Raw genomic sequence first — 106,055 nt, 5'->3', positions numbered from 1 at the left:
GGGGCGCCTCGTCGGCAGGCAAAAAGAGCGGAAAAGAGGGGGCCATGTCTGAGCATCGCCTTAAGGCGATGTGAGTTCGGCCCCCGGCCGCTCTTTTTGCCTGTCGACGAGGGGGGGTCGCCCCATCCGGGTCGCTCCTTTGCCTACTTTCTTGGCGAGACAAGAAAGTAGCCTCCCCGCAGGGGAGGTGAAACTGCAGTTGCCCTTGACGTTAAGCAGTTGCAGTTCAGAGCCCCCCCCAAATCCCCTTAACGAACAATAGGCTTATACCGAATCCGCTTAGGCTTAGCCCCCTCCTCACCCAGACGTCGCTTCTTGTCCGCCTCATACTCCTGGTAGTTGCCCGGGAAGAATTCCACATGCGACTCGCCCTCGAAGGCCAGGATGTGGGTGGCGATCCGGTCCAGGAACCAGCGATCGTGGGAGATCACCATCACGCAACCGGCGAACTCCAGCAGCGCGTCTTCCAGCGCGCGCAGCGTTTCCACGTCGAGGTCGTTGGACGGTTCATCGAGCAGCAGCACATTGCCGCCGGAGATCAGCGTCTTGGCCAGGTGCAGGCGTCCGCGCTCGCCGCCCGAGAGCGTGCCCACGTGCTTCTGCTGGTCCGAGCCCTTGAAGTTGAAGCGGCCGATGTACGCGCGCGACGGCGTTTCGTAGCGGCCAACCGTCAGCACGTCGGCGCCGCCGGAGATCTCTTCGAACACGGTCTTGCTGCCGTCGAGCGCATCGCGGCTCTGGTCCACGTAGGCCATCTTCACGGTCGGGCCGACCTTGATCTCGCCGCTGTCCGGGGTTTCCTTGCCGGTGAGCATGCGAAAGAAGGTCGATTTGCCGGCGCCGTTGGGGCCGATGATGCCGACGATGGCGCCGGGCGGCACCTTGAAGCTGAGGTCGTCGATCAGCAGGCGGTCGCCGTAGGCCTTGCTCACGCCGTTGAACTCGATCACCTCGTTGCCCAGGCGCTCACCCGCGGGGATGAAGATTTCCTGGGTTTCGTTGCGCTTCTGGTATTCCTGGCTGTTCAGTTCGTCAAAGCGCGCGAGACGTGCCTTGGACTTGGCCTGGCGGCCCTTGGGGTTCTGCCGCACCCATTCCAGTTCCTTGTGCAGCGCCTTCTGGCGGGCCGACTCGCTCGATTCCTCCTGCTTCAGGCGGGCTTCCTTCTGGTCCAGCCAGGAGCTGTAGTTGCCCTTCCAGGGAATGCCGTGGCCACGGTCCAGTTCCAGAATCCACTCGGCGGCGTTGTCGAGGAAGTAGCGATCGTGGGTCACCGCCACCACGGTGCCGGGGAAGCGCGTCAGGAACTGCTCCAGCCATTCCACCGATTCCGCATCCAGGTGGTTGGTAGGTTCGTCGAGCAGCAGCATGTCGGGGCGCGACAGCAGCAGGCGGCACAGCGCCACGCGGCGCTTCTCGCCGCCGGACAAGTTGCCGACCTTGGCTTCCCACGGCGGCAGGCGCAGCGCATCCGCCGCGATCTCCAGCTGCAGCTCGGCGTTGTTGCCGTCGCTTGCCGCCAGGATGGCTTCGTACTTGGCCTGGTCCGCTGCCAGCGCGTCGAAATCCGCGTCCGGCTCGGCATAGGCCGCATAGATCTCGTCGAGCTTCTTGCGGGCTTCAAACACACCGCCCAGCGCGGCCTCCACCGACTCGCGCACGGTTTGCTCGGGATCGAGCTGCGGCTCCTGCGGCAGGTAGCCAATGTTCAGGTTGGGCATGGGCGTGGCTTCACCCTCGATTTCCTTGTCGAGGCCCGCCATGATCTTCAGGACGGTCGACTTGCCCGAGCCGTTCAGGCCCAGCACGCCGATCTTGGCGCCCGGGAAGAAGGACAGGGAAATGTCCTTGAGAATGTGACGCTTGGGCGGGACGATCTTGCCCACGCGGTTCATGGTGAAAACGTACTGTGCCATGCGGATCCGGGTGAAATTGGGGGGAATCGGCCAAGTGTAGCAAAGCCGGTCCGCACAAGGCCCTTCATGACGCCCCTGAGGACGCCTTCCTGGCACGTGGCGCGGCACCCGGCGTGCCGGCTGCGCGCTTGCGCGCACGGGTCAGGCTGGAGGTCAGGCGGCGGTAAGCGATGTCCATATGCCGCTGCATGACCGCGCGCGCCAGCTCCGGATCCTTGCGGCGCAGCGCCGCCAGCACTTCGCGATGCTCGGCGATGGCCTGGGCCCAGACCTCGGGCGTCTCGAAGTGGCTGTTCAGTTGATCGAACAGCGGCCCGAGGCGCAAGTCGAAGAGCCGGCGCACCACGCCCACCAGCACGCTGTTGCCGGTGGCTTGCGCCACCCGCACATGGAACAAGCGATCCGCATCGAGCGGCTTGATGCCGGCGGCGGCTTCGGCGGCCATCTGCGCGATGGCCTCCTCGATCGCATCGAACTGGGCCTTGCGCCCGCTCCGGGCCGCCAGCGCGGCGACCTCGCCTTCCACCAGGGCACGTGCGCGGATCAGCTCGAGCGGGCCTTCCTCGCCGGACAGGTCGAAGCCGGCGTCGACGGATGACGGCGGCTCGCACACATAGATGCCGGAGCCCATCCGCACTTCGATATAGCCCTCAACCTCGAGCGCGATCAACGCCTCGCGCAGCGATGGGCGGCTCACGCCGAGCTGCACCGACAAATCCCGCTCCGCCGGCAGGCGCGAGCCCACCGGAAACTCGCCGGCCCGGATCAGCGTGCGCAACTGCGCGCTGATCTGGCGGTACAGGCGTTGCGGTTCGATCGAATGGATAGGCATGTGCAGCCCGAGCGTCTGGCGAAATTGGTTTGACCATTTGTCCAGCCGGCTGGAGTCTAGGCAGCACGCCAGCGAATGTCCAGGCGGATTCATCGCGCGCCGCAGCATGCGCAGCGGCATCGGTAAAGACCACTAATTGGTAATACCAGTTTACCTGTCCAGACTCGTGAACTAGACTCCGCTCACTCGGCATGCATGCGGCAAGGCAGTGCAATCGGTCGTGGGCATCCGTATCTGCAGCGCACAAGAAAGCGGGCATCAGCACACGTGGCGCCTACGCGCCAGCCGTCGCTACGCGGCCCCGCAAGAACGCAGGAGACCCGAGTGAACGACGACAAGCCGACGCCCCCCAAGCGCCGCAGCCAGGCCTGGTTTGGCCGCCTCGACCGCGATGGCTTCATCTATCGCTCGTGGCTCAAGAACCGCGGCATTCCTCACGACCAGTTCGATGGCCGTCCGGTCATCGGCATCTGCAACACCTACTCCGAACTCACGCCCTGCAACTCGCATTTCCGCACACTGGCCGAACAGGTCAAGATCGGCGTGTGGGAAGCCGGCGGCTTTCCGCTTGAATTCCCGGTGATGTCGCTGGGCGAGACCATGCTGCGCCCCACCGCCATGCTGTTCCGCAACCTGGCCAGCATGGACGTGGAAGAATCGATTCGCGGCAACCCGATCGATGGCGTGGTGCTGCTGATGGGCTGCGACAAGACCACGCCCGCGCTGATGATGGGCGCGGCCTCGTGCGACCTGCCCACCATCGGCGTCTCCGGCGGCCCCATGCTGAGCGGCAAGTTCCGCGGCGGCGAGCTGGGCTCCGGCACCGATGTGTGGAAGATGTCGGAGGAAGTGCGGGCCGGCCAGATGTCGCAGGAGGACTTCTTCGAGGCCGAGAGCTGCATGCACCGCTCGCACGGCCACTGCATGACGATGGGCACCGCGTCGACCATGGCCAGCATGGTGGAAGCGCTGGGCATGAGCCTGCCCGGCAACGCGGCGATTCCCGCCGTGGATGGCCGCCGCAATGTGCTGGCGCGCGCGTCGGGGCGCCGCATCGTGGAGATGGTGAAGGACAACCTGGTGATGTCGAAGATCCTGACCCGGGACGCGTTCGAGAATGCGATCCGCGTCAACGCGGCCATTGGCGGCTCGACCAACGCCGTGATCCACCTGCTAGCCATCGCCGGGCGCATCGGTGTCGAGCTGAAACTGGAAGACTGGGATGCGCTGGGCCACGAGCTGCCGTGCCTGCTCGACCTGCAACCATCCGGGCGCCACCTGATGGAGGATTTCTACTACGCGGGCGGCCTGCCCGCGGTGATCCGCGAACTGGAATCGCTGCTTGCGCGCGGCGCGCTCACCGTCAACGGCAAGACGTTGTGGGACAACTGCAAGGACGCGCCCAACTGGAACCGCGAAGTCATCCACGCCTTCGGCGCGCCCTTCAAGGCCAACGCCGGCATTGCTGTGCTGCGCGGCAACCTGTGCCCCGATGGCGCGGTGATCAAGCCGTCGGCCGCCACGCCGGCGCTGCTCAAGCACACCGGCCGCGCGGTGGTATTCGAGAACAGCGAGCACATGCACCAGCGGCTCGACGATGAATCGCTCGACGTCGACGAGACCTGCGTGCTGGTGCTGAAGAACTGCGGCCCGCGCGGCTACCCAGGCATGGCCGAAGCCGGCAACATGCCACTGCCGCCCAAGGTGCTGCGCAAGGGCATCACCGACATGGTCCGCGTATCGGATGCGCGCATGAGCGGCACGGCTTACGGCACGGTGGTGCTGCACGTGGCGCCCGAGGCCGCGGCCGGCGGCCCGCTGGCGCTGGTGAAGGACGGCGACATGGTGGAGCTCGATGTGCCCATGCGCAAGCTGCACCTGCATGTCGATGAGGCGGAGCTGCAGCGCCGCCGCGCCGCGTGGCAGGCGCCCGCGCTGCCGATGGAGCGCGGCTGGACGCGCCTGTATGTCGAGCATGTGCAGCAGGCCAACCTGGGCGCCGACATGGATTTCCTGGTGGGCAAGAGCGGCGCCGCGGTGCCCAAGGACAACCACTGAGGCACGCTGTCGCGCCACGAATCACCACGGCAATCCAATCGCGGCGAACTGCCGCCCCCGGCACGAACGAGCATCAGCGGCTCACGGAGACACCACGCATGGCATCGGTCCAGATTCGCGGCATCCAGAAATACTTCGGCAGCACGCAGGTGATCCGCGGCGTGGACATCGATATTGCCGATGGCCAGTTCACCGTGCTGGTGGGGCCATCGGGCTGCGGCAAATCCACGCTGCTGCGCATGATCGCCGGGCTGGAGGAGATCACCACCGGCGAGATCGCCATCGGTAACCGTGTGGTCAACCGCCTGCCGCCAAAGGAGCGCGATATCGCCATGGTGTTCCAGAACTATGCGCTCTACCCGCATATGACGGTCTACGACAACATGGCCTTCTCGCTCAAGCTCGCCAAGGGCGACAAGGACGAGATCCGGCAGAAAGTGGCCAAGGCATCCGCCATCCTCGGCCTGGACAGTTTGCTGGAACGCTACCCGCGCCAGCTCTCAGGCGGCCAGCGCCAGCGCGTGGCCATGGGCCGCGCCATCGTGCGCGATCCGCAGGTGTTCCTGTTCGACGAGCCGCTCTCCAACCTGGACGCCAAGCTGCGCGTGCAGATGCGCGCGGAGATCAAGGAGCTGCACCAGCGCCTGCGCACCACCTCGGTCTATGTCACGCACGACCAGATCGAGGCCATGACCATGGGCGACCTGATCGTGGTGATGCGCGACGGCCGCGTGGAGCAGCGCGGCAAGCCGCTGGAGCTTTACGATCATCCCGACAACCTCTTCGTGGCCGGCTTTATCGGCTCCCCGGCGATGAACTTCGTGCCTGGCGTGCTGCGCCGCAGTGGCGGCGATGCCGCAGTCGAGTTTCCCGATGGCACGCGCCTGCCGGCACCTGCGCGCTTCGATGCCGCCGCCGGCACCGACGGCCAGCGCGTGATCTACGGCGTGCGGCCCGAGCACCTGATCCTGGGCATGCCGGGCCAGGGCCTGCAAACGCGCGTGTCGGTGGTCGAGCCCACCGGCGCCAACACCGAGATCTACTCCCGCTTCTGCGAGGCGGAGTTCATCTCGATCTTCCGCGAGCGCCATGACTTCGCCGCGGGCGACATCCTGAACCTGGTACCCGACCACCAGCACACGCATCTGTTCGATGCCGACTCGGGCCAGACGCTATTGCAGCGCGGCCCGGCGACACCGGCGGACAATCCGGGAAGCAGGCATGACCAGCACGGGGCGGAGCCCCTGACCACGGAGGAGACAAAGCGATGAGCACACCGAGCAACTTCACGAGGCGCGATTTCCTGGTGTCCACGGCGGCCGTTGCCGCCACCACGGCGATCGGCGGCCATGCCTTCGCCGCGCCGGCTGCACTGCAATACAAGCCGGAGGCCGGCGCCAAGCTGCGTGTGCTGCGCTGGAAGCGTTTCGTGCAGGGCGACGAAGACCTGTGGAACGCCAACACGAAGAAGTTCACCGAGCTGACCGGCGTCGAGGTACGCGTCGACAACGAAGGCTGGGAAGACGTGCGCCCCAAGGCCGCCGTCGCGGCCAGCGTCGGCAGCGGGCCGGACGTCATCGTGGGCTGGTTCGATGACCCGCAGCAGTACCCGGACAAGCTGGTCGACCTGACCGACCTGGCCACCTACCTGGGCGGCAAGTACGGCGGCTGGTACGACGTGTGCCGCAAGTACGGCACGCACAACGGCAAGTGGATCGGCCTGCCGCTGGGCGTGGTCGGCAATGCGCTGGTCTATCGCGAAAGCCACGTCAAAGCCGCTGGCTTCGACGCCATCCCGAAGGACCTTGCCGGCTTCCTCAAGCTGTGCCAGGGCCTCAAGGCCAAGAACACGCCGTGCGGCTTCGCGCTCGGCAAGGCCGTGGGCGACGGCAACAACTGGGCACACTGGCTGCTGTGGTCGCACGGTGGCATGCTGGTCGATACCAAGGGCAAGGTGGTGGTCAACTCGCCAGAGACGTGGGCCGCGCTGGAGTATGCCAAGCAGCTCTACGCCACCTTCGTGCCCGGCACGCTGTCGTGGCAGGACCCGTCCAACAACAAGGCCTTCCTCGACGGACAGATCAGCCTGACCGCCAACGGCATCTCGATCTACTACGCGGCCAAGAATTCGAAGGAACCCAAGCTGCAGGAAATGGCGCGCGACATCCAGCACGCGCACTTCCCCATCGGCACGCCCGGCAGGCCCACCGAGCTGATGCAGATCACGCAGATGATGCTGTTCAGGTATTCCAAGTTCCCGAACGCGGCCAAGGCCTACCTGCAGTTCATGATGGAGCCCGAACAGTACAACCCGTGGATGGAAGCCGCCATCGGTTACGTCAGCCAGCCGCTCAAGGCCTATGAGGCCAACCCGATCTGGACGGCCGACCCCAAGCACACCGTGTATCGCGACGCCGCCGCGCTGATGCTCGACAACGGCCACGCCGGGCCGCTGGGCACGGCCTCGGCCGCGGCCATGGCCGACTACATCGTGGTCGACATGGTGGCGGAAGCGGCCAGCGGCTCCAAGACACCCAAGGAAGCGGCGGCGCGCGCGGCGGAGCGGGCGCAGCGGTACTACAAGGCGTAGCTAGAAAGACAAGGGCGCGGCAGCACCGCCGCGCCCGCCGAGCCGAACCCTGCGAGGTGAGCCATGCGAGGTGAACCATGATTTCCCGCCTGTTGAACAACCGCCATGCGCTTGGGCTGCTGTTCATGCTGCCCACCGCGCTGTTGCTGCTGGTTTTCCTGACGTACCCGCTCGGCCTTGGCGTATGGCTCGGCTTCACCAACACCAAGATCGGCGGCACCGGAGAATGGATCGGTCTGTCCAACTACAGCTACCTGGCAGGCGACTCGCTGACGCAACTGGCGCTGTTCAATACGATCTTCTACACGGTGGTGGCCAGCGTGGTGAAATTCGCGCTAGGCCTGTGGCTGGCGCTGCTGCTCAACAAGAACCTGCCGTTCAAGTCCTTCTTCCGCGCCATCGTGCTGCTGCCATGGATCGTGCCGACCGCGCTGTCGGCACTGGCATTCTGGTGGATCTACGACGCGCAGTTCTCCATCATCAGCTGGACGCTGGTCAAGCTAGGGCTGATCGATCGCTATATCGACTTCCTGGGCGACCCATGGCTGGCGCGCTTCTCTACCATCGCGGCCAACGTCTGGCGCGGCATTCCCTTTGTCGCCATCTCGCTGCTGGCTGGCTTGCAGACGATCTCGCCCACGTTGTACGAGGCCGCGTCCATCGACGGCGTCACGCCATGGCAGCAGTTCCGCTATGTCACGCTGCCGCTGCTGACGCCGATCATCGCAGTAGTGATGACCTTCTCGGTGCTGTTCACGTTCACCGACTTCCAGCTGATCTATGTGCTCACGCGCGGCGGCCCGCTCAACGCCACGCACCTGATGGCCACGCTGTCGTTCCAGCGCGCGATTCCCGGCGGCTCGCTGGGCGAAGGCGCGGCGATCGCCACGATGATGGTGCCCTTCCTGCTGGCCGCCATCCTGTTTTCATACTTCGGCCTGCAGCGGCGCGGCTGGCAACAGGGAGGCGACAAATGAAAGCGACGGCCGCAGCGCAGCAGCAGGACACCGCGCAGGGAATGGATTACCTGCAATCGATGCCACGGCGCTGGGTGACCATCTACATCCCGCTAGGCATCTTCGTCTTCGTGCTGCTGTTCCCCTTCTACTGGATGGCGATCACTGCCTTCAAGCCGGACGGCGAACTCCTGATGCGCAGCGCCAACCCGTTCTGGGTGATGGCACCCACGTTCGCCCACTTCAAGAAGCTGCTGTTCGACACCCCCTACCCGGAGTGGCTGCTCAATACCGTGATCGTCTCCACGATCTCCACCTTTGCCTCGCTGGCCGCCAGCGTGCTGGCCGCGTACGCCATCGAGCGGCTGCGCTTCCAGGGCGCGAAGCAGGTAGGCCTGGCCATCTTCCTGGCCTACCTGATCCCGCCCTCGATCCTGTTCATCCCGCTGGCATCGATCGTGTTCCAGCTCGGCCTGTTCGATACACGCTGGGCGCTGATCCTCACCTACCCCACCTTCCTGATCCCGTTCTGCACCTGGCTGCTGATGGGCTACTTCCGCTCCATCCCTTACGAGCTGGAAGAGTGCGCGCTGATCGACGGCGCCACGCGCTGGGAAATCCTGGTCAAGATCATCCTGCCGCTGGCCGTGCCGGGGCTGATCTCGGCTGGCATCTTTGCCTTCACGCTGTCGTGGAACGAGTTCATCTACGCGCTGACCTTCATCTCCTCGTCGGAGGTGAAGACGGTGCCGGTAGGGATCGTCACCGAACTGATCGAAGGCGACGTCTACCACTGGGGCGCGCTGATGGCGGGCGCCTTGCTGGGCTCGCTGCCGGTGGCGCTGGTGTACTCGTTCTTTGTGGAGTACTACGTGTCGGGCATGACGGGCGCGGTCAAGGAATAAGCGCATGGCGGCAGCCAGGACGCGTGGGGCCATGGCAGGCTAAAATGCGCAGTTATCCTGCCGTGAGCCTGCGCCCGGCAATGTCGCATTCGAATCACTCCGCCTCCAAGCCCGATCCCATGAGCAAACCCGCCCGCACCCTCACCTTCAAGTGCAAGAAGTGCACCAAGCCCGTCACGCTATTCCTGCAGAAAGTGTCCGCCTGCTCGCACATCACGCCGTACCAGGGCTTTTGCAAGTGCGGTGAAATGGTGCGCCACGCCACGGGCGACAAGGACGCCGTGGAGTCCTTCGTCAGCTCGGTCGACGGCAGCTGGGCCCACCATCACCACCATCACCATTGAGCACCCGTAGCACCCCCGCCCCCACCAGCGAGACCTGGCGCCCCGGCGTCAAGGATCCGCTGCGCTTCCTCGCCGCGTATCCCGACGGCGTGCTCGACCAGGTGCGCCAGATGGTGGCCGCCAATCGCCTGGGCGAACACCTGGCGAAGAAATATCCCGCGCGGCACACCGTGCAGACCGACCGCGCGCTGTACGACTTCACCGCCGAGCTGAAGCAGGAATTCCTGCGCACCGCGCCGCCAATCCATAAGGTCGCGTTCGACGCCAAGATCGACGTGGTCCATCGCGCGCTCGGGCTGCACACCGCCATCTCGCGCGTGCAAGGCGGCAAGCTCAAGGCCAAGAAGGAAATCCGCGTGGCGTCGCTGTTCAAGGAAGCACCGCCCGAGTTCCTGCGCATGATCGTGGTGCACGAGCTTGCACACCTGAAGGAGAGCGATCACAACAAGGCGTTCTACCGCCTGTGCGAATACATGGAGCCGGCGTACCACCAGCTGGAGTTCGATACGCGCCTGTTTTTGGCGTGGCGCGAGCTGGAGGCTGCGCAGGGCTAAGCCCCTCTCCTCTCAATCCTCAATCAGCACCGGGGCTCACCACCACTGTCTTCCCATACGTCCCCGGTGCCGCCAGGCGATGCAGCACGCACACCTGCACGTTGCCAGCGAAAGCGGCCTGCCTGACGGCTGCCGCCGTATGCGCCAGCACAACTGCGGCCATGGCAGCCTGCTCTGGCTCCGGACGCGCGTTGGTCATCACGAGGTGCGTCACGACGAAGCCGGCTTCGGGGTCGTCACCTGTCAGCGCCACTTCCGCCACCAGCAAGCGGCTCTTGAGATCGGCCAGTTGCGCGTAACCGTGGCCGGCGAGCTCGCGGTGCACGCCGGCGAACACCTGCGCGAAATCGATCCTGTCGGCGAGTTGCCGTGTGGTTTCCGTAATCAGGTGCGGCATGATCAGTCCGGTTTCACCGAGGCGGAGGATACGGCGCGGGTCCAGCTCGTTTGCGCCTGCGACAGGAACTGGCGGAAGCCGGCAGGATCGAGCGGCCGGGCTTCCACGCCAAGCGCCAGCAGGCGTTCCTGCATCTGCTTGTCGGCAAGCACCGCATTCAGCTCGCGATTGAGCCGGTTGAGGATATCGCCCGGCAGCTTGCCCGGCGCCATGATTCCGTACCACGGCGCCGCATCGAAATCGCGTACGCCCTGCTCGCGCATGGTGGGCACGCCGGGCAGCAAGGCGGAGCGCCGCGCGCCGGTCTGTGCCAATGGCACCACCGTGCCGGCCTTGATATGCGGCATCAGCAGCACGGGGCTGTCGAACATCAGTGCAATCTGCCCGCCCAGCAAATCGTTGATGGCCGGGCCCGACCCCTTGTAGGGAGAGTGCAGCAGGCGCGCACCGGTCGCCTGCGAGAACATCGCCCCGATGATGTGCTGGGGCGTGCCGTTGCCCGCCGAGCCGTAGGCGATGGTGTCGGGCGCCGCGACGGACGCGCGCACCAGCGCGGGCACGGTATCGAAGCGCTGCCCGCGGGTGCCGGCCACCAGGATGAATGGCACCGCGCCGATCAGGCCTACGCCGGCCAGGTCCTTCGCCGGGTCGTAGGGCAGCGCCGGATATAGCGCCTTGCCGACCGAGACCGGCCCGACCGCGCCGAGCAACAAGGTATAGCCATCGGCCGGCGCCTTGCTGACATAGTCGCTGCCGATGGTGCCGCCCGCGCCGGGCCGGTTCTCCACCACCACGGATTGCTTCAGGCGGACCTGCAGTTCTTTCCCGATCAGGCGGGCGAGCGAGTCGGTGGTGGCGCCGGGCGCATACGGCACCACCAGGCGGATCGGGCGATCCGGATAGGCAGCGCTGGCGGCTGGCGCGAATGCCAGGCAGAGCGCTGCGGCCGCGAGCACGGGCGATAAAAAGGCGGGCAGCCGGCGGTTGCGCCAATTGGCACTGGAATGGCATGACATGGGGGTCTCCTGGTGTTTTCCATGTTGTGCGTGCATTCCAGCAGTTACGACATGCTCTGTAAAATGATGAATCGATTTTCAATTCATCACAGCAAATTATGAGATCAACGGCCACGCCCGAAGCCATGGACCTTCGCCTGGTTCGCAGCTTCATGGCCGTCGCCCGCCATGGCAGCGTGACCGCCGCGGCCGGTTCGCTGGGCCTGACGCAGCCGGCGTTGTCACAGCACCTGCGCATCTTCGCGCAGAGCCTGGGGGTGCCGCTGTTCGGGCGCGTGGGCCGCAAGCTGGAACTGACCGATGCGGGCAGGCAACTGGTGCTCGCGCTCGAACCCGTGCTCGATCAACTCGAACGGGTCATCGTATCTGCGGCCTCCCAGCACGGCGCGGTGGAAGGCACGCTGCGCATCGGCGCCACCCATACCTATCTTTCCGCGCTGGTGATGCCGGCCGTGCAAGCGCTGGTCGATGCGCATCCGGGGCTGGATATCCAGGTGTTTGAGTTTGCCGCCGCCGAGGTCGACCGTTCCCTGCTCGACGGACAGATCGACCTTGGCCTGGCGTTCGCGAAGGATGCGCCAAAACGCATCGAACAGGTGCCGCTGTTCTCGGAAACGCTTGCCTTGATCGCACCCGGACACAAGCTGCCGCGCGAGCAGGAAACCGTGACCCTGGCGCAACTGGGAACGCTGCCCCTAGCACTGCTGCCCGAGCGCTTCGACATGCGCCGGCAGATCGACGCGGCCACGCAGGCCGCCGGCATCGTGCTGCGGCCCCGGCTGGAAGGCCCCAGCGTGGAAGCCTTGCTGCGCGCCGTGCTCGGCGGGCGCCTGTACACCATCGCCAGCCCGCTGGCACTGCATATCGCCGGCGCGCGGCGCAGCGGCAGCTTCGCCGGGCTAGCCTACGCACCGGTCGCGCATCCTGGCTTCCGCCGCACGGCCGCACTGCACCGGCGCCGCGGCCGGCCGGATAGCCCCGCCGCCACAGCCTTCATGGATACGCTGGGAAAGGTGATCCGGGACGCCGCCGGCAGCGGGTATCTCATACCTGGCTGACACGCCTGATGCCATCGCCCACCGTTTCGCGTCGCACGCCAATTAACAAACAGCATTTGAAATTGATAGATCCGAATAGATATTTATCAATCTTTGTTTGAATCATAAAGTCTGTACTCATGCAACCGCCGCAAGGCAAGGAAACCGAACATGAGTACAAACCACCCCATCAGACCGACGGCGCGCGCGCCGCGGAATCCGCGCCGCGACTTCCTGGGCAGCGCAGCTGTACTCACCGCCGCGCTGCCCCTGGCCGCGGCTACAGCCGGCGCCGCCACCACGCCACCCAGCCAGGCGCACCCGCAAGCCCGCGCCGGCCGCACCCGGTTCTGGCCGGATGGCGCGCAACTCGTCATCTCCATCTCGATGCAGTTCGAAGCCGGCGCCCAGCCCGAGCGCGGCGCCAGCGGCCCCTTCCCTGCGCTCGACCCCAAGTATCCCGACTACCCGCTGCAGTCCTGGTACACCTACGGCGTGCGCGAAGGCATTCCACGTCTGCTGGACCTGTGGGACCGCACCGGTATCAAGGTGACCTCGCATATGGTGGGGCAGGCGGTCGAGCGCCATCCGGAACTGGCGCGTGAAATCGTCGCGCGCGGGCACGAAGCCTCGGGCCATGGCCAGACCTGGGAGCCGCAATACAGCATGAGTGCCGAAGCGGAACGCGCCAGTTACGTGCAGAGCATCGACACCATCCAGCGCGCCACCGGCACGCGCCCCCTCGGCTTCAACGCCTTCTGGATGCGCGGCTCGCCCAATACGCTGCCGATCCTGCAGTCGCTCGGTTTCCTCTATCACATCGACGACCTCAGCCGCGACGAGCCATCCGTGCTGCAGGTAGGCGGCAAGCCGTTCGCCGTGGTGCCCTACACCGTGCGCAACAACGACATCGTGCGCTTCGACTCGCCATCGACCACGGCCGAAGACCTGCTCGGCGAGCTGAAAGCGGAGTTCGATGTGCTCTACGCGGAAGGCGCCCACCGCCGCCGCATGATGTCCATCAGCACGCACGACCGCATCTCAGGTTCCCCGGCACGCGTGCGGGCGCTCGACGCATTTATCCGCTACGCCCAGGGCCATGCCGGCGTGACCTTCATGCGCAAGGACGACATCGCCCGCTTCGCGCTCGGCGCGAGCGGCGTGCCGGCGGCATAAGCCAGGGCAAAACCACGAACATACAGAACGAGTTACAAGCCGACATGAACAACGCAAGCCTCACGCCAGTACGCGCATTCGTCGCCGCCCTCGGCATCGCCCTGTTGCCGCTATCGCAAAGCGCCGCCGCTGCCGGCGACGAACTGGTCCACCCGCAGCACCTGGCCCAGGGCGCGGACCAGCCATCCGCCGCAGCCGCGCTTCTCGCCGCCCGCCGCTACGCCACCTTCTGGCACACCGGCGACGAACGCTACGCCACGCTCGCACTCGCCCCGGACTTCACCGACCGAACGCTGCCGCCCGACCGCGAGCAAGGCCTGCGCGGCCCGTTGCAGGCCTCCAGGGGATTCCGCGCCGCGGTACCGGATCTCAGCGCGGAAATGGAAGACGTAGTCATCGCCGGCGACCGGGTCGCGGTCCACCTGCGCTTTCGCGGCCACTTCACCGGGCAGTTCGGCGACAGCAAGGGCCAGGGCCAGCAGATCGACTTCCAGGCCTTCGACCTGTACCGGGTGGCAAACGGCAAGATCGTGGAGAACTGGCATCTGGAGGACAACCTGGGCCTGCTCAGGCAGATGGGGGTGAGCAAGTAGGTATTGGGCCGCAACATGCGCGGTGCGTGGCGGCACTACTTCGCCGCCGTCACCCGCCAAACCACATTGCCGACATCGTCGGCAACCAGCAGCGCCCCGCGCTTGTCGATGGCAACGCCCACCGGGCGGCCTTGCGCGTCGCCGTCCTGCGTCAGGAAACCGGTCAGCACGTCGAGCGGCTCGCCAGCCGGCTTGCCGTTGGCGAACGGCACGAAGATCACCTTGTAGCCGCTGCGCGGATTGCGGTTCCACGAGCCGTGCTGGCCGACGAACATGCCGTTGCGGAAGCGGGAAGGCAGCGCGTTGCCTTGCGCCGATGCCAGGCCGAGCGACGCGGTATGCGGGCCGACGGCGTAATCGGGCGCAATGGCCTTGGCCACCATCTCCGGCTGTTGCGGCTTCACGCGTGCGTCCACATGCTGGCCGTAGTAGCTGAAGGGCCAGCCGTAGAAGGCGCCGTCTTTGACCGAGGTGATGTAATCCGGCACGAGGTCGCTGCCGATCTCGTCGCGCTCGTTCACCGCAGTCCATAGCGTGCCACTGTCGGGCTCCCAGGCCATGCCGTTGGGATTGCGCAGGCCGCTGGCAAACACACGGTGCGCGCCGGTCTTGGGATCGACCTCCCAGATGGCGGCCCGCCCTTCTTCCTTGTCGAGGCCATTCTCGCCAACGTTGCTGTTGGAGCCGACGGTGACATAGAGCTTGCTGCCGTCCTTGCTGGCGATGATGTTCTTGGTCCAGTGGTGATTGATGGCGCCGGCCGGCAGGTCCACCACCTTCACGCCGGGCGCGGTGATCTCGGCCTGCCCCGGTTGATATGGGAAGCGCAGCACGGCATCCGTATCCGCCACGTAGAGATCATTTCCCACCAGCACCATGCCGAAGGGCGAATGCAAGTCCTTGAGAAATACGGAGCGCGCATCCGCGACGCCATCGCCATTGGTGTCGCGCAGCAGCGTGACGCGATTGGCGCTTGGCACGCCGGCGCCCGCGCGTTTCATCATCTGCGTCATGACCCAGCCCCGGATGCCCTTGCCGTCATCCGCCTTGGCCGGCGCATTGGTTTCAGCCACGAGCACGTCGCCATTGGGCAGTACGTAGAGCCAGCGCGGATGGTCCAGCTTGTCCGCGAAAGCCACGGCGACGAGGCCATCCGCTGCCATTGGCTTCGCGCCGTCGGCCCAGCCAATGGCAGGCGCAACGCGCACCGTCGGCAGCAAGGTCTTGATTGGCGCCGGCAAGGCCGGGTTGAAACCCGTACCGGCGGACACTGGCAAGGTTGCGGTGTCGCCGCATGCCGTGAGGCCGGCCGCCATCAGCAGGCAAAGTGACAGGACAGTTAGACGCTGCACAGGCATGATCGGCTCTCCGCGGTAACACGCTTGATCGCTTGATAATGGCGTCGCCGCGCCCCACTGCGTCCACTATAGGACGCGCGCCCGGCAACCGCTGTCAGCATACTGGAATCGCGCTGTAGGACAGAGGCGATGCGCAGCAGGGACAAGCCAGGAAGGGGGGAGGAAAGGCTTAAGGCGCGGAACCCCGCCCGGGAGGGACCGGCGCCGGCCTGTGGCCAGCGCCGTCTATTCGTCGTGGCCGCTCAGCTCAATCGCAAGCGTAGCGGAACGCGTCATCCAGGTTCAACGGGAGCACCAGTGTGCGAAGGTGCGCTGCCTGGGCCGAAGCGCACAGCGCGGCGCGCGTCGATGCTGTCTTGTACTTCGATGCGTACTCCACGTTGAATACCGCCTTGCCCTGCGCCGTGAACGGCTTGTAGCTCGCGCACTCGTTGTATTGGAAGCACTGCTCGTTCACCGCGAAATCGAAGTCAGTCGCCAGCTGCGAGACCTGGTCCACATCATTCTTCAAGCCCACGGCCAGGCCGCGCGCATGTGCCTGCGCCGCCAGGAAACGGTTGTAGTCCAGCTGCGTGGCCGCCGTCAGCGCAAAGCCCGGCTTATTGGTATAGCCATCCACGTTGTCCGGGTCCACGCCATCGCAGCCCTTGGACTTCGCCAGATCCATGCGCGCCTGCATGATCTGGCGCACGTTGGCCGAGCGCGTATCGAGCCAACGCTCGCCCGCCCATCCCGACAACGCCTTGCCCATATCCGCCGCGGCAAACTGTTTGAAATCCGGCCGCCAGTTCTCCGAGCTACCCGCCGAGAAATAGCAGACCACACGCTTGCCCTGCGCCTTCAGAGCATTGATGGTCGCCTGCGGCGTATCCACCAGGTCGATGTCGAAAACCTGCGCCGGGTAGCTCGTGTTGAGCGTACCCGTCAGCTGCAATTGCCATGTATCGGCTGCCGTCGGCATCCAGTGCGAGGCCGCCAGCGTTTGCGCCGACGGCGCCAGGGTCGCGGCCGACGCATTCACCGCCGACACGGACTTGACGGAAGCATCCGACTCCGCCGACGAGCCATCGCCTCCGCAGGCCGACAGACAGGCGAACGAGGCCACCCATGCCATACGTGCAAGTTTCCGATTCACGGATGTGTTCCTTTTGGTTTGCTGCGGTCGGGGTGATGAGCTTGGGGTGATGAGACTGGGAAAGCCAGAACTCTGTAAGGTTGTCGGCTGGCGTGGGTAGACCTTGAAGGGTTTCACGACAGGGGTAAGGTATTCGGGTTGGATGACGGGCGCAAGACGGGCGCAGGAACCGTTGCATTCGAGGCAGCGCGAAAGGTGTCCAGCCCAAAAAACAAAACGGGCTACGCAATTCGCGTAGCCCGTTCTTAAATTCTGGTGCCGGCTGCAGGACTCGAACCCGCCACCTGATGATTACAAATCAACTGCTCTACCTGATGAGCTAAGCCGGCATGTTTGGTGCAGACCGCGATTCTACTGCATGCGGCGCAAATTGACGATGCCTTCCTGTGCTTACTTCACGACCTTCAGCGAAGGTTTCTTGGCGCCAATGCGGGACACGGGCGGCGGCGTGGGTTCGTCGTCGCCGTTGTGGTCTTCGTTGGCTTCCGCGGTGACCAGCGGCTCGCTTTCGACCGAGGACAGCTTGGGTGGCGGGTTGTTCTCGCGCTCGGTTGCTGCCTGGGTCTCGGGCACGCTGCGTTCCACCGGAAAGGCCATGCCCTGGCCGTTTTCGCGCGCGTAGATGGCGAGCACATTCTCGATGGGCACGTCGATCTTGCGCGAGATGCCGCCAAAGCGGGCGCTGAAGCCGATCCACTCGTTGCCCATGTCCAGGCCGCTGGTGGCGTCGAAGCTGACGTTGAGCACGATTTCGTTGTTCTTGACGAACTCGCGCGGCACGCTGGTGTTGGCGTCGACGAAGACGGCGATGTACGGCGTGAAGCCGTTATCCGTGCACCACTCGTAGATGGCGCGGATCAGGTAGGGCTTGGTGGAGGTTTCAGGCATTGTGCTTCCAGTGGCGCAGTCCGGCGGTCCGACGCGAGCTTGCCGCGTCGGACCAAAGCCGGTTTAGCGGCGCATCACCTTTTCAGACGGGGTGAGCGCTTCGATGTAGGCCGGGCGGCTGAAGATGCGTTCGGCGTACTTGAGCAGCGGCGCAGCGTTCTTCGACAGTTCGATGCCGTAGTGGTCCAGGCGCCACAGCAGCGGGGCGATGGCAACGTCGAGCATCGAGAACTCTTCGCCAAGCATGTACTTGTTCTTGACGAAAATCGGCGCGAGCTGGGTCAGGCGGTCGCGGATGGCGGAGCGGGCGCGCTCGTGGTTCTTCTCGGCGGCCTTGCCCTTTTCATTTTCGAGGGCGTAGACGTGCGTGAAGAGTTCCTTTTCGAAGTTGAACAGGAACAGGCGAGCGCGGGCGCGCTGCACCGGGTCAGCCGGCATCAGCTGCGGGTGCGGGAAGCGCTCGTCGATGTACTCGTTGATGATGTTCGACTCGTACAGGATCAGGTCGCGCTCGACCAGGATGGGCACCTGGCCGTAGGGGTTCATCACCGAAATGTCTTCCGGCTTGTTGAACAGGTCGACGTCACGGATCTCGAAATCCATGCCCTTTTCGAACAGGACGAGGCGGCAACGTTGGGAGAACGGGCAGGTGGTGCCCGAATACAACACCATCATGGTTGGATTCCTTTGATGCGGGGTCGATTGACTGGATCGGTATTCTGGCAGAACCGATATAGAGAAAGCAAATTAGAGATTCATGAAGCACATCCAAGTGCATTCGATGCGCATTAAAGTCGGCATTGACGCACATTTATCTGGCATTGCGCCTGCAGCCTAGAAAGCAAAAGGGCTGGCGCGGGGTTGCTCTGCACAACACCCGCCCCAGCCCTCTCCCCATCAGACCCGCGGGCCTTCCGGGGTTTTATCGCGCTTTACTTGATGTCTTTCCAGTACGAAGCGTTCAGGCGCCAGGCGAAGACGGTGAACACACCGAGGAACATCAGCACCCAGACGCCCAGGCGCTTGCGCTGGTTCTGCGCGGGTTCCGCCATCCAGTCCAGGAAGCCAACCAGGTCGCTCGTGGCCTGGTCGTACTCGAGCGTGCTCATCTTGCCCGGGGTGATCTGCTCGAAGCCGGCGAACTTGTGCACCTTCTCGCCGTGCTCTTCCACCTCGACGAACTTGGCGGCGCGCTGGCCTTGCAGCTCCCACAGCACGTGCGGCATGCCGACGCTCGGGAACACCAGGTTGTTCCAGCCCGTGGCGCGGTTGTCGTCACGGTAGAAGGTACGCAGGTAGGTGTACAGCCAGTCGTCGCCGCGGGCGCGGGCGATCACCGACAGGTCCGGCGGCGTGGCGCCAAAGAAAGCCTTGGCATCCTTCGGCGGCATGGCGATGGTCATCATGTCGCCCACCTTCTCGCCAGAGAACAGCAGGTTCTGGCGGATTTGGTCGTCGGTCAGGCCGATATCCTTGAGGCGGTTGTACCGCATCATGGATGCGCCGTGGCAGTTCAGGCAGTAGTTGACGAACAGCTTGGCGCCGCGCTGCAGCGAGGAAAGATCGCTCGTTTGCACGGGCGCCGGCTCGAGGGGGTAGCCCCCTTCGTTGGCCATGGCGGGCGCGGCGGCAAAGCAGGCGCCGGCCAGCGCGAGAATCGAAAGCAGCTTTTTCATCTTTTGTCCTTGTGCTCTTGTCGGGGTAAGTCCGGGCTCAGTGCGGGTGGAACGTGACACGTTCCGGCACTTGCTTGAACTGGCCGACTCGGCTCCACAGCGGCATGGTCAGGAAGAAGGCGAAGTACAGCAGGGTTCCCAGCTGCGACACCTTTTCACCCACCGGCGACGGAGGCTGTACGCCAAGGTAGCCCAGCACGATAAACACCACCACGAACACGACGAGAATGCTCTTGTGGAAGGACGGGCGATAGCGGATCGATTTCACCGGCGAGTGGTCCAGCCACGGCAGGAAGAACAGGATCACGACCGAGCCGCCCATCACCAGCACGCCCCAGAACTTGGCGTCGATGAAGTAGAAGCCCACGGCCAGGATCACGGCGATGGCAAGCGCGCCAACCTTGATGCGCGCGTCCTTGCTACGCAGGAACACCAGGCCAAGCAGCACCGCGAAGAACACCCACAGGATCGGCAGGAAGTTCGAGGTGGTGGCACGCAGCATCGAGTAGAACGGCGTGAAGTACCAGACCGGCGCGATGTGCGGCGGGGTCTTGAGCGGATCGGCCGGGACGAAGTTGTTCGACTCCAGGAAATAACCGCCCATCTCCGGGAAGAAGAAGATCACAGCGGAGAAGATCATCAGGAAGCCGCCCACGCCCATCAGGTCGTGCACCGAGTAGTACGGATGGAAGGGGATGCCGTCCAGCGGCACGCCGTTCTCGTCCTTCTTGGCCTTGATCTCGACGCCGTCCGGGTTGTTCGAGCCCACTTCGTGCAGCGCGATGATGTGCGCGACCACCAGGCCCAGCAGCACCAGCGGCACGGCGATGACGTGGAAGGAGAAGAAGCGGTTCAGGGTCGCGTCGCTCACGACGTAGTCGCCGCGGATGAACAGCGACAGGTCGCCGCCGATCACGGGGATGGCCGAGAACAGGTTCACGATCACCTGGGCGCCCCAGTACGACATCTGGCCCCAGGGCAACAGGTAGCCCATGAAGGCCTCTGCCATCAGGCACAGGAAGATCAGGCAGCCGAAGACCCAGACCAGCTCACGCGGCTTGCGGTACGAACCGTACAGCAGGCCACGGAACATATGCAGGTACACCACCACGAAGAAGGCCGAGGCGCCGGTGGAGTGCATGTAGCGCACCAGCCAGCCCCAGGGCACCTCGCGCATGATGTACTCCACGCTGGCGTAAGCCACGGGAATGCCGGCGGCGTTGAGCGTGCCGTCCGGCTTGTAGTTCATCACCAGGAAGATGCCGGTGACGATCTGGATGACCAGGACCAGCAGGGCGAGCGAGCCGAAGAAGTACCAGAAGTTGAAGTTCTTCGGTGCGTAGTACTTGGAAAGATGATCTTCCCAAAGTTGGGTTGCGGGGAAGCGTGCGTCGATCCAGCCAAGCAGGCCGGTCGTCTTTACTTGTTTTTCGGCCGCCATGGTCAAGCGTCTCCTTTTTCATCCTTGCCGATCACGATCTTGGTGTCGGACAGGAACTGGTACGGGGGTACGTCGAGGTTTTGCGGAGCCGGCTTGTTCTTGAACACGCGGCCAGCGAGGTCGAACGTCGAGCCGTGGCAGGGGCAGAGGAAACCGGGATCGGAGCCGAGCTGGGGATTGGAGCCGGAGCCAAAGGGGCCGGAGGGCGAGCAGCCCAGGTGGGAGCAGATGCCCACCACGACCAGCAGATCTTTGTGTTCTGCGCGGGAACGGGTTTCGTTCTTGCAGTACTCAGGCGTCTTCATGGTGAAGGGAACGTCCGAGTTGGGGTCGGCGACTTCGGCATCGGTTTTCTTCAGCGACGCGAGCATTTCCTCGGTGCGCTTCAGGATCCAGACTGGTTTGCCGCGCCATTCAACGGTCATCATCTCGCCCGATTTGAGGGCGCTGATGTCGGCTTCTACCGGGGCTCCGGCGGCCTTTGCCTTCTCTGACGGCGCAAACGTACTGACGAACGGAACCGCTACCGCCACGCCTCCGATGCCGCCAGCGACTGACGTCGCAATCAACCAATTGCGGCGACCCTTATCCACGTTCTTCACGTTTTGCTGGTCACTCATTCCAAACCCCAGGGGATGTCAAATTAGATTTTGCGTCAACCGTAAATTGTACCTTAGGCACATGTGGCATTGAAAGGCGCACGGTGATTGCGCGACGTACGATAATCGGCCACAAAAAGGGCGATGTGGCCTGTACGCTTGCGTTACAGGCGGTGATGGGGCAGGCTTTTATCCTGACGACCGTTCAACGAAAGCAACACTGGGAGAAAAGCATGGGGATGATGTCGGAGTTCAAGGCCTTCGCAATGCGGGGCAATGTGGTCGACCTGGCAGTCGGTGTGATTATCGGCGCCGCGTTTGGCAAGATTGTCGATTCCGTGGTGAATGACCTGATCATGCCGGTGGTGGGCCGCATTATTGGCAAACTCGACTTCTCTAACCTTTTCGTGGTGCTATCCGAGCCGCCGGCGGGCGTGCCGCACACGCTAGACGCCCTAAAGAAAGCCGGCGTTCCCGTATTTGCCTATGGGAATTTCCTGACTATTCTGGTCAATTTCATCATTCTGGCTTTCATCATCTTCATGATGGTGCGCGCCATCATGAAGATGCGTGCCGCCGAACCGGCGCCAGCACCGGCCGCCACGCCCGAGGACGTGGTGCTGCTGCGCGAGATCCGCGACAGCCTGAAGGCACGCCAGCCCTGAGGCAATGCCGGGCGCGGCCAGCCACCACACCCGCCTCGCGGCATCGGCCCGGAATCAAACCGGGTTGGGAATATCGATAAAGGTATGGCGCAGGCCGAATTGCTGCGCCAGGTGTTCGCCTAGCGACTGGATGCCATAGCGCTCGGTGGCGTGATGCCCCGCCGCCAGGTAGGCCACGCCGCTCTCGCGCGCCAGATGGGTGGTCTGCTCCGAGACCTCGCCGCTCAGGTAGGCATCCACGCCGGCTGCCACCGCCGCGTCGAAGTAGCCCTGGGCGCCGCCGGTGCACCAGCCCACGGTGCGGATCATCTGCCCAGGGTCGCCGATGGCAAGCGGCTCGCGGTTGAGCACGCCACCCACATGGGCGGCCAGCGCGGCGAGCGGCATGGATTGTGGCAAGGTGCCGGTCCAGCCAAGCTGGCCGTCGCCAAAGCGCCCGGTTGGGGTGAAGCCGAGCTGCAAGCCCAGCTGGGCGTTGTTGCCGAACTCGGGATGGTCGTCGAGCGGCAGGTGATAGGCCAGCAGGTTCACGTCGGCGCCCAGCAACCGCTTCAAGCGCGCGTGCTTCTGCCCGATCACGCGGGCATCTTCGTTTTTCCAGAAGTAGCCGTGATGGACCAGGATGGCATCGGCGCCGGCCTCGATGGCGGCTTCGACCAGGGCCAGGCTCGCGGTCACGCCGGTAGCGATGTGCTCTACCTCGGGGCGGCCTTGCACTTGCCATCCGTTCGGGCAATAGTCTTTGTATCGAGGTACTTGAAGCAGGTCGTTCAAGTACAATTCAAGATCTTTTGTTTTCATATCCTGCCCAAAATCCAATATGTTGCGCCGCTTTTGGCTGTTCTTTGCTCAGGCTGTCACCGTTGTGCTGGCAGTGTGGTTCGTCGTGGCCACGCTCAAACCCGAATGGCTGCAGCGCGGCCGGGTGGCCGTGCAATCCGGTTCGCCCATCGTTGCGCTGAAGGAAGTCGTCCCCAATGTGGCCGGCTCCTCCGCGCCGGGCTCCTACAGCGAGGCGGCCCAACAGGCGATGCCGGCGGTGGTCAACATCTTCACCAGCAAGAACGGTAATAAGCAAACGCCCAATCCGCAGGCAGAAGACCCCTGGTTCCGCTTCTTCTTTGGCGATCGCCTGCCGGAGCGCCAGGAGCCGGTCTCCAGCCTTGGCTCGGGCGTCATCGTCAGCGCGGAAGGCTACATTCTAACCAACCACCACGTGGTGGACGGCGCCGACGAAATCGAGGTCGCCCTGACCGATGGCCGCAAGGCCAACGCCAAGGTCGTGGGCTCGGACCCAGAAACCGACCTGGCCGTGCTCAAGATCACGCTCAAGGACCTGCCGGCGATCACGCTGGGGCGTATCGAGAACGTCAAGGTAGGCGACGTGGTGCTGGCCATCGGCAACCCCTTCGGCGTCGGCCAGACCGTCACCATGGGCATTGTCTCGGCGCTGGGCCGCAGCCACCTGGGCATCAATACCTTCGAGAACTTCATCCAGACCGACGCAGCGATCAACCCGGGCAACTCCGGCGGCGCGCTGGTCGACGCGCAGGGCAACCTGCTGGGCGTCAACACGGCTATCTATTCGCGCTCCGGCGGCTCGCTGGGTATCGGCTTCGCCATTCCGGTGTCCACGGCCAAGCAAGTGATGGAGTCGATCATCTCCACCGGCTCAGTGACACGCGGATGGATCGGCGTGGAGCCGCAGGACATGACGCCGGAGATCGCGGAGTCCTTTGGGCTCGAAGCCAAGGAGGGCGCACTGATCGCGGCCGTGGTCCAGGGCGGGCCGGCTGACAAGGCCGGCGTGAAGCCGGGCGACGTGCTGGTCTCGGTGGATGGACTGAGCATTACCGACACCACCGCCCTGCTCAACGCCATCGCCCAGCTCAAGCCAGGCGCCGAGGCCAAGATGAAGGTCGTGCGTCGTGGCAAGCCAACCGAACTGACGGTGATGATCGGCAAGCGGCCACCGCCGCCGCGCCGGGCGCTGCCACTGGATGAGGAAGAGTAGCCAGAACCCCTGAATAGCGCCCTGCTTCACCAAACCCCGCCCCTTGTGGCGGGGTTTTTGTTGTTGGTGAGATACCTGCCGGCTTGGGACCCGGCACGTGCGTACCCGGTGCTGCGCGAGGCGCTCTCGTGGCACGGTTCGGCGCCCTGCCGGGCCTGGACGGTCAACTGGGAACTGGGGATAAGGAACGGGGACAAGGAACAGCCGGCGAGAGGGATGACCGCCATGACGGCCTCGGGCTGACATCAATGCCGCGCCCGCTGACGGCGCAAGGCCACAGCCGCCCTCCCCCTGCGGGGATCCGTGGCGGCGGGACGGATGGCAACACCGCAGATCGCGGGCTGAGACCATACTGCGTCGCGACCTGGGAGCCCCATGTCATACGAGCGCCACGATCGCCATTGCGTAGCGGCCATCGGCCGCATATAACAAAACGCCGGCATCCTTGCGGATGCCGGCGTTTTGGATTCAAGCCAATCTAGAGCAGGCTTACGCCTGCGCTAAATTAGAACTTGTGGCGAACACCAACCACGCCGCCGAACTGGTTGCCACCAGTTTGGACGAGCGGGCCAGACGTGATTTGGTCGTTGAAACCATTCACGCTCAGAGCCGAGTTAGCACCCTTGTTCAGGATGTACGTAGCCGTAGCGTACACGTCGGTGCGCTTCGACAGCGCGTAGTCGGCGGTCGTCACGAACTGCCACGGGTTAGCCTTGGCGTTACGCAGGTTCTGGTAGTAAGCCGAGCCCGACAGCGACAGAGCCGGGGTCAGCTGGTAGCCCAGACCAACCCAACCCAGGTTCGATGCGGTGTTCTGCGCGCCAGCAGCACCCGGCAGGGTCGCGTTGTTGAAAGCCTTGGCATAACGGTAACCAGCGTAGAGCTTGGCCGGACCGAAAGCGTAGGTACCAGCGATGGTAGCGCGACGGATCAGCTGATTGTCGGTGAGAACACCTGCCGACGATTTGTTCGACTGGTCATAAGCAGCACCAACCGAGAACGGGCCTGCGGCGTAGCTTGCCAGGAAGCCGTACTCGCGGCCGTTGGTGAAGTTACCAGCAACCTCTTGGTTGTTGCTGTTGAAGCTGTAGAAGGCCGAAGTGGTCAGGCCACCGAACGTGCCGGTGTACTTGACCGCATTGTCAGCACGGAAAGCGTATTCCGGAGCCGTTGCGGTGATCGAGTAACGGGTCGAAATGGCCATCGGATCATACAGCAGGCCGAAGTCATAGAACGTGGTCTGCTGACGGCCCAGGGTCAGGGTGCCGTACTGGTTCTGCAGACCGACGTAGGCGTTACGGCCAAACAGGCGGTTGCCTTGACCCATCGTACCGTTGTCAACGTTGAAGCCGCTTTCCAGGACAAAAATGCCCTTCAGACCGCCGCCCAGATCTTCGACGCCACGCAGGCCCCAACGCGAACCGGACTGGTTGCCCGACTGCAAGGCAAACAGGTTGTGGTTGCCGGTAGAGCTTTGGTTCTTGTTGGTGTATTCAATACCAGCGTCAACCACGCCGTACAGGGTCACGCTCGATTGGGCATACGCACCACCAGCGGCCAGGGCAGCTACAGCGGCTGCAAACAGTTTCATCTTCATATCGACACTTTCCTTGTCAACTGATTGGGAAATCTTGGCTTGCCCAAGTGCTTGGGCGACGCATTTACCTTCACGTCTGATGCGTATTATGGGTCAGCGCCCCCGGCCGCTAGAAGGCTTTTTCATCGTTAACCATGGTTACGGACACATTTTGTTGTGATGTCGCAACAGCATAGGTGACGTTTTTCACCATTTTGGTGCAAAAGTTACGACACCAAGCCTTGTTCTCGCCATTCTGCCCGGCCGTCAATCTGGCTGGGCTTCGCTGGCTGCAGCGTCCGTCGCAACGGGCTTTGTGGTGAATCGCGCCATGATCAGCCCCAGTTCATAGAGCGCAATCAAAGGCACCGCCAGCAACAACTGGGACAGCACATCGGGCGGCGTCACCACGGCGGCAATCACGAAGGCGCCGACGATCACATAGGGGCGAATCTGCTTGAGCTTCTCCAGTTCGACCACACCGAAACGCACTAGCACGATCACGACCACCGGCACCTCGAAGGTAATGCCAAAGGCCAGGAACATGGTCATGGCGAAGCTGAGGTATTTGTCGATGTCGGTCGACATCTCGGCCCCCAGCGGCGCGTTGTAGTGCGCCATGAAATGGAACACCGTGGGAAACACGAGGAAATAGGCAAACGCCACGCCGCAGATAAACAGGATGTAGCTGCTGCTCACCAGCGGCACGATCAATCGCTTCTCATGCTGGTACAAGCCGGGCGCGACGAACTGCCATATCTGGTAGAGCACCCAGGGCAGCGCTATCAGGAAGGCGACCAGCAGCGTCACCTTCATCGGCACAAAAAAGGAGCCGGTGACGTCGGTGACGATCATCCTGCCGCCCTTGGGCAGCGACTCCATCAACGGCCTGGCAAACAGGTTGTAAATGTTCGGCGCCCAGTAGACCAGGCTGACGAACACCAGGATCACGCCTGACGCGGCCTTGACGATACGCGAGCGCAACTCCACCAGGTGAGAGATGAAGGTTTCCTGCGGACCATCGTCTTGCGGGTCTTGGGGATCTTGGGAACGAGAGTCGCTCATGGCGTGGACCGCTCAGCCGGGATGGCTGGCATCGAGGAATCGGTGGCGATACAACGGCACGGCGCGCAAGTCGGAACGCACGACAGCGGTGGCCGGCCGGTTACCGGCGTGTGGACAAGCCCCTTCATGCTCACTCGAAGAAAGAGCGAGCGGGACCGGTGGCGGGACGGTGGCGCTTGACGCGCGCGGCGCCGGATTGCGCCCACACGCGTACATTGTGCTGGCGCTTGTACCACAGGGGCTGCGCGCCTTGCTTGACGCGCCAGCTCTTGCGGCCGTTGTGGGGCTTGTGCGCCGTGTCCCAGGAAGGCACATAGCCACTGGCCGGGCTTGCCCCTGCCTGCGTGCTTGAGTCAGTGCCGGTCAGTGCATCGTTCAGGGCCTGGCCGTGCTCGTGCACTTCCTTGTGGATGGTGCGCTCGACATCGCGCGCGGCATCCTCGAACTCCGTGCGCATCTTGCGCAGTTCGTCGAGCTCGACCTCGCGGCTGACTTCTGCCTTCACGTCATTGATATAGCGCTGCGCGCGGCCGACCAGTGCGCCGACCGTGCGCGCCACCTTCGGCAGCCGCTCGGGACCGATCACCACCAGCGCCACGGCGCCGATCAGTGCAAGCTTGGAAATGCCGAGATCGATCATGCGAGGTTCGGGAGGATGAGGCCGTAACAATGGCCGCCCCGGCCAGCGCGCAGGTCGTCACGCAGGCAAGCGTGGCGAAGCGAACGTGGCCGGCAAGGCATTGCTGCCAGGAGGAGAGACATCGGGCGTGCTGACAAGGGTGGGATCGCGCTTACTGCTGGCGCGACTTTTCCTTGGCTTCGACGTCGATGGTGGTGGTGTCGCGCAGTTCCTTGGCCGGCGCGTCCGGCGCGTCAGCGGGGTTCCCGTTGGCATCCTTCATGCCGTCCTTGAAGCCCTTCACGGCGCCACCGAGATCCTGGCCGATATTGCGCAGCTTCTTGGTGCCAAAGACCAGCATGACGATCACCAGCACGATGAGCCAGTGCCAAATGCTAAACGAACCCATTTTCTGCTCCTGATGAAGCCTGGGGCGGCGCCTTGCCACCCCGGCTTGTTGTTCCGTCACTGAAGGCCATGCCGGGCGACGGTTGCCGGCACGGCATCTGACCGAAGGCCACGCGGCCCGCGGTCCTGCATGGGCTGGCTGCCAGGCTGGCTTGAAGCCGGCTTTAAGGCAGCGGCACCTTCCACTGGTTGCGCGGGCCGCCAAGCACGTGCAGATGGAGGTGGTACACCTCCTGTCCGCCATCCGGGCCGGTATTGATCACCGTCCGGAAACCATTGCCACAGCCTGCCGCGCGCGCCAACTCCGGCACTTTCAACATCATTTTAGCAAGCACCGCGCCTTCGCCGGGTCCGCAATCGGCCAGCGAATCGACATGCACCTTGGGAATGAGCAGGAAGTGTACCGGGGCTTTCGGGTGGATATCATGGAAAGCCAGCATTTCGTCATCTTCATACACCTTGCGCGACGGTAGCTGGCCGGCCACGATCCTGCAGAAGAGGCAATTGTGCGGTGAATTCATGAAAATTTCATTGCGCGCAGCAAATCAGGCTGCGATTTCGCCGGGAACCCGCCGGGATCCCGTCAGAAGCATCAGAAACGCTGATCCGGGTACATCGGCTTGCTGTCATTCAGGTAGAGCCAGCCCTTGACGATACGATACAACATCCACAGGGACAGCACGCCCCATGCCGCAAAGGCCAGCGGTATCAGGAACACCGTGGCAAACAGCACGCCGCCCAGAATGGCCCACGCCACCGACCACCAGAAGGAGCGGATCTGCCAGGCAAAGTGGGAGGCGTAGAGGGTGCCCCGGGTGTCGTCGCGCTTGACGTACCCGACCACGATGGCGATCAGCGCGGTGATGCCGCCGGTCAGCCAGAAAATGGCGTACAGGGCATAAAGAATGTGCGTCAGCTTGCGCAGGCTAGCGAGCCGGTCGTTGTCAGCGGTGATCACATCCCCCATCGTCGTTGCTCCTCAAAGCGGCTCGTAGTTGCGGGTTGCCGGCGGGCCGGCGTGGCTATTCAACTGCCGTCGGCCTTGCGCTGGGCTTTTTCCTCAAGGCCGGACAGGCCTTCGCGGCGAGCCAGCTCGTTGACCACGTCGGCCGGCTTCAGGCCGAAACGGGCGAGCAGCACCATGCTGTGGAACCAGAGATCGGCCACCTCGTACACCACCTTGCCGACCGCCTCCGGACCCAGGCCGGCAGCGCGCGCATCCTTGGCGGCCATCACGGTCTCGGTGGCTTCCTCGCCGATCTTCTTCAGGATGGCGTCGTCACCCTTGTGGAACAGGCGTGCCACGTAAGACTTGTCAGGGTCTCCGCCGTTCTCCGGCTTGCGCGACTCCAGCACGGTGGCCAGGCGGGCCAGCACGTCCGCGCTGCTCAAATGTTGTTCGCTCATGGCTTGGCCGCGTAGATAGTGGACGGATCCTTGAGCACAGGCTCGACGGTCTGCCAGTCACCGCTCTCGGCGTCGCCCTCGAACTTCTGGAAAAAGCAGGAGTGGCGCCCGGTGTGGCAAGCGATGCCGTCGTTCTGGGTGACCTTGAGCAGGACCACGTCTTCGTCGCAATCCAGGCGCATCTCGTGCACCTTCTGTACGTGGCCGGATTCCTCGCCCTTGTGCCACAGGCGCTTGCGCGAGCGCGACCAGAACACGGCCTCGCCGATCTCCGCGGTGCGCTGCAGCGCTTCGCGGTTCATGAACGCGAACATCAGCACGTCGTTCGAGCCGACTTCCTGGACAATCACCGGCACCAGGCCGTTGTCGTCCCACTTAACCTTGTTGAGCCACTTCTTTGCCATGTCGGTTCGCCGTGTTCAGATTCGCACCGGAATGCCCTCGCGGGCCATGAATGCCTTTGCTTCGCCAACGGTGTGCTCGCCGTAGTGGAAGATGCTGGCGGCCAGCACCGCGTCGGCGTGCCCCAGCTTGATGCCGTCGGCCAGGTCCTTCAGGCCGCCCACGCCACCCGAGGCGATGACCGGCACGGACACCGCGTCGCTGACAGCCCGCGTGAGTTCAAGGTCGAACCCGCTCTTGGTGCCGTCGCGGTCCATGCTGGTGAGCAGCAGCTCGCCGGCGCCGCGCGCGGCCATCTCGCGCGCCCAGGCCACGGCGTCCAGGCCGGTGGCCTTGCGCCCGCCGTGGGTGAAGACTTCCCAGCGCGCCGGCTCGCCGGGCGCGGAGCTGCGCTTGGCGTCGATCGCGACCACGATGCACTGCGACCCGTAGCGCGCGGTGGCATCCGACACCAGCTGCGGGTTGGCGATGGCCGAGGAGTTGACGCTGATCTTGTCAGCGCCGGCATTGAGCAGGCGCCGCACGTCTTCCACGGCCCGCACGCCGCCACCTACCGTCAGCGGGATGAAGACCTGGGAGGCCACCGCCTCGATGATGTGCAGGATCAGGTCGCGGCCGTCGCTGGTCGCGGTGATATCAAGAAAAGTGATTTCATCGGCACCCTGCTCGTCGTAACGGCGGGCGATCTCGACCGGGTCGCCCGCGTCGCGCAATTCGACGAAGTTGACACCCTTGACCACCCGCCCGTTGGTCACGTCGAGGCAGGGGATGATACGTTTGGCTAGCATGAGATTCCTTGCCCGCCACGGCGCTGCGCGCATGCGTGGCGCCGGTGGCTGCAATTGTCGCGCGCGAGGCGCGTTGTCTTACTGCTCGGCGCCGAGCTTGTCGGCAAGCGCCTGGGCTTCGGCGAAATTGAGGTCGCCCGAATAGATCGCGCGGCCGCAGATGACGCCTTCGACACCATCCTTTTGCACGCTGCACAGGCGTTCGATATCGGCCAGGTTGGACAGCCCGCCGCTGGCGATCACCGGAATCGTCGCCGACTGCGCCAGCTTGACGGTGGCATCGATATTGATGCCCTGCAGCATGCCGTCGCGGCCGATGTCGGTGTAGATGATGGCTTCCACGCCGTAGTCCTCGTACTTGCGCGCGAGGTCGGCGACTTCGTGGCCGGTCAGCTTGCTCCAGCCGTCGGTGGCAACCTTGCCTTCGCGGGCGTCCAGGCCGACGATGATATGGCCGCCGAACGCCGTGCAGGCATCCTTGAGGAACCCGGGATTCTTGACCGCGGCCGTGCCGATGATCACGTACGACAGGCCGCCGTCGAGCCAGCGCTCGATGGTGTTCAGGTCGCGGATGCCGCCGCCGAGCTGGATCGGGATCTCATCGCCCACCTCGGCGATGATGGCCTTGATGGCAGCTTCATTGCGGGGCTTGCCCACGAACGCACCATTGAGGTCGACCAGGTGCAGGCGCCGTGCGCCCTGCTCCACCCAGTGACGTGCCATGGCGGCGGGATCTTCGGAAAAGACGGTGGCCTGGTCCATGTCGCCTTGTTTAAGGCGTACACATTGACCGTCCTTCAGGTCGATGGCCGGAATGAGCAACATAAGTGTGACGAGCGTGATTGAGTGAAAGAGAAAATTGAGCTAGCCACCGTGGCCGGCCAACTCGGTCCCGAAAAAGCCGCTATCGAGGTTCAGGGATTCCAATGCACGAAGTTCCGGTACAGCTGCAAGCCCATGGCGGCGCTCTTTTCCGGGTGGAACTGCGTGGCAAAAATATTATCGCGCGCTACCGCGCTCGTAAATAAGACACCGTAGTCGGTTTCGCCGGCAATATGCGCCGGATCCTGCGCATGCACGTAGTAACTATGCACGAAATAGAACCAGCTTTCATCGGGGATGCCAGCCCACAGCGGATGGGAGCGTGCCTGCCGCACCCGGTTCCAGCCCATCTGCGGCACCTTGTAGCGTGAGCCGTCCGGCTGGGTCATGCCTTCCAGCTCGAAGCGGATCACCTCGCCGGGCAACAGCCCCAGGCAAGGCGTGCTGCCGTCCTGCGTCCTACTTTCCTTGCTGAAGTCGAACAGCATCTGTTCGCCAACGCACACGCCCAGCATCGGCTTGCTGGCGGCGGCCTCGATCACCGCCTGCTGCAAGCCGGACGCGCCCAGCGCGCCCATGCAGTCTGGCATCGCCCCCTGGCCGGGCAGCACCACGCGGTCCGCCGCGCGGATCGCCTCGGGCTGGTCCACCACCTGTACGTCCGCCTCGGGCGCCGCCGCACGCAGGGCCTGCGCCACCGAGCGCAGGTTGCCCATGCCGTAATCCACAATTGCTATGGTAGTCATGATTTCAAAACAGGCAACAATGTCTTAAGCCCGTCCACAATGAATTCCACGGCCAGCGCCGATAGGATCAGTCCCATCAGGCGCGTACCGATATTGATGCCAGTGCGGCCGATCACGCGCGCGATCGGGTCCGCGGCGCGGAATACTATATATACCACTGCGCCCAGCGCGATCCCGATTCCGACCAGAATCAGCAACTGGTACCAGTGCTGGGTCTTGCCGGCATAGACGATCACCGTGCTGATCGAGCCGGGCCCGGTCAGCAAGGGCAGCGCCAGCGGCACCACCGCGATGCTGGCCTTGGCTTCCGCCTCGTCCTCTTCCTCGGGCGTCGCCTTGGTGCGGCTGGTCTGGGCGTTCAGCATGTTCATCGCCATCATGATCATGATGAGGCCACCGCCCACCTGGAGCGAAGCCACCGAGATATTGAAGAACTCAATGATCTGCTGGCCCAGCAAGGCGGAAATACCCACTACCGTCGCCACCGAGATCGACGCAATCTTGATGGTATGCCGCTTTTCTTCCTCGGTCTGCTGGGTGGTCAGGCTGATGAAGAACGGGATGGCCCCGATCGGGTTGATCAGCGCCAGCAGCGAGATGAACGACTTAAGCGTATCCATCGGGTTGGGCTAATGTCGCGCTAATGCCGCGTTGGTGCCGCATCGGCACCACATTGATCGGAAATTTGCCGCCGGCGGCGCAGAACGCGCCGCCATGCGAGGCTGGTGGACGCCGCTAAGGCTCAGCCGACGAGGGTGCCCTTGGTCGACGGAATCGTGTTGCCGGCGCGCGGATCCATTTCCACCGCCATGCGCAGCGCGCGGCCGAAGGCCTTGAACACGGTTTCGCATTGATGATGGGCATTGATGCCGCGCAGGTTGTCGATATGCAGCGTCACCGCGGCATGATTGACGAACCCGCGGAAGAACTCGATGGTCAGGTCCACATCGAAGCTGCCCACCCGCGCGCGGGTAAACGGCACATGGAACTCCAGGCCCGGGCGGCCGGAGAAGTCGATCACGACGCGCGACAGGCATTCGTCCAGCGGCACATAGCTGTGGCCGTAGCGGGTGATGCCCTTCTTGTCGCCAATGGCCTTGGCAACGGCCTGGCCAAGCGCGATGCCGACGTCTTCCACCGTGTGGTGGTCATCGATATGGGTGTCGCCGCTGGCTTCGACCTCGAGGTCGAACATGCCATGGCGCGCGATCTGGTCCAGCATGTGGTCGAGGAACGGCACGCCCGACGCCAGTTTCTGGCGGCCGGTGCCATCGAGATTCAGCGAAACGCGAATTTGCGTTTCCGAAGTATTGCGGGTGACCTCTGCAACACGCATGGTGTTAATCCTGCAACGCCGCCTGGAAGGCAGCGAGAAATTGCGCGTTCTCTTCGGGAGTGCTGACCGTGACGCGCAGACAGTTGGCCAGCAATGGGTGCATTTTACCCACGTTCTTGATCAAAACCTTGCGCGCGAGCACCCCGTCGAACACACGGGCGGAATCGTCGACGCGCACCAGCAGGAAATTGGCGGCGCTCGGGTAGACCGTCACGCCCGGCAAGGCGGCCAGTGCGCTGGCCACGGTGGCGCGCTCGGCGCGCAGTTGCGCAGCCTGCTGGTCCAGCACGTCGACATGCTCCAGCACGAACAGCGCGGTGGCCTCGGTCAGCACATTGACGTTGTACGGCGGGCGCACCTTGTCGATCTGCGAGAGCCAGGCCGGCGCACCGGCCAGGTAACCCAGCCGGATGCCGGCCAGGCCCAGCTTGGACACGGTGCGCATCACCAGCAGGTTGCCGAACTCGGCCAGGCGCGGCATCCAGGTGTCCTGGGCGAATGGCTGGTAGGCCTCGTCGACCACCACCAGGCTCTGGCAGGTCTCGCCCTGGGCGGCGCGCACGATGGCTTCCATGTCATCCGCATCGAACAGGTTGCCGGTGGGATTGTTGGGGTAGGCCAGGTAAATGATGGCAGGCTGGTGCTCGGCCATGGCCGCGAGCATGGCCGCCCGGTCGAGCGTGAAATCCGCCTTGAGCGGCACGCCGACGAATTCCAGCCCGGCAAACTGGGCGGACATGGCGTACATGACGAAGCCCGGTACCGGTGCCAGCACCTTGGCGCCCGGCCTGGCGGCGGCCAGCGACAACATGCTGATGATCTCGTCCGAGCCGTTGCCCAGCAGCACGTCCATGCCCGCGGGCACGTCCATGACCGTTTTCAGGCGCGCGCGCAGCACTTCGCTGCTTGGCACCGGATAACGGTTCAGCGCCACCTCGGCCAGCCGCGCGGCCAGCTCTGCGCGCAGCGCGTCGGGCAGCTGGTAGGGATTCTCCATCGCGTCCAGCTTCACCAGACCGTGCGAATCCGGCACATGGTAGGCGCCCATGGCGCGTACATCGTCACGGATGATGCGTTCGATCAGGGAAGGCTGCACTACGGACATTGGATTACCTCTTTGGTCGGTGGTTGTCGGTGCTGATTGCTGCAATCCGGCCGGGCGCCGAAAAAACCGGAACCCGGCCGCTGTGCCTCAGTTACGCCTGAGGCGATACTCGGCGCTGCGGGCGTGGGCCTGCAATCCCTCGCCATAGGCCAGTTCGGCGGCGATCTGGCCCAGCATCTGGGCGCCCTGCTCGCTCACTTCGATCAGGCTGGAGCGCTTCTGGAAGTCGTACACGCCCAGCGGCGACGAGAAACGCGCGGTGCGCGAGGTCGGCAGCACGTGGTTGGGCCCCGCACAATAGTCGCCCAGCGACTCGCTGGTATAGCGGCCCAGGAAGATGGCGCCGGCGTGGCGGATCTTCTCGGCCCAGTGGCGCGGGTTCTCGGCGGAAATCTCCAGGTGCTCCGGCGCGATCGCGTTGGCGATCTCGCAGGCCTCGTCCATGTCGCGTACCCGGATCAGCGCGCCGCGCCCGGACAGCGAGGCACGGATGACGTCGCGGCGCGGCATGGAGTCAAGCTGGCGGTGGATGCTTTCTTCCACCTGGGCCAGGTAGTTCGAGTCGGGGCACAGCAGGATGGATTGCGCGAGCTCATCGTGCTCGGCCTGCGAGAACAGGTCCATCGCCACCCAGTCCGGATCGGTGGTGCCGTCGCAGATCACCAGGATCTCGGACGGGCCGGCGATCATGTCGATGCCGACGGTGCCGAACACGCGGCGCTTGGCCGCCGCCACGTAGGCGTTTCCCGGGCCGACGATCTTGTCGACCTGGGGCAGCGAGCCCGTGCCGTAAGCCAGCGCGCCAACCGCCTGCGCGCCGCCGATGGTAAACACGCGGTCCACGCCGGCGATCTGCGCCGCGGCCAGCACCAGCTCGTTGCGCACACCGCCCGGCGTGGGCACGACCATGATGACTTCCTTGACGCCGGCCACGCGTGCTGGGATGGCGTTCATCAGCACGGACGACGGATACGCCGCCTTGCCGCCCGGCACATAGATGCCGACGCGGTCCAGCGGGGTCACCTTTTGTCCCAGCACGGTGCCGTCGGACTCGGTGTATTCCCAGCTGTGGCTGCCGCACTCGATCTTCTGCTTCTCGTGGTAGGCGCGCACGCGCGCCGCCGCGGTTTCCAGCGCGGCGCGGCGCTTGGGCTCGAGCTCGTCGAGCGCGGCTTCGAGCTTGGCCGGCGAGATCTCCAGCGCGGCCATGGAGCTGGCTTCCACACGATCGAAGCGCTGCGTGTACTCCAGTACCGCGGCGTCGCCGCGCGCCTTCACATCGGCAAGGATCTGCGCCACGGCGCGATCGATGGCGTCGTCTTCTCCGGCTTCGAACGCCAGTACCTTGCGCAACTCGGCGGCAAAGCCCTGCTCGGTTGAATCCAGCCGGCGGATTGCGAGGTTTTCCATAGAATTTTCGTTCATGACTCCATTCCCCAGGCTCTCTCTCGCGCGGCGTCAGGCCAGCGCGGCGGAGGCCCGTTCAAACGCGTCGAGAATCGGGGCAAGCCGCTCACGCTTGAGTTTGAGGGCAGCCTGGTTGACCACCAGGCGCGACGATATCTGCACGATCTCTTCCACTTCGACCAGGTTGTTGGCGCGCAAGGTCCCGCCGGTGCTGACCAGGTCGACAATGGCGTCGGCCAGTCCCACCAGCGGCCCGAGTTCCATCGAGCCATACAGCTTGATCAGGTCCACGTGCACGCCCTTCTTGGCGAAGTGCTCGCGCGCGGTCTGCACATATTTGGTGGCCACGGCCAGCCGCGCGCCCTGGCGCACCGCGCTGGCGTAGTCGAAGCCGGCCGAGGTTGCAACCGACATGCGGCACTTGGCGATATTCAGGTCGATCGGTGCGTAGAGCCCGGCCATGCCGTGTTCCATCAGCACGTCCTTGCCAGCCACGCCGAAGTCGGCCGCGCCGTATTGCACGTAGGTCGGCACATCGGAGGCGCGCACGATGATGACGCGCACGTCCGGATCGGAGGTGGGCAGGATCAGCTTGCGCGAGGTTTCCGGATCCTCGGTGACATGGATGCCGGCCGCCTCGAGCAGCGGCATGGTTTCGGTGAAGATCCGGCCCTTGGAGAGGGCCAGCGTCAACTGGGTCGGGGAGGGGCTCATCTGCGTCCTTTTATCTTTTCGTGCGCTCAGGCGATGCGGCGGATCTTGGCGCCCACGGCCGACAGCTTGTCTTCCATGCGGTCATAGCCACGGTCAAGGTGATAGATGCGGTCGATCACGGTCTCGCCCTCGGCCACCAGGCCGGCGATCACCAGGCTGGCGGAGGCGCGCAGGTCGGTCGCCATCACCTTGGCGCCCGACAGCCGGGGCACGCCGGTGACCACCGCGGTATTGCCTTCGACCGCGATGTCGGCGCCCAGCCGGCTCAGCTCCTGCACGTGCATGAAGCGGTTCTCGAAGATGGTTTCGGTAATGCGAGCCACGCCGCCGGCCACGCTGTTCAGCGCCATGAACTGCGCCTGCATGTCGGTCGGGAAGGCCGGGTATTCGGAGGTACGGAAGCTCACCGACTGCGGGCGCTGGGCCATCGTCAGGCGGATCCAGTCTTCACCGGCCTCGATGGCGGCGCCGGCTTCGCGCAGCTTGTCGAGCACCGTGTCCAGGATGTGCGGCGACACGCCGCGCAGCACCACATCGCCCAGCGTGGCGGCGGCCGCGCACAGGAAGGTGCCGGCCTCGATACGGTCGGCGATCACGGCGTGGCTGGCGCCATGCAGGCGATCCACGCCCTGGATCACCAGGCGGTCAGTGCCGATGCCCTCGATACGGGCCCCCATCTTGACCAGCAGGTTGGCCAGGTCGGTTACTTCGGGCTCACGCGCGGCGTTTTCGAGCACGGTCTCGCCGTCGGCCAGCGTGGCGGCCATCAGCAGGTTTTCGGTACCGGTCACGGTGATCATGTCGGTCACCACGCGCGCGCCCTTCAGGCGCTTGGCGCGGGCATGGATAAAGCCGTGCTCGATGCTGATCTCGGCCCCCATGGCCTGCAGGCCCTTGATGTGCTGGTCGACCGGGCGCGCGCCAATGGCGCAGCCGCCAGGCAACGACACGCGCGCTTCGCCAAAGCGCGCCACCAGCGGGCCCAGCACCAGGATCGATGCGCGCATGGTCTTGACCAGCTCGTAGGGAGCCTCGGGCGAGTTGACGTCGGCGCCGTTGAGCGTCACGCGCGTGCCGTCCTGCTCGGCCTTCATGCCCATCTGGCGCAGCAGCTTGAGCGTGGTACCCACGTCCTGCAGCCTGGGAACGTTGTCGAGCGAGAGGGTGTCGGCGCTAAGCAGTCCCGCGCACAGGATCGGCAGCGCGGCGTTCTTGGCGCCGGATACGCGGATCTCGCCTCGCAGTGGGCCATTGCCCTGGATCTCGAGTTTGTCCATGTTCTTTCAATTCCGGCCGGCCGCCCGCTGGCGTCCGGCATGTTTCATTACGGTCCGTGGCGGTGCGTCAAGGCGCGCCGCCGCAGCATCTGATACCCGTGGGCCGCCGCGCGAGTGGCGCGGACCCTGATTGTCATGTCCGGCCTGTCGGGCGGCCAGCTTGTTGGTCCGTATTTATTCGTGCGAGTCCGCCTTGTTCCGGCGCTTAGCTTACTGCTTTCCCTCGCCCGCCTGCGCCTGCCATTCGGCCGGCGTCAGCGTCTTCATCGACAGTGCGTGGATCTCGGCGCGCATGCGGTCGCCCAGCGCGGCATAGACCTGCTGGTGCCGCTGGATCAGGCGCTTGCCGTCAAACTGGGCGCTGACGATGGTGGCAAAGAAGTGCTGGCCGTCGCCCTCCACTTCCAGGTGTTCGCAGGACAGCCCTTGGGCGATGTAGTCACTGACTTGTTGGGGTGTAGGCAGCATGATGGTCTTTTCGCGTTGATTCGCTTACGGTTCCGGATCTGGATAGATGGGCTCTTGGCGTTCTGCTCTTGTGGGTAGCGTTCAGTGGCGCAGCTTGTAGCCGCTCTTGAGCAGCTGCAGCGCGACCGTGGCAAGCACCACGAAAGCCGTACCCACGACTGCGAGGCTGAAGGCCGGCGCCACGTCGGAGACGCCAAAGAAGCCATAGCGGAAGCCGTCGATCATGTAGAAGAACGGATTGGCGTGCGACACCGCTTGCCAGAAGGGAGGCAGCGAGTGGATCGAATAAAACACGCCGGACAAGAAGGTGGCCGGCATGATCAGGAAGTTCTGGAAGGCCGCAAGCTGGTCGAATTTCTCGGCCCAGATCCCGGCGATCAGCCCCAGCGTGCCAAGGATCGCCGCGCCCAGCACGGCAAACACCAGGATCCACGCGATGTTGGCGAAATGCAGGTTGGCGAACCAGGCCGTCACCAGCAACACGCCCAGGCCCACGGCCAAGCCGCGCACGATGGACGCCACCACATAGGCGCCGAACATTTCCCAGTGCGACAGCGGCGGCAGCATGATGAACACCAGGTTGCCGGTGATTTTGGACTGGATCAGCGACGACGAACTATTGGCAAAGGCGTTCTGCAGCACGCTCATCATCACCAGCCCCGGCACCAGGAAAGCGGTATAGCTGATCTGGTCGTACACCTTCACGCGGTTCTCAAGCACGTGGCCGAAGATCAACAGGTACAGGATCGCGGTGAGCACCGGCGCCGCCACGGTCTGGAAGCTGACCTTCCAGAAACGCAGCACTTCCTTGTAGAGCAGCGTGCGAAAGCCTACCAGCCCTCCCACCGCCATCGGCGCAAGGTGGGTGTTGATGGCGTCCTGCGTGCCGTCGAATTCGGTTGGCATCTTCATGCTGCAGCCTCCACCGCCGTATCCGGCAACGCGCCCGGCATGTGACCTTCGCGCCGCATGATCTGCACGAACACGTCCTCCAGGTCTGCCTTGTTGATTTCCATGTCTTCGATTTCGCAGCCGGCCTCGCGGCAGGCGGCCAGGATCGGTTCCACCGCCGGGTAGCCCGACAGCCGCAGCCGCACCGCGCGTTCGCCCGGGTTGGAGGAAGGCATGCGCAGCGGCTCAAGCGTGGCCGGCAAGGTACCACGGGAAAATGTCAGCGCCAGCTGCAGCCCGGCGAACTGGCTCAGCAGGTTGCTGGTGCGGTCCAGCGCCACCACCTCGCCGAACTTGAGCATGGCGATGCGATCACACAGCGCCTCCGCCTCTTCCAGGTAGTGCGTGGTCAGGATGATGGTGTGGCCCTCGCGATTCAGGCGTGAAATGAACTTCCACAGCGTTTGGCGCAACTCCACGTCAACCCCGGCGGTGGGCTCGTCGAGCACGATGACCGGCGGCCGGTGCACCAGCGCCTGGGCCACCAGCACGCGGCGCTTCATGCCGCCGGAGAGCTGGCGCATGTTGGCGTCGGCCTTGTTGGTGAGATCGAGGTTGGCCATGATCTCGTCGATCCAGTCGTCATTGCGGGTCAGGCCGAAGTAGCCGGACTGCAGGCGCAGCGTCTCGCGCACCGTGAAGAAGGGATCGAAGACCAGTTCCTGCGGCACCACACCCAACATGCGCCGCGCCAGCCGGTAATCGGACACCACGTCGTGGCCGAGCACGCTGACGCTGCCGGAATCGGCACGGTTCAGGCCCGCCAGGATGGAGATCAGCGTGGTCTTGCCTGCACCGTTGGGGCCGAGCAGGCCGAAGAATTCGCCCCGCTCGACGGTGAAGCTGACGCCCTTGAGCGCTTGCAGGTTGCGGTAGCGCTTGCGAACGTCTTTGAGTTCGATGGCTTTCATGGCCGGATACTGTTTGGCAGGCGCGTAGGGCTCTTGTGGGCTCGCACGCCGGCCTCCTTGAAATGGCGGGGACCGCCTGGGTGCTTCGACCGTGTCTTGTCCGTGCCTTATATGCCGGAACGGTCGAACAACCCGGAATTATAGGGGATGCGGGAGCAGTCCCGCTTTGAGCGCGAGGCGTGGCGCGAGCCATCGCCCGGGCATCGCGGTAGCAAGCGCAGATCAGCAGCTTGCCACGGATGCCGGTTCAATGTCGGTGGGAAACGGTGTCTTGCGCGCGCCGCGCGCCCGTGGCGCCCGCCTGGGCGCCGAGTTGCAGCAGGGAATCGACGCCGTACAGCGTGGCCAGCTCAGCCAGCTGGGCCGGTACGCCGACGAACACGAGCGACTGGCCGCGGCTGGCGGCATCGCGCTGCCAGGCCAGCAGCACCGCGACGGCAGCGGAGTCGACCTGGGTCAGCTTGCCGCAGTCCACCTGGGCTTCGCCCTGGGCCAGGCGTGCCAGCCCGTCACGCAGCACGGCGGCGGCGTTGCGGTTGGTCAGCGAGGTGTCGAGCGAAAGCATCTGGCAGCGGTCCGGGGATGCGGGTCTGGAAAAAAGCACTCCCGCAGGTTCGGGAGTGCTCATTGTAGAACACTTCGGCCAGCCATGCTGAGCCTGCCGCTCAGGCAGGCTCGCAGGCTCAGTTCTTGGCGTTGGCGAGCTGGCGGTTGCGGTCCTGCAGCGTCTTGATCACACCGTCCACGCCCTGCTGGCCTACGATGGTGTTGAAGCTACCCTTGTAGGCCTCGGTCAGCCAGGCGCCCAGCACGTTGATGTCGTAGACCTTCCAGCCTTGCGGGGTCTTCTCGAGGCGGTAATCGAGCTGGATCGGCTCGCCCTTGTTGATGACCTGGGTGCGAATGGTGGCATCGGTATCGTCCGGGCTGCCGCGGTACGGACGGAACTGCACGCTCTGGTCGCGAATCTGCGCGATGGCGCCCGAATAGGTGCGGATCAGCAGGGTCTTGAACTCGTCGGTGATCTGCTTTTGCTGCTCGGGCGTGGCCTTGGACCAGTTGCGGCCCATGGCGATCTGCGTGGTCTTCTGGAAATTCGCGTTGGGCAGGATCTTCTGCTCCACCAGCGCCGAGATCTTGCCGATGTTCCCGGCCTGCATGTCCTTGTCCGCCTTGACCGAAGTCATCACGTCGCTGACCACGGCCTTGACCAGCCCGTCGGGCGTGCTGGCATCCTGCGATTGGGCGTGGGCGGCGCCGGAAAAGGCAACCACGGTAAGAAAAGGCAGCAACAGTCGCTTCAGCATATTTCGTCCTTATCAATTCGATAACGCAGGGACACCGAGGTACGGCATCCTAGCGCGTCCCGGCACCAAGGCCGGCAATGGTCATGCGCCGAGTTGGAGTTCGGGCAAGGCCTGGGAGTTCGCGGTGCCGGAGCTTCCGACACCACTTTTTCATACTTTGTTGCACCACTCACAGCGGCGACACGAGCCGCGGCAAAACCCACTCAGCGCAGACGGAAATTGCCGATATTGCCGGGCATCTGCACTGGCGGCGTGGGTAGCGCCTGGTTTTCCTGCGTGGCATCCGGCGGCGGGGTGGTCGGCACGGTATCGTCGCTCTCCGGCGGGTTGCCGTCATAGATCTGGTACTCGCGGCGCTGCAGGTACGCATCGCGCATGAAGGCGTACTTGTCGAGCGCCGCCATCTCGATCAGGCCCGTGGCGCCAAGCAGCGAAGCCCGGGTGTTGACGACACGCACCCCGAACAGCGAGTTGCGCAGCCACACGGGATCGATATACGCCGACGGATCAATCTGGCGGTCGACCAGCATGCCAGCGGTATCGCGCACCGTGCTCGGCCCGAACAGCGGCAGCACCAGGTACGGGCCGGCCGGCACGCCCCATACGCCCAAGGTCTGGCCGAAGTCTTCCTTGTACTTCGGCAAGCCCGCCGGCGTGGCGATGTCGATCAGCCCGCCGATGCCCAGCACGCTGTTGATGGCCACGCGCATGGTGTCTTCCGCGGCGCGGGTGGGCTTGCCCTGGAGCAGGTTGTTGACGGCCGAGTAGACATCGCTGACGTTGGAGAAAGCGTTGTCGATCGCGGTGCGGATCGGCGATGGAACGTAATCTGCGTACACCTGGGCAACCGGGCGCAGCACGGTCCTGTCGACGGCGTCGTTGACCTTGAAGACTTCCCGGTTGAAGGGCTCGATAGGATCCTTCGGGTTGGCGGTCGGGCCAGTGGCGCAACCTGCCGCCAGCCATGCAACCGATGCTGCCAGCAAGCAGTTTCGTCCCACGCGCCAGCGCGCGGCAGCACGCCTGCCGGTCATTTCACCACCCCCGCCGCGCCGCTGGCGGCTCCAGCGGCAGCGCCGCCGGCATTGTTGCCACCCGCCCCGGCATCGGCGGCCTTGTTATACAGGAACTGCCCGATCAGGTTTTCCAGCACCACGGCCGACTGCGTCATGGTGATGCGCGAGCCTTCAGCCAGCATGGCGGTGTCGCCGCCCGCCTCAAGGCCCAGGTACTGCTCCCCGAGCAAGCCCGAGGTCAGGATCTTGGCCGAGGTGTCCTTGGGAAACTGGTAGCGCTTTTCCAGGTTGAGCGTCACGGTCGCCTGGTAGGTCTTGTCGTCGAAGCGGATATCCGCCACGCGGCCCACCACCACGCCGGCGCTCTTGACCGGGGCGCGCGGCTTCAGGCCGCCGATATTATCGAAGCGCGCCTGCACCGAGTAGGTGTCCTGGAACGACAGGGCACTCATGTTGCCGGCCTTGAGCGCCAGGAACAGCAGCGCCACGAAACCCGCCACAACAAACAGCCCAACCCAGAAATCGAGTGTATTTCTTTTCATCTGCGTCTCTTCTTCAAGTACTCCGGCTCCGCCGACCGCACCGGCCAAGTCAGCTGAACATCAGCGCAGTCAGCAGGAAATCCAGCGCCAGCACCGCCAGCGAGGCAATCACCACGGTGCGCGTGGTGGCATGCGATACGCCTTCCGGCGTCGGCTTGGCCTGATAGCCCTGGTACAACGCTATAAACGTCACCGCGACGCCAAAAATGAAGCTCTTTATGACGCCATTGAGCACGTCATTGCGAACATCCACCCCGTTTTGCATCTGCGACCAGAACGCGCCCGCGTCCACGCCGATCATCTGCACCCCGACCACATAGCCACCAAGGATGCCAACGGCGCTGAAAATTGCCGCCAGCACCGGCATGGCAACCACGCCAGCCCAGAAGCGCGGCGCGATCACGCGCTGTAGCGGATTGACCGCCATCATTTCCATGGCGGTGAGTTGCTCACCCGCCTTCATCAGGCCGATCTCGGCGGTCAGTGACGTGCCGGCGCGGCCGGCGAACAGCAGCGCCGTCACCACCGGGCCCAGCTCGCGCACCAGCGACAGCGCCACCAGCAGCCCTAGCGCCTGCTCGGAGCCGTAGCGATTTAGCGTGTAATAACCCTGCAAACCCAGCACGAAGCCGACAAACAGGCCTGAGACCGCAATGATCACCAGCGACAGGTTGCCGACAAAGAAAATCTGGTCGCTCACCAGCCGGAAGCGGCGCAGCAGCGCCGGAGACATCGCCAGTACCGTGAAAAACATGCGCGTGGCATGACCCAGGCCGCTGACCGACTGCCGCACCGCGGAGCCGATGCTCGTGAAAAATCCCATCATCGTCCCGCCCCGCTCACGAAGTCCTCGGCCAGCGACGGCCCCGGATAATGGAACGGGACCGGGCCGTCAGGCTCGGCATGGACGAACTGGTGCACGAAGGGATCCGTCGAGGCACGCAGGGCCTCGGGCTCGCCTTCGGCGGCAATGCGGCCATTGGCAATGAAATAGACGTAGTCGGCGATGAGAAAGGTCTCGTTGACGTCATGCGACACGATGATGGTAGTGGCCCCCAGCGCGTCGTTCAGGCTGCGGATCAGTCGCGCGGTCAGGCCCAGCGAGATCGGGTCGAGGCCGGCAAAAGGCTCGTCGTACATCAGCAGGGCTGGATCGAGCGCGATCGCACGGGCCAGTGCCACCCGGCGCGCCATGCCGCCGGAGATCTCCGACGGCATCAGCTCGCGCGCGCCGCGCAGGCCGACGGCGTTGAGCTTCATCAGCACCAGGTCGCGGATCATCGACTCGGGCAAGTCGGTATGTTCGCGCAACGGGAAGGCAACGTTGTCGAACACGGAGAGATCGGTGAACAAAGCACCAAACTGGAACAGCATGCCCATCTGCCGCCGCACTGCGTACAGGTCATTGCGGTCCAGGGTCGGGATATTGGCGCCGTTGAAGAGCACCTGGCCGCTCTGCGGCCTGACCTGGCCGCCGATCAGGCGCATCACGGTGGTCTTTCCGCAGCCGGAGCCGCCCATGACGGCCACCACCTTGCCACGCGGGAAGCGCATGCTAAGGCCCGACAGGATTGGCTTGCCGCCCGCCGCATAGGCGAAATCGACAGATTTGAGCTCGACGAGGTTTGAGGCGGAATCGGTCACGTTGGCACCGTGTTAGGCAGTCCGCCATTATAAGGGCTACTACCTAGCGCTGCCCGAGGCAGTGTGGCGCAATCCACATCCACTCAACGCAAATAATTGTTTCATCACATTTGAGTTGCGGACTTCGGTCATCTCTGCCAAAAGGCGAAGCTTAGGGTTCAGTGGGCCCGCCAGTTTGCCGCAAGATGACCTGCCACTGGATCGACTCCGACCGGATCGCCGTCGCAAAGGCTTCCGGCGAATCGCGCAACGGCGTCAGGCCCGCCGCCAGCAGGCGATCCCGCACCTCGCGCTCACCCATGACGCCATCCAGCTCGCTGGCGATCCGCGCCACGATGGCATGCGGGGTCTTGGCCGGGGCAATGACGCCGTACCAGGCTCCCGCGCCATAGCCATCCACCCCCGACTCCTGCAGCGTGGGCACCGTGGGCGCCAGTTGCGAACGCGCCACACCAGTCACGCCGAGCAGGCGCAAATTGCCGCTCTTGACCTGGGCCTGCACGGAAGCAAACGCGCAGAAGCAAGCGCTGACGCGCCCGGCCAGCATCTCCTGCACCACCGCCGCCTCGCCCTTGGCCGTAACCAGCGGCACCCCGTTCGGCACACCATGCACAGCGTATTGGGCATAAAGGTGCGAGGGGCTGCCGGCCTGGCCGGAACCGTAGCTGTAGGATCCCGGACTGGCATTAACCGCAGCGAGCCATTGCTGCGGCGTGCGCATCGGCAGGCGCGCATCGATCACCAGGAACAGCGGCATGGTCGCGACCCGCGCTACAGGCGTGAAGTCGCGCACTACGTCATAAGGCACCGGCTCCAGGCCCGGCTGGATCAGCATGGTGGCCTGGTGGAACAGCAGGGTATGCCCGTCGGAACTGGCCTTGGCCACCACGTCTCCCGCCGTGGTGCCGCCCGCACCGGGCCGGTTGTCGACGTCGACCGGCACGCCGAGGCGTACCGTCAGGCGCTCGGCCAGCAGGCGCGCCACGGCATCCGGCACGCTGCCGGCCGGAAAAGGCACGATCAGGCGAATGGGGCGGACGGGAAACGATATCGGGCGCGCAAACGCTGCCGGCGCCGGGGTAGCCGGCACGGAGGCCGGCCGGGCCAGGCCGGGCCCGCTCGCGGCAAGCAGCAGGGCAGCAAGGAACAGCGGATGCCAGGCGTGCAGAAACAACTGCAGACAAGCCGGCATGGCAGCGGGGTGAAGCAACTTCGCCTTACCTCGCCAAAGCCGCGAAACAATGCGCACTTCGGACATCAATTCCTCCGGGCCACTGGCATCGCCGTGGCGTCTTGATCGGCTGAAAAGGGATTAGCGAGGCAGTCTTTATTTTCTTTGTTTTAATTGTCAGGTCATTCTACGAAGAATGCCCAAAACCGCACAGACCACGTTAACCATAGCCGGGACAACCCTGTGAGCATGGCTGGGCGCGGATCTCCGGGCATCCACGGCGCCTGTGCTTCGACGCCGCCTATAATCGCCCGTCATGCGTGAATACACTCCTCGGCCCATGCTGGCCACCGACCTGCCCGCCGTGCTGGAAATTCAGGCCCAGTGCTATCGCGGCATGCTGCTCGAGTCCGCCGCAGCCCTCGGCAGCCGCCTGGCGCTGTCGCCCGCCACTTGCTGGGTGGCCGCCGGCCGGGACGGCGAGCTGGCAGCCTATCTGTTTACCCACATGTGGCCCCAGGACAGCCTGCCGGCACTCGACGAGGTACTGGAGCGGCATTGGGAACGCGATGGTAAGCCGGCCAGCACCCTGACCTGGTTCGTGCACGATATGGCGGTAGCACCCGCGGGCCAGGGCCGCGGCCTGGCGCCAACGCTCTACGCCGCGGCCCGCGCGGCCGCGCTCGCTGCCGGATTGCGCTCGTCGCGGCTGGTCGCCGTGCAATCGGCTGCGGCATGGTGGCGCAGACTCGGGTACGAGAATCTGACGCCTCCCAGCGCTGCCGTGTCCGCCAAACTGTCGGCTTACGGCGACGATGCCGTGCTGATGGGCCGTACGCTGCAGCCAGGCTGAGCGCACCCATGAAAAAACCCGCCCGGCTTGCGCGGGGCGGGTCTTGTGGCGCGAGCAACGCGTCACGGCATCAGCAAAGCCATGGCGCAGATCAGCGCGGCAGCTCGGAATGCCCCATCAGGAAGGCATCGACCGAACGCGCGGCCTGGCGGCCTTCGCGGATCGCCCACACCACCAGCGACTGGCCGCGGCGCACGTCGCCAGCGGCGAACACCTTGGGCACGTTGGTGTGATACGCACGATCGCCTTCGGTGCTGGCACGGGCGTTCTTGCGCGCATCGGTATCCACGCCAAAAGCGGAGAGCAGCGAGCCCACCGGGTTGGTGAAGCCCATGGCCAGCAGCACGAGATCCGCCTTGAGGATGAACTCGCTGTCCGGCACTTCCTGCATCTTGCCGTCCTTCCATTCGACGCGGCAGGCCTTGAGCGCGGTGATTTTGCCGTTCTCGCCAATGAACTCCTTGGTGGCGACCGACCAGTCGCGGTTGCAACCTTCGTCGTGCGAGGACGAGGTGCGCAGCTTGATCGGCCAGTACGGCCACACCAGCGCCTTGTTCTCTTCTTCCGGCGGCTGCGGCAGCAGCTCGAACTGAATGATCGATTCCGCGCCGTGGCGGTTCGACGTACCCACGCAGTCGGAGCCGGTATCGCCGCCACCGATCACGATCACGTGCTTGCCATCGGCGCGCAGCGCGTTGGGCTCGTCGCCGGCCACTTCCTTGTTCTGCGGGATCAGGAATTCCAGCGCGTAATGGATACCGTCGAGATCGCGCCCCGGGACCGGCAGGTCGCGCGGCACTTCCGAGCCACCCGCCAGCACCACGGCGTCGAACTGGTCCTGCAGGGCCTGCGCCGAGATGGTCTCACGCGCATAGTTCTTGATGCCGGCCGGCAGTTCGCCGTCGGTCACCATCACGCCGGCACGGAAGGTCACGCCTTCGGCCTGCATCTGTTCCATGCGGCGGTCGATCAGCCACTTCTCAAGCTTGAAGTCGGGGATGCCATAGCGCAGCAGGCCACCGATGCGGTCGTTCTTCTCGAACACGGTCACATCATGGCCGGCGCGCGCCAGTTGCTGGGCGACGGCCATGCCGGCAGGGCCGGAGCCAACCACGGCAACGGTCTTGCCGGTCTTGTGCTTGGGCGGCTGCGGGGCAACCCAGCCTTCTTCCCAGGCCTTGTCGATGATGGCGTGCTCGATCGACTTGATGCCGACCGGTGCTTCGTTGATGCCCAGCGTGCAGGCAGCTTCGCACGGTGCCGGGCAGATGCGGCCCGTGAACTCGGGAAAGTTGTTGGTCTGGTGCAGCACCTCGATCGCCGACTTCCAGTCCTGGCGATACACCAGGTCGTTGAAGTCGGGGATGATGTTGTTGACCGGGCAGCCGTTGTTGCAGAACGGGATGCCGCAGTCCATGCAGCGCGCGCCCTGGATCTTCGCTTCGCTGTCGGACAGCGCGAATACGAATTCCTTGTAGTGCTTCACGCGCTTGGTTACGGGCTCGTAACCTTCGTTCTGGCGCGGAAATTCGAGAAAGCCAGTCGCCTTACCCATGTTGCGTCCTTGGTCATGCTGAGCGGCACCGGCGCATGCGCCGGCCCCGCTGTGAGGTCAGTATCTTGTGAGGCCGGCGCGAATCCGCGACAGCGCTCATGCTTGGTCGGGCTCGCTGCCCTGCCCTTGGGGCTCAGGCGGCGATGGCTTCCCGGTCGCTGTCTTTCGCTTCCTGCTCCTTGGCGTACATCTCGCCCAGTGCGCGCTTGTACTCGGTCGGGAAGACCTTGACGAACTTGCGGCGTGCCGTGGTCCAGTCGGCCAGCAATGCTTTGGCGCGCTCTGAGCCCGTGAAGCGGAAATGCTGCTCGATCAAGCCCTTGAGGATGATTTCGTCAAGCTGGCGCTGCCCGCCCATCTTGTGCCAGGAAGCGGGCGACTGGCCCTTCTCCTGGTCGGCCGCGGCCAGCACCGTTTCCAGTGCCACCATCGAGGTGTTGCAGCGCTTGTCGAACAGGCCGTCCTCGTCATAGACATAGGCCATGCCGCCCGACATGCCGGCCGCGAAGTTGCGCCCGGTGCCGCCCAGCACCACCACGGTGCCGCCGGTCATGTACTCGCAGCCATGGTCGCCCGTGCCTTCCACCACCGCGGCCGCGCCGGAGTTGCGCACCGCGAAGCGCTCACCCGCCACGCCATTGAAGAAGGCCTCGCCGGCAATCGCGCCGTACAGCACGGTGTTGCCCACGATGATGTTGCGTGTCGGGTCGCCGCGGAACTCATGCGGAGCGCGCACGATCACGCGGCCGCCGGACAGGCCCTTACCCACGTAGTCGTTGCCGTCGCCCACCAGGTCCAGCGTGACGCCGTGCGCCAGGAACGCGCCGAAGGACTGGCCGGCGGTGCCTTGCAACTGGATGTGGATGGTGTCGTCAGGCAGGCCTTCATGGCCGTACTGCTTGGCCACCACGCCCGAGAGCATCGCACCGACGGTACGGTTGACGTTCTTCACCGGCTGGATGAACGACACGCGCTCACCCTTGTCGATGGCCAGGCGAGCCTTGGCGATCAGCACGTGGTCCAGCGCCTTGCCGGCTTCCAGCGACAGGCCGTGGTCCTGCACGTCGGTATGGAAGCGCGGCACCTCGGCGGGGAACGGTGCCTGGTAGAACACGCGGGTGAAATCAAGGCCGCGCGCCTTCCAGTGCTCGATGCCGGGCTTGGTGTCGAGCAGATCGGCGCGGCCGATCAGCTCGTCGAACGTGCGGATGCCCAGTTGCGCCATGATCTCGCGGGCTTCTTCGGCGATGAAGAAGAAGAAGTTCACCACGTGCTCTGGCTTGCCCTGGAATTTCGCGCGCAGCGCCGGATCCTGCGTCGCCACGCCCACCGGGCAGGTGTTCAGGTGGCACTTGCGCATCATGATGCAGCCTTCGGCCACCAGCGGTGCGGTAGCGAAGCCGAACTCGTCGGCGCCCAGCAGCGCGCCGATGACGACGTCGCGGCCGGTCTTCATCTGGCCGTCGGCCTGCACGCGGATACGGTTGCGCAAGCCGTTGAGCATCAGCGTCTGCTGCGTCTCGGCCAGGCCCAGCTCCCACGGCGTGCCGGCGTGCTTGATCGACGACAGCGGCGATGCGCCGGTGCCGCCGTCATGGCCGGCGATCACCACGTGATCGGCCTTGGCCTTGGCCACGCCCGCGGCCACAGTGCCCACGCCCACTTCGGACACGAGCTTGACCGAGATATCGGAGGCCGGATTGACGTTCTTCAGGTCGTGGATCAGCTGCGCCAGATCTTCGATCGAGTAGATGTCATGGTGTGGAGGCGGCGAGATCAGGCCCACACCCGGCACCGAGTAACGCAGCTTGCCGATGTAGTCCGAGACCTTGTGGCCGGGCAGCTGGCCACCTTCGCCGGGCTTGGCGCCCTGTGCCATCTTGATCTGGATCTGGTCGGCGGACGCCAGGTATTCGGCGGTCACGCCGAAACGGCCCGAGGCCACCTGCTTGATCTTCGAGCGCAGCGAGTCGCCAGCCTGCAGTTCCTGGTCGCGCACCACGGCTTCGGTGCCCAGCAGGCCCTGCAGCGTGTCGCCTTGCTTGATGGGGATGCCGCGCAGCTCGTTGCGGTAGCGGTTCGCGTCCTCGCCGCCTTCACCGGTGTTGGACTTGCCGCCGATGCGGTTCATCGCGACGGCCAGCGTGGCGTGGGCTTCGGTGGAAATCGAGCCCAGCGACATGGCGCCGGTGGCAAAGCGCTTGACGATCTCCTTGGCCGGTTCCACTTCTTCCAGCGCAATGGCGCGGGTCGGATCGACCTTGAACTCGAACAGGCCGCGCAGCGTCATGTGACGGCGGCTCTGGTCGTTGATGATGTTGGCGTATTCCTTGTACGTCTGGTACGCGCCCTTGCCGTCGTCGGCGCGCACGGCGTGCTGCAGCTTGGCCACCGAGTCCGGGGTCCACATATGCGCTTCGCCGCGAACGCGGTAAGCGTACTCGCCGCCAGTATCCAGCATGTTGTCCAGCACCGGGTTGTCGCCGAAGGCGTCCTGGTGCAGGCGCAGCGCTTCCTCGGCCACCTCGAAGATGCCGATGCCTTCGACATTCGTTGCGGTGCCATGGAAGTACTTCTGCACCAGCTCGCGCGACAAGCCAATGGCTTCAAAGATCTGCGCACCGGTGTACGACATGTAGGTGGAGATGCCCATCTTGGACATCACCTTCTGCAGGCCCTTGCCGATCGCCTTGACGAAGTTCTTGACCGCCTTCTCGGGCGACAGGTCGCCGGACAGGCCTTGTGCCATGTCGGCCAGCGTTTCCATCGCCAGGTACGGGTGCACGGCTTCGGCGCCGTAGCCGGCCAGCAGCGCGAAGTGATGCACCTCGCGCGCCGTGCCGGTTTCCACCACCAGGCCGGCCGAGGTACGCAGGCCCTTGTCCACCAGGTGGTGGTGGATGGCGGACGTTGCCAGCAGCGCGGGGATGGCCACGTGCTCCGCATCGACGCGGCGGTCCGACACGATCAGGATGTTGTAGCCCGAGCGCACGGCATCCACGGCTTCCGCGCACAGCGAGGCCAGGCGGGCTTCGATGCCTTCCTTGCCCCATGCCTGCGGGTAGCAGATGTTCAGTTCATACGAACGGAACTTACCGCCGGTGTAGTGCTCGATATTGCGGATCTTGGCGATGTCCTTGAAGTCCAGCACGGGCTGGGACACTTCGAGGCGCATCGGCGGGTTGATGTTGTTCAGCTCGAGCAGGTTGGGCTTGGGTCCGATGAAGGACACCAGCGACATCACCATGTTCTCGCGGATCGGGTCGATCGGCGGGTTGGTGACCTGGGCGAACAGCTGCTTGAAGTAGTGGTACAGCGTCTTGTTCTTGGACGACAGCACGGCCAGCGGGCTGTCATTGCCCATCGAGCCGGTGGCTTCCTCGCCGGCCAGCGCCATCGGTGCCATCAGGAACTTGACGTCTTCCTGCGTATAGCCGAAGGCTTGCTGGCGATCCAGCAGGCGTGCGTCCGGCTTCTTCTCGGCAGCCACGTCCTCGGGCTTGGCATCCAGCTCGTCGAGCTTGATGCGCACGGCGTCGATCCAGCTCTTGTAGGGCTTGGCGTTGGCCAGGTTGTCCTTGAGTTCCTTGTCGTCGATGATGCGGCCTTGCTCCATGTCGATCAGGAACATCTTGCCCGGCTGGAGGCGCCATTTCTGCACGATGCGCGACTCGGGGAACGGCAGCACGCCGGCTTCCGAAGCCAGCACCACGATGTCGTCCTCGGTCACGTAGAAACGTGCCGGGCGCAGGCCGTTACGGTCCAGCGTGGCGCCGATCTGGCGGCCATCGGTGAAGCAGATCGCGGCGGGGCCGTCCCACGGCTCCATCATGGCGGCGTGGTATTCGTAGAAGGCACGGCGGTTGTCGTCCATCATGGTGTGCTGTTCCCAGGCTTCCGGGATCATCATCATCATCGCGTGGACGAGCGGGTAGCCCGCCATCGTCAACAGTTCGAGGCAGTTGTCGAACGATGCGGTATCCGACTGGCCGGGGTAGATCAGCGGCCACAGCTTGGGCAGGTCGTCGCCCAGCACCGGCGACGAGATCGCGCCGGTCCGTGCGTTGACCCAGTTCACGTTGCCCTTGACCGTGTTGATTTCGCCGTTGTGGGCGACCATGCGGTACGGGTGGGCCAGTTCCCAGGCCGGGAAGGTGTTGGTGGAGAAGCGCTGGTGCACCAGGGCCAGGGCCGAGACGGCGCGCGGGTCCTGCAGGTCCAGGTAGTACTCGCCGACTTGCGTTGCCAGCAGCAGGCCCTTGTACACGACCGTGCGCGCCGACATCGACGGCACGAAGTATTCCTTGCCGTGCTTGAGCTTGAGCGCCTGGATGGCGTGGCTGGCGGTCTTGCGGATCACGTAGAGCTTACGTTCCAGCGCGTCCGTGGTCATGATGTCGCGGCCGCGACCAATGAAGATCTGGCGGATCACCGGCTCGGTGGTGCGCACCGTCGGCGACATCGGCATGGCGGCGTCCACCGGCACATCGCGCCAGCCCAGCACGACCTGGCCTTCCAGGCGCACGGTGCGCTCGAGCTCTTGCTCGCAGGCCAGGCGGGAGGCGTGCTCCTTCGGCAGGAAGATCATGCCCACGCCGTACTCGCCGGACGGCGGCAGGGTCACGCCCTGCTTGGCCATGTCTTCGCGATAGAACTGGTCCGGGATCTGGATCAGGATACCGGCACCGTCGCCCATCAGCGCATCGGCGCCGACCGCGCCGCGGTGATCCAGGTTTTCCAGGATCTTCAGGCCTTGCTGGACGATCTCGTGGCTCTTCTTGCCCTTGATATGAGCAACCATGCCGACGCCGCAGGCGTCTTTTTCATTGGCGGGGTCGTACATGCCCTGGGCTTGCGGACGCGAGGCAGGCGCGTGCGCGGCGGCGGCAGACTCTGCGGCCTGCGCTTGGGCCATCGTTTGCTTTGATTGGGATTGCGATTGGTCCACGGGCTTGATTCCGGTGAGGGCTGCGAGCCAGCAAGGCAGACCGGAACGGGGACCGCACTCTTCCACCGGGGCCGGTTGAAAACCGGGGACGGGGAACCAGAGAGACAGCGGGGCCGCAGCGGCGTACACAGGCGTGACGCGCCGCACAATGAATGTGGGTGGAGGAACTATAAAAGAATCGTACGCGTCCCGCAAAATTTTTAAATGGGGTCAGATCATAATAAGCCTCGCACCACAACGGGGATGGTCTTTATTTGGGGACAGATAAAGAATGGTGCATCGCGGGATGTGCATTATTGATCTCGCCGCGATCGAGGGCGCAGCGCTTCACAGGCCCGCCCCGAGGCTAGACCGCGTCCGGCTCGGACTCCCTGTCCATTGCGGACCGGCCCGCCGGGCGGCCCTTGGGCAACGGCTGCACGCGCCGCCCGCCCTGTCGCTCCAGCTGTGCAAGGAAGGCCGCGTCACCCAGAGGCCAGCCGCTATGCGCGTGGCTGCGAAGCGTGGCCAGGGTCATCGACGACAGCCCCTCGGCGGTGACGGCACGGTAATTGGATTGGCGCTCGAACGGCGTATTGCCCAGCGCCCAGTACGCAGAGTGATCGCTCACAAAGGGGCTGGCCTCAATGCCGGCGTGATGGCGATAGCTGCTCCAGCGATCCCCTTCGGCCGAAATCACCTCGCCGGCACGCACGGCGTTGCCCTCCACGTACTGCATGGCTGGCAGCATCCAGGCAGCGGGATCGAACACCGCCGAGCGAAAGCGGCCATCCCAAAGCGTGCCGGTACGGTCCGCCACCCGGTTGAAATAGCGCGCGTAGCGGCGCCCTACCGCTTGCATGGTGAGGCTGAGCGAATCGGCATGCCTGGGGGTTGCCACGAGGTGAACATGATTCGGCCGCAAGGCGTAGGCGTGGATCGCCAAGTCGTGCTCCCGCGCGGCCATGCGCAGGCAGTCCAGGTAGTGGAGGTAGTCGTCGGTGCCAAGGAAGACGGGCTGACGATTGTTGCCGCGTTGCAACACCAGTGCCGGCAGCGAAGCCGGAGAGAAACGAGGAAGTCGGGCCATGATGGGCGAAGGGAATCGGCGATAGGTGCTTGCCGCTCGGATGGCTTAAACGGAAGCGATGCCCGATGATAGCGTAGCCGCAGCCTGATCCGTCCCCAATTTTCCCGCTGGCCGCGCTGGCCTAACTGCCTTCGTCGACAGCAAAAATGCGGCGGTGCTCCCGGATCGCATAGCGGTCGGTCATGCCGGCGATGTAGTGCGAGATCAGCCGGGACGGGTCACGGCCTTGCCCCGCCTGATACTGCGGCGGCAGCAGGCGCGGATCCGCCATGAAGACATCGAACAGGTCGGTGATGATGCGCTGGGCCTTGGAGGACATACGCATCACCAGGTAATGGCGATAGAGATGGCGGAACAGGAAACGCTTGAGCGCCGCCGCTTCCTCGCGCACCGGCGCGCTGAAGGCCACCAGCGGGCCTGCAGCCCGCACGGCCTCGATGTTGCGCGGATTGGCGGCGGCAATGTTCTGGCTGGTGGTTTCGATCAGGTCGACGATCAGCGTGTTGATCATCCGGCGCACGGTTTCGTTGATCACGCGCCGCCCGTTGATACCGGGAAATGCCGCCATCGCCTCGGCGCGGTGGCGCCCCCACATCGGCACTTCGTCCATCTGCTCAAGCGTGAGCAGCCCCGAGCGCAGGCCGTCGTCGATATCGTGGTTGTTGTAGGCGATCTCGTCGGCAAGGTTGGCCAGCTGGGCCTCCAGCGAGGGCTGCGTTCCCTCCAGAAAACGCCGGCCCAGTTCGCCAAGCGCAGAGGCATTGACGCGCGAGCAATGCTTGAGCACGCCCTCACGGGTCTCGAACGTCAGGTTGAGCCCGTTGAAGCCGCCATAGCGCTCCTCCAGCTCATCCACCACCAGCAGGCTCTGCAGGTTGTGCTCGAAGCCGCCGTGGTTCTTCATGCAGTTGTTCAGCGCATCCTGGCCGGCATGGCCGAAGGGCGTGTGCCCAAGATCGTGCGCCAGCGAAATGGCTTCGACCAGGTCCTCGTTCAGGCGCAGGTTGCGGGCGATGGAGCGGGCGATCTGCGCCACTTCCAGGCTATGGGTGAGCCGGGTGCGGAACAGGTCACCTTCATGATTGACGAAGACCTGGGTCTTGTACTCGAGCCGCCGGAAGGCCGTGCTGTGGATGACGCGGTCGCGGTCGCGCTGGAATTCCGTGCGCGAGGACGAGGGCGGTTCGGCATGCACCCGCCCAAGTGTCTGCGCGGAGCGGGCGGCATAGGGAGCGAGATGGCTTTCGAGGTCGGTCATGCGGCAATCCGGTCAGGCGTGCGGCCGGGTGGCGGTGCGCCGCCCGGCTGGCGTTGCAAGGCACAACCGATCACGTCAGGCGACCGGCGCCTCGGTAGGCGGCCTGAGCACCGCGTGCTGCAAGGTAGCGCGCAGGTCAGGGTCTGGCACAGTGGTGATGAAGGCTTCGCCCAGCTTCCTGAGCAGGATGAACTTGATGCTGCCGGCTTCTGCCTTCTTGTCCACTTTCATCAGTTCAATGTAGCGGTCGGTGCCCAGTTCCGGCGCGACCACCGGCAGCATGGCGGCGCGGATAAGGTGCACCACGCGCGCGCGCGTTTCGGTGTCGATGAAGCCGAGCCGGTGCGACAGGTCCGCCGCCATCACCATCCCGCAACCTACGGCCTCGCCGTGCAGCCACTCGCCGTAGCCCATGCCTGCCTCGATCGCGTGGCCGAAGGTGTGGCCAAAATTAAGCATGGCGCGCAGGCCGCCCTCGCGCTCGTCCTGGGCCACCACCGCGGCCTTGATCTCGCAGGAGCGCTTGACCGCCAGCGCCATGATGTCCGGGTCGCAGGCGTTGAGCGCGCGGATATTGCGCTCGATCCAGCCGAAATACCCGGCGTCGGCCATGGCGCCGTGCTTGATCACCTCGGCCAGGCCCGCCGCGAGTTCGCGCTCCGGCAGCGTGCGCAGGGTGTCGATGTCGGCAATCACCGCATTGGGCTGGTGGAAGGCGCCGATCATGTTCTTGCCGAGCGGGTGATTGATGCCGGTCTTGCCGCCCACCGACGAATCCACCTGCGAGAGCAGGGTCGTGGGCACCTGCACGAACGGCACGCCGCGCATGTAGCAGGCAGCGGCGAACCCGGTCATGTCGCCCACCACGCCGCCGCCCAGGGCGATCAGCGTGGTCTTGCGGTCGGCGCCCGCGCTGAGCAGCGCGTCGAAGATCAGGTTGAGTGTTTCCCACTGCTTGAAGGCTTCGCCGTCGGGCAAGGTCACGGTGCGCACGGTCTTGCCGAGCGCCGCCAGGCTAGCCTGGACGCGGGCGGCGTACAGCGGCCCTACGGTCTCATTGGTGACGATGACGGCATGCTGGCCACGCACATGGGGGCGGAACAACTCAGTCTGGTCGAGCAGGCCGGTGCCGATATGGATGGGGTAGCTGCGCTCCCCAAGGCTGACTTCAAGGGTGATCATTGTGATTCTGGTCCTGCGCCGGGAGGTTGTCCGCGCACTCGCCGTCGGCCCCTTCGGGCTCTTCGGCGGCAACGGTGAAACCGGCCATTTCAAGTTGCATCAACACCATATTAGCAAGCTGCGCTACCGAAGGCTTGCCGGTTTCGATGATGAAATCCGCCACCTCGCGGTAAAGCGGGTCACGCTCGCCATAGAGCGTTTCCAGCCGTCCCTTGGGGTCTTCGGTCTGCAGCAGCGGGCGATTGCGGTCGTGGCGGGTGCGCAGCCACAGGTCGTGCGGGCTGGCGCGCAGGTAGACCACGGTGCCGCGCGCCTTCAGGTGCGCGCGATTCTCCGGGCGCAGCACGGCGCCGCCGCCGGTGGCCAGCACGATGCCGCGGCGCTGGGTCAGCTCGTCGATCGCCTGCGCCTCGCGGTCGCGAAAGCCCGCTTCGCCCTCGTGCTCGAAGATGATCGGGATACGCACGCCGCAACGCGCCTCGAGTTCATGATCCGAATCGAAGAACGGGTAATTCAGGCGCCGGGCCACGGTGCGGCCGACGGTGGTCTTGCCGGCACCCATCAGGCCGACAAAGAAAAGGTTCGGGCGGGTGACTGTCACTGGCGTGTCGGGCGGGAGCCGGGTCTCTGGCCGGCCCTCGCGGTGGAAAACTGCATCATCTTCTTATGTTGGGACGATCCGGGCAAGTGGCGAGGCGCAATCGGCACAAGGCAACCCGCCTCGCGACACGCCTTGCGCGCCTGCCACATGCACCCTCGCCCAATCTCTCTAGCCCGCCTGGACAATAAAAAAAGCCGCATCGGAACGATGCGGCCTGTCAGTCTACTGCATCCGGCTCGAGCGGGCGCTATTTCAGTGACACGCTGTCGTTGAGCACGCGCGGTGTCAGGAACACCAGCAGCTCGGTCCGGTTGTTGACCTTGGCGTTGTCCTTGAACAGGTTGCCGAGGATCGGGATATCCCCCAGCAGTGGCACCTTGTTCACATTGGTGGACTCGGTCTGGCTATAGATGCCGCCAATCACCACCGTGCCACCGTTCTCCACCAGCACCTGCGTCTGCACGTGCTTGGTGTCGATGGCGAAACCCGAGGTAGTCTGGATGCCCACGCTGTCCTTGTTGACGTCGACATCCAGCAGCACATTGCCTTCCGGCGTGATCTGCGGCGTGACTTCCAGCTTCAGGTTGGCCTTGCGGAACTGCACCGAGGTGGCGCCACTGGAGGTGGCGGCCTGGTAGGGCAACTCCGTGCCTTGCTCGATCAGCGCCTTGATATTGTTGGCGGTGACCACGCGCGGGCTGGAGATGATCTTGCCCCGCCCGTCCGCTTCCAGCGCGGACAGTTCGAGCGCCAGGAAACGGCCGGCCGCGTTGTTGAACAGGCTGACCGCGACCGAGCCCGGGTTGACCCCGTTGATCGCCGCCGCCGGCAGGCTAAGCGCCGGGCCGTTGTCCCAGGTGGCGTTCTGAGTCACCGGGCTTACCACATTGGTGTAGGTGTTGCCGTAGCCGGCGCCGGCCGTCTTGGAGGCAAAGCCCAGCTTCACGCCGAGGTTGCGGCTGAAGGTATCGTTGGCCTCGACGATGCGCGCCTCGATGATGACCTGGCGCACCGGGATGTCGATCTTGCCGAGGAAGCCCTGCACCTCTTCCAGCTTGGTCGCGATATCGGACACGAACAGCTGGTTGGTACGGGGATCGGCCGTCAGCGAACCGCGCTTGGACAGCATGCGGGTGCTGCCCGTCGTGCCGGCCAGGCCGCCCACCGCGCCAATCGGAGCGACACTGCCCAGCGCGCCCGCGCCGCCGGTGGTACCCGCCGCGGCCAGCCCGAGCAGCATGCGCCGCACGTCTTCGGCACGCTGGTAGTTGAGCTGGAACACCTGGCTGCGAATCGGCTCAAGGTCATTGATCTGCTGCTGTGATTCGAGCTCGAGCTTTTCCTTGGTGGCCAGCTCGGCCTTGGGCGCCACCCACAGCACATTGCCGTTGCGGCGCGAGGCCAGTCCCTTGGCATCGAGCACGATCCGCAGCGCCTGGTCCCAGGGCACATCCTTCAGGCGCAGCGTCAGGTTGCCCTGCACGCTTTCGCTGGTGATGATGTTGAGGTTGGTGAAATCGGCAAACACCTGCAGCAGCGAGCGGATGTCGATGTTCTGGAAGTTCAGCGAGAGCCGCTCGCCACGGAAGCCTGCCCCGCTGATCAGCTTGGCCGGATCTTCCTTGACCGGGCGCACCTCCACCACGAACTGCGTATCGGTCTGGTAGGAGCTGTACTCCCAGTTGCCGCGCGGCTCGATGGTCAGGCGGGTGCTGCCGTTGTTGTCGCTCGCGCGCATGCCCTGCACCGGCGTGCCGAAATCCGTCACGTCAAAGCGCCTACGCATGCCGTCGGGCAGCGATGTATTGAGGAAATCGACCACCACGTTCTGGCCCTGCTGCGCAATATTGATGCCGGAGTCGCGCGAGGAAAGATCCACCACGATGCGGCCAGCGCCATCCTGGCCACGGCGGAAATCGATATTGCGCACGGTCGGCCGCATCGCGGGCACTGCCGGCGCCTGCGCCGAGCTGGGGGCGAACGTCGGCACAGCCGCACGGGCAGTCGGGGCGACATTGTCGAGCAGCACCACGAACAGGTTGCCGCGCACCTCGGTGCGGTAGCTGGCCACGCGGGTCAGGTCGAGGATCACACGGGTGCGATCGCCGATCTGGACCACATTGGCGCTCTTGAGCAGCTTGCCGCCGAAGTCATATTGCGCCCGCCCGGCCGCGAAGCCGGTATCGAGAAAGTCGATGGCGAGCTTGGGCGGATTCTGCGTGGTGAAGTCGGCCGGCTTTTGCGCCGGCGGCCCCTGCATCTCGACCGTGAATACGGTCTGCTCGCCCACCGTGGTGGCATCGACGCGCTTGATGGCGTTGCCCGGCGTCGGTTGCGCCAGTGCCGCCGGCGCGGCCAATACCAGCGTCATCATTGCGGCGCCCGCAAGCGCCCGGTACCAGCGACCCATGATCATGCCGACCCCTCCAGCTTCAGGCTGGTCATTTTCTCTTTCCACTCGGCTACCCCTTCCCGGACCAATTCGCGCAACACGATCTCCTGATCGTTGATGCGGACCACCCGGCCGTAGTTCTGGCCGAGATACTGCCCCACCTTGACGTGGTGGATCTTGTTATCTACCTGCACGACGCCGTAGGTCTCGCCGCTCTTCTTCATGGCGCCCAGCATCTTGAAGTTCTCCAGTGGGAAATCCTCCAGCGGCTCGCGCCGGCGGCCGGATTCCGGCGACTCGGACAGGACCCGGTTCAGGTCGCCGATCTTGTTCTGGGCAAAGGGCTCGGGCGCGCTGCGGCCCGCGTAGTCGCGCGGCACGTAGGGCTTGGGCTCGGGCAGCGGCGCCGGCGGCGGCGCCTTGGCAGCCTGGGCTTGCGCCATCCACTGGCGCAGGCCGTCTTCCTCGCTGCCCCCGCAGGCTGCCAACAGCGCGGCGCCGATCAGCGCGCAAGCGCAGGCACGCAGGCGCGAAGCCTGGATCGCTGGCATCATTTCTTTGCTCCCGCGGCCGTCTTGGCCGCCGCGGCTTCCGCCTTGCGCTGCGCCGCCTGTTCATCAGGGTCCAGCGCGCGGTAGGCCATGGCCGTGGCTTCCATCGTCAGCCCGCCATCCTTGCCGGTGGTGAACTGCAGCCCCTGCATCGAGACGATGCGCGAGAGCGCAGCAACATCGGCGTTGAACTGGGCCACGTCGTGGTAGCGGCCGGTAACCTTCAGGTTGACCGGGATCTCGGCAAAGTAAGGCTTGATCACGGCGGCTTGCGGCTTGAACAACTCGAACTGCAGGCCGCGCGCCACGCCAGCGTGATTGACATCGGCCAGCAGCGCGTCCATCTCGGTCTTGTTGGGCAACTGGCGCTCGACAAGCGCCACGCGCTGCTCCACTTCCGCCTTTTGCTTGCGCAGCGCATCCAGGTTGGCCACCTGCGCCACCTTGCTCAGGTAGGACTGCTTCAGGGTGTCCTGCTGGGCATGCCGGCGATCGAGATCCTCGAGCTTGCCGCTCCAGTAGAACTGCCAGCCCAGCAGCAGCACCAGCACCGCAGCCAGCACCGCGAACAGCACGCGCGGGGCCCCCGGCCAGGTTTCCGGCTCATTGAGGTTCAGGCCACGGAACTGCGCGGCGAGATCGTTCAGCGTGGCGAGCGAGATTTCGCTATTGAGTGCCATGGTCAGCCCCCTCCGCCTGCTGCCGCACTCGCGCCGGCGAGGCCGGCCTTGCCCTTCTTGCCGTCCTCCGGCGCTTCCGGCGCACGGTAGGCGAAGCGCATGGAGAAATCGAACAGGCGCCGCTGCTCGCGCAGGTTGTTGGTCATCATCACGGCCTTGGATTCGCCCAGCTCGGCCTTGTCCAGCCACTGCACCTGGCTAAGGTTGCGCAGCAACTCCGACACACGCTCGTTCGACTGCGCGATGCCGGTCACGGTAAAGGCGTCGCCGGTCTGCTTGAGGGTGGTCAGGTACACGCCTTCGGGCACCTGGCGCACCAGTTCCTCCAGCAGCTGCACGGGACGGTTGCGCTCGTTCTGCAGGCCCTCGATGGCTTTCTGCCGCTGCAGCAGCCCTTCGATATCCTTGCGCAGCGTATTGACCTCGCGGATCTGCCCGTCCATGCGGTTGTTCTCTGCGAGGAGCACCTGGTTCAGGCTGGACACGGCATCGACCCGGTGATCGATGTACATGCCGCCCAGCAGCACCACCAGCGCGCCGGCGCCGGCCGCGCCGCCCAGCAGGGCGTAGACCTTCTTGCGCCGCGAGGCCCTGCGGGCCTCGTGGTAAGGCAGCAGATTGACTGTCGGGATCGAATTGATAGACATGCGGCTTCCCTCGCTGGCTTACTGCAGGCCGCGCAGCGCAAGCCCGGCGCTCACGATGTAGGCCGGCAGGTCGCGCTGCAGATAGCGCTCGTTGACCTTGACGGCTGTCATCATGTTGGCAAAGGGGTTGGCCAGCGTGGTGGTGATCTCGGTTTGCTGCTCGATCGCGGCTTGCACGCCGACCAGCGAAGCATGGCCGCCGGAGAGCAGGATCTCGTCGACCCGGCCGATGCTCGAAGCTGACAGGAAGTTGCGCACGGCGCCTTGCACCTCCACCGCCAGCGCCTCCAGGGAGGGCTTGAGCAACTGGGTGCGCCAGGCTTCGGGCAGCGTATTCTTGCGCTTCTTGATCTCGGCCTTGAGCGCGTCCAGCGTAAACATGCGCGCCGCGCTCTGGGTGAGCTGGTCGCCGTAGCTGTTGAGCGGCTGCTCGTAGAGCTCTTTCCAGCCTTGGTAGAAGATCGCCTTGGAGCGGCTGCCGCCAAGGTGGATCACGGCCACCACGGGCAGCTCCTTGGCGTCGGTGGCGCTGATGTCGGCGGACACGCCCAGCATCTGCACCACGGAGCGCTGCACCGCGTATTCCTCAACGTCCATCACAAGCGGCTTGAGTCCGGCCATTTCGGCAGCGGTCACGCGCTCCTGCACACGGTCGCTGTTTGCCGCGGTAACGCGCACGCCGATGCCGCCCTCGGTTTCGCTGGGGCCGATCACGGCAAAGTCGAAATTGACGGCCTGCGATGGCGGATAGAGGCGATGCGCCTCGGATTCCACCTGGACGTAAAGCTCGTCCTCGGACAGGTTGTCCGGCAGGCTGACGGTCTGCGATTCGGTCAGCATCGAAGGCACGCCGAGCACCACCTCCTTGGTGCGGATGCCGGCTTTGCCGAGGGCGCGCTTGAGAGCGATGCCAACGGCTTCGATATTGACCACGTTGCCATCGGCAACGGCATTACGGTCCAGCAGTTCGCTGGCACATTTTTCCAGCCGATAGTCGTTCTTGCCACTGCCCACGGACAGCTCGACTACCTTAACGCTGGACGACCCGATGTCAACGCCGACCGTCGTACGGCGCAACAACCCCGACAAGATACCTCGCCGCAAGGTGACCCCCTGACCGTTGAACTCGCCTTGGCTTGGTTGCTCTAATTTGGCGAGTCTGTATTGTTTCTTGGATGAAACGTTTTGCTCTTTTAGTTGGTGGATTCTCACCAAAAAACGGGGCGCTGGCAATGTGCCGGTTTGACCACGATTGCTTTTCATCAACACCCCTCACAAAGCGTTGCCAAAATCCCACGGTGCCCCTCGCCCTACCCACTTCGCCCATCTTTTCGTTTCATGCAGATCTCAATCCCATTACATCTTGTAACAGCGCGATAGCGGCTTGCGCGCCACAACGCGCCGGGAGCGGAGTATCCCGGGAGATATAATCCCGGCACCTCTAACTAGGTATTTCCCTTATGGCCACAGCACAACAGAAGCCGTCCCTACCTGCCCGACGTCCGATCTGGATGCGGCTAACCTTTTGGGCCCTGGGCCTGCTGGTGGCCGGGATCGTGGCGGTGGCACTGCTGGTGGGATACGCGCTGCTGGTGGCCGCGCCCAACCTGCCATCGCTCGACACCATCACGGATTACCGCCCGAAGATCCCATTGCGGATCTACACGGCCGACAACGTGCTCATTGGTGAGTTCGGCGAGGAACGGCGCAATTTCGTGCCGATTACGGAAATACCGGACGTGATGAAGAAGGCCGTGCTGGCCATCGAGGACGATCGCTTCTACGAACACGGCGGCGTCGACTTCGTCGGCGTGCTGCGCGCTGGGCTGGCCAACCTGCGCGGCGGCCTGTCGCAGGGCGCCTCCACCATCACCATGCAGGTGGCGCGCAACTTCTTCCTCTCCAGCGAAAAGACGTACACCCGCAAGCTGTATGAAATGCTGCTGGCGTACAAGATCGAGGCCAACCTGTCCAAGGACCAGATCCTCGAGCTGTACATGAACCAGATCTACCTGGGGCAGCGCGCCTATGGCTTTGCCAGCGCGGCCCGGGTGTATTTCGGCAAGTCGATCAAGGACGTGACGCCGGCCGAGGCCGCCATGCTGGCCGGCCTGCCCAAAGCGCCGTCGGCCTACAACCCGGTGGTCAACCCCAAGCGCGCCAAGGTGCGCCAAGAATACATCCTGCAGCGCATGCGCGACCTGCGCTACCTCACGCCCGAGCAATACGACCAGGCCATCCACGAGGAACTGAAGGTGCGCGGCGAGGGCAATGAGTTCTCCACCCACGCCGAGTACGTGGCCGAGATCGTGCGCCAGTTGATGTACGCGCAATACCGCGAGGAAACCTACACCCGCGGCCTGACCGTCTACACCACGCTGAACAAGCCCGACCAGGACGCCGCCTATGAGGCGGTGCGCTCTGGCATCATGAATTACGAGCGCCGCCACGGCTACCGCGGCCCCGAGGCCTTTATCGACCTGCCCGCCGGCGCGGACGAGCGCGAGCAGGCCATCGACGACGCACTGCTGGAGCACCCGGGCAGCGACGACCTGCGCTCGGCCGTGGTCACCAGCGTGACGGCCAAGCAGGTCACCGCCACGCTGCTGTCCGGCGAAGTCGCCACCATCGAAGGCCAGGCGCTGCGCTTCATCGCGCCGTCGCTGGCGGCCAATGCGCAACCCAAGGCCAAGATCCGGCCGGGCGCGATCATTCGCGTGACACAGGACGAGAAAGGCGCGTGGACGGTCACGCAGTTGCCGGAAGTATCCGCCGCATTTATCTCGCTCAATCCGGAAGACGGCGAGATCCGCTCGATGGTTGGCGGTTTCGATTTCAACCGCAACAAGTTCAACCACGTGACGCAGGCCTGGCGCCAGCCCGGCTCCAGCTTCAAGCCGTTCATCTACTCCGCGGCACTGGAAAAGGGATTCTCCCCTGCCACGGTGATCAATGACGCGCCGCTGTCGATCAGCGATAACGGTGGCCAGGTCTGGGAGCCGAAGAACTACGACGGCAAGTTCGAAGGCCCGATGACCATGCGCCGCGCGCTGGCCAAGTCCAAGAACCTGGTGTCGGTGCGCATCCTGCGCGCCATCGGCACCCAGTACGCCCAGGACTACATCACGCGCTTTGGCTTTGACGCCGACAAGCACCCGGCTTACCTGCCAATGGCGCTGGGCGCTGGCAGCGTCACGCCGCTGCAGATGGCTGGCGCCTACTCGGTCTTTGCCAACGGCGGCTACCGCGTCAATCCCTACCTGATTCAGAAGGTGGTCGATGCGCGCGGCAACGTGATCTCCGAAACCAAGCCCCAGCGCGCTGGCGCGGATGCGGTACGCGTGCTGGATGCCCGCACCGCCTTTATCGCCGACACCATGCTGCGTGAGGTAGTGCGCAGCGGCACGGCCAACAGCGCCAAGCAACGCCTGGGCCGCAACGACCTGGCCGGCAAGACCGGCACCACCAACGACGCCGTCGACGCCTGGTTCGCCGGCTACACGCCCAAGCTGGTGGCCATCGCCTGGATGGGCTACGACCAGCCCAAGAGCCTGGGTGTGCGTGAGACCGGCGGTGGCCTCGCGCTGCCGATCTGGGTGGGCTACATGGGCAAGATGCTCAAGGGCGTACCAGAGCTCCCCGAACGCCAGGCTCCGGAAGGCGTGGTCATGGTGGGCGGCGACTGGACCTTCGAGGAAAACGCGGGCGGCGCCGGCGTGGCTTCGGTTGGCCTGGGCGATCCGTGGCCTGGCAAGCCGGACGAAAGCACGCAATCGCCCGCCGACGTCGAGGCAGAGAAGAAGCGCATCCTGGAAATGTTCGGCGGCGGCTGAGGGGCCCCGCCGGGACAGCTTCCCGCCAATGAAAAAGCCGGCTTCGCGCCGGCTTTTTCGTGCCTGGGCGAGAGCGCTCAGGCCAGTTTCAGCGTCACCCCCGCCTGCTGGCTCACGTAGCCCGATAGCGCCGCATACAGCTCACCGCCGCCGCGCGTATCGACCCAGCGCTGGCCATCATGGCGAAAATGGAAACCGCCCGAGCGCGCGGCCACCCACAGTTCCTGCATGGGAGCCTGGCTGTTGACGATGATCTTGGAGCCGTCTTCGAATTCGAGCTCCATGAGATTGCCGGCACGGTTGATTTCGATGTCGGCGTCGGCCGCGTCGGCGGCGGTTTCCACCGCGCTTTCCAGCCGGTCCAGCTCTTGCTGGGCCAGCGCCAGGAACTCACTTTCACTCATGGGGGGCATGCTAAACTCCAAGACCGCCGGCCAGCGCCGCTATAGCGATGTAGCGCCGTAGCCGGCAGCGTATTGAAAAGTACTTCGTATTTCCGGTGGTCCCGCCGCGCTCCGCTTGAGGGACACTCCGGGACGATCGGGGACGACCCTGAACGACATTTTAAGGACGACCCGATGTTGCGTCGTGTTGCGATTGTATCGGCGTTTGCCGCCAGCCTTGCGATGCCCCTGCTGTCGGGATGTGGCATCCGCGGCCCGCTGACGATGCCCAAGCAGCCTCCCGCACCGGCGCAGCCGGGCGTACCGGATCCAGGCCTGGGCAACCCGGCCGTGCCGAATCCGGCGGCCCCCAAGGGCTCCGCCGCCACAGCGGCACCCGCCACGGCTCCGGACGCAGTGCCGGCCGCCACTCCCACCGCCAAATAACCATGACCGCCTTCTTCCATCGCCACGACGGCGCCCTGAGCGTCGAGCACGTGCCGCTCGCGCGTATTGCCGCCGAATACGGCACCCCTACCTACGTCTACTCGCGCGCCGCGCTGACCGCCGCCTACCAGGCCTACGCCGCTGCGTGCCAGGGGCGCCGCGCGCGCGTGCAGTACGCCATGAAGGCCAATTCGAACCTGGCGATCCTGCAAGTCTTTGCCAGGCTCGGCGCGGGCTTCGACATCGTGTCGGGCGGCGAGCTGCAGCGCGTGCTGGCGGTGGGCGGAGATCCGCGCAAGGTAGTGTTCTCGGGCGTGGGCAAGACCACCGCCGAGATGGAACTGGCGCTCCAGCACGATGTGCTGTCGTTCAACGTGGAGTCAATCCCCGAGCTGGACCGCCTCAATGCCGTGGCCGGCCGCCTGGGCAAGCGCGCGCGCGTGTCGCTGCGCATTAACCCGGATGTGGACGCCAAGACCCACCCGTATATCTCCACTGGCCTGAAGGGCAACAAGTTCGGCGTCGCCTTCGAGGACGTGCTGCCGACCTACCGCGCCGCCGCCGCGCTGCCGCACCTGGATATCGCGGGCATCGACTGCCATATCGGCTCGCAGATCACCGAGGTCGCCCCTTACCTGGAAGCACTGGACAAGGTGCTGGACGTGGTGGAAGCGCTGGAACGCGAAGGCATCAACCTTGAACACATCGACGTAGGTGGTGGGCTCGGCATCACTTACGACGACGAAACCCCGCCGGACATCACCGGCTTTGCCCGCACGCTGCTGGACCGCGTGGCCGAGCGCGGCCATGGCCATCGCGAGGTGCTGTTCGAGCCGGGCCGCTCGCTGGTGGGCAACGCCGGCGTGCTGCTGACCCAGGTCGAGTTCCTCAAGCCGGGCGCAGCCAAGAACTTCTGCATCGTCGACGCGGCCATGAACGACCTGGCCCGCCCTGCCATGTACGAGGCCTACCACCGCATCGAGCCCGTGCAGCTGCGCGAGGCTGCGCAGGCCACCGCCCTGACCTACGACGTGGTCGGCCCGGTGTGCGAATCCGGCGACTGGCTCGGCCGCGACCGCGCCCTGGCGGTGCAGCCGGGCGACCTGCTGGCCGTGATGTCGGCCGGTGCCTATGGCTTTGTCATGAGCTCCAACTACAATACCCGCCCGCGCGCGGCCGAAGTCATGGTCGACGGCGACGACGTGCACCTGGTGCGCGGCCGCGAGCACGTGGCCGACCTGTTCCGCGACGAACGCCTGCTGCAAGGCTAAGCTCCCGCCCTCTGCGCCACCACTCGCGCCCCCCCCAATGGCCCCCAGCGTCCTGATCCTGGGCGGGCGCGCGCCCGTGGCGCTCGATCACGCGCGCCGCTTTGCCTGCCAGGGGTGGCGCTCGGTGGTGGCGGACAGCATCCCCTGCCATACGGCCGGCGCATCGCGCGCCGTCTGCGCCACCGTGCGGCTCGCGCCGCCGCGGACCGAGCCGGCTCGTTTTGTCGAGGACCTGCGCCAGGCCGTGCACCAGCATCGCATCGACCTGGTGGTGCCAACCTGCGAAGAAGTCTTCTTTCTCTCCCGCCACCGCGCCAAGCTGCCGGCAACACTCACCGTGGCCGTCGACGACTTCGACAAGCTGCGCGGCCTGCACAGCAAGTGGCAGTTCCTGGCGCTGGCGCGTGAGTGCGGATTTCGCGTCGCCGACAGCGCGCTGGTGGACTGCCTCGGCCAGGCACGCGCCTGGGCCGGCGCCACGCCGCTGGTGCTCAAACCCGAGTATTCCCGCTTCGGCGCACACCTGCGGCTGTACCCGCAAGGCGTACCCACCGCTGCGCCGCCGCTGCCCGCGCACGGCCGCTGGGTGGCCCAGCACTTTGTGGCTGGGCCGGAAATCTGCTCCTACAGCATCGCGCATCAAGGCCGGCTGCTCGCGCACGCTGCCTACCGCCCCGCCCACCGGCTCAGCCAAAGCGCCAGCTTCTACTTTGCGCACCATGAATCCGCCGCTATCCAGCGTTGCGTCGAAACGCTGGTGGCCAGGATCGGCTTCACCGGGCAGATCGCCTTCGACTGGATCGAGGCCGATCCGGCCCACCCCACCGTGCTCGAATGCAACCCGCGCGCTACCAGCGGCCTGCACTTGTTCGGCCTGGACGATGCCGTGCCGGCGGCGCTGGCCGGGGACGCGGCCGTGCGTGACTGCATCACGCCATCGGCGCAGCGCCCGCGCATGATCACCGCGGTCATGGCGAGTGCCGGGCTCTACGACATGGCAAGGCGCGGCAGGCTGGGAGAATGGCGCCGGGCCTTTGCCGGCGCCGACGACGTGATCACCCGGCCTGGCGACCGCGCGCCGCTGCTGGGCGCCCTGCGCGATCTTGCGGCCTACGGGCGGCTTGCCCTCAGCCGGCGCTGCGGCCTGCGGGCCGCCACCACGCGGGATATCGAATGGGATGGCGAGGAGCTCTCGCCTTGACGATGCTCTCGGGCGACGACGGCGCAGCATCGCGATTCAATCGCTGCGCGCAAAGCCTGTCGGCGCTGCATGCCCGGGTGCCCACCCCGCAACTCGTACGCAACCTGCAAAGCCAGGTCGGCCTGCTCCGTGCCGGCGATTGGGTCATGCCGGTCACGGTCGACAGTGCCAAAGCCGATGCCACCGCGGCCTGGGTCTGCTCGCCGCTGACCACATATTGCCGCTACGCGGGCGAGGAAATCGACCGCCATCTGCACGGCGCGCTGGCGTTGCCGCTGCGCCTGCTGTGCCGCGGCTACGGACGCTGGCTGGGCGCTGCCGGCGTCGACCGCGCGGTAGCCATCAACAATTGGCTGCTGTCGACCAACCTGTATCCCGCGCTCGACACCAGCGCGCTGCAACACACCATCGCCCAAGCCCGCGCCCGCTGGCCGCGCCACGCGCTGTGGTTTCGCTCGCTCAATACGCGCCAGCACCCCGACTGGCTGGCGGCACTGGCGGCCGAGGGCTTCAGCCTGGTACCCAGCCGCCAGGTGTGGTGCTTCGAGGCCGCGGACCTGGCCAAGGGACGCCATGCCAACCTCAAACGCGACCTGCGCGAGATGCAGCGCTCCGAGCTGGCACGAGCCGGCAACGAAACCATCGGGGCAGCCGCCGGCCGGGAGGATGACTACGAGCGGATCGCCGCCCTCTACGGGCTGCTGTACCTCGACAAATACTCCCGCCTCAACCCGCACTACACCGCCGCCTTCATGCGCCACTGGCATGAGGCGGGGCTGCTGGAGCTGCATGGCTGGCGCGACGGGCGAGGGCAACTGCAGGCCGTGGTGGGCCTGTTCGTGCAGGGCGGCATCATCACCGCGCCGGTGGTCGGCTACAACACGGCCCTGCCGGCCCCGCTGGGGCTGTACCGGCTGCTGATGGCAACGGTGTTCGCGCGCGCCATCGAGACCGGCTGTGGCATCAACCTGAGCGCTGGCGCGGGCCACTTCAAGCGCCTGCGCGGCGGCCAGGCGGCAATCGAATACAGCGCGGTGTATGCGGCGCACCTGGCGCTGCCGCTGCGCGCCGGCATCGGGCTGCTGCGCTCGCTGGCCACGCACGTCGGGGTGCCTGTCATGCAACGGTTCCAGCTATGACGTTATCCACACCCTGGCCAGAATCCGTCTTCTCGCAATGGTTCGCCGTGGCGCGCAGCAGTGCGCTGCATACCCGCCCGCTGGCGGTCACGGTGCTGGATCGCCCACTGATGCTGGCACGCCTGCCCTCCGGCGAGATCCTGGCCTGCGAGGACCGCTGCCTGCACCGGCAAGCGCCGCTGTCGCATGGGCGCATCGGCCCGCTTGGCGTGAGCTGCCCGTACCACGGCTGGACCTTCGGCGCGGACGGGCGCTGCAGCGCGGTGCCCGGATTGGCGCCCGAAGCCTGCCTGCCGCAGGTTGGCGTGCGCCGCCTGCCGGTCCTGGAGCATGACGGGCTGGTCTGGCTGCGGCCGGGCCCGGAGATGCCCGCGGCCGACAGCCAAGCCGCGCAGGACTCGCGCTCACTGCCGGCGCCGGTCGCCACCCTGCCCGCCGGCTCCCGGCGCTTCCTGTGGCAAAGCCGCTGGCAAGCCCATGTGCTGGACGCGATCGAGAACTTCCTGGATCCGTTGCACACGCACACGGTGCATCCTGGGCTGGTGCGCAAGGATGGCGAACGCGCGCCGGTGCGGGCCCGCTTGTCGAATACGCCACGGGGGTTCACGGTCGACTACCTCGACCAGCCGATGCAGTCCGGGCTGCTGTATCGCTTGTTCGAGTCGCCACGGACCGGCGAGAGCGCGCATTTCAGCGGCGCGGGCACGGCCCAGATCGACTATCGCTACGCCAACGGCAGCCGGCTCTGGATCACGCTGAATTTCACACCGGAAAGCACGACGCAAACCCACGTATTTGCCACCCTGCACGTGGCCGGGCGATGGGCGCCGGCATGGGCGGTGCGGTTGCTGGCATGGCCCCTCTTGAGGCGCGTGGCGCGTCAGGACCAAGCAATGCTGGCGCTGCAATCCGACAACCTGCGGCGCTTTCCGGGGCGGCGCCACTGCTCGACGGAGCTGGACCTGGTCCGGGGCCATCTTGAATCCCTATGGCTCCCCCAAGCTGGGCAGCCGCCCCGCCCTGCCGAGCGCGAAATCACGCTCTACCTTTGAGCTCTACCGCTGTGCGTTGAGGCCCGTTGCGGGCTTGCGCCACCACCACCAGACCCGCATCGCCAACAAGCCGAACACCACGGCGGCATAGATCGATACCGTGCCAAAGTCGTGCTTGCCTGCCTTATGCCACCAGTAGTGCAGGATCGCCAGCACGGCGATGGCGTACACCGCCCGGTGCAGCCCTTGCCAGCGCTTGCCACCCAGCCACTTGACCATGGCATTGGCCGAGGTGGCCGCCAGCGGCACCATCAGCACGAAGGCGGCAAACCCCACCGTGATGAAGGGGCGCTTGGCGATGTCCTTGATCATGTAGGCCACATCGAAGCCCCGGTCCACGGCAAGCCACAACAGGAAATGCTGCAGCGCGTAGAAGAAGGCAAAGAGCCCGAGCATGCGGCGCAGCCGGATCAGCCAGTTCCAACCCGTGAGCCGGCGCAGCGGCGTCACCGCCAGCGTGACGCACAGCATGACCAGCGTCCAGGTGCCGGTCGAGCGCGTGACGAACTCCAGCGGATTGGCGCCGAACTGATCGGCAAAGCCGAGATAAAGCAGCCGCAAGAAAGGCAGCACGGCAAGCAGCCACACCGCCACCTTCACCGTGCGCACGCGTTCCGGCGCAAGCGTCGCGAGCCCGCGCTGCCCGGCCGCCCGCGACGGGCGCACTGCCAGGCGCGATGGGGACATATCCGGTGGCGCCATCAGAAGAACTTCCGCAGGTCCATGCCCTGGTACAGCGATGCCACCTGCTGCGCGTAGCCGTTGAATGGCAGCGTCTTGCGCTTGGGCGCGAACAGCGCGCCAAAGCCGCTGCCTTTGTCCTCGCCGATGCGGCGCTCCGTGGCCTGACTCCAGCGCGGGTGATCCACGTCCGGGTTCACGTTGGAGTAAAAACCGTACTCCTGCGCCGCGGCCAGGTTCCAGCTAGTGGCGGGCTGCTTGTCGACGAAGCGGATCTTGACGATGGACTTGGCACTCTTGAAGCCGTACTTCCAAGGCACCACCACACGCACGGGCGCGCCGTTCTGGTTGGGCAGCACCTCTCCGTACAGGCCAAAGGCCAGCAAGGTCAGCGGGTGCATCGCCTCATCCATGCGCAGGCCTTCGGTGTAGGGCCAGTCCAGCACGCGAGCGCTGACGCCCGGCATCTGCTTCTTGTCGTTGAGCGTGACGAACTCCACGTACTTCGCGCCCGGCTGCGGCTCGACGCGGCGGACCAGCTCGGCCAGCGCGTAGCCGCTCCACGGAATCACCATCGACCAGCCCTCGACGCAGCGCAGCCGGTAGACCCGCTCTTCCATCGGCATCAGGCGCACGAGTTCGTCGATGTCGTAGACCTTGGGCTTCTTCACCAGGCCTTCGACCGCGACCTGCCACGGCCGGGTCCGCAGCGTGCCGGCATTGTGCGCCGGGTCCGCTTTGTCGGTACCGAATTCGTAGTAGTTGTTGTACGTGGTGACATCCTCGTAAGGCGTGCGCTTCTCGGGCACCACGTAGGCATTGTTGGGCGTGGCCGGCAGCCTCTGCCCGCGCGGCGCCTGGGCATGCGCGTCACGTGCGAACCATGGCGCCAGCGTGCTCCCCGTTGCGCCCGCGGCAGCCAGCGCCAGCAGGCGGCGCCGCGCGTCGAAAACACCGCGGGGCGTGATCTCGCTGGCGGCAATGTCGTCGCCGCGTAGCCATTTCGGAGAGGGGATCAGCATCGTTGTTCCTCGTTGCGTGCCATATGCAAAATGCGGTTCACCGTTCGTGCCTGGCCCGGGCGGGGCCCGCCTGCACGATTGGACTTGCGCTTGAGTCGGTTGGAGTGAGGGAATCCTGACATCTTTCTTTAAGGCCCGTCGTCGTCGCCTCGCCCGGCCTTCGTATGCATTGTGGCCGGCAAACGGATGCAGGGTGCCCCGCGCAATGCATGTGTGAGGCTCAACCGCCCTGATACTGCCGGTAAACAGCCTCCGCCAGTGCCAGCAAGGGTGCACGTTCCAGCGGCCCGGCCAGCGCGAAGCCAAGATCCCGGTCTACCCAGTAAAAGGCCATGGTACGCGCCGCAGCGGCGGGACGCTCGCTTGGCCCCGGGCCCATGCGCTCCAGCCGGAAGCCCGTATCGGGCGTGTCGCGCGCCATGTGCCGCAGTTGCAGCGACAGCCGGGTGCCGTCGTCGGCCTCGTACATCAGGATGGCCGACGGGCCGCCCTCGGCCACCCCGAGACGGCCCCCGATCAGGTGGAATCCCTGGGCGCGCAGGTCCGGCACCCGCAGCGGTGCCCCCAGGCGCTTGGACAGCCAGGCAACAAGATGGGCTTCATCGGTGGCCGCCACCTCGACCGGATGGCGCACCTCCGGCGCATAGACGACATGGCTGGCCAGCGCTTCGCGCGCGAAGCGCTCCACCGACGGCGCCCCGGCCGCCAGCGTGTCCGCGCGATCGTGCGCAATCCACCCGATTGCGCCGCCTACCGCCAGCGAGGCAAGGCTGCCGGCCAGCGCCATGCTCCAGCCACTGGGTCGCCGCGCCGCATCGCGGCGACTGCCGCGCAGCCTTGATGGAAGTGCCGCCAGCGGCACGGATTCATTGAGCACGCCGTCGAATGCCGCGTGCAATTCTTCCGTCTGCCGCCGCCAGCCTCCCACGCGCTCCCCGGCCTCGGGATGGGCGGCCAGGTACGCCTCCACCTCGGCGCGTCGGGCGGGATCGAGCTGGCCATCGGCATAGGCGTGGAGATCGGCTTCGTTGACTGGGGACATCATTTGACTCGCTGCAGTCCGGCCGCGCGGCCGGCGGCCTGCGGGTTCGCCTCGGCCGCCTTGGCTGGCGCGCCGTCCATCAGCATGCGCATCTGCTCCCGAGCCCGCGACAGCCGCGACATCACGGTGCCCACCGGCACCGCCAGCACCTGCGCCGCCTCGGCGTAGCTAAGCTGCTCCAGGCCGACCAGCAGCATCACCGCGCGCTGCGCCTCGGGCAAGCGGGCCAGCGCCCGCGCCAAGTCCAGCCGCAGGCCGGGCTCAGGCGCAGCACTGGGTACGTCGGGCAGCGTATCGGTATAAGTCACCAGGTCGGCGCGACGGTACGCGTTCACACGCAGCCGGTGCATCATGGTCAGCAGCCAAGACAGCAGTCCATCCGCGCCATCGCCCCACCAGGCGCCCGCGCGCAGGCGAAAGCGCCAGCGGTAGCGCAGCGCGCGCTCGAGCGTGTCCTGCACCAGGTCGTCGGCGGACGCCGCGTCACCGGTCAGGCCCCGGGCGTGGCGCCGCAAGCGCGGCCCCAGCGCCACCAGTTGGCGGTCGAAGCCGTCCATGCCGTCAGGCCGCCCTCACCCGTATCAAGGCGTTGCCGCGTGCCAGGCGTTGTTGAAGTTGTCGCCCGCGCGGTCGCCCGGCTTGGCATCCTTGGAGAAACGGTAGAGCGGCTTACCGCGATAGGCCCATTGCTTGCCGCCATCGTCGCGCGTGATCACGCTGTAGTCGCCCGTGGCGCTGGTGCCGGGCGCGGCCATCAGGGGTGGCCAGTTGGTGGCGCAGCCGCCATTGCAAGCGCTCTTGCCGGCCGTGTCACGATCGAACGTGTAGAGCGTCAGGCCCTGGGGATCGGTCAACGTGCCACCGGCAACTTTCACCGTGGGCGGCATATTGCCGGCGCTGCCACCCATGCCACCCATGCTGCCCATGCCCGAACAGGCGGACAGCAGGACCGCGGCGGAAGCGAGCGCGAGCACGGCGGGACGGGACAACGATGCGAGGGAAGCGACTACTGCGTTGGGACGGGAAAGGGCCATGATGTCGATCTCCATGCGATGCGGCACCGCCAGCCGGCGCCGTCCCTTCAGTAAACACCGGATGTGACGGCTTTATTCCATTCGGGCGAAAAAAAAACCTGCCGCATCGGGGCGATGGGCAGGTTTTCTCGTTGCGGCGCAATACCCAGATCAGAGTTCGCCGTAGCTATGCAAGCCGGAAAGGAACATGTTGACGCCCAGGAAGGCGAAGGTCGTGACCAGCAAACCCACCAGCGCCCACCAGGCCGCCATGGTGCCGCGCAGGCCCTTCATCAGCCGCATATGCAGCCAGGCCGCGTAGTTCAACCAGACGATCAACGCCCAGGTTTCCTTGGGGTCCCAGCTCCAGTAGCCGCCCCAGGCCTCCGCCGCCCACAGCGCGCCCAGGATGGTGGCGATGGTGAAGAAGGCAAAGCCCACCGCGATCGACTTGTACATCACATCGTCGAGCACTTCGAGCGAGGGCAGACGCTCGGCGAGAATGCCGTGCTGCTTGAGCAGGTAGGCCACCGACACCATGGCGGCCAGGGCGAAGGTGCCGTAGCCGATGAAATTGGCCGGCACGTGGATCTTCATCCACCAGCTCTGCAGCGCTGGCACCAGCGGCTGGATTTCGCTCGCGTCGCGGCTGACCGTATACCACAGCAGGAAACCCACCGCCGCCGATACCACCAGCATCACGAACGGCCCCAGCGCACGGGTCTTGTAACGGCCTTCGTAATACAGGTGGAACAACGAGGTGATCAGCGTGAACAGCACGAACACTTCGTACAGATTGGAGATGGGGATGTGGCCGATGTCGGCGCCGATCAGGTAGGACTCGTACCAGCGCACCAGCATGCCGGTAAAGCCCAGCACCACCGCTGCCCAGACCATCTTGCTGCCGATCTGCAGCCCGGTCTCCGAGCGCGCCAGCAAGCCGCCCCAATAGAACAGGGTGGACAGGAACACCAGGGCGCTCATCCACAAGATGGCGGACTGGCTCGACAGGAAGTACTTGAGGAAGAAGGCCTGCTCGGCGCGCGGCAACTGGCCCTGGTAGAGCTGGATCGCGAACAGCGACAACACGGTCAGCGTCACCATCAGCAGCCGCACCGGCTTCCAGTGCCATCCCAGCAGCGCGAAGGTAGGCACCGCGGCGATCAGCACGCCCTTGTCGTAGACATTCATCCACTCGCCGTAGCGCGCCAGCGCGAAGCCCGCGCCCACTGCCAGCATCAAGGCAAAGAGCCAGTCGACCCAGCCCAGCCGGCGCAGGAACGACGGCTCCAGGTAGGCCTGCTCGGCGTCACTCGCGGCAACGCCCGCCGGACTCTCGTGCATGCCCGGCCGGGCCCGATTCACATTCGAAGACATAGTGGTTCCTGCTTAATTGCGGGCGCCGGCCGTGTCGATGCTGCCGGCGGCGCGGCCTACATCGTCGCGCAGCGCGACAAACTCTTTCTCGAAATCCAGTGTACGGCGCTGCGTGGACATGGCCATCAGCACATGGCTGGCGGCGCCCTCCCCGCCGGCGGTTCCCGCGGGATATGCGGGGTCCGCGGGATCCTTCACCCAGAGCCAGACGCGGCGCTCGCGGATGTAGAACATCGAGAACACGCCCAGCACCAACAGCAGACAGCCAAGATACACGATGTTCTTCCCTGGTGCACGGGTCATCTGGAACACGCTGGCCTTCACTTCCGTGAAGTCGTCGAGCTGCAGGAAAACCGGCGCGGTGTAGAAGAAACTGTCGGACAGCGCATTGATGGCTTGCTGCATGAAAGCGCCGCTCTGGGCACTATTTGGCACCACCGGCAGCTTGTCTTGCGCGCGCGCCAACTGCCAGAGTTCCCACATCGAGCCATTGAGGATCTTCAGCAGCACATCCGCGGCTTTCTGCTGCTCGGCCGGCGGCACGGACTTTTCCAGAAAGGCGGCAATCGCGGTGAAGCCGCCCGGCGGGGCTTGCGGGTTGCTGCGCGAGGCACCTGCAAACAGGTCGAGCGCACGCAGGGCGCTCTCGGCCAGCTGGCCGCGCAAAACTTCGCGGCCATCGCCCGGCATCGAGGCAAGTGCGAAGCGGCGCGCGGCTTCGCTGCGCATCGCGCGGTCCTGGAGCGCGGCACGCAGGCGCATCCAGTCCGCCACGCTGTTTTGCTCGTCGGCCGGGATGCGCAGGTAGCGGAACGGCTCGCTAGGCGTATCCCGCATGCCGGCAAGGAAGACCGACTGGCCGTCGAGTTGCACCGGCACCATGTAGTTGTTGAATTCGCGGGCCTGGCCGTTGCGGTCGCGCAACTTGTACTGCACCGAAGGGCCAACGTTGCGCAACTCCTTCGCACGGTCAGGATTGACCGCCGAGCCCAGGTGAGACTCAAGCTTCTCGTTGAGCGACTTGCGCGCAACGCCACGCGCGTCCGGCTTGCCCGATGCATCGGTGACGTTCTCGATATTCATCAGGCGGAAATCGCTGAACTCGACCGTCAACCCCTCGGCGTCGGCCGCGTTGCCCGTGCCGGTCAGTGGCGCGTTGGCGCCCACGGTGCCGGCAAAGGCAAAGGTCTTGTCGCCAATACCCTGCATCGGGTAGCCAACGAACTTCAGCTTGGAGCCACCATCCTCGAAGCTGGACTGGTAGATGGCCACGCCATCCACCACCAGCGGCTCGTTGACCTTGATGGTGGCCTCGGTCTTGCGGCCGGTGGCGCGGTCCGTGATGACCACGTCGGAGGCGAACAGCTTGGGCATGCCGGTCGAGTAATGTTCGACGGTGAACTTCTTCAGCGTGATATTGAACGGCAGGTCCTGCACCAGCGCGCCGTCCGAGATATTCAGGATAGCGGTGGACACCGTCGAGCCTTCCGGCACGAAGGCGTTGCCGCGAAAGCCCGGATTGTTGACCGACAAACGGTGCTCAGGCGGAATGTCGTTGATCACTGCGTTGCCGCTGATCGGGCTCTTGCCGCCAAACCACATCTGCGCGCGGATCAGCATGTCGCCATCGAGCAGGCCGCCGACGCAGATCACCACGATAGCGGTGTGCGCGAGGATGTAGCCGAGCTTGTTGGCCGCGCCCGCCTTGGCGGCCAGCAAGGTGGCGCCTTCATGCGCAACGCTCTTGATGCGGTAGCCGCGATTGGCCAGCAGCGCGGTGAGGCGCGTCACCGCATCGGCGCGGGGGCGGCCCGAATCGAACTCGGCATGATGGTGGAAGGACCGCAGGCTGCGCTCACGCACGTGGTCCTTCCACGAGCGCATATCCTTGATCATCTTGGGCGCGTTGCGGGTCAGGCACAGCGAGGTGGAAATCACCAGGAAGGTCAGGATCAGCAGGAACCACCAGGAGCTGTAAACCTTTTGCAACGACAGCGCGTGGAACAGGTCAGCCCAGAAAGGACCGAACTGGTTCACGTAGTTGGGATAGGGCTCGTTCTGCTTGAGGACGGTGCCGACCACACTGGCAATCGCAATCACCGTCAGCAGCGCGATAGCGAAACGCATCGAGGACAGCAGCTCAACCGCGTCGCGTAGCAGGCGGTGAGAAGTCTTCAGGTGCAGTCCTGACGTGGAAGCGGTGGACATGTGCAGTGGGGCCCTCGGCCTTGAAATGAAAAAGGGTGGACTTGCTCGCGCAGGCCACCCTCTTCGATTGTTGCCGGGCTGCTTGGTTGCACCTGGGCGTGGTGCCTCGCGAGTGACGAGGCCCGCTGCGGTGCTCCGGCTACCCGGCGCGGAACGACTTAGCGAATCCCTGCGACGTAATCGGCCACAGCCTTGATCTCGGCGTCCGACATCTTGGCGGCGATGGTGGTCATCACGGGATTGTTCTTGCGGGTGCCCTGGCGGAACGCAACCAGTTGCGCTTCAGTGTACTCGGACCATTGCCCGCCGATGCGCGGGTACTGGGCCGGAATGCCGGCGCCGGTGGGGCCGTGGCAAGCCGCGCAGGCCGGCACGCCCTTGGCCGCGATGCCACCGCGGTAGATCTTCTGGCCGGCTTCGATGGTGTCCTTGTTCTTGGCGGTGGCAGGCTTCTGGGTCTGCTTGGCCAGGTAGGCGCCGACGTCCTTCATTTCCTGCTCGGACAAGGCGGCCGCGTACGGCGACATGATGGCGTTGTTGCGAGCCTTGGCTTTGAAGTCGTCGAGCTGCTTGTGCACGTATTCCGGATGCTGGGCGGCCAGCTTCGGGTTGGCGGCGCCGCCGCTGTTGCCGTTGGCGCCATGGCAGCTCAGGCAAGCCGGGACATTGCGATCAGGGGCACCTTGCGTGTAGAGGGTTTCGCCCTTGGCCGGATCAGCCTTTGCGGCGGCCTGCTCTGCGGCAGATGCCAGACCGGTCATGGCAGTTGCCGGCAGAGCCAGCGCCACAACAGCCAGAAGTTTCGCAATGCGGTTCATTCGCACACCTTGTCTGAATTGTTTTGAATTCCATGGGGCACGCCGTTCAGCACACTGCCCGCGGTGAGGACGCGATGGACAGGCACTTTGACATCGGAAATTCATCACGACGGACCGCCGGCTCGCCTGAAGCCAGAAAACGCCCAGGCGAAAGCCGGATGGCACCGCCCCCATGCGAACGAGAGCGGCAGACCGTGCGAATATCCCGGTAGCAGGCCCAGACCCCCGGTTGGCCCTCTTGCGCTGGCGCCAGGCTTCGGCGCCATAACAGGGACTAGACCAACAGGCTTGCTACCACGATGGAACGGACACGCAAGACTTCCCTGCCAGATAAATGCGCGACCAAGGATGCCGCGCGTCACCTAATCGAGAGGCCGTTAACCGCGTTATTGTACAATAAATCGTGTGCCGGATAGAGGATGTGCGCGCCGCGACGCGGCCAGACGCCAGCCCCGGCCATCCAGGCGGCCGCATGTGCCGCCCACCTCACTCACATCGGCGCGGTGACGCCGGCGAACCCGCCTGAATCCAGGCGGCAGCCCGCCCCCACCCGCCCCATCGCCCAAGCGCATGTCCCTCCTACATCAGGCCCGCTTTTTCGTTACCGTCAATCATCTGCGCGACCTGCCTGCCACGGCTGTGCCGGAAGTGGCGTTCGCCGGCCGCTCCAACGCCGGCAAATCCACCGCCATCAACATCTTGTGCAACCAGAAGCGGCTGGCTTTTTCGTCGCGCACGCCAGGCCGCACCCAGCACATCAACTTCTTCGGCGTGGCCCCGGTCAAGGCGCCGGACCCGCTCGCCTTCCTCGTCGACTTGCCCGGCTACGGCTATGCGCAGGTCTCGGGGTCGGCCAAGTTCCATTGGCAAGCGTTGCTAAGCGACTACGTGCAGACCCGCTCGCAACTGTCCGGCCTGGTGCTGATGATGGACGCGCGCCGCCCCTTTACCGACCTGGATTGCCAGATGGTCGAGTGGTTCCTGCCCACGGGCCGGCCCATTCACGTGTTGCTGACCAAGGCTGACAAGCTGACCAACAGCGAGAACGCCCTGGCCCTGCGCGAAACCCGCAAGGTGCTGGCCGGCTACGCGGAACAGCTCGACACGCCCGTCCCCCTGACCGCGCAGCTGTTCTCCAGCCTGAAGCGCCGCGGCATCGAGGAAGCCCAGCGCGTGGTGGCGGGCTGGCTGTCCCTGCCCGAGGCCCTGCCCCCGGTGGCCACGGACAGCAAGGCCGCGGCAGCGCCGCAAGCCGAACCGGATGCTGGCGATATCCCCCCCGAAGCGCCCGCGAACTGATCCTCCGCCCCCCCGCGCGTACCCACTCCTGCGCTGCCCCCTGCCGAACCGGCAATTGCACCGGTACACGAGCGGGCAAAAAAAACCCCGTTGCAAGCAACGGGGGCGAACTTTCCCACCGGTTAAGGGCGGGTACCCGCTCAGGGAGGAGTAGCGGGGGACGCTGCATCACGCAAGCGCAACGCAGAGTGTCCGCGAGTATGATAGCGGGCGAGATCAAAAGTTTAGTTTTTCTTTCGCAAGCGGCCTGGTCAGGCACTCGCCAGCCACATCGCGCCAGCCGCCCGGCAGACTCCCGCACTTCTTTTCCGACTCCTCTCAAGCCATGTCCACTTTTCCCGAGTACCGTCCGCGCCGCATGCGCCGTGATGATTTCTCACGCAGGCTGATGCGCGAGAACCGCTTGTCGCCAGATAACCTGATCTATCCGGTATTCATCGTCGACGGCCAAAACCAGCGTGAGAGCGTGGCGTCCATGCCCGGCGTGGAGCGTCTGTCGATTGACCTGTTGCTGCCGGTGGCGGAAGACTGCGTGAAACTCGGCATCCCGGTCATCGCGCTGTTCCCGGTGATCGATCCGGTCTTGAAAACGCCCGACGGCATCGAGGCGACCAACGCCGAAGGCCTGATCCCGCGCGCCGTGCGCGCGCTCAAGGACCGATTCCCGGAACTGGGCGTGCTGACCGACGTGGCGCTGGATCCGTACACCAGCCACGGCCAGGACGGCGTGCTGGATGACGACGGCTACGTGATCAACGACGTCACCGTGGAGATCCTGGTCAAGCAGGCGCTGACGCAGGCTGCGGCCGGCGTGGATATCGTGGCGCCCTCGGACATGATGGATGGGCGCATCGGCGCCGTGCGCGCGGCGCTGGAAGACGGCGGGTATATCCATACCCGGATCATGGCGTACTCGGCCAAGTTCGCCTCGGCCTTCTACGGCCCGTTCCGCGATGCGGTGGGCTCGGCGGCCAACCTGGGCAAGGGCAACAAGATGACCTACCAGATGGACCCGGCCAACTCCGACGAAGCCCTGCGCGAAGTGGCGCAGGACATCATGGAAGGCGCTGACATGGTGATGGTCAAGCCCGGCATGCCTTACCTCGACATCCTGCGGCGCGTGAAGGACGAGTTCCGTTTCCCCACCTACGTCTACCAGGTCAGCGGCGAGTACGCGATGCTCAAGGCCGCAGCCCAGAATGGCTGGCTGGATCACGACAAGGTCATGATGGAATCGCTGCTGGCCTTCCGGCGCGCCGGCGCCGATGGCATCCTGACCTATTTCGCACGCGACGCCGCTCGCCTGCTCACGCGCTGAACCGGCCCGGATGCAGCTGCTAGGCTTTTCCGCCAGCCAGGTCCATCCGCTCGCCTCGCTCGACGCGGCGCGCGACTTCCTCGCCGGCAATGCAGCGGCCCGTTTCGTCTGGGTCGACACGCCGATCGAGGAAATCAGCGCCGCGCCGACGGCCTGGCGCGACAGCGTCCAGGCGCTGACGGGCGCCCCGGTGCTGGACCTGCATCTCATCGATGCCACCAACCCGTCGCATCCGTCGTATTTCGATACGACGCATGCCTACGACATGGTGATCTTCCGCAAGCTTACCTTCGAGACCAGCCGGCTGATCGCCGAGGCTGGCGCAGAGGGGGCGGCGGCATCCGGAACGAGTACGAGCACGACGGCAACGGCGGCGGCCTCGGCCACCGCCGCGATGGACATGCCGACGATGCCGGGCCAGCCCGTGGCTTCGGCCACGGCCTGCGCGACAGCCGGCCCGCAATCCGCGGCAAGACCCAGTACCTCAGCCAAGCCGCGCCGCTACCCGCCGGGCTTCCTGCCCGCGCTAGCCAAGATCGATACCCAGCCGGTCACGTTCTTCGTCTTTGACAACGTGCTGCTGACGGTACGGCCCGCGCAATCGCGCACGCTGGACCAGGTGCGCCAGCGCCTGCTTGAACTGTGCCAGGCGCCGCGGCCGCAAGCGGCGTCAAAGACACGGGCCAACGGCCACGCCGCGCTGGTGCATGGCATCCGCCCGCCAACGCGCCCGGAAGACCTGATGCTGCGGCTGCTCAACGCCATGGTCGACCGCTACCTGGACCTGCGTGCGCCGCTGACGCGCCAGCTCGACAGGTGGCAGCGCGCGCTGCTTAACGCGCGGCGCAGCTTTTCCAGCTGGGAAGGCTTGCTCGATGCCCGCATCGAGCTGCGGCGGCTGGAGCACCTGTGCGAGGAGCAGCACGACGCGCTGCAAGAGTTCCGCGACAGCCTGCTCGACAACAGCTATAGCATCGCGAGTGAAGGGCCCGCCACAGGCACTCCAGGTACGCCAAGCACGGCGCGCCGCGACGATGCGCTGCTGGTGCGGATCAACGACGTGATGGAGCACGTCTCGCGCGTGCTCGCCCATGCGCGGCGGCTGGAGGACTCGATCGAGTCCGCGGTGCAGATTCACTTCTCTTCGGTGGCGCACCGCACCAATCGCACCATGCGCACGCTGACGCTGATCACCGCGCTGTTCATGCCGCTCACGCTGATCACCGGCATCTTCGGCATGAACTTCGACCGCATGCCGTGGCTGCGCGAGCCCCAGGGCTTCTGGTGGTCGCTGGGGCTGATGGGGGCGGTGGTGGTGGTGCTGGCCGCGGTATGGGCGCTAGGGCGCCGGCTGGAGCAAAGCTAGCCGACGCCAGCCGAAGCTGGCGCCTCGGGTATTTCAGGTATGTTTCAGGTACTAGCCTTGGTATCGAGCGCGCGCGACAACGTGTCGAGAAACCGTGTGGCCGGCTGGTAGCCGATCGCGCGGACCGGCCGCTCGCGCCCGTCGGCGCCGTACAGGATGATGCCCGGGGGGCCGAACAGGCCGAAGCGCTTGAGCAGCGCGCGGTCATCGGCGTTGTTCCGGGTGACATCCGCCTGCAGCATCACAACCTCGGACAGCCGCGCCCGCACGCGCTCATCGGTAAATGTGAAGCGTTCCATCTCCTTGCAGCTCACGCACCAGTCCGCATAGAAATCGAGCAGCACCGGCTTGCCGGCGGCAGCGGCCTGCGCCACGCGTGCATCGAGCTCCGCAACTGAGCGGACGCGCTCGAACCGTACGTCGGACGCGCCGCCGGCCGCCGCTTCCGGCGCCGAGCGCGCGGCGCTCAGGTGCGCCAGCGGCTGCAGGGGGTCCCGGCCGCCGGAGGCCAGCCCGACCAGGAGGATGGCGCCTGCCAGCGCCGCCAGCAGGCCCAGGCCCTTGCCTACCCTGGCCAGGCCATGCGCATCTGGGCCGAGTGAATCGAAGGCGCTCAGGAAGACCGCACCAACCAGCAGCAGCGCAGCCCAGCCCGCCATCAGCGCCCACGCGGGCAGCACCGGGCTCACCATCCAGAGCGCCACACCCAGCAGCAGGAAGCCGAAGAAGCGCTTGGTCGTCTCCATCCAGCGTCCGGCGCGCGGCAGCAGGTTGCCCGCTCCCACGCCCACCAGCACCAGCGGCACGCCCATGCCGAGCGCCATGGCAAACAACGCACCGCCGCCGACCACAGCATCGCCAGTGCGCGCGATATAGGCCAGCGCGCCAGCCAGTGGCGCCGTCACGCACGGCCCGACGATCAGCGCGGAGATCGCGCCCATGGCTGCGGCACCGGCAAGCTGCCCGCCCTGGCGGCGGTTGGACGATGCCGTCAGCCGGGTCTGCCAGTGCTGCGGCAGCTGCAGCTCATAGAGACCGAACATGGACAGCGACAGCGCCACCATCAGCAGCGCAAAGGCAGCCAGCACCCACGGCGCCTGCAGCGCCGCGGAGAGGCCCTCACCCAGCAGGCCCGCCGCCACGCCGATCCCCGTGTAGACCACTGCCATGCCGAGCACATAGGACAGCGATACCAGCAAGGCACGCTTGCGCGTAACGTGCTCGCCCACCACGATCGACGACAGGATGGGCACCATCGGCAACACGCACGGCGTGAAGGTCAGCAGCAGGCCCAGGCCGAAGAACAGCGCTGCGATCACGCCGAGGTTGCGGCTGGCCAGGGCGCCGGCGATGCGGTCGTTCTCGTCGGCCGTCGGGGCCAGCAGGGCGGGGGAGGGGCCGGCCGCGTCGCCGCTTGCGGCGGCCGGGTTGTTGCCGATGCTGCTGGAATCCGCCGGTGCCCGTTTGCCGAACAATCCGTCAAGCACACCACCGCCGACCTTGAACACACTTTCCTGCGGCGGATAGCACAGGCCTTTGTCGGCACAGCCCTGGGAAGTCACCACCAGCGACCATTTGCCGTCGGCCGGTGCAGACTCCACCGGCACGCGGATGGTCAGCCCGCCGTGATAGGTTTCCATCTCTTTGCCAAATGTCTCGTCGAACTTGACCTTGCCGGGCGGGAACACCGGCGCACCGAGCTTGACGGATGCAGGCTGCGCCGCAAAGGCAAAGCGATCGCGGTAGAGGTAATAGCCATCCGCTACGTCGAAGCGAACCTCGATCGTCTTCGCATCGACCTGATGGGCAGCAAACCGGAAGGCCTGTTCCGGCGGCAAGAAGTCGTCATCGGCGGCATGCGCCACGCCGGCGAGGCACAGCCAGAGTGAGGCCAGCAGCATGATCAGCAGCCGCACTGCGGCACTATGCCGCACGGCTTGCCCAGCCCCCGAACCACCCGAGGCGTTCGCGCTCACACCGAAACTCATGCCCTGCCTTTGAAATGTCATTCGTCGTATCCGCATTGCGCTCGCATCATAGCGCCGGTCACCGGCCGCAGTGCTTTATTGCCAGCATCAGTGTGAGTCGGCGCAGCGACCGCCATCCTTACGCACTGTCGCCTTCGTCTGTGGCCGTTCGGGTTTCGTGCGCCACCCAGGCCAGATAAGGCGCGAATCCCGCGACCAGCGGCATTGCCACGATCTCAGGCACCTCGTAGGGGTGCGCGAGCCGAATCGCTGCCTCCAGCGCGGCATAACGCTCCTGGGTGGTTTTGATCATCAGCGGCCACTCGCGTGCGCTTTCGATCTCACCTTGCCACCAGTACTCGGACTCGCACGGCGCCAGCCGGTTCACGCATGCCGCCAACCTCGACTCCAGCACGGCCCTTGCAACACGCCCCGCGGACTCGGCGTCCGGCAGCGATGTCATCACCAAGATTGCTTCGCTCATCAGATCGTCCTCCCAGGCCACAGCCGGCCCGGCGGCCAGACCCTGGCGCGCCAGCCCCGGAAAACAAAAGAGCCAGGCATGTAGCCTGGCTCGATTGTAAGCGGTGTCCGCGCGGCTCGCCGCGACCAACGGTCGCAAGCGGGCCGGGACGGAATCAACCTTATTCGCCTGCTTCTTCAGCCGGCGCTTCGGTGATTTCCGGGCGGTCAACCAGCTCGACCAGCGCCATCGGCGCATTGTCGCCCTGGCGGAAACCGAACTTCAGGATACGGGTGTAGCCACCCGGACGCGCGTTGTAACGCGGGCCGAGTTCGTTGAACAGCTTGGTGACCATGTCGCGGTCGCGCAGACGGGCGAAAGCCAGGCGGCGGTTGGCAACGGTGTCCTTCTTGGCCAGCGTGATCAGGGGCTCGACAACCTTGCGCAGTTCCTTGGCCTTGGGCAGGGTGGTCTTGATCAGCTCGTGCTGGAACAGCGAGTTGGACATGTTGCGCAGCATCGCGAGGCGGTGCGACGAGGTGCGGTTCAGTTTCCGCAAACCATGACGGTGACGCATGATGATTCCTTTATTGCAATGTTTGACCAGCTCTTCTATCGCTTGGCCGGAGCAATCTCCGGTTCGGCGCGGGCCGGTAGTCTATTAAGGCAGCCGGCACATGCCGGTCGCCGCGATGACCTGGCGCGGCGGCTGGGCAAGCCCGCCACCGCGCCTGGCTATTACTTCTCCAGCCCTGCGGGCGGCCAGTTCTCGAGCTTCATGCCGAGGGTCAGACCGCGCGAAGCCAGCACTTCCTTGATTTCGTTGAGCGACTTGCGACCCAGGTTCGGGGTCTTGAGCAGCTCATTCTCGGTGCGCTGGATCAGGTCGCCGATGTAGTAGATGTTTTCGGCCTTCAGGCAGTTGGCCGAACGCACGGTCAGCTCCAGGTCATCGACCGGGCGCAGCAGGATCGGATCGATCTGCGGCGTGCGGCTCGAAGCGGCTTCCGCCGACGACTCGGTGCCTTCCAGCGCGGCGAACACCGACAACTGGTCGACCAGGATGCGCGCCGATTGACGAATCGCTTCTTCGGGCGAAATCACGCCGTCGGTTTCGATGTTCATCACCAGCTTGTCGAGGTCGGTACGCTGTTCCACACGAGCCGATTCGACTGCGTACGAAACGCGGCGCACCGGCGAGAACGAAGCGTCCAGCACGATGCGGCCAATGACCTTGCCCGCTTCGTCGCCGAACTTGCGCACGTTGCCCGGCACATAACCACGGCCTTGTTCGACCTTGATCTGCATATCGAGCTTGCCGCCGGCCGACAGGTGAGCGATCACGTGGCCGGGGTTGATGATCTCGACATCGTGGGGCAGCTCGATATCGGCAGCCGTCACAACGCCTTCGCCTTCCTTGCGCAGCGAGACCGTGACTTCGTCGCGGTTGTGCAGCTTGAAGACCACACCCTTCAGATTCAGCAGCAGGTTGACTACGTCTTCCTGCACGCCATCGATGGTGGAGTACTCATGGACCACCCCAGCGATCGTGACTTCGGTCGGGGCATAACCGACCATCGACGACAGCAGCACGCGACGCAGGGCGTTACCGAGCGTATGGCCATAGCCACGCTCGAACGGCTCCATCACGACCTTCGCGTGATGGTCGCCGAGCGGCTCCACGGCAATAATTTTAGGCTTGAGTAGTGCTGTTTGCATTAGGTTGTCCTTTTCAATACCCTCGGCTCGTTACACCGATAAGGCTGACGTTTGGAACCTGAAAATCCCATCGCACGATGGGCAATAAGCCCGACGCGCGGCAGCGCGTCGGGCTGAATGTGAAGCTTGGCGGGAAACGCAAGCCCCTGGCCGTTCGATGGTGTCGGTCAGAATTCGAGTGATTAACGCGAATACAACTCGACGATCAGGCTTTCGTTGATGTCACCCGAGATATCGGCGCGATCCGGCACTTGCTTGAATGTGCCTTCGAACTTCTTCGCGTCCACGGCAACCCATGCCGGGAAACCCGATTGCTCAGCCAGCGACAGCGCTTCGGCGATACGGACTTGCTTCTTCGACTGCTCGCGGATGGTGATGATGTCACCAGCCTTGACTTGTGCCGACGGCACGTTCAGGGCTTGACCGTTCAGCAGGATCGCCTTGTGCGACACCAGCTGGCGCGCTTCAGCGCGGGTCGAGCCAAAGCCCATGCGGTACACGACGTTGTCCAGGCGCGATTCCAGCAGTTGCAGCAGCTTCTCGCCGGTGTTGCCCTTGCGGCGGTCGGCTTCAGCGAAGTAGCGGCGGAACTGGCGCTCGAGCACGCCATAGATACGCTTGACCTTCTGCTTTTCGCGCAGTTGGTTGCCGTAGTCGGAGGTGCGTGCACCCGAGGTGCGGCCATGCTGGCCCGGCTTGCTGTCCAGCTTGCACTTGTCTGCAAGCGAGCGGCGTGCGCTCTTCAGGAACAGGTCGGTACCTTCACGGCGGGAGAGTTTGGCCTTCGGGCCGATATAACGTGCCACTTTATCTTCCTTCCTGATCGATCGCGGCGCCTTGTTTGACGCGCCGCGAGTCCGCCTTCTCCGCCCGTTTGAGGGACGCGTGAGTGGCAGACGGTGGGCTTATCCAGCGCATTCCCCTAAAGGACACGCGCAAAAGCATATGACTGACTATTTGCACCAGGCGACAGACCAGCAGGCCAATCACCAGACACAAAAACGCAAAACGAAAACCTGCCACAAAGCATATGCAGCAGGTCAACGTGCGATGCTACCACACCGGGCAGAGGGCGAGGAAGACCTCACCCGCAGCCCGGGTATCACACCGGCGCTTAGATCCGACGACGCTTGGGCGGACGGCAGCCGTTGTGCGGCACTGGCGTCACATCTTCGATAATCGAGATCTTGATGCCGAGCGCGTTCAACGCGCGCACAGCCGATTCACGGCCAGGGCCGGGGCCCTTGATGCGCACGTCCAGGTTCTTGATACCCTGGTCTTGCGCCACGCGGCCGGCGTTCTCTGCAGCAACCTGAGCTGCGAAGGGCGTCGACTTACGCGAACCCTTGAAGCCCTGGCCACCCGAGGTTGCCCATGCCAGGGCATTGCCCTGACGGTCGGTGATCGTGATGATGGTGTTGTTGAACGAAGCGTGGACGTGCGCAATGCCGTCGGCAACGTTCTTCTTGACCTTCTTACGCGCGCGCTGGGCGGCGTTATTCGGACCTTTTGCCATTAGTTTCTTCCTCTGCCTTCGGCTTTACTTCTTCAGAGCCACGCCGGCCTTACGCGGACCCTTGCGGGTACGGGCGTTGGTGCGGGTGCGCTGACCGCGCATCGGGAGACCCCTGCGGTGACGGACGCCACGATAGCAACCAAGGTCCATGAGACGCTTGATGTTCATCGTGGTTTCACGACGCAGGTCACCCTCAACCGTGGCCTTGGCTACTTCGTCACGAAGCTTTTCCAGGTCGCCGTCGGTCAGGTCCTTGACCTTCTTGTCAAAGGGAACGCCGGTGGCCACGCAAATCTTGCGGGCGCGCGAGCGGCCGATACCGTAAATAGCCGTCAGGCCAATCTCGGTATGCTTATGGTTCGGGATGTTAACCCCTGCGATACGTGCCATTCGTCAATCCTCTTTCCGATTAGCCTTGGCGTTGCTTGTGGCGGGGATCCGACGAGCAGATCACGCGCACGACACCGTTGCGCTTGATAACTTTGCAGTTGCGGCAAATGCGCTTAACAGAAGCCAGCACTTTCATGATTTTCCTCTTCCTTCAATTCCTGTTCGCTTCACTTCGTCCGAAAGACGATGCGCGCGCGTGACAGATCATATGGGGTCAGTTCAACCGTCACCCGATCACCCGGAAGAATCCGGATGTAGTTCATTCGCATCTTGCCGGAGATATGGCCCAGCACCACATGGCCGTTTTCCAGTTTGACGCGGAACGTCGCGTTGGGGAGGTTTTCAAGGACCTCCCCCTGCATCTGGATGACGTCGTCTTTTGCCATACCTAGCCTGTACCGACCCGGCTTCAGCGCAAGGTCAGATTACCCTTGAAATTCGCTTTCTTCAGCAGGGACTCATATTGCTGCGACATGACATAGGACTGGACCTGGGCCATGAAGTCCATCGTGACGACCACGATGATCAGCAACGAGGTTCCGCCAAAATAGAACGGAACGTTCCAGCGCAGTACCAGGAATTCCGGCAACAGGCAGACCAGTGTGATGTAGATCGCACCAGCCAGCGTCAGACGGACAAGAATCTTGTCGATGTAGCGCGTCGTCTGCTCGCCCGGACGAATGCCCGGAATGAAGGCACCGCTTTTCTTCAGGTTGTCCGCGACTTCCCGGCTGTTGTACACAAGAGCCGTATAGAAGAAGCAGAAAAATATAATTGCAGCAGCGTACAGCAGGATGTAGACCGGCTGTCCCGGCGAAAGCGTCGCAGCCAGGTCCTTGATGAACCGGCCGGCAGCGCTCGTCGAGTCAGACGTGAACCAGCCCGCGATGGTCGCCGGGAACAAGATGATCGACGATGCGAAGATCGGCGGAATCACCCCTGCCATGTTCAGCTTCAGCGGCAGGTGCGACGATTGACCGCCATACACCTTGTTGCCGACCTGACGCTTGGCATAGTTCACCAGGATCTTGCGCTGGCCACGCTCGACAAACACCACGGCGAAGGTAACACCGGCGATGATTGCCACGATCAGGATCGAAGCAATGATGCTCATGGAACCAGTGCGAACCAGTTCGAAGAGCCCGCCGATCGCGTTGGGCAAGCCCGCTGCGATACCGCCGAAGATGATGATCGAGATACCGTTGCCCAGACCCCGCTCGGTGATCTGCTCACCCAGCCACATCAGGAACATCGTACCGGTCACCAGCGTGATCACTGCCGTAGCCCGGAACATCAGGCCCGGATCGATCACCAGACCAGGCTGAGATTCCAGCGCGACCGCAATCGACAGCGCCTGGAAAGTGGCCAGAACCACCGTGCCGTAGCGCGTGTACTGCGTGATCTTGCGTTGACCCGCCTGCCCTTCCTTCTTCAACGACTCCAGCTGCGGCAGCACGATCGTCAGCAATTGCATGATGATCGACGCCGAGATGTACGGCATGATGCCGAGCGCGAAGACGGTAAAGCGCGACAGCGCACCGCCCGAGAACAGGTTGAACATCCCGAGGATGCCACCTGACTGACTCTGGAAAAGCTTCGCAAGCTGTTCCGGATCGATTCCCGGCACCGGAATATGCGCTCCGATGCGGTACACGATCAAGGCCAGCACCAGGAACATCAGCCGGCGCTTTAGGTCGCCGTACTTCGCCGTGTTCTTGGCTTGCGTGCTTGCATTGGGTTTCGCCGTGGCCAAACGATGCTCCGACTGTGACTCGCCTATGCTGCGAAATCTGCTGCTAAATTACGCCGCGATCTGACCGCCGGCGGCTTCGATCGCAGCCTTGGCACCAGCGGTGGCGCCCAGACCCTTGATCGTAACCTTGCGGGTCAGCTCACCAGCCTTGATGACCTTGGCGCTCTTGGCCAGCTCAGCCACCAGGCCAGCTTGCTTCAGAACCAGCAGGTCCACCTCGGTGGCTTCCAGGCGCTCGATATCACGCAGGGTCACTTCGGCGTTGAAGGCCTTCGTCAGCGACGTGAAGCCACGCTTCGGCAGGCGACGATACAGCGGCATTTGACCGCCTTCGAAGCCGACCTTGTGGAAGCCGCCCGAACGCGACTTCTGACCCTTGTGACCACGGCCGGCAGTCTTGCCCAGGCCGGAGCCGATACCGCGGCCGACGCGACGCTTGGCGTGCTTCGAACCGTCAGCCGGTTTCAGGTTGTTGAGTTGCATCTTGCTCTCCGTGTCCCGGGACTCAGGCCAGAACCTTGACCAGGTACGAGACCTTGTTGATCATGCCGCGCACGGCGGGCGTGTCCTGCAGCTCCGACACCGAATTGATACGGCGCAGGCCCAGGCCACGGACGGTGGCGCGATGATCCTCACGCGTGCCGATCAGGCTGCGCACGAGTTGCACTTTTACGGTTTGTTGCGACATTTCGTCCGACTCCTTAACCGAGGATGTCTTCAACAGACTTGCCACGCTTTGCGGCGATCTCGCCCGGCGTGCTCATCTTTTGAAGACCGTCCAGCGTGGCGCGAACCATGTTGTACGGATTGGTCGAGCCGTGCGACTTGGTCACGACGTTGGTCACGCCCATCACCTCGAAAATCGCGCGCATCGGGCCACCAGCGATCACGCCGGTACCTTCCTTGGCCGGCATCATCAGCACCTTGGCGGCGCCGTGCTTGCCAACGACTTCGTGTTGCAGCGTGCCGTTCTTCAGCGAGACCTTGACCATCTTGCGACGGGCTTCGTCCATTGCCTTCTGAACTGCAACCGGCACTTCCTTAGCCTTGCCCTTGCCCATGCCGATGCGGCCATCGCCGTCACCAACCACGGTCAGCGCAGCGAAACCGAGAATCCGGCCACCCTTCACCACCTTGGTGACACGGTTGACCGAGATCATCTTCTCGCGGAGGCCGTCGTCGCGTTCGTCCTGCTGGACTTTTGCTTGCATTTTTGCCATGACGTATCTCTCTATGTGCGCTTAGAACTTAAGGCCGGCTTCGCGTGCTGCGTCAGCCAGTGCCTTCACGCGACCATGGAAGCGGAAGCCGCCGCGATCGAACGCAACGGTTTCCACGCCAGCTGCCTTCGCCTTTTCGGCGATGCGCTTGCCAATCAGGGTCGCGGCGGCTGCGGTAGCACCGCTGCCGGTCAGTTCCTTGCGCACTTCTGCCTCGGCGGTCGAAGCCGATGCCAGCACTTGCGTGCCGCACGGCGAGTAGACCTGGGCGTAAATATGCGAATTCGTACGGAACACGGTCAGACGGTTGATCTTCAACTCCGCGATTTTGGCGCGGGTCTGACGTGCACGGCGCAAACGAGCGTCTTTCTTGTTCATGATTGCACCCCTTACTTCTTCTTGGTTTCCTTCAGGATGACGCGCTCGTCCGAGTAGCGAACGCCCTTGCCCTTATAGGGCTCAGGCGGACGGTACGCGCGGACTTCCGCAGCCACCTGACCGACTTTCTGCTTGTCCGCACCCTTGATGATGATCTCGGTCTGCGTGGGCGTTGCCGCGGTCACGCCTTCCGGCATCGCATGGATCACGTCGTGCGAGAAACCAAGCTGGAGCTTCAGCGCAGTACCTTGCAGCTGGGCACGATAGCCCACGCCGACCAGGTTAAGCTTGCGCTCGAAACCGGCGGTTACACCCTTGACCATATTGGCCACCAGGGCGCGCATGGTGCCCTGCAGTGCGTTTGCTTCGCGCGATTCATCAACCGGAGCGAAGGTCAGCGTGTCGTTTTCGACATTGACCTTGACCAGGCTGTGAATCGGCTGCGTCAGCGTGCCGAGCGGGCCCTTAACGGAGAGCACGCCAGCCGCCACATTGACTTCTGCGCCTTTGGGCAGCGCGATGGGAGCCTTACCTACACGGGACATGGTCTACTCCTTACGCGACGTAGCAAAGAACTTCGCCGCCCACGCCAGTGGCACGTGCCTTGCGATCGGTCATCAGACCCTGGGGGGTCGAGATGATTGCGACGCCGAGGCCGTTCATCACTTGGGGGATGTCGCTGCGGCCCTTGTACACACGCAGACCAGGCTTCGAGACGCGTTCAATGCGCTCGATGACCGGACGGCCAGCGTAGTACTTCAGACCGATGCTCAGTTGTGCCTTGCCGCCTTCTTCTTTCACGGCGTAGTCGTCGATGTAGCCTTCGTCCTTAAGGACCTTGGCGATTGCCACTTTCAGCTTCGACGACGGCATGACAACCGACACTTTCTGCACGCCTTGGGCGTTGCGGATGCGCGTCAGCATATCGGCGATAGGATCGCTCATGCTCATACTGTTTCTCCTGTAGCCTGTGCGTAATTACCAGCTGGCTTTCGTCAGACCCGGGATTTCGCCACGGAAGGCGATTTCACGGATCTTATTACGCGCCAGGCCAAACTTGCGGAAGGTACCGCGGGGACGACCGGTGATCGCGCAGCGGTTACGCTGGCGAGTCGGGTTCGCGTTGCGCGGGAGCTGCTGCAGCTCGAGACGCGCGCTATAACGCTCTTCTTCCGACTTCTCTTGGTCGTCGATAATGGCCTTGAGGGTCGCACGCTTGTCGGCATACTTTGCCACGAGCCTAGCGCGCTTCTTCTCACGTTCAATCAGAGCCAATTTAGCCACGGTTACCCCTTAATTACGGAACGGGAACTTGAATGCTGCGAGGAGTGCCTTGGCTTCCTCGTCATTCTTCGCCGTCGTCGTGATGCTGATGTTCAGACCACGCAGTGCGTCGATCTTGTCGTACTCAATTTCGGGGAAAATGATCTGCTCTTTCACACCGATGTTGTAGTTGCCACGACCATCGAACGAGCGGCCCGAAACACCACGGAAGTCACGCACGCGCGGCAGGGCCACGGTCACGAGACGATCCAGGAATTCGAACATGCGTTCGCCGCGCAGCGTCACCATCGCGCCGATGGGATAACCCTGGCGGATCTTGAAGCCGGCGATTGCCTTCTTGGCCTTGGTCACCACCGGCTTTTGGCCGGCGATCTTGGTCAGGTCGCCCACGGCCAGCTCAATGACCTTCTTGTCATTGATGGCTTCGCCAAGGCCCATGTTCAGGGTGATCTTGGTGATGCGCGGCACTTCCATGACCGACTTGAAGCCGAATTGCTCGATCAGCTTCGGTACTACTTGTTCTTTGTAAAACTCTTGCAGACGTGCAGTCATGCTCAACTCCTATCTGTGCCCAGAATCAAGCTGCCACGACGGCACCGGTGGTCTTCAGCACGCGTACACGCTTGCCGTCTTCCACCTTGATACCGACGCGCGACGGCTTGCCATTGGCATCCACGAGCGCAACGTTAGAAATATGCAGCGGCATGACCTTGTCGACCACACCACCGGTGGTGCCCAGCATGGGGTTCGGACGTGCGTGCTTCTTAGCAACGTTGACGCCTTCCACCACAACCTTCTCGCCGAGCATGGCTTGCACGGTGCCGCGCTTGCCCTTGTCTTTTCCGGTCAGGACGATGACTTCGTCGCCTTTACGAATCTTGTTCATGGCGGCTCCTTACAGCACTTCCGGCGCGAGCGACACAATCTTCATGAAGCGCTCGGTACGGAGTTCACGAGTCACCGGCCCGAAAATACGGGTGCCGATCGGCTCGAGCTTGGTGTTCAGCAAGACAGCGGCATTGCTGTCGAACTTGACGAGCGAACCATCAGCGCGACGCACGCCCTTGGCGGTGCGCACGACGACGGCGTTGTAAATATCGCCCTTCTTCACGCGACCGCGCGGCGCTGCGTCCTTAACGGTCACCTTGATGATGTCGCCCACGCTCGCATAGCGGCGCTTGGACCCACCCAGCACTTTGATGCACAGAACTTCGCGCGCACCAGTGTTATCGGCTACTTCGAGCCGGCTTTCTGTCTGAATCATGGTGTTATCTTCCCAACTTAATCCACCGGGCAACGCCCGCCGGTCAGTCTTGGTCCCGTCAGCCCCTGGCTTTGCGCCAGCAACCGTTTGGGTTGATCAACTTTGAAGTCGGTAGTTACCAGGCGGCCTGAACATGGTTAATCAGGAGCCGCTCGGCCAGGTTCGCTTCACCGATTCGCCGGGGTGATACAACTAAGGCGAATGCAACAAAGCGGAAGTCCAGGATTATAGCACATAACCCTGGACTCGCAAGTCAACCGAAAACCGTGTGGTTTTTTAGATGACGCGCGCAGCTTCGACCAGACGGGAAACCACCCAGGACTTGGTCCGCGACAGCGGACGCGTTTCCTGGATCTCGACCTTGTCGCCTTCCTTGTACTGGTTGGCTTCGTCGTGTGCGTGGTACTTCTTGGAACGCAGCACGTACTTGCCGTACAGAGGATGCTTGACGCGGTTTTCGATCAAGACCGTGACGGTCTTGTCCATCTTGTCGCTAACTACCCGACCGACCAGCGTGCGGCGAAGCGACGATTCCGTTTGTGCAGTTTCAGTCATTTCGAGGTCGCCTTTTCGTTCAGCACGGTTTGCACCCGCGCGATGTCCTTGCGCACCTTCTTCAGCTGGCTGGTGTTCTGCAGCTGTTGGGTGGCCTTTTGCATGCGCAGGCTAAATTGGGCCTTCAGCAGCTCGGAGAGCTCCTGGTTCAGCCCTGCGGCATCTTTGCCGCGAAGTTCGGATGCTTTCATCCCTGCTCTCCTTACGTCCCGACCTGGCGCACCACGAAATTGGTAGCGATCGGCAGCTTGGCGGCGGCGAGGCGGAACGCCTCACGAGCCAGCTCTTCCGTCACGCCATCCATTTCGTACAGCATCTTGCCCGGCTGGATTTCTGCCACGTAGTATTCCGGATTACCCTTACCGTTACCCATACGGACTTCGGCGGGCTTCTTCGAGATCGGCTTGTCCGGGAAAATCCGGATCCAGATGCGGCCGCCACGCTTGATGTGACGGGTCATCGCACGACGTGCCGACTCGATCTGACGAGCCGTCAGACGACCACGGCCCATCGCCTTCAGGCCGAATTCGCCGAAAGACACGGCGTTGCCACGGGTAGCCTTACCCGTGTTGCGGCCTTTCTGCTCCTTGCGGTATTTTCTGCGCTTAGGTTGCAGCATCGTTATTCTCCACTCTTCGCATCTGCGCCAGGAGCGCGGCGACCTGCACCGGCACCCGCGCCACCGCGGCGGTTGCCACCCGGACGGCCGCCTTCGCCTTCACGGCGACGACCATCAGGACGACCACCCGGGCGACGACGACGATCGTCTTGCGGCTCTTCCACCACCGGCGCATCGTTGCGGCCGAGGTGATCACCCTTGTAGACCCACACCTTGACACCGATGATGCCGTAGGTGGTTTCTGCTTCGGAGAAGCCGTAGTCGATGTCGGCGCGCAGGGTGTGCAGGGGCACACGACCTTCGCGATACCACTCGGTACGAGCGATTTCGATGCCGTTCAGACGACCGGCGCTCATGATCTTGATGCCCTGGGCACCGAGGCGCATCGCGTTCTGCATCGCGCGCTTCATTGCGCGGCGGAACATGATACGGCGCTCGAGCTGCTGGGTGATCGAGTCGGCGATCAGCTGCGCATCGGTTTCCGGCTTGCGGATTTCCTCGATGTTCACGTGCACGGGCACACCCATGCGGCGTTGCAGCTCGGCCTTGAGCAGTTCGATGTCCTCACCCTTCTTGCCGATCACCACGCCCGGACGCGAGCTATAAATGGTGAGACGTGCATTACGGGCGGGGCGCTCGATCACGACGCGGCCAACCGAAGCGTTCTTGAGCTTCTTCTTCAGAAACTCGCGAACTTCGATGTCTTCCTTCAGCATGCCGGCGAACTTCGTGTTGTTGGCGTACCAACGCGAAGCCCAGTTACGGCTGACGGCCAGACGGAAGCCAGTCGGATGAATCTTCTGTCCCATCGTGACTCCTTAGTTGCCGAGCGTCACAGTGATGTGACAAGTTTGTTTCTCGATGCGGTTGCCGCGGCCCTTTGCTCGTGCCGTGAAACGCTTGAGCGAGGTTGCCTTGTCGACGAAGATGGTCTTGACCTTCAGTTCGTCGATGTCGGCGCCTTCGTTGTGCTCGGCGTTGGCGATGGCCGATTCGACCACCTTCTTCACGATGACGGCCGCCTTTTTCGGGCTGAACGTCAGGACGTTGAGCGCGCGTTCGATCGGCAGACCGCGGATCTGGTCAGCGACCAGGCGCGTTTTCTGGGCGGAGATGCGGGCACCGCGATGAATCGCTTTCACTTCCATGATGGCACCTTACCTCTTCGCTTTCTTGTCAGCCGCGTGGCCCTTGAACGTACGCGTGAGCGCAAATTCACCGAGCTTGTGGCCAACCATGTTTTCCGAAACATACACCGGCACGTGTTGACGGCCGTTATGTACGGCGATCGTCAGGCCGATGAAGTCCGGCAGAATGGTCGAGCGACGCGACCAAGTCTTGATGGGCTTCTTGTCCTTGCCGGCTGAGGCCGCTTCCACCTTTTTCAGCAGGTGGGCGTCACAGAACGGACCCTTTTTTGCGGAACGTGTCATGTCTAGGCTCCTACCTACCGATTAACGCTTGTGGCGGCGCTGCACGATCATGCTGGCAGTGCGCTTGTTGCTGCGGGTACGGTAACCCTTAGCCGGGGTACCCCACGGCGAAACGGGGTCACGACCAGCAGCGGTCTTGCCTTCACCACCACCGTGCGGGTGGTCCACCGGGTTCATCACAACGCCGCGAACCGTCGGGCGGATACCGCGCCAACGATTTGCACCGGCCTTGCCGATGACGCGCAGGCTATGCTCTTCGTTACCGACTTCACCGATGGTGGCGCGGCATTCGATGTGAACGCGACGCACTTCACCGGAGCGCAGGCGAACCTGAGCGTAGATGCCTTCACGAGCCAGCAGCACAGCGGAGCCGCCAGCGGCGCGAGCGATCTGAGCGCCCTTGCCCGGCAGCATTTCCACGCAGTGGATGGTGGTACCAACCGGAATGTTGCGGATCGGCAGGTTGTTACCCGACTTGATCGCAGCTTCCGAGCCGTTCATCAACGCTTGGCCAACTACCATGCCCTTGGTGGCAATGATGTAGCGGCGCTCGCCGTCGGCGAACAGCACCAGCGCGATATTGGCGCTGCGGTTCGGATCGTATTCCAGGCGCTCGACCTTGGCGGCGATGCCGTCCTTGTCGTTGCGCTTGAAGTCGACCACGCGGTAATGGTGCTTATGACCACCGCCCTTGTGGCGGGTGGTGATGTGACCGTTGTTGTTACGGCCCGACTTCTGGAATTGCTTTTCCAGCAGCGGAGCGTGGGGCGCGCCCTTGTGCAGGTTGTGGTTAACAACCTTTACCATGGAGCGACGGCCCGGGGACGTCGGCTTGGTCTTGACGAGTGCCATGATTACTTGGCCTCCGCTTCAAAATTGATTTCCTGACCCGGCTTGAGCGAAACGTAAGCCTTCTTCACGTGGTTGCGACGCCCCATGAAACGGCCAAAACGCTTTTGCTTGCCCTTTTGGTTCAGGATCTGAACGGACTGCACCTCGACCTTGAACAGCAGTTCGACTGCCGCCTTCACGTCTGCCTTGTTGGCATCGCGAGCGACTTCGAACACGACTTGTTCGTTCTTGTCGGCGACCAGGGTTGCCTTTTCGGAAACCACCGGCGCGAGCAGCACCTGCATCAAACGATGATCGTTCTTGGCTACTTGCGTCATTTCAGCAACTCCTCGATCTGCGCGACGGCTGCCTTGGTCACCAGCACCTTCTTGTAGTGCACGAGCGACAGCGGGTCAGCCTGGCGCGGCTCGACAACCGCCACGTGCGGCAGATTGCGCGAAGCCAGGTAGAGGTTTTCGTCGAGGCTGTCGGTGATGATCAGCACCGAGTCCAGGCCCATGGCCTTGAACTTGTCGGCCAAGAGCTTGGTCTTGGGCGCATCGACGGTGAAACCGTCCACCACGTTGATACGACCTTCACGTGCGAGCTGCGAGTAAATCGAGCGCATGCCGGCACGGAACATCTTCTTGTTGACCTTCTGCGTGAAGTTCTCTTCCGGCGAATTCGGGAAGATACGGCCGCCCCCGCGCCACAGCGGCGAGGAAGACATACCGGCACGGGCGCGACCCGTACCCTTCTGGCGCCAAGGCTTCTTGGTCGTGTGCTTGACCTCTTCACGGTCCTTCTGCTTACGGTTACCGCTGCGAGCGTTAGCCTGGTAAGCGACGACGACCTGGTGAACGAGGGCTTCGTTGTAGTCACGGCCGAAGACTTCGGGCGAGGCGTCAACGCCTGCGCCGATCTGGCCATTGTCCTGGAGGAGCTTGAGTTCCATTGATTCGCTCCTTAAGCTTTGGCTTTGGCCTTGACGGCCGGGGTAACGATAACCTTGCCGCCCTTGGAGCCGGGAATGGCGCCCTTGACCAGCAGCAGCTTGCGCTCTGCGTCGATCTTGGCGATTTCCAGGTTCTGGACGGTGCGGGTGACGTCACCCAGATGGCCAGTCATGCGCTTGCCGGGGAACACACGGCCCGGATCCTGCGCCATACCGATGGAACCCGGCACGTTGTGCGAACGCGAGTTACCGTGGGTGGCACGACCCGATGCGAAATGGTGACGCTTGATGGTACCGGCGTAGCCCTTACCGATGGTCACGCCCTGGACGTCGATCTTTTGACCGACTTCGAACAGGTCAACCGACAGCGTGCCGCCGGGTTGCAGTTCGCCAGCCTTAGCGGCATCGATGCGGAATTCGCGGATGATTTCACCAGCTTCAACACCAGCTTTGGCAAGGTGACCTGCCAGGGGCTTGGTGACGCGGCTAGCGCGGCGTGCGCCGAAAGTGACTTGAACCGAGGTATAACCGTCGGTCTCGTCCGTCTTGATTTGTGTCACGCGGTTGTCGCCGACCTCGACCACGGTAACGGGAATTGAATCGCCGTCGTCCGTGAAAATACGGGTCATGCCAACCTTGCGACCTACAAGGCCAAGGCTCATGGTTTGCTCCATTCCCAGCTGCGATTGGCCGGGGCTGATTAATACACGAAAACAGTGTTTGCAGTGCGGGGCTTGCGCTGAAGAAGACTGCGCGCGGCCAAACTGGCCAGCCCACTACCCATAGACAAACGGGTAGCCTTACACTATATCGCGTAGATTTGGAAAGAGCAAGCGTGGATTGACAAGTATGCGGGAGCGTACGGGGCGGTGTTGTTTTGTAGCGTTTTCGCGTGCTCCTATCGCCCCAGCTGCACAAATTCCCCGCCGAAGAACACCAGCGGCTCGCCCTCCCCTATCTCAAACCCCTCCACCTGGCCCACGATCAGCAAGTGATCCCCGACGGCATCGGCGCGCTCCACCCGGCACGCCAGGGTGGCCAGGGCATCATTGAGATAAGGCACGCCACGCTGGCATCGCCGATGGGCGACTCCGGCAAACTTGTCGTCTGCGGGCTTGGCAAAGCGCCGGGCGAGCTCGCCGTGCCCCGCCCGCAGGATGCTGACGCCGAAGGGGTTCCCCGGCGTGAAACGCGCCGCGTTCGGCGAATGCAAGGCGAGGCTCCACAGGATCAGCGGCGGCGCCAGCGACAGCGAGGCAAAAGAGTTAATGGTCAGGCCGATCGGGCGGTCATCAGCACCGCAGGCCCCGATGACCGCCACGCCGGTGGCGTACCGGCCACAAGCTTGACGCAGTGCCTTGGGGTCGAGCACAGCACAGGCGGCGTCCATCTCAGGCTGCCTGCGGCAAATGCCGGTCGATCAGTTGCTGGCAGGCGGTAGGGTCAGCCCACCAGGGGAAGAAGTCCGGCGGGTTGTCGAAGCCGTTGGCGATGCGTGCGGCCAGCGCCGGCGCCTGCCCGGCCGCGCCCAGCAATGCCAGGATGTGCGGCGGCGGCGGCGTGAGCAGCGAGTTGGTCCAGTTCACGACGTCACCGGCGTAATGCCAGTAGCTGGCGAAGGTCTGCGTCATCCAGGCGGCGTCGAAGGCACGATCGCCGCGCGCGACGATCGCCTCCAGATACACCTTGCAGCATTTGGCGGCGTTGTTCGAGCCCTGTCCGGTGATGGGGTCGTTGACTACCACTGCGTCCGCCATGCCGAACACCAGCCGGCCGGACGGCAGCGTCATGACCGGGTGGCGCACGGTTGGCGTGAACCGGCCGGCGAGGATGCCCTGCTCATCGGTCAGCGTGACATTTTCACAGCGTTGCGCTTCCCATGGCAACCAGGTGCGAAGGATGCGCAGGCTTTCGGCAAGGTGCTGCTCGGGCGTACGCGCCTCAGCCCATTGGTCCATGGGTCCGCCCGGTATGCCCTCGAACACCATGATCTCGCAAGGTCCGCTCAAGGTCAGCGCGGGGAACACAAAGTACTCGCCGATGCCGGGAATCAGGTTGAAGCAAACCCGCGAATACGGCGTGCGCGGCGTCATGCCGTTCACATAGGTCAAGGCCAGCGCGCGTTGCGGCGCGCTAAAGGGACTGCGCGCGGCGTCACGCTCGAAGCGGCTGACGATTTCGCCCTTGCCGGCGGCGAGCAGGACCAGATCGTGCTCAAGTGTCAGCGCCTCGAGCTCATCGATGCCGGCATCGGCGATGCGCAGGTCGCCGCCACGCTCTGCGAAGGCCTCCATCCAGGCTGGCATCTTGACGCGTTGGTCCACGGCCTGCGCCGGCCGCTCGAGCCGGGCGGCCCAGTCGATCAGCCTGGCACCAACCTGCTCCGGATGCGGAATCGCCAGGCCAATGCCTTCTACGGGGGGGCAGCTATCGTCCCACCAGTTCAGCCCAAGCTCGCGCTCGGCCTGCAACGCGCGATCGAACATGCATTGGCTGGACATGACCTTGCCCGCCCTGACCTGGTCCGGCGTTCGATTGGTCAGCAGTGTGACCTGATAGCCTTTGGCTTGCAGCCCGAGGGCCATCTGCAGGCCTGACTGGCCTGCCCCGATGATGGCAATGCGTTGGCTCATGGCAATCTCCTACTGGATATTCAGGATGAAAATCGAAGCCCCGGATTTGGGGGATGCTCGATGCCGGCGTCAATCGGCCAGCCTGGGAATGGCGGGCACGTTCTGCTCGGGCCCCATCGCCGAGTAGCCGCCGTCCACCGCATAGTCCGCGCCGGTCACAAAGCTGGCGTGGTCGGAACAGAGGAACAACACGACCTGCGCCACTTCGTCGGGCTCGCCAACGCGGCCAAGGAGGTGGAAGTCCGCCGCCACGCGATCGGTGCGCTCGCGGTTGCCACCGCTGACCTCGTCCATCAGCCGGCACCAGGTCCAGCCGGGAGAAACGGCGTTGACCCGGATGCCATCGGGCGCGAGATCCATCGCCATGCTGCGGGTAAGTTGCCGGATGGCAGCCTTGGAGGCCGGATAGAGCCAGCGGCCCGTCTGCCCCACATTGGCGGAAATACTGGTGAAGTTGACGATGGCGCCACCGCCGCGTGCCCGCATGGCCGGGTGCACGGCCTGCGCCAGCATCACCCCGGAAACCACGTTGACGTCCAGCGCCGCAAGCCAGTCGCGCCGTCCTGATTTGAAGCCGTCGTCCAGATAGGTGCACGCCAGGTTGACCAGGTAGTCAACGCCACCGAAGTGCTGGCTCACCCGGGCAACCGCCGCGGCCACCTGGGCATCGTCGGTGATGTCCGTGTGGACGAACAACGCCCGCTCGCCCAACGCGGCAGCTGCCCGCTCGCCGCCGCTGGCATCGATGTCGAGAATGGCCACTCGCGTGCCGGCCTCGACGAAGGCACTGGCCACGCCCGCGCCGATCAACGTAGCACCACCGCTGATGATGGCCACTTTGTCCCGCAGTCCTTTCATGACGCTGTCTCCTGGTTGTCTTGGACGCTGCCCGGCTGCCGCCTTGCGACAGCACGTGCCGGGTGCGGCCTTTTGCTTTTCTGTGATGCGTGGTACTTGCCCTTATGGGCTCTTACTTGCCTTCGCTCTCCTGCCAGCGCGCCATCAGCGTGTTGGAGGGCAGCGTTTCGTCGAGCAGCTTGCGCGCGGTCTCCACACCTGCCACGGGCAGGCCGGCCGGATCGAGCATGCCGATCTGCACCAGCACGCTCGCCTGGTCCCAGTAGATATGCTCGTGGTAGAGCTTATCGCCGCGGAACTTGACGATGGCGATGAGGGGAATCTCCACCCGCTTGCCAGTGGGCGCCACGCCAGGCAGCATCCAGTCGACCTCGCAGGTATGCGTAAAGCAGAACAGCATCTCGTCGACGATCTGGCTGGCACCCACGGTGCGCGACAGCGGAATCAGACTGGTATCGGGCGGATTGCTGTTGACGAAATGGTTCTGGTAGAAGCGTTTGAGCTGCCGGTGGCCGACGCCGCCTGTCATGGTCGGGATATGGTTCACGTAGGGTTCCGACACCATCGTCGCCATCGTGGCGTCGACATCGCGGGTGGCGAACTCGTATTCGCAGTGCTTGTCCCACAGGGCTGAGAAATCGTAGTGCGGACCCATCTCTGCGCGCAGCGCGGCTATCGAGCGCTGATGTGCCATCAGCGCCGATGGGTGGTCGAAATGCTCGCCGCCGGTGCGCGCGAACGCGTGGTCCACGCCTGGATAAACGTACAACTCGATGCCGTCCTTGCCGCCCAAGCCTGCGCGGATCTTCGCCTGCGCCTCCGGTGGGCAGAAGCCGTCATGCTCGGCCACATGCAGCACCAGCCGCCCCTGGATATTGACCGCCTCGTCCAGCGCGCGCTCGATGCCGACGCCGTAGTACGCCACGGCGCAGGCCACGCCATCCAGGCGGCAAGCAGCCAGATAGGCGAGCTTCCCGCCCAGGCAAAAACCGAGCACCCCGGTCTGGCCCACGCATTCAGGACGGGCCCGCAGCGCATCCAGCGCCGCACCGACATCCTTGACGCCGAGGGCCTCATCGAAGCGTTGATACAAGCCCAGGGCGCGCTGAAAGTCCTCACCGCGATCGCCCAGTTCGATGCCGGGGGCGATACGCCAGAACAAGTCCGGCACCAGCACCGTGTAGCCTTCCTCGGCGTAGTAGTCCGCCACCGCGCGCATGGTGGCATTGACGCCGAAGATTTCCTGGCACAACACGATGCCGGGTCCCTTGCCCGATGGGGGCGTGGCAAGGTAGGCGTTGAATGCGCCGTCGGCGGCGTGGATCTGGATAGTCTGGCCCATGGGCTGCGCTCCTTTGTCTTTGGGGGTTGGGGCTGCCGTGCTGGATTCCATCATGGGCGATCCGCACCGCAGCAAACTAGCCGCGGGCTGCAGCGGCTATCCGATTAGTGCAGGAAAATGCCGGCATGGGCAAGGGGCGCCGGGAAGCGATCCACTATAGTGGTGTGAAGGAATCCGCCCGCAGGCTGGCCGGGCCCAATGTACTAAGCGGCGCGCCAATGACGCCGAGGAGCGAGACAATGCCTCAGCCCCCCGCGGCCACGGCCACCGAGCCGCTGGCACGCACCCTGCTATCCGACCCCACCCGGCTGGTCTTCGCCTCGACCGACCAGGCCCAGACGCGCGCAGCGGTGGGTACGGTTTTCAAGCCGCACAAGCTCACCATCGGTGGCACGACGCTGGCTGCCCGCATGCATCATGCGCCGCTTGGCGCCGTGTCCTTCAACCGGCTGGCCTATGGCGCGGAGGCCCAGATCGAGCCGGGGCCGCTCGATGATTTCCTGCTGGTGCAGATGCCGCTGGCGGGCCATGCCCAGATCCATTGCGGCCCGCAGCAGATCCTCTCCGACCGCGACATGGCCTCGGTGCTCACGCCGAGCGACCCCGTGCGGATGCGCTGGAGCCACGACAGCGACCAGTTGATCGTGCGCGTGGAGCGCGGTGCGCTGGAGCGGGTATGTGCGGCGCACCTCGGCCATCGGCCACAGGCGCCGCTGCGCTTTGAGCTTGGGATGGGTTGGCGCCGCCTGGCGGCCTGGTACCAGCTGATGCACTACGTGGCCGACCTGCTGGCGCTGGCGCCGGACGCGGCGCGGCATCCGCTGACCGCCTGCCAGCTGGAGCAGTTGGTGATCGGCACGTTGTTGACAGTGCAGCCCCACAGCCTGGCGGAGGCAATGCGGGCACGGGGCAAACCGCTGGCGCCGCGCCACGTGAAGCAGGTTGAGGAGTACATCCATGCCCACGCGCAGGCGCCGCTGACCCCCGCCCTGCTGGCGGAAATCGCCGGTGTGAGCCTGCGCGGGCTCTATGCTGGCTTTCGGGAGCACCGCGGCATCAGCCCGATGGCCTACCTGCGCGCGGTGCGACTGGAGCGTGTTCGCCATGACCTGCTGAACGACCCGGCGATCGACTCGGTCACGGCTGCGGCCCTGCGCTGGGGCTTCAGCCATCTGGGGCGCTTCAGCGTGGAATACCGCAAAAGTTTTGGCGAACCGCCGGGGCAAACACTGCGCCGACGCGGGCCCGCTTAGGCCGCATTCATTCAGGTGGGAACACAAAAACAAAAACGGCGAACCGAAGTTCGCCGTTTTTGTTTGCGCAAAACCGCTTGGGGCGGTCTTGTGCCGAATACCTTACACCTTGATTTCGACGTCGACGCCGGCCGGCAGGTCGAGCTTCATCAGTGCGTCAACGGTCTTGTCGGTAGGATCGACGATGTCCATCAGGCGCTGGTGAGTACGGATCTCGAACTGATCACGGCTCGTCTTGTTGACGTGCGGCGAACGCAGGATGTCGAAGCGCTGGATACGGGTCGGCAGGGGCACCGGGCCCTTGACGATCGCGCCGGTGCGCTTGGCGGTATCCACGATTTCGGCTGCCGACTGGTCGATCAGGCGATAGTCGAAAGCCTTCAGGCGGATACGGATCTTCTGGTTCTGCATGATATTTCCTTAAAAGAGCGATGGGCGGCGTGCGCCCTGGAACATGGGAACAAGCCGACGGTATTGTACCGCCAGCCTGCTCCAGGAAGTTTGCTTAGTCGAGGATCTTTGCCACGACGCCGGCGCCGACGGTACGACCGCCTTCACGGATGGCGAAACGCAGGCCTTCTTCC

The 106,055-nt window shown here is 64.5% G+C and carries 118 protein-coding genes and 1 tRNA gene; 23 read left to right on the top strand and 96 right to left on the bottom strand.

Annotated features, from left to right (window positions below; translation table 11 throughout):
• Positions 1–248 precede the first annotated feature (248 nt).
• Together ettA and AC07XB_RS24870 are read right to left on the bottom strand one after the other, a co-directional pair.
• The gene (gene ettA, locus AC07XB_RS24875; protein WP_006159698.1) at positions 249–1,916 is read right to left on the bottom strand and encodes an energy-dependent translational throttle protein EttA; all 1,668 of its coding nucleotides are present in this window, start codon (positions 1,914–1,916) and stop codon (positions 249–251) included.
• Between the two features lie 64 nt (positions 1,917–1,980).
• Complete coding sequence (locus AC07XB_RS24870) at positions 1,981–2,748, bottom strand: FadR/GntR family transcriptional regulator (protein WP_492373484.1); 768 nt, start codon at positions 2,746–2,748, stop codon at positions 1,981–1,983.
• Positions 2,749–3,072: 324 nt separating this feature from the next.
• On the opposite strand from AC07XB_RS24870, the gene AC07XB_RS24865 reads away from it, so the two are divergent.
• From AC07XB_RS24865 to AC07XB_RS24835, 7 genes are all read left to right on the top strand, one after another.
• A complete protein-coding gene (locus tag AC07XB_RS24865; protein WP_492830494.1) occupies positions 3,073–4,806 on the top strand; it encodes an IlvD/Edd family dehydratase in 1,734 nt (577 codons plus the stop codon).
• A 98-nt stretch (positions 4,807–4,904) separates the two neighbouring features.
• Complete coding sequence (locus tag AC07XB_RS24860; protein ID WP_492811620.1) at positions 4,905–6,077, top strand: ABC transporter ATP-binding protein; 1,173 nt, start codon at positions 4,905–4,907, stop codon at positions 6,075–6,077.
• Positions 6,074–7,396, top strand: coding sequence for an ABC transporter substrate-binding protein (locus AC07XB_RS24855; RefSeq protein WP_492811618.1), 1,323 nt, complete (start codon positions 6,074–6,076; stop codon positions 7,394–7,396). Before AC07XB_RS24860 ends, AC07XB_RS24855 begins: the two co-directional genes overlap by 4 nt.
• A 77-nt stretch (positions 7,397–7,473) precedes the next feature.
• On the top strand, positions 7,474–8,373 hold the full coding sequence (locus tag AC07XB_RS24850; RefSeq protein WP_043350082.1) for a carbohydrate ABC transporter permease: 900 nt from the start codon (positions 7,474–7,476) through the stop codon (positions 8,371–8,373).
• Entirely contained in the window at positions 8,370–9,257 is an 888-nt protein-coding gene (locus tag AC07XB_RS24845) for a carbohydrate ABC transporter permease (RefSeq protein WP_492373480.1), read from the top strand. The genes AC07XB_RS24850 and AC07XB_RS24845 overlap by 4 nt, the downstream gene beginning before the upstream one ends.
• A 119-nt stretch (positions 9,258–9,376) precedes the next feature.
• Positions 9,377–9,601, top strand: a complete 225-nt coding sequence (locus AC07XB_RS24840) for a hypothetical protein (RefSeq protein ID WP_043350086.1) — start codon at positions 9,377–9,379, stop codon at positions 9,599–9,601.
• Positions 9,602–9,660: 59 nt separating this feature from the next.
• On the top strand, positions 9,661–10,155 hold the full coding sequence (locus AC07XB_RS24835; RefSeq protein WP_150985760.1) for a M48 metallopeptidase family protein: 495 nt from the start codon (positions 9,661–9,663) through the stop codon (positions 10,153–10,155).
• 19 nt (positions 10,156–10,174) lie between these two features.
• Here the strand turns inward: AC07XB_RS24835 and AC07XB_RS24830 are convergent, their stop codons facing one another.
• Both AC07XB_RS24830 and AC07XB_RS24825 read right to left on the bottom strand, forming a co-directional pair.
• Positions 10,175–10,552 (bottom strand): hypothetical protein, encoded by a 378-nt coding sequence (locus AC07XB_RS24830; protein ID WP_492373479.1) that lies wholly within the window; start codon positions 10,550–10,552, stop codon positions 10,175–10,177.
• A gap of 2 nt (positions 10,553–10,554) precedes the next feature.
• Entirely contained in the window at positions 10,555–11,568 is a 1,014-nt protein-coding gene (locus AC07XB_RS24825; RefSeq protein WP_492373478.1) for a tripartite tricarboxylate transporter substrate binding protein, read from the bottom strand.
• A 98-nt stretch (positions 11,569–11,666) separates the two neighbouring features.
• Between AC07XB_RS24825 and AC07XB_RS24820 the strand changes: the two genes are divergently transcribed.
• The 3 genes from AC07XB_RS24820 (at position 11,667) to AC07XB_RS24810 (ending at position 14,374) form a co-directional block, all read left to right on the top strand.
• Positions 11,667–12,626, top strand: a complete 960-nt coding sequence (locus tag AC07XB_RS24820; RefSeq protein WP_492830496.1) for a LysR substrate-binding domain-containing protein — start codon at positions 11,667–11,669, stop codon at positions 12,624–12,626.
• A gap of 150 nt (positions 12,627–12,776) precedes the next feature.
• On the top strand, positions 12,777–13,781 hold the full coding sequence (locus AC07XB_RS24815) for a polysaccharide deacetylase family protein (RefSeq protein WP_492830498.1): 1,005 nt from the start codon (positions 12,777–12,779) through the stop codon (positions 13,779–13,781).
• Positions 13,782–13,825: 44 nt separating this feature from the next.
• Positions 13,826–14,374 carry an ester cyclase gene (locus AC07XB_RS24810; protein ID WP_492373475.1) on the top strand — a complete coding sequence of 183 codons (549 nt, stop codon included), beginning with the start codon at positions 13,826–13,828 and terminating at the stop codon, positions 14,372–14,374.
• A gap of 35 nt (positions 14,375–14,409) precedes the next feature.
• Here AC07XB_RS24810 and AC07XB_RS24805 read toward each other — a convergent pair whose 3' ends face one another.
• The 8 genes from AC07XB_RS24805 to petA all read right to left on the bottom strand — a co-directional run bounded on the left by AC07XB_RS24805 (position 14,410) and on the right by petA (position 21,492).
• The gene (locus AC07XB_RS24805) at positions 14,410–15,732 is read right to left on the bottom strand and encodes a PQQ-dependent sugar dehydrogenase (RefSeq protein WP_492830500.1); all 1,323 of its coding nucleotides are present in this window, start codon (positions 15,730–15,732) and stop codon (positions 14,410–14,412) included.
• A gap of 247 nt (positions 15,733–15,979) precedes the next feature.
• Positions 15,980–16,846, bottom strand: a complete 867-nt coding sequence (locus AC07XB_RS24800; protein WP_492830525.1) for an endo alpha-1,4 polygalactosaminidase — start codon at positions 16,844–16,846, stop codon at positions 15,980–15,982.
• 274 nt (positions 16,847–17,120) lie between these two features.
• Positions 17,121–17,196, bottom strand: a tRNA-Thr gene (locus AC07XB_RS24795).
• Positions 17,197–17,257: 61 nt separating this feature from the next.
• Complete coding sequence (locus tag AC07XB_RS24790; RefSeq protein WP_150985693.1) at positions 17,258–17,755, bottom strand: ClpXP protease specificity-enhancing factor; 498 nt, start codon at positions 17,753–17,755, stop codon at positions 17,258–17,260.
• 63 nt (positions 17,756–17,818) lie between these two features.
• Positions 17,819–18,430, bottom strand: a complete 612-nt coding sequence (locus AC07XB_RS24785) for a glutathione S-transferase N-terminal domain-containing protein (RefSeq protein WP_006159674.1) — start codon at positions 18,428–18,430, stop codon at positions 17,819–17,821.
• A 257-nt stretch (positions 18,431–18,687) separates the two neighbouring features.
• Positions 18,688–19,431 (bottom strand): cytochrome c1, encoded by a 744-nt coding sequence (locus AC07XB_RS24780; RefSeq protein ID WP_492373472.1) that lies wholly within the window; start codon positions 19,429–19,431, stop codon positions 18,688–18,690.
• Positions 19,432–19,468: 37 nt separating this feature from the next.
• Positions 19,469–20,872, bottom strand: a complete 1,404-nt coding sequence (locus tag AC07XB_RS24775) for a cytochrome b (protein WP_441637817.1) — start codon at positions 20,870–20,872, stop codon at positions 19,469–19,471.
• A 2-nt stretch (positions 20,873–20,874) separates the two neighbouring features.
• On the bottom strand, positions 20,875–21,492 hold the full coding sequence (petA, locus tag AC07XB_RS24770) for a ubiquinol-cytochrome c reductase iron-sulfur subunit (protein WP_267604528.1): 618 nt from the start codon (positions 21,490–21,492) through the stop codon (positions 20,875–20,877).
• 212 nt (positions 21,493–21,704) lie between these two features.
• Here petA and mscL point away from each other — a divergent pair, with 212 nt between their 5' ends.
• On the top strand, positions 21,705–22,136 hold the full coding sequence (gene mscL, locus AC07XB_RS24765; RefSeq protein WP_441637936.1) for a large conductance mechanosensitive channel protein MscL: 432 nt from the start codon (positions 21,705–21,707) through the stop codon (positions 22,134–22,136).
• A gap of 54 nt (positions 22,137–22,190) precedes the next feature.
• On the opposite strand, the gene AC07XB_RS24760 is transcribed toward mscL, so the two are convergent.
• The gene (locus AC07XB_RS24760; protein WP_492373471.1) at positions 22,191–22,937 is read right to left on the bottom strand and encodes a Nif3-like dinuclear metal center hexameric protein; all 747 of its coding nucleotides are present in this window, start codon (positions 22,935–22,937) and stop codon (positions 22,191–22,193) included.
• Positions 22,938–22,956: 19 nt separating this feature from the next.
• On the opposite strand from AC07XB_RS24760, the gene AC07XB_RS24755 reads away from it, so the two are divergent.
• Complete coding sequence (locus AC07XB_RS24755) at positions 22,957–24,150, top strand: Do family serine endopeptidase (RefSeq protein ID WP_492373470.1); 1,194 nt, start codon at positions 22,957–22,959, stop codon at positions 24,148–24,150.
• Positions 24,151–24,655: 505 nt separating this feature from the next.
• On the opposite strand, the gene AC07XB_RS24750 is transcribed toward AC07XB_RS24755, so the two are convergent.
• From AC07XB_RS24750 to AC07XB_RS24620, 27 genes are all read right to left on the bottom strand, one after another.
• Positions 24,656–25,747: a porin gene (locus tag AC07XB_RS24750; RefSeq protein WP_492830502.1), complete on the bottom strand. Its 1,092-nt coding sequence runs from the start codon at positions 25,745–25,747 to the stop codon at positions 24,656–24,658.
• A gap of 246 nt (positions 25,748–25,993) precedes the next feature.
• On the bottom strand, positions 25,994–26,791 hold the full coding sequence (gene tatC, locus AC07XB_RS24745) for a twin-arginine translocase subunit TatC (RefSeq protein ID WP_492373468.1): 798 nt from the start codon (positions 26,789–26,791) through the stop codon (positions 25,994–25,996).
• Between the two features lie 130 nt (positions 26,792–26,921).
• Positions 26,922–27,431: a Sec-independent protein translocase protein TatB gene (gene tatB / locus AC07XB_RS24740; protein ID WP_253931150.1), complete on the bottom strand. Its 510-nt coding sequence runs from the start codon at positions 27,429–27,431 to the stop codon at positions 26,922–26,924.
• 151 nt (positions 27,432–27,582) lie between these two features.
• On the bottom strand, positions 27,583–27,819 hold the full coding sequence (tatA, locus tag AC07XB_RS24735; RefSeq protein ID WP_043350196.1) for a Sec-independent protein translocase subunit TatA: 237 nt from the start codon (positions 27,817–27,819) through the stop codon (positions 27,583–27,585).
• 163 nt (positions 27,820–27,982) lie between these two features.
• Complete coding sequence (locus AC07XB_RS24730) at positions 27,983–28,339, bottom strand: histidine triad nucleotide-binding protein (protein WP_174424911.1); 357 nt, start codon at positions 28,337–28,339, stop codon at positions 27,983–27,985.
• A 71-nt stretch (positions 28,340–28,410) separates the two neighbouring features.
• Complete coding sequence (locus tag AC07XB_RS24725; protein ID WP_174424912.1) at positions 28,411–28,785, bottom strand: DUF4870 family protein; 375 nt, start codon at positions 28,783–28,785, stop codon at positions 28,411–28,413.
• Positions 28,786–28,844: 59 nt separating this feature from the next.
• Positions 28,845–29,225, bottom strand: a complete 381-nt coding sequence (locus tag AC07XB_RS24720) for a phosphoribosyl-ATP diphosphatase (RefSeq protein ID WP_492373466.1) — start codon at positions 29,223–29,225, stop codon at positions 28,845–28,847.
• Positions 29,222–29,629 carry a phosphoribosyl-AMP cyclohydrolase gene (gene hisI, locus AC07XB_RS24715; RefSeq protein WP_043350207.1) on the bottom strand — a complete coding sequence of 136 codons (408 nt, stop codon included), beginning with the start codon at positions 29,627–29,629 and terminating at the stop codon, positions 29,222–29,224. Before hisI ends, AC07XB_RS24720 begins: the two co-directional genes overlap by 4 nt.
• A 15-nt stretch (positions 29,630–29,644) precedes the next feature.
• Positions 29,645–30,415, bottom strand: coding sequence for an imidazole glycerol phosphate synthase subunit HisF (gene hisF, locus AC07XB_RS24710; protein WP_174424913.1), 771 nt, complete (start codon positions 30,413–30,415; stop codon positions 29,645–29,647).
• 78 nt (positions 30,416–30,493) lie between these two features.
• Positions 30,494–31,240, bottom strand: coding sequence for a 1-(5-phosphoribosyl)-5-[(5-phosphoribosylamino)methylideneamino]imidazole-4-carboxamide isomerase (gene hisA, locus AC07XB_RS24705; protein ID WP_006159658.1), 747 nt, complete (start codon positions 31,238–31,240; stop codon positions 30,494–30,496).
• An 89-nt stretch (positions 31,241–31,329) separates the two neighbouring features.
• On the bottom strand, positions 31,330–31,983 hold the full coding sequence (hisH, locus tag AC07XB_RS24700) for an imidazole glycerol phosphate synthase subunit HisH (RefSeq protein WP_492373465.1): 654 nt from the start codon (positions 31,981–31,983) through the stop codon (positions 31,330–31,332).
• The gene (locus AC07XB_RS24695; RefSeq protein ID WP_043350221.1) at positions 31,980–32,603 is read right to left on the bottom strand and encodes a YchE family NAAT transporter; all 624 of its coding nucleotides are present in this window, start codon (positions 32,601–32,603) and stop codon (positions 31,980–31,982) included. Before AC07XB_RS24695 ends, hisH begins: the two co-directional genes overlap by 4 nt.
• 122 nt (positions 32,604–32,725) lie before the next feature.
• Entirely contained in the window at positions 32,726–33,319 is a 594-nt protein-coding gene (gene hisB, locus AC07XB_RS24690) for an imidazoleglycerol-phosphate dehydratase HisB (RefSeq protein WP_006159655.1), read from the bottom strand.
• Positions 33,320–33,323: 4 nt separating this feature from the next.
• Complete coding sequence (gene hisC, locus AC07XB_RS24685; RefSeq protein ID WP_492830505.1) at positions 33,324–34,424, bottom strand: histidinol-phosphate transaminase; 1,101 nt, start codon at positions 34,422–34,424, stop codon at positions 33,324–33,326.
• Between the two features lie 87 nt (positions 34,425–34,511).
• Entirely contained in the window at positions 34,512–35,849 is a 1,338-nt protein-coding gene (gene hisD, locus AC07XB_RS24680; protein ID WP_174424915.1) for a histidinol dehydrogenase, read from the bottom strand.
• A 33-nt stretch (positions 35,850–35,882) separates the two neighbouring features.
• Positions 35,883–36,545, bottom strand: a complete 663-nt coding sequence (gene hisG, locus AC07XB_RS24675; RefSeq protein ID WP_150985708.1) for an ATP phosphoribosyltransferase — start codon at positions 36,543–36,545, stop codon at positions 35,883–35,885.
• A gap of 26 nt (positions 36,546–36,571) precedes the next feature.
• Positions 36,572–37,822, bottom strand: coding sequence for a UDP-N-acetylglucosamine 1-carboxyvinyltransferase (gene murA, locus AC07XB_RS24670; RefSeq protein ID WP_492373463.1), 1,251 nt, complete (start codon positions 37,820–37,822; stop codon positions 36,572–36,574).
• A 210-nt stretch (positions 37,823–38,032) separates the two neighbouring features.
• A complete protein-coding gene (locus AC07XB_RS24665; RefSeq protein ID WP_043352389.1) occupies positions 38,033–38,290 on the bottom strand; it encodes a BolA family protein in 258 nt (85 codons plus the stop codon).
• An 81-nt stretch (positions 38,291–38,371) separates the two neighbouring features.
• The gene (locus AC07XB_RS24660; protein ID WP_416050396.1) at positions 38,372–39,142 is read right to left on the bottom strand and encodes an ABC transporter permease; all 771 of its coding nucleotides are present in this window, start codon (positions 39,140–39,142) and stop codon (positions 38,372–38,374) included.
• Between the two features lie 56 nt (positions 39,143–39,198).
• The gene (locus AC07XB_RS24655) at positions 39,199–40,152 is read right to left on the bottom strand and encodes an ABC transporter ATP-binding protein (protein WP_150985711.1); all 954 of its coding nucleotides are present in this window, start codon (positions 40,150–40,152) and stop codon (positions 39,199–39,201) included.
• Positions 40,153–40,399: 247 nt separating this feature from the next.
• Positions 40,400–40,780 carry an STAS domain-containing protein gene (locus AC07XB_RS24650; protein WP_492830507.1) on the bottom strand — a complete coding sequence of 127 codons (381 nt, stop codon included), beginning with the start codon at positions 40,778–40,780 and terminating at the stop codon, positions 40,400–40,402.
• Between the two features lie 55 nt (positions 40,781–40,835).
• The gene (locus AC07XB_RS24645) at positions 40,836–41,459 is read right to left on the bottom strand and encodes an MlaC/ttg2D family ABC transporter substrate-binding protein (RefSeq protein WP_150985713.1); all 624 of its coding nucleotides are present in this window, start codon (positions 41,457–41,459) and stop codon (positions 40,836–40,838) included.
• A gap of 203 nt (positions 41,460–41,662) precedes the next feature.
• A complete protein-coding gene (locus tag AC07XB_RS24640; protein ID WP_492373461.1) occupies positions 41,663–42,493 on the bottom strand; it encodes an MlaA family lipoprotein in 831 nt (276 codons plus the stop codon).
• Positions 42,490–43,017 (bottom strand): outer membrane lipid asymmetry maintenance protein MlaD, encoded by a 528-nt coding sequence (gene mlaD / locus AC07XB_RS24635; protein ID WP_043352390.1) that lies wholly within the window; start codon positions 43,015–43,017, stop codon positions 42,490–42,492. Before mlaD ends, AC07XB_RS24640 begins: the two co-directional genes overlap by 4 nt.
• Before the next feature lie 49 nt (positions 43,018–43,066).
• Positions 43,067–43,843, bottom strand: a complete 777-nt coding sequence (gene mlaE / locus AC07XB_RS24630) for a lipid asymmetry maintenance ABC transporter permease subunit MlaE (RefSeq protein WP_492373460.1) — start codon at positions 43,841–43,843, stop codon at positions 43,067–43,069.
• The gene (locus AC07XB_RS24625) at positions 43,840–44,661 is read right to left on the bottom strand and encodes an ABC transporter ATP-binding protein (RefSeq protein ID WP_492373459.1); all 822 of its coding nucleotides are present in this window, start codon (positions 44,659–44,661) and stop codon (positions 43,840–43,842) included. The genes mlaE and AC07XB_RS24625 overlap by 4 nt, the downstream gene beginning before the upstream one ends.
• 151 nt (positions 44,662–44,812) lie before the next feature.
• Positions 44,813–45,853: a tripartite tricarboxylate transporter substrate binding protein gene (locus AC07XB_RS24620; protein WP_492373485.1), complete on the bottom strand. Its 1,041-nt coding sequence runs from the start codon at positions 45,851–45,853 to the stop codon at positions 44,813–44,815.
• A 295-nt stretch (positions 45,854–46,148) separates the two neighbouring features.
• Here AC07XB_RS24620 and AC07XB_RS24615 point away from each other — a divergent pair, with 295 nt between their 5' ends.
• Positions 46,149–46,685, top strand: a complete 537-nt coding sequence (locus tag AC07XB_RS24615) for a GNAT family N-acetyltransferase (protein WP_492373458.1) — start codon at positions 46,149–46,151, stop codon at positions 46,683–46,685.
• A gap of 91 nt (positions 46,686–46,776) precedes the next feature.
• Here AC07XB_RS24615 and AC07XB_RS24610 read toward each other — a convergent pair whose 3' ends face one another.
• From AC07XB_RS24610 to pilM, 11 genes are all read right to left on the bottom strand, one after another.
• Positions 46,777–48,240 carry a glutamate synthase subunit beta gene (locus AC07XB_RS24610; RefSeq protein WP_441637855.1) on the bottom strand — a complete coding sequence of 488 codons (1,464 nt, stop codon included), beginning with the start codon at positions 48,238–48,240 and terminating at the stop codon, positions 46,777–46,779.
• A gap of 133 nt (positions 48,241–48,373) precedes the next feature.
• A complete protein-coding gene (locus AC07XB_RS24605) occupies positions 48,374–53,155 on the bottom strand; it encodes a glutamate synthase-related protein (RefSeq protein ID WP_492373457.1) in 4,782 nt (1,593 codons plus the stop codon).
• A 379-nt stretch (positions 53,156–53,534) separates the two neighbouring features.
• A complete protein-coding gene (locus AC07XB_RS24600) occupies positions 53,535–54,257 on the bottom strand; it encodes a transposase (RefSeq protein WP_492373456.1) in 723 nt (240 codons plus the stop codon).
• A gap of 121 nt (positions 54,258–54,378) precedes the next feature.
• Positions 54,379–55,515, bottom strand: coding sequence for a deoxyguanosinetriphosphate triphosphohydrolase (locus AC07XB_RS24595; protein ID WP_492373455.1), 1,137 nt, complete (start codon positions 55,513–55,515; stop codon positions 54,379–54,381).
• Between the two features lie 75 nt (positions 55,516–55,590).
• Positions 55,591–56,697: a 3-dehydroquinate synthase gene (gene aroB, locus AC07XB_RS24590; RefSeq protein WP_150985724.1), complete on the bottom strand. Its 1,107-nt coding sequence runs from the start codon at positions 56,695–56,697 to the stop codon at positions 55,591–55,593.
• Positions 56,684–57,298 (bottom strand): shikimate kinase, encoded by a 615-nt coding sequence (locus tag AC07XB_RS24585; protein ID WP_043350282.1) that lies wholly within the window; start codon positions 57,296–57,298, stop codon positions 56,684–56,686. The genes aroB and AC07XB_RS24585 overlap by 14 nt, the downstream gene beginning before the upstream one ends.
• 247 nt (positions 57,299–57,545) lie before the next feature.
• Positions 57,546–59,714 (bottom strand): type IV pilus secretin PilQ, encoded by a 2,169-nt coding sequence (locus AC07XB_RS24580; protein WP_492830509.1) that lies wholly within the window; start codon positions 59,712–59,714, stop codon positions 57,546–57,548.
• Positions 59,711–60,241 (bottom strand): pilus assembly protein PilP, encoded by a 531-nt coding sequence (locus tag AC07XB_RS24575; protein ID WP_236702062.1) that lies wholly within the window; start codon positions 60,239–60,241, stop codon positions 59,711–59,713. The genes AC07XB_RS24580 and AC07XB_RS24575 overlap by 4 nt, the downstream gene beginning before the upstream one ends.
• Positions 60,241–60,921, bottom strand: a complete 681-nt coding sequence (locus AC07XB_RS24570) for a type IV pilus inner membrane component PilO (RefSeq protein WP_492830511.1) — start codon at positions 60,919–60,921, stop codon at positions 60,241–60,243. The genes AC07XB_RS24575 and AC07XB_RS24570 overlap by 1 nt, the downstream gene beginning before the upstream one ends.
• A 2-nt stretch (positions 60,922–60,923) precedes the next feature.
• Entirely contained in the window at positions 60,924–61,568 is a 645-nt protein-coding gene (locus AC07XB_RS24565) for a PilN domain-containing protein (protein ID WP_492830513.1), read from the bottom strand.
• 18 nt (positions 61,569–61,586) lie between these two features.
• Positions 61,587–62,657: a type IV pilus assembly protein PilM gene (pilM, locus tag AC07XB_RS24560; protein ID WP_492373451.1), complete on the bottom strand. Its 1,071-nt coding sequence runs from the start codon at positions 62,655–62,657 to the stop codon at positions 61,587–61,589.
• Between the two features lie 371 nt (positions 62,658–63,028).
• Here pilM and AC07XB_RS24555 point away from each other — a divergent pair, with 371 nt between their 5' ends.
• Positions 63,029–65,401, top strand: a complete 2,373-nt coding sequence (locus AC07XB_RS24555; RefSeq protein WP_492373450.1) for a penicillin-binding protein 1A — start codon at positions 63,029–63,031, stop codon at positions 65,399–65,401.
• A 77-nt stretch (positions 65,402–65,478) separates the two neighbouring features.
• Here AC07XB_RS24555 and cyaY read toward each other — a convergent pair whose 3' ends face one another.
• Positions 65,479–65,814 (bottom strand): iron donor protein CyaY, encoded by a 336-nt coding sequence (cyaY, locus tag AC07XB_RS24550; protein ID WP_043350301.1) that lies wholly within the window; start codon positions 65,812–65,814, stop codon positions 65,479–65,481.
• Positions 65,815–65,979: 165 nt separating this feature from the next.
• On the opposite strand from cyaY, the gene lptM reads away from it, so the two are divergent.
• From lptM to AC07XB_RS24525, 5 genes are read left to right on the top strand one after another with little or no spacing between them, the layout of a single operon-like run.
• Positions 65,980–66,231, top strand: coding sequence for an LPS translocon maturation chaperone LptM (gene lptM / locus AC07XB_RS24545; RefSeq protein WP_492373449.1), 252 nt, complete (start codon positions 65,980–65,982; stop codon positions 66,229–66,231).
• A gap of 2 nt (positions 66,232–66,233) precedes the next feature.
• Positions 66,234–67,502 (top strand): diaminopimelate decarboxylase, encoded by a 1,269-nt coding sequence (gene lysA / locus AC07XB_RS24540; RefSeq protein ID WP_492830515.1) that lies wholly within the window; start codon positions 66,234–66,236, stop codon positions 67,500–67,502.
• A 37-nt stretch (positions 67,503–67,539) separates the two neighbouring features.
• Positions 67,540–68,703, top strand: coding sequence for an ATP-grasp domain-containing protein (locus AC07XB_RS24535; protein ID WP_492830517.1), 1,164 nt, complete (start codon positions 67,540–67,542; stop codon positions 68,701–68,703).
• Positions 68,700–69,842, top strand: a complete 1,143-nt coding sequence (locus AC07XB_RS24530; protein ID WP_492830519.1) for a GNAT family protein — start codon at positions 68,700–68,702, stop codon at positions 69,840–69,842. The genes AC07XB_RS24535 and AC07XB_RS24530 overlap by 4 nt, the downstream gene beginning before the upstream one ends.
• The gene (locus AC07XB_RS24525) at positions 69,839–70,894 is read left to right on the top strand and encodes a Rieske 2Fe-2S domain-containing protein (RefSeq protein WP_492373445.1); all 1,056 of its coding nucleotides are present in this window, start codon (positions 69,839–69,841) and stop codon (positions 70,892–70,894) included. Before AC07XB_RS24530 ends, AC07XB_RS24525 begins: the two co-directional genes overlap by 4 nt.
• A 3-nt stretch (positions 70,895–70,897) precedes the next feature.
• Here the strand turns inward: AC07XB_RS24525 and msrQ are convergent, their stop codons facing one another.
• From msrQ to AC07XB_RS24485, 8 genes are all read right to left on the bottom strand, one after another.
• Complete coding sequence (msrQ, locus tag AC07XB_RS24520; protein WP_492373444.1) at positions 70,898–71,581, bottom strand: protein-methionine-sulfoxide reductase heme-binding subunit MsrQ; 684 nt, start codon at positions 71,579–71,581, stop codon at positions 70,898–70,900.
• Positions 71,582–71,595: 14 nt separating this feature from the next.
• Positions 71,596–72,597, bottom strand: a complete 1,002-nt coding sequence (gene msrP, locus AC07XB_RS24515; RefSeq protein WP_492373443.1) for a protein-methionine-sulfoxide reductase catalytic subunit MsrP — start codon at positions 72,595–72,597, stop codon at positions 71,596–71,598.
• 220 nt (positions 72,598–72,817) lie between these two features.
• Positions 72,818–73,642, bottom strand: coding sequence for an anti-sigma factor family protein (locus AC07XB_RS24510; RefSeq protein WP_492387274.1), 825 nt, complete (start codon positions 73,640–73,642; stop codon positions 72,818–72,820).
• The gene (locus AC07XB_RS24505; protein WP_492387273.1) at positions 73,639–74,196 is read right to left on the bottom strand and encodes an RNA polymerase sigma factor; all 558 of its coding nucleotides are present in this window, start codon (positions 74,194–74,196) and stop codon (positions 73,639–73,641) included. Before AC07XB_RS24505 ends, AC07XB_RS24510 begins: the two co-directional genes overlap by 4 nt.
• Positions 74,197–74,220: 24 nt before the next feature.
• On the bottom strand, positions 74,221–74,673 hold the full coding sequence (locus tag AC07XB_RS24500; protein ID WP_492811582.1) for a COG4315 family predicted lipoprotein: 453 nt from the start codon (positions 74,671–74,673) through the stop codon (positions 74,221–74,223).
• Between the two features lie 150 nt (positions 74,674–74,823).
• Positions 74,824–75,996 carry a c-type cytochrome biogenesis protein CcsB gene (gene ccsB / locus AC07XB_RS24495; RefSeq protein ID WP_416050398.1) on the bottom strand — a complete coding sequence of 391 codons (1,173 nt, stop codon included), beginning with the start codon at positions 75,994–75,996 and terminating at the stop codon, positions 74,824–74,826.
• Positions 75,997–76,041: 45 nt separating this feature from the next.
• On the bottom strand, positions 76,042–78,237 hold the full coding sequence (locus AC07XB_RS24490) for a cytochrome c biogenesis protein ResB (protein WP_492830522.1): 2,196 nt from the start codon (positions 78,235–78,237) through the stop codon (positions 76,042–76,044).
• A 158-nt stretch (positions 78,238–78,395) separates the two neighbouring features.
• Positions 78,396–79,055: a c-type cytochrome gene (locus tag AC07XB_RS24485; protein WP_492373440.1), complete on the bottom strand. Its 660-nt coding sequence runs from the start codon at positions 79,053–79,055 to the stop codon at positions 78,396–78,398.
• Positions 79,056–79,625: 570 nt separating this feature from the next.
• Between AC07XB_RS24485 and yihA the strand changes: the two genes are divergently transcribed.
• The 3 genes from yihA to AC07XB_RS24470 all read left to right on the top strand — a co-directional run bounded on the left by yihA (position 79,626) and on the right by AC07XB_RS24470 (position 83,038).
• A complete protein-coding gene (gene yihA / locus AC07XB_RS24480; RefSeq protein WP_492387272.1) occupies positions 79,626–80,354 on the top strand; it encodes a ribosome biogenesis GTP-binding protein YihA/YsxC in 729 nt (242 codons plus the stop codon).
• A gap of 325 nt (positions 80,355–80,679) precedes the next feature.
• Positions 80,680–81,672, top strand: a complete 993-nt coding sequence (hemB, locus tag AC07XB_RS24475) for a porphobilinogen synthase (protein ID WP_492376018.1) — start codon at positions 80,680–80,682, stop codon at positions 81,670–81,672.
• Positions 81,673–81,682: 10 nt separating this feature from the next.
• Positions 81,683–83,038: a magnesium transporter CorA family protein gene (locus AC07XB_RS24470; protein ID WP_492376019.1), complete on the top strand. Its 1,356-nt coding sequence runs from the start codon at positions 81,683–81,685 to the stop codon at positions 83,036–83,038.
• Positions 83,039–83,082: 44 nt separating this feature from the next.
• On the opposite strand, the gene dsbD is transcribed toward AC07XB_RS24470, so the two are convergent.
• The 34 genes from dsbD to AC07XB_RS24300 form a co-directional block, all read right to left on the bottom strand.
• The gene (gene dsbD / locus AC07XB_RS24465) at positions 83,083–85,026 is read right to left on the bottom strand and encodes a protein-disulfide reductase DsbD (RefSeq protein ID WP_492830527.1); all 1,944 of its coding nucleotides are present in this window, start codon (positions 85,024–85,026) and stop codon (positions 83,083–83,085) included.
• 118 nt (positions 85,027–85,144) lie between these two features.
• Positions 85,145–85,489, bottom strand: coding sequence for a divalent-cation tolerance protein CutA (gene cutA / locus AC07XB_RS24460; RefSeq protein ID WP_441637904.1), 345 nt, complete (start codon positions 85,487–85,489; stop codon positions 85,145–85,147).
• Between the two features lie 160 nt (positions 85,490–85,649).
• Complete coding sequence (gene rplQ / locus AC07XB_RS24455; RefSeq protein WP_006160427.1) at positions 85,650–86,045, bottom strand: 50S ribosomal protein L17; 396 nt, start codon at positions 86,043–86,045, stop codon at positions 85,650–85,652.
• A 161-nt stretch (positions 86,046–86,206) separates the two neighbouring features.
• The gene (locus AC07XB_RS24450) at positions 86,207–87,187 is read right to left on the bottom strand and encodes a DNA-directed RNA polymerase subunit alpha (protein WP_006160428.1); all 981 of its coding nucleotides are present in this window, start codon (positions 87,185–87,187) and stop codon (positions 86,207–86,209) included.
• 182 nt (positions 87,188–87,369) lie between these two features.
• Positions 87,370–87,993 carry a 30S ribosomal protein S4 gene (gene rpsD, locus AC07XB_RS24445; RefSeq protein ID WP_492376020.1) on the bottom strand — a complete coding sequence of 208 codons (624 nt, stop codon included), beginning with the start codon at positions 87,991–87,993 and terminating at the stop codon, positions 87,370–87,372.
• A gap of 308 nt (positions 87,994–88,301) precedes the next feature.
• Entirely contained in the window at positions 88,302–88,703 is a 402-nt protein-coding gene (gene rpsK, locus AC07XB_RS24440; RefSeq protein WP_006160430.1) for a 30S ribosomal protein S11, read from the bottom strand.
• Between the two features lie 24 nt (positions 88,704–88,727).
• Positions 88,728–89,093, bottom strand: coding sequence for a 30S ribosomal protein S13 (rpsM, locus tag AC07XB_RS24435; RefSeq protein ID WP_006160431.1), 366 nt, complete (start codon positions 89,091–89,093; stop codon positions 88,728–88,730).
• A 19-nt stretch (positions 89,094–89,112) separates the two neighbouring features.
• Positions 89,113–89,229, bottom strand: a complete 117-nt coding sequence (gene rpmJ, locus AC07XB_RS24430) for a 50S ribosomal protein L36 (RefSeq protein WP_006160433.1) — start codon at positions 89,227–89,229, stop codon at positions 89,113–89,115.
• 31 nt (positions 89,230–89,260) lie between these two features.
• A complete protein-coding gene (infA, locus tag AC07XB_RS24425; protein ID WP_006160436.1) occupies positions 89,261–89,479 on the bottom strand; it encodes a translation initiation factor IF-1 in 219 nt (72 codons plus the stop codon).
• 23 nt (positions 89,480–89,502) lie between these two features.
• Positions 89,503–90,846 carry a preprotein translocase subunit SecY gene (gene secY, locus AC07XB_RS24420; RefSeq protein WP_006160437.1) on the bottom strand — a complete coding sequence of 448 codons (1,344 nt, stop codon included), beginning with the start codon at positions 90,844–90,846 and terminating at the stop codon, positions 89,503–89,505.
• Positions 90,847–90,894: 48 nt separating this feature from the next.
• The gene (gene rplO / locus AC07XB_RS24415; protein ID WP_006160439.1) at positions 90,895–91,329 is read right to left on the bottom strand and encodes a 50S ribosomal protein L15; all 435 of its coding nucleotides are present in this window, start codon (positions 91,327–91,329) and stop codon (positions 90,895–90,897) included.
• A 22-nt stretch (positions 91,330–91,351) separates the two neighbouring features.
• Positions 91,352–91,534, bottom strand: a complete 183-nt coding sequence (gene rpmD / locus AC07XB_RS24410) for a 50S ribosomal protein L30 (RefSeq protein ID WP_006160440.1) — start codon at positions 91,532–91,534, stop codon at positions 91,352–91,354.
• Between the two features lie 13 nt (positions 91,535–91,547).
• Positions 91,548–92,066 carry a 30S ribosomal protein S5 gene (gene rpsE, locus AC07XB_RS24405; RefSeq protein ID WP_006160449.1) on the bottom strand — a complete coding sequence of 173 codons (519 nt, stop codon included), beginning with the start codon at positions 92,064–92,066 and terminating at the stop codon, positions 91,548–91,550.
• Between the two features lie 21 nt (positions 92,067–92,087).
• On the bottom strand, positions 92,088–92,444 hold the full coding sequence (gene rplR / locus AC07XB_RS24400) for a 50S ribosomal protein L18 (RefSeq protein WP_043350338.1): 357 nt from the start codon (positions 92,442–92,444) through the stop codon (positions 92,088–92,090).
• A gap of 11 nt (positions 92,445–92,455) precedes the next feature.
• The gene (gene rplF, locus AC07XB_RS24395; RefSeq protein ID WP_043350342.1) at positions 92,456–92,989 is read right to left on the bottom strand and encodes a 50S ribosomal protein L6; all 534 of its coding nucleotides are present in this window, start codon (positions 92,987–92,989) and stop codon (positions 92,456–92,458) included.
• A gap of 10 nt (positions 92,990–92,999) precedes the next feature.
• Complete coding sequence (rpsH, locus tag AC07XB_RS24390) at positions 93,000–93,395, bottom strand: 30S ribosomal protein S8 (RefSeq protein WP_006160454.1); 396 nt, start codon at positions 93,393–93,395, stop codon at positions 93,000–93,002.
• Positions 93,396–93,422: 27 nt separating this feature from the next.
• Positions 93,423–93,728, bottom strand: coding sequence for a 30S ribosomal protein S14 (gene rpsN / locus AC07XB_RS24385; RefSeq protein ID WP_006160456.1), 306 nt, complete (start codon positions 93,726–93,728; stop codon positions 93,423–93,425).
• A 9-nt stretch (positions 93,729–93,737) separates the two neighbouring features.
• Positions 93,738–94,280 (bottom strand): 50S ribosomal protein L5, encoded by a 543-nt coding sequence (gene rplE / locus AC07XB_RS24380; protein WP_006160458.1) that lies wholly within the window; start codon positions 94,278–94,280, stop codon positions 93,738–93,740.
• 25 nt (positions 94,281–94,305) lie between these two features.
• Complete coding sequence (gene rplX / locus AC07XB_RS24375) at positions 94,306–94,614, bottom strand: 50S ribosomal protein L24 (protein WP_043350346.1); 309 nt, start codon at positions 94,612–94,614, stop codon at positions 94,306–94,308.
• Between the two features lie 9 nt (positions 94,615–94,623).
• The gene (rplN, locus tag AC07XB_RS24370; protein WP_017225233.1) at positions 94,624–94,992 is read right to left on the bottom strand and encodes a 50S ribosomal protein L14; all 369 of its coding nucleotides are present in this window, start codon (positions 94,990–94,992) and stop codon (positions 94,624–94,626) included.
• A gap of 276 nt (positions 94,993–95,268) precedes the next feature.
• Positions 95,269–95,547, bottom strand: coding sequence for a 30S ribosomal protein S17 (gene rpsQ / locus AC07XB_RS24365; protein ID WP_006160462.1), 279 nt, complete (start codon positions 95,545–95,547; stop codon positions 95,269–95,271).
• On the bottom strand, positions 95,544–95,738 hold the full coding sequence (gene rpmC, locus AC07XB_RS24360; RefSeq protein WP_006160464.1) for a 50S ribosomal protein L29: 195 nt from the start codon (positions 95,736–95,738) through the stop codon (positions 95,544–95,546). The genes rpsQ and rpmC overlap by 4 nt, the downstream gene beginning before the upstream one ends.
• 11 nt (positions 95,739–95,749) lie before the next feature.
• Positions 95,750–96,166 carry a 50S ribosomal protein L16 gene (gene rplP, locus AC07XB_RS24355; RefSeq protein WP_006160465.1) on the bottom strand — a complete coding sequence of 139 codons (417 nt, stop codon included), beginning with the start codon at positions 96,164–96,166 and terminating at the stop codon, positions 95,750–95,752.
• A gap of 2 nt (positions 96,167–96,168) precedes the next feature.
• Positions 96,169–96,975: a 30S ribosomal protein S3 gene (gene rpsC, locus AC07XB_RS24350; RefSeq protein ID WP_006160467.1), complete on the bottom strand. Its 807-nt coding sequence runs from the start codon at positions 96,973–96,975 to the stop codon at positions 96,169–96,171.
• 9 nt (positions 96,976–96,984) lie between these two features.
• Positions 96,985–97,314: a 50S ribosomal protein L22 gene (rplV, locus tag AC07XB_RS24345; RefSeq protein ID WP_006160469.1), complete on the bottom strand. Its 330-nt coding sequence runs from the start codon at positions 97,312–97,314 to the stop codon at positions 96,985–96,987.
• Positions 97,315–97,323: 9 nt separating this feature from the next.
• On the bottom strand, positions 97,324–97,599 hold the full coding sequence (gene rpsS, locus AC07XB_RS24340; RefSeq protein WP_006160471.1) for a 30S ribosomal protein S19: 276 nt from the start codon (positions 97,597–97,599) through the stop codon (positions 97,324–97,326).
• 21 nt (positions 97,600–97,620) lie between these two features.
• Positions 97,621–98,451, bottom strand: a complete 831-nt coding sequence (gene rplB / locus AC07XB_RS24335) for a 50S ribosomal protein L2 (protein ID WP_043350353.1) — start codon at positions 98,449–98,451, stop codon at positions 97,621–97,623.
• A 2-nt stretch (positions 98,452–98,453) separates the two neighbouring features.
• Positions 98,454–98,768 (bottom strand): 50S ribosomal protein L23, encoded by a 315-nt coding sequence (rplW, locus tag AC07XB_RS24330; protein ID WP_006160473.1) that lies wholly within the window; start codon positions 98,766–98,768, stop codon positions 98,454–98,456.
• Complete coding sequence (gene rplD, locus AC07XB_RS24325) at positions 98,765–99,385, bottom strand: 50S ribosomal protein L4 (protein WP_006160474.1); 621 nt, start codon at positions 99,383–99,385, stop codon at positions 98,765–98,767. The genes rplW and rplD overlap by 4 nt, the downstream gene beginning before the upstream one ends.
• 11 nt (positions 99,386–99,396) lie before the next feature.
• Positions 99,397–100,047, bottom strand: a complete 651-nt coding sequence (gene rplC / locus AC07XB_RS24320; RefSeq protein WP_035870770.1) for a 50S ribosomal protein L3 — start codon at positions 100,045–100,047, stop codon at positions 99,397–99,399.
• Positions 100,048–100,283: 236 nt separating this feature from the next.
• Entirely contained in the window at positions 100,284–100,775 is a 492-nt protein-coding gene (locus AC07XB_RS24315; RefSeq protein ID WP_492376021.1) for a flavin reductase family protein, read from the bottom strand.
• A gap of 1 nt (position 100,776) precedes the next feature.
• Positions 100,777–102,018, bottom strand: a complete 1,242-nt coding sequence (locus tag AC07XB_RS24310; RefSeq protein ID WP_492376022.1) for a styrene monooxygenase/indole monooxygenase family protein — start codon at positions 102,016–102,018, stop codon at positions 100,777–100,779.
• 69 nt (positions 102,019–102,087) lie between these two features.
• A complete protein-coding gene (locus tag AC07XB_RS24305) occupies positions 102,088–102,876 on the bottom strand; it encodes an SDR family oxidoreductase (protein WP_458762293.1) in 789 nt (262 codons plus the stop codon).
• Positions 102,877–102,988: 112 nt separating this feature from the next.
• On the bottom strand, positions 102,989–104,218 hold the full coding sequence (locus tag AC07XB_RS24300; protein ID WP_492376023.1) for a dienelactone hydrolase family protein: 1,230 nt from the start codon (positions 104,216–104,218) through the stop codon (positions 102,989–102,991).
• A gap of 239 nt (positions 104,219–104,457) precedes the next feature.
• On the opposite strand from AC07XB_RS24300, the gene AC07XB_RS24295 reads away from it, so the two are divergent.
• Positions 104,458–105,471 carry an AraC family transcriptional regulator gene (locus AC07XB_RS24295; RefSeq protein WP_492376024.1) on the top strand — a complete coding sequence of 338 codons (1,014 nt, stop codon included), beginning with the start codon at positions 104,458–104,460 and terminating at the stop codon, positions 105,469–105,471.
• A 102-nt stretch (positions 105,472–105,573) separates the two neighbouring features.
• On the opposite strand, the gene rpsJ is transcribed toward AC07XB_RS24295, so the two are convergent.
• Both rpsJ and AC07XB_RS24285 read right to left on the bottom strand, forming a co-directional pair.
• Entirely contained in the window at positions 105,574–105,882 is a 309-nt protein-coding gene (gene rpsJ, locus AC07XB_RS24290) for a 30S ribosomal protein S10 (RefSeq protein ID WP_006160488.1), read from the bottom strand.
• A 94-nt stretch (positions 105,883–105,976) separates the two neighbouring features.
• Positions 105,977–106,055 (bottom strand): EF-Tu C-terminal domain-related protein (locus AC07XB_RS24285; protein ID WP_156545601.1); only part of this gene is annotated, 79 nt, incomplete at its 5' end.

The organism is Cupriavidus sp. GW821-FHT02F09, from assembly GCF_059421605.1.
The sequence above is the reverse complement of the archived record's forward strand: the minus strand, read 5'-3'. Positions and strand labels throughout refer to the sequence as shown.

What these genes read in the sequence shown, in the direction of transcription:
- ettA (WP_006159698.1), bottom strand. Translation starts at nt 1,916, where the DNA reads ATGGCACAGTACGTTTTCACCATGAACCGCGTGGGCAAGATCGTCCCG.
- AC07XB_RS24870 (WP_492373484.1), bottom strand. Translation starts at nt 2,748, where the DNA reads ATGCCTATCCATTCGATCGAACCGCAACGCCTGTACCGCCAGATCAGC.
- AC07XB_RS24860 (WP_492811620.1), top strand. Translation starts at nt 4,905, where the DNA reads ATGGCATCGGTCCAGATTCGCGGCATCCAGAAATACTTCGGCAGCACG.
- AC07XB_RS24855 (WP_492811618.1), top strand. Translation starts at nt 6,074, where the DNA reads ATGAGCACACCGAGCAACTTCACGAGGCGCGATTTCCTGGTGTCCACG.
- AC07XB_RS24850 (WP_043350082.1), top strand. Translation starts at nt 7,474, where the DNA reads ATGATTTCCCGCCTGTTGAACAACCGCCATGCGCTTGGGCTGCTGTTC.
- AC07XB_RS24845 (WP_492373480.1), top strand. Translation starts at nt 8,370, where the DNA reads ATGAAAGCGACGGCCGCAGCGCAGCAGCAGGACACCGCGCAGGGAATG.
- AC07XB_RS24840 (WP_043350086.1), top strand. Translation starts at nt 9,377, where the DNA reads ATGAGCAAACCCGCCCGCACCCTCACCTTCAAGTGCAAGAAGTGCACC.
- AC07XB_RS24830 (WP_492373479.1), bottom strand. Translation starts at nt 10,552, where the DNA reads ATGCCGCACCTGATTACGGAAACCACACGGCAACTCGCCGACAGGATC.
- AC07XB_RS24825 (WP_492373478.1), bottom strand. Translation starts at nt 11,568, where the DNA reads ATGTCATGCCATTCCAGTGCCAATTGGCGCAACCGCCGGCTGCCCGCC.
- AC07XB_RS24820 (WP_492830496.1), top strand. Translation starts at nt 11,667, where the DNA reads ATGAGATCAACGGCCACGCCCGAAGCCATGGACCTTCGCCTGGTTCGC.
- AC07XB_RS24815 (WP_492830498.1), top strand. Translation starts at nt 12,777, where the DNA reads ATGAGTACAAACCACCCCATCAGACCGACGGCGCGCGCGCCGCGGAAT.
- AC07XB_RS24810 (WP_492373475.1), top strand. Translation starts at nt 13,826, where the DNA reads ATGAACAACGCAAGCCTCACGCCAGTACGCGCATTCGTCGCCGCCCTC.
- AC07XB_RS24805 (WP_492830500.1), bottom strand. Translation starts at nt 15,732, where the DNA reads ATGCCTGTGCAGCGTCTAACTGTCCTGTCACTTTGCCTGCTGATGGCG.
- AC07XB_RS24800 (WP_492830525.1), bottom strand. Translation starts at nt 16,846, where the DNA reads ATGGCATGGGTGGCCTCGTTCGCCTGTCTGTCGGCCTGCGGAGGCGAT.
- AC07XB_RS24790 (WP_150985693.1), bottom strand. Translation starts at nt 17,755, where the DNA reads ATGCCTGAAACCTCCACCAAGCCCTACCTGATCCGCGCCATCTACGAG.
- AC07XB_RS24785 (WP_006159674.1), bottom strand. Translation starts at nt 18,430, where the DNA reads ATGATGGTGTTGTATTCGGGCACCACCTGCCCGTTCTCCCAACGTTGC.
- AC07XB_RS24780 (WP_492373472.1), bottom strand. Translation starts at nt 19,431, where the DNA reads ATGAAAAAGCTGCTTTCGATTCTCGCGCTGGCCGGCGCCTGCTTTGCC.
- AC07XB_RS24775 (WP_441637817.1), bottom strand. Translation starts at nt 20,872, where the DNA reads ATGGCGGCCGAAAAACAAGTAAAGACGACCGGCCTGCTTGGCTGGATC.
- petA (WP_267604528.1), bottom strand. Translation starts at nt 21,492, where the DNA reads ATGAGTGACCAGCAAAACGTGAAGAACGTGGATAAGGGTCGCCGCAAT.
- mscL (WP_441637936.1), top strand. Translation starts at nt 21,705, where the DNA reads ATGGGGATGATGTCGGAGTTCAAGGCCTTCGCAATGCGGGGCAATGTG.
- AC07XB_RS24760 (WP_492373471.1), bottom strand. Translation starts at nt 22,937, where the DNA reads ATGAAAACAAAAGATCTTGAATTGTACTTGAACGACCTGCTTCAAGTA.
- AC07XB_RS24755 (WP_492373470.1), top strand. Translation starts at nt 22,957, where the DNA reads ATGTTGCGCCGCTTTTGGCTGTTCTTTGCTCAGGCTGTCACCGTTGTG.
- AC07XB_RS24750 (WP_492830502.1), bottom strand. Translation starts at nt 25,747, where the DNA reads ATGAAGATGAAACTGTTTGCAGCCGCTGTAGCTGCCCTGGCCGCTGGT.
- tatC (WP_492373468.1), bottom strand. Translation starts at nt 26,791, where the DNA reads ATGAGCGACTCTCGTTCCCAAGATCCCCAAGACCCGCAAGACGATGGT.
- tatB (WP_253931150.1), bottom strand. Translation starts at nt 27,431, where the DNA reads ATGATCGATCTCGGCATTTCCAAGCTTGCACTGATCGGCGCCGTGGCG.
- tatA (WP_043350196.1), bottom strand. Translation starts at nt 27,819, where the DNA reads ATGGGTTCGTTTAGCATTTGGCACTGGCTCATCGTGCTGGTGATCGTC.
- AC07XB_RS24730 (WP_174424911.1), bottom strand. Translation starts at nt 28,339, where the DNA reads ATGAATTCACCGCACAATTGCCTCTTCTGCAGGATCGTGGCCGGCCAG.
- AC07XB_RS24725 (WP_174424912.1), bottom strand. Translation starts at nt 28,785, where the DNA reads ATGGGGGATGTGATCACCGCTGACAACGACCGGCTCGCTAGCCTGCGC.
- AC07XB_RS24720 (WP_492373466.1), bottom strand. Translation starts at nt 29,225, where the DNA reads ATGAGCGAACAACATTTGAGCAGCGCGGACGTGCTGGCCCGCCTGGCC.
- hisI (WP_043350207.1), bottom strand. Translation starts at nt 29,629, where the DNA reads ATGGCAAAGAAGTGGCTCAACAAGGTTAAGTGGGACGACAACGGCCTG.
- hisF (WP_174424913.1), bottom strand. Translation starts at nt 30,415, where the DNA reads ATGCTAGCCAAACGTATCATCCCCTGCCTCGACGTGACCAACGGGCGG.
- hisA (WP_006159658.1), bottom strand. Translation starts at nt 31,240, where the DNA reads ATGTTGCTCATTCCGGCCATCGACCTGAAGGACGGTCAATGTGTACGC.
- hisH (WP_492373465.1), bottom strand. Translation starts at nt 31,983, where the DNA reads ATGACTACCATAGCAATTGTGGATTACGGCATGGGCAACCTGCGCTCG.
- AC07XB_RS24695 (WP_043350221.1), bottom strand. Translation starts at nt 32,603, where the DNA reads ATGGATACGCTTAAGTCGTTCATCTCGCTGCTGGCGCTGATCAACCCG.
- hisB (WP_006159655.1), bottom strand. Translation starts at nt 33,319, where the DNA reads ATGCGTGTTGCAGAGGTCACCCGCAATACTTCGGAAACGCAAATTCGC.
- hisC (WP_492830505.1), bottom strand. Translation starts at nt 34,424, where the DNA reads ATGTCCGTAGTGCAGCCTTCCCTGATCGAACGCATCATCCGTGACGAT.
- hisD (WP_174424915.1), bottom strand. Translation starts at nt 35,849, where the DNA reads ATGAACGAAAATTCTATGGAAAACCTCGCAATCCGCCGGCTGGATTCA.
- hisG (WP_150985708.1), bottom strand. Translation starts at nt 36,545, where the DNA reads ATGAGCCCCTCCCCGACCCAGTTGACGCTGGCCCTCTCCAAGGGCCGG.
- murA (WP_492373463.1), bottom strand. Translation starts at nt 37,822, where the DNA reads ATGGACAAACTCGAGATCCAGGGCAATGGCCCACTGCGAGGCGAGATC.
- AC07XB_RS24665 (WP_043352389.1), bottom strand. Translation starts at nt 38,290, where the DNA reads ATGCTGCCTACACCCCAACAAGTCAGTGACTACATCGCCCAAGGGCTG.
- AC07XB_RS24660 (WP_416050396.1), bottom strand. Translation starts at nt 39,142, where the DNA reads ATGGCGGTGGGAGGGCTGGTAGGCTTTCGCACGCTGCTCTACAAGGAA.
- AC07XB_RS24655 (WP_150985711.1), bottom strand. Translation starts at nt 40,152, where the DNA reads ATGAAAGCCATCGAACTCAAAGACGTTCGCAAGCGCTACCGCAACCTG.
- AC07XB_RS24650 (WP_492830507.1), bottom strand. Translation starts at nt 40,780, where the DNA reads ATGAGCACTCCCGAACCTGCGGGAGTGCTTTTTTCCAGACCCGCATCC.
- AC07XB_RS24645 (WP_150985713.1), bottom strand. Translation starts at nt 41,459, where the DNA reads ATGCTGAAGCGACTGTTGCTGCCTTTTCTTACCGTGGTTGCCTTTTCC.
- AC07XB_RS24640 (WP_492373461.1), bottom strand. Translation starts at nt 42,493, where the DNA reads ATGACCGGCAGGCGTGCTGCCGCGCGCTGGCGCGTGGGACGAAACTGC.
- mlaD (WP_043352390.1), bottom strand. Translation starts at nt 43,017, where the DNA reads ATGAAAAGAAATACACTCGATTTCTGGGTTGGGCTGTTTGTTGTGGCG.
- mlaE (WP_492373460.1), bottom strand. Translation starts at nt 43,843, where the DNA reads ATGATGGGATTTTTCACGAGCATCGGCTCCGCGGTGCGGCAGTCGGTC.
- AC07XB_RS24620 (WP_492373485.1), bottom strand. Translation starts at nt 45,853, where the DNA reads ATGCCGGCTTGTCTGCAGTTGTTTCTGCACGCCTGGCATCCGCTGTTC.
- AC07XB_RS24615 (WP_492373458.1), top strand. Translation starts at nt 46,149, where the DNA reads ATGCGTGAATACACTCCTCGGCCCATGCTGGCCACCGACCTGCCCGCC.
- AC07XB_RS24610 (WP_441637855.1), bottom strand. Translation starts at nt 48,240, where the DNA reads ATGGGTAAGGCGACTGGCTTTCTCGAATTTCCGCGCCAGAACGAAGGT.
- AC07XB_RS24605 (WP_492373457.1), bottom strand. Translation starts at nt 53,155, where the DNA reads ATGGCCCAAGCGCAGGCCGCAGAGTCTGCCGCCGCCGCGCACGCGCCT.
- AC07XB_RS24600 (WP_492373456.1), bottom strand. Translation starts at nt 54,257, where the DNA reads ATGGCCCGACTTCCTCGTTTCTCTCCGGCTTCGCTGCCGGCACTGGTG.
- AC07XB_RS24595 (WP_492373455.1), bottom strand. Translation starts at nt 55,515, where the DNA reads ATGACCGACCTCGAAAGCCATCTCGCTCCCTATGCCGCCCGCTCCGCG.
- aroB (WP_150985724.1), bottom strand. Translation starts at nt 56,697, where the DNA reads ATGATCACCCTTGAAGTCAGCCTTGGGGAGCGCAGCTACCCCATCCAT.
- AC07XB_RS24580 (WP_492830509.1), bottom strand. Translation starts at nt 59,714, where the DNA reads ATGATCATGGGTCGCTGGTACCGGGCGCTTGCGGGCGCCGCAATGATG.
- AC07XB_RS24575 (WP_236702062.1), bottom strand. Translation starts at nt 60,241, where the DNA reads ATGCCAGCGATCCAGGCTTCGCGCCTGCGTGCCTGCGCTTGCGCGCTG.
- AC07XB_RS24570 (WP_492830511.1), bottom strand. Translation starts at nt 60,921, where the DNA reads ATGGCACTCAATAGCGAAATCTCGCTCGCCACGCTGAACGATCTCGCC.
- AC07XB_RS24565 (WP_492830513.1), bottom strand. Translation starts at nt 61,568, where the DNA reads ATGTCTATCAATTCGATCCCGACAGTCAATCTGCTGCCTTACCACGAG.
- AC07XB_RS24555 (WP_492373450.1), top strand. Translation starts at nt 63,029, where the DNA reads ATGGCCACAGCACAACAGAAGCCGTCCCTACCTGCCCGACGTCCGATC.
- cyaY (WP_043350301.1), bottom strand. Translation starts at nt 65,814, where the DNA reads ATGCCCCCCATGAGTGAAAGTGAGTTCCTGGCGCTGGCCCAGCAAGAG.
- lptM (WP_492373449.1), top strand. Translation starts at nt 65,980, where the DNA reads ATGTTGCGTCGTGTTGCGATTGTATCGGCGTTTGCCGCCAGCCTTGCG.
- lysA (WP_492830515.1), top strand. Translation starts at nt 66,234, where the DNA reads ATGACCGCCTTCTTCCATCGCCACGACGGCGCCCTGAGCGTCGAGCAC.
- AC07XB_RS24535 (WP_492830517.1), top strand. Translation starts at nt 67,540, where the DNA reads ATGGCCCCCAGCGTCCTGATCCTGGGCGGGCGCGCGCCCGTGGCGCTC.
- AC07XB_RS24525 (WP_492373445.1), top strand. Translation starts at nt 69,839, where the DNA reads ATGACGTTATCCACACCCTGGCCAGAATCCGTCTTCTCGCAATGGTTC.
- msrQ (WP_492373444.1), bottom strand. Translation starts at nt 71,581, where the DNA reads ATGTCCCCATCGCGCCTGGCAGTGCGCCCGTCGCGGGCGGCCGGGCAG.
- msrP (WP_492373443.1), bottom strand. Translation starts at nt 72,597, where the DNA reads ATGCTGATCCCCTCTCCGAAATGGCTACGCGGCGACGACATTGCCGCC.
- AC07XB_RS24510 (WP_492387274.1), bottom strand. Translation starts at nt 73,642, where the DNA reads ATGATGTCCCCAGTCAACGAAGCCGATCTCCACGCCTATGCCGATGGC.
- AC07XB_RS24505 (WP_492387273.1), bottom strand. Translation starts at nt 74,196, where the DNA reads ATGGACGGCTTCGACCGCCAACTGGTGGCGCTGGGGCCGCGCTTGCGG.
- AC07XB_RS24500 (WP_492811582.1), bottom strand. Translation starts at nt 74,673, where the DNA reads ATGGCCCTTTCCCGTCCCAACGCAGTAGTCGCTTCCCTCGCATCGTTG.
- ccsB (WP_416050398.1), bottom strand. Translation starts at nt 75,996, where the DNA reads ATGCACGAGAGTCCGGCGGGCGTTGCCGCGAGTGACGCCGAGCAGGCC.
- AC07XB_RS24490 (WP_492830522.1), bottom strand. Translation starts at nt 78,237, where the DNA reads ATGTCCACCGCTTCCACGTCAGGACTGCACCTGAAGACTTCTCACCGC.
- AC07XB_RS24485 (WP_492373440.1), bottom strand. Translation starts at nt 79,055, where the DNA reads ATGAACCGCATTGCGAAACTTCTGGCTGTTGTGGCGCTGGCTCTGCCG.
- yihA (WP_492387272.1), top strand. Translation starts at nt 79,626, where the DNA reads ATGTCCCTCCTACATCAGGCCCGCTTTTTCGTTACCGTCAATCATCTG.
- hemB (WP_492376018.1), top strand. Translation starts at nt 80,680, where the DNA reads ATGTCCACTTTTCCCGAGTACCGTCCGCGCCGCATGCGCCGTGATGAT.
- AC07XB_RS24470 (WP_492376019.1), top strand. Translation starts at nt 81,683, where the DNA reads ATGCAGCTGCTAGGCTTTTCCGCCAGCCAGGTCCATCCGCTCGCCTCG.
- dsbD (WP_492830527.1), bottom strand. Translation starts at nt 85,026, where the DNA reads ATGAGTTTCGGTGTGAGCGCGAACGCCTCGGGTGGTTCGGGGGCTGGG.
- cutA (WP_441637904.1), bottom strand. Translation starts at nt 85,489, where the DNA reads ATGAGCGAAGCAATCTTGGTGATGACATCGCTGCCGGACGCCGAGTCC.
- rplQ (WP_006160427.1), bottom strand. Translation starts at nt 86,045, where the DNA reads ATGCGTCACCGTCATGGTTTGCGGAAACTGAACCGCACCTCGTCGCAC.
- AC07XB_RS24450 (WP_006160428.1), bottom strand. Translation starts at nt 87,187, where the DNA reads ATGCAAACAGCACTACTCAAGCCTAAAATTATTGCCGTGGAGCCGCTC.
- rpsK (WP_006160430.1), bottom strand. Translation starts at nt 88,703, where the DNA reads ATGGCAAAAGGTCCGAATAACGCCGCCCAGCGCGCGCGTAAGAAGGTC.
- rpsM (WP_006160431.1), bottom strand. Translation starts at nt 89,093, where the DNA reads ATGGCACGTATCGCAGGGGTTAACATCCCGAACCATAAGCATACCGAG.
- rpmJ (WP_006160433.1), bottom strand. Translation starts at nt 89,229, where the DNA reads ATGAAAGTGCTGGCTTCTGTTAAGCGCATTTGCCGCAACTGCAAAGTT.
- infA (WP_006160436.1), bottom strand. Translation starts at nt 89,479, where the DNA reads ATGGCAAAAGACGACGTCATCCAGATGCAGGGGGAGGTCCTTGAAAAC.
- rplO (WP_006160439.1), bottom strand. Translation starts at nt 91,329, where the DNA reads ATGCAACTCAACAACCTGAAACCGGCTGACGGTTCGAAGCACGCCAAG.
- rpmD (WP_006160440.1), bottom strand. Translation starts at nt 91,534, where the DNA reads ATGTCGCAACAAACCGTAAAAGTGCAACTCGTGCGCAGCCTGATCGGC.
- rpsE (WP_006160449.1), bottom strand. Translation starts at nt 92,066, where the DNA reads ATGGCAAAAATGCAAGCAAAAGTCCAGCAGGACGAACGCGACGACGGC.
- rplR (WP_043350338.1), bottom strand. Translation starts at nt 92,444, where the DNA reads ATGAACAAGAAAGACGCTCGTTTGCGCCGTGCACGTCAGACCCGCGCC.
- rplF (WP_043350342.1), bottom strand. Translation starts at nt 92,989, where the DNA reads ATGTCCCGTGTAGGTAAGGCTCCCATCGCGCTGCCCAAAGGCGCAGAA.
- rpsH (WP_006160454.1), bottom strand. Translation starts at nt 93,395, where the DNA reads ATGAGCATGAGCGATCCTATCGCCGATATGCTGACGCGCATCCGCAAC.
- rplE (WP_006160458.1), bottom strand. Translation starts at nt 94,280, where the DNA reads ATGACTGCACGTCTGCAAGAGTTTTACAAAGAACAAGTAGTACCGAAG.
- rplX (WP_043350346.1), bottom strand. Translation starts at nt 94,614, where the DNA reads ATGAACAAGATTCGTAAAGGCGACGAAGTCATCGTCCTGACCGGAAAA.
- rplN (WP_017225233.1), bottom strand. Translation starts at nt 94,992, where the DNA reads ATGATTCAGACAGAAAGCCGGCTCGAAGTAGCCGATAACACTGGTGCG.
- rpsQ (WP_006160462.1), bottom strand. Translation starts at nt 95,547, where the DNA reads ATGACTGAAACTGCACAAACGGAATCGTCGCTTCGCCGCACGCTGGTC.
- rpmC (WP_006160464.1), bottom strand. Translation starts at nt 95,738, where the DNA reads ATGAAAGCATCCGAACTTCGCGGCAAAGATGCCGCAGGGCTGAACCAG.
- rplP (WP_006160465.1), bottom strand. Translation starts at nt 96,166, where the DNA reads ATGCTGCAACCTAAGCGCAGAAAATACCGCAAGGAGCAGAAAGGCCGC.
- rpsC (WP_006160467.1), bottom strand. Translation starts at nt 96,975, where the DNA reads ATGGGACAGAAGATTCATCCGACTGGCTTCCGTCTGGCCGTCAGCCGT.
- rplV (WP_006160469.1), bottom strand. Translation starts at nt 97,314, where the DNA reads ATGGAAGTGAAAGCGATTCATCGCGGTGCCCGCATCTCCGCCCAGAAA.
- rpsS (WP_006160471.1), bottom strand. Translation starts at nt 97,599, where the DNA reads ATGACACGTTCCGCAAAAAAGGGTCCGTTCTGTGACGCCCACCTGCTG.
- rplB (WP_043350353.1), bottom strand. Translation starts at nt 98,451, where the DNA reads ATGGCACTCGTCAAGACCAAGCCGACGTCCCCGGGCCGTCGCTCCATG.
- rplW (WP_006160473.1), bottom strand. Translation starts at nt 98,768, where the DNA reads ATGACGCAAGTAGCCAAGAACGATCATCGTTTGATGCAGGTGCTGCTC.
- rplD (WP_006160474.1), bottom strand. Translation starts at nt 99,385, where the DNA reads ATGGAACTCAAGCTCCTCCAGGACAATGGCCAGATCGGCGCAGGCGTT.
- rplC (WP_035870770.1), bottom strand. Translation starts at nt 100,047, where the DNA reads ATGAGCCTTGGCCTTGTAGGTCGCAAGGTTGGCATGACCCGTATTTTC.
- AC07XB_RS24315 (WP_492376021.1), bottom strand. Translation starts at nt 100,775, where the DNA reads ATGGACGCCGCCTGTGCTGTGCTCGACCCCAAGGCACTGCGTCAAGCT.
- AC07XB_RS24310 (WP_492376022.1), bottom strand. Translation starts at nt 102,018, where the DNA reads ATGAGCCAACGCATTGCCATCATCGGGGCAGGCCAGTCAGGCCTGCAG.
- AC07XB_RS24305 (WP_458762293.1), bottom strand. Translation starts at nt 102,876, where the DNA reads ATGAAAGGACTGCGGGACAAAGTGGCCATCATCAGCGGTGGTGCTACG.
- AC07XB_RS24300 (WP_492376023.1), bottom strand. Translation starts at nt 104,218, where the DNA reads ATGGGCCAGACTATCCAGATCCACGCCGCCGACGGCGCATTCAACGCC.
- AC07XB_RS24295 (WP_492376024.1), top strand. Translation starts at nt 104,458, where the DNA reads ATGCCTCAGCCCCCCGCGGCCACGGCCACCGAGCCGCTGGCACGCACC.
- rpsJ (WP_006160488.1), bottom strand. Translation starts at nt 105,882, where the DNA reads ATGCAGAACCAGAAGATCCGTATCCGCCTGAAGGCTTTCGACTATCGC.